The 115343-nt window shown below is 45.8% G+C and carries 94 protein-coding genes (1 of these 94 only partly in view); 61 read left to right on the forward strand and 33 right to left on the reverse strand.

What is annotated here, in order from left to right; all coding sequences use genetic code 11:
* The 3 genes from EKG38_RS09900 to EKG38_RS09910 form a co-directional block, all read left to right on the forward strand.
* Nucleotides 1–241: the 3' portion of an ABC transporter permease gene (locus tag EKG38_RS09900; RefSeq protein ID WP_126520087.1), read on the forward strand. Its footprint begins 992 nt before the window's first position; the window shows 241 of its 1233 coding nt (coding positions 993–1233); its start codon lies beyond the left edge, outside the window; its stop codon occupies nucleotides 239–241.
* Nucleotides 242–303: 62 nt separating this feature from the next.
* Nucleotides 304–987, forward strand: a complete 684-nt coding sequence (locus tag EKG38_RS09905) for an ABC transporter ATP-binding protein (RefSeq protein WP_126520088.1) — start codon at nucleotides 304–306, stop codon at nucleotides 985–987.
* Complete coding sequence (locus EKG38_RS09910) at nucleotides 984–2279, forward strand: hypothetical protein (RefSeq protein WP_126520089.1); 1296 nt, start codon at nucleotides 984–986, stop codon at nucleotides 2277–2279. Before EKG38_RS09905 ends, EKG38_RS09910 begins: the two co-directional genes overlap by 4 nt.
* Nucleotides 2280–2410: 131 nt before the next feature.
* On the opposite strand, the gene EKG38_RS09915 is transcribed toward EKG38_RS09910, so the two are convergent.
* The 7 genes from EKG38_RS09915 to EKG38_RS09945 all read right to left on the reverse strand — a co-directional run bounded on the left by EKG38_RS09915 (nucleotide 2411) and on the right by EKG38_RS09945 (nucleotide 9031).
* Nucleotides 2411–2635: a hypothetical protein gene (locus EKG38_RS09915; protein WP_126520090.1), complete on the reverse strand. Its 225-nt coding sequence runs from the start codon at nucleotides 2633–2635 to the stop codon at nucleotides 2411–2413.
* 207 nt (nucleotides 2636–2842) lie between these two features.
* Nucleotides 2843–3322, reverse strand: a complete 480-nt coding sequence (locus tag EKG38_RS09920; protein WP_126520091.1) for a cupin domain-containing protein — start codon at nucleotides 3320–3322, stop codon at nucleotides 2843–2845.
* 194 nt (nucleotides 3323–3516) lie between these two features.
* On the reverse strand, nucleotides 3517–3753 hold the full coding sequence (locus tag EKG38_RS09925) for a thioredoxin family protein (RefSeq protein ID WP_126520092.1): 237 nt from the start codon (nucleotides 3751–3753) through the stop codon (nucleotides 3517–3519).
* A gap of 4 nt (nucleotides 3754–3757) precedes the next feature.
* The gene (locus EKG38_RS09930; protein ID WP_126520093.1) at nucleotides 3758–4765 is read right to left on the reverse strand and encodes a permease; all 1008 of its coding nucleotides are present in this window, start codon (nucleotides 4763–4765) and stop codon (nucleotides 3758–3760) included.
* Between the two features lie 132 nt (nucleotides 4766–4897).
* Complete coding sequence (locus EKG38_RS09935; RefSeq protein ID WP_126520094.1) at nucleotides 4898–5473, reverse strand: sigma-70 family RNA polymerase sigma factor; 576 nt, start codon at nucleotides 5471–5473, stop codon at nucleotides 4898–4900.
* Between the two features lie 235 nt (nucleotides 5474–5708).
* Nucleotides 5709–6950 carry an HD-GYP domain-containing protein gene (locus EKG38_RS09940; protein ID WP_126520095.1) on the reverse strand — a complete coding sequence of 414 codons (1242 nt, stop codon included), beginning with the start codon at nucleotides 6948–6950 and terminating at the stop codon, nucleotides 5709–5711.
* 155 nt (nucleotides 6951–7105) lie between these two features.
* Nucleotides 7106–9031, reverse strand: coding sequence for a methyl-accepting chemotaxis protein (locus tag EKG38_RS09945; RefSeq protein ID WP_126520096.1), 1926 nt, complete (start codon nucleotides 9029–9031; stop codon nucleotides 7106–7108).
* A gap of 230 nt (nucleotides 9032–9261) precedes the next feature.
* Here EKG38_RS09945 and EKG38_RS09950 point away from each other — a divergent pair, with 230 nt between their 5' ends.
* Entirely contained in the window at nucleotides 9262–10200 is a 939-nt protein-coding gene (locus EKG38_RS09950; protein ID WP_126520097.1) for a 4'-phosphopantetheinyl transferase family protein, read from the forward strand.
* A 287-nt stretch (nucleotides 10201–10487) separates the two neighbouring features.
* Here the strand turns inward: EKG38_RS09950 and EKG38_RS09955 are convergent, their stop codons facing one another.
* Together EKG38_RS09955 and EKG38_RS09960 are read right to left on the reverse strand one after the other, a co-directional pair.
* The gene (locus EKG38_RS09955) at nucleotides 10488–11678 is read right to left on the reverse strand and encodes an alginate export family protein (RefSeq protein ID WP_126520098.1); all 1191 of its coding nucleotides are present in this window, start codon (nucleotides 11676–11678) and stop codon (nucleotides 10488–10490) included.
* Nucleotides 11679–12107: 429 nt separating this feature from the next.
* Entirely contained in the window at nucleotides 12108–14093 is a 1986-nt protein-coding gene (locus EKG38_RS09960) for an alkyl/aryl-sulfatase (protein ID WP_126520099.1), read from the reverse strand.
* A 189-nt stretch (nucleotides 14094–14282) separates the two neighbouring features.
* Between EKG38_RS09960 and EKG38_RS09965 the strand changes: the two genes are divergently transcribed.
* The 4 genes from EKG38_RS09965 (at nucleotide 14283) to EKG38_RS09980 (ending at nucleotide 18022) form a co-directional block, all read left to right on the forward strand.
* On the forward strand, nucleotides 14283–15206 hold the full coding sequence (locus EKG38_RS09965; protein WP_126520244.1) for a LysR family transcriptional regulator: 924 nt from the start codon (nucleotides 14283–14285) through the stop codon (nucleotides 15204–15206).
* An 81-nt stretch (nucleotides 15207–15287) separates the two neighbouring features.
* The gene (locus tag EKG38_RS09970; protein ID WP_126520100.1) at nucleotides 15288–16211 is read left to right on the forward strand and encodes a LysR family transcriptional regulator; all 924 of its coding nucleotides are present in this window, start codon (nucleotides 15288–15290) and stop codon (nucleotides 16209–16211) included.
* 252 nt (nucleotides 16212–16463) lie between these two features.
* The gene (locus EKG38_RS09975) at nucleotides 16464–17132 is read left to right on the forward strand and encodes a hypothetical protein (RefSeq protein ID WP_126520101.1); all 669 of its coding nucleotides are present in this window, start codon (nucleotides 16464–16466) and stop codon (nucleotides 17130–17132) included.
* Between the two features lie 107 nt (nucleotides 17133–17239).
* Entirely contained in the window at nucleotides 17240–18022 is a 783-nt protein-coding gene (locus tag EKG38_RS09980; protein WP_126520102.1) for a hypothetical protein, read from the forward strand.
* Nucleotides 18023–18215: 193 nt separating this feature from the next.
* On the opposite strand, the gene queF is transcribed toward EKG38_RS09980, so the two are convergent.
* Nucleotides 18216–19073 carry an NADPH-dependent 7-cyano-7-deazaguanine reductase QueF gene (queF, locus tag EKG38_RS09985; protein ID WP_185826825.1) on the reverse strand — a complete coding sequence of 286 codons (858 nt, stop codon included), beginning with the start codon at nucleotides 19071–19073 and terminating at the stop codon, nucleotides 18216–18218.
* Nucleotides 19074–19133: 60 nt separating this feature from the next.
* On the opposite strand from queF, the gene syd reads away from it, so the two are divergent.
* Nucleotides 19134–19787 (forward strand): SecY-interacting protein, encoded by a 654-nt coding sequence (syd, locus tag EKG38_RS09990; RefSeq protein ID WP_126520104.1) that lies wholly within the window; start codon nucleotides 19134–19136, stop codon nucleotides 19785–19787.
* A 37-nt stretch (nucleotides 19788–19824) separates the two neighbouring features.
* Here syd and EKG38_RS09995 read toward each other — a convergent pair whose 3' ends face one another.
* Both EKG38_RS09995 and EKG38_RS10000 read right to left on the reverse strand, forming a co-directional pair.
* The gene (locus EKG38_RS09995; RefSeq protein WP_126520105.1) at nucleotides 19825–20598 is read right to left on the reverse strand and encodes a Zn-ribbon-containing protein; all 774 of its coding nucleotides are present in this window, start codon (nucleotides 20596–20598) and stop codon (nucleotides 19825–19827) included.
* Complete coding sequence (locus EKG38_RS10000; RefSeq protein ID WP_126520106.1) at nucleotides 20598–20924, reverse strand: hypothetical protein; 327 nt, start codon at nucleotides 20922–20924, stop codon at nucleotides 20598–20600. The genes EKG38_RS09995 and EKG38_RS10000 overlap by 1 nt, the downstream gene beginning before the upstream one ends.
* 128 nt (nucleotides 20925–21052) lie before the next feature.
* On the opposite strand from EKG38_RS10000, the gene EKG38_RS10005 reads away from it, so the two are divergent.
* On the forward strand, nucleotides 21053–21442 hold the full coding sequence (locus tag EKG38_RS10005) for a DUF3192 domain-containing protein (protein ID WP_126520107.1): 390 nt from the start codon (nucleotides 21053–21055) through the stop codon (nucleotides 21440–21442).
* Between the two features lie 387 nt (nucleotides 21443–21829).
* On the opposite strand, the gene EKG38_RS10010 is transcribed toward EKG38_RS10005, so the two are convergent.
* Nucleotides 21830–22060 (reverse strand): DUF2789 domain-containing protein, encoded by a 231-nt coding sequence (locus EKG38_RS10010; protein ID WP_126520108.1) that lies wholly within the window; start codon nucleotides 22058–22060, stop codon nucleotides 21830–21832.
* Nucleotides 22061–22229: 169 nt separating this feature from the next.
* On the opposite strand from EKG38_RS10010, the gene EKG38_RS10015 reads away from it, so the two are divergent.
* Nucleotides 22230–22877 (forward strand): GNAT family N-acetyltransferase, encoded by a 648-nt coding sequence (locus EKG38_RS10015; protein WP_126520109.1) that lies wholly within the window; start codon nucleotides 22230–22232, stop codon nucleotides 22875–22877.
* 1605 nt (nucleotides 22878–24482) lie between these two features.
* Here the strand turns inward: EKG38_RS10015 and EKG38_RS10020 are convergent.
* Both EKG38_RS10020 and EKG38_RS10025 read right to left on the reverse strand, forming a co-directional pair.
* On the reverse strand, nucleotides 24483–24872 hold the full coding sequence (locus EKG38_RS10020) for a DUF3301 domain-containing protein (protein ID WP_126520110.1): 390 nt from the start codon (nucleotides 24870–24872) through the stop codon (nucleotides 24483–24485).
* A complete protein-coding gene (locus EKG38_RS10025) occupies nucleotides 24869–25882 on the reverse strand; it encodes a DUF3549 family protein (RefSeq protein ID WP_126520111.1) in 1014 nt (337 codons plus the stop codon). The genes EKG38_RS10020 and EKG38_RS10025 overlap by 4 nt, the downstream gene beginning before the upstream one ends.
* 252 nt (nucleotides 25883–26134) lie before the next feature.
* On the opposite strand from EKG38_RS10025, the gene EKG38_RS10030 reads away from it, so the two are divergent.
* The 5 genes from EKG38_RS10030 (at nucleotide 26135) to purU (ending at nucleotide 30507) form a co-directional block, all read left to right on the forward strand.
* On the forward strand, nucleotides 26135–26455 hold the full coding sequence (locus EKG38_RS10030) for a YqcC family protein (RefSeq protein WP_126520112.1): 321 nt from the start codon (nucleotides 26135–26137) through the stop codon (nucleotides 26453–26455).
* The gene (gene truC / locus EKG38_RS10035; RefSeq protein ID WP_126520113.1) at nucleotides 26442–27293 is read left to right on the forward strand and encodes a tRNA pseudouridine(65) synthase TruC; all 852 of its coding nucleotides are present in this window, start codon (nucleotides 26442–26444) and stop codon (nucleotides 27291–27293) included. The genes EKG38_RS10030 and truC overlap by 14 nt, the downstream gene beginning before the upstream one ends.
* A gap of 448 nt (nucleotides 27294–27741) precedes the next feature.
* Entirely contained in the window at nucleotides 27742–28206 is a 465-nt protein-coding gene (locus EKG38_RS10040; RefSeq protein ID WP_126520114.1) for a flavodoxin, read from the forward strand.
* The gene (locus tag EKG38_RS10045; RefSeq protein WP_126520115.1) at nucleotides 28158–29627 is read left to right on the forward strand and encodes a PTS transporter subunit EIIC; all 1470 of its coding nucleotides are present in this window, start codon (nucleotides 28158–28160) and stop codon (nucleotides 29625–29627) included. Before EKG38_RS10040 ends, EKG38_RS10045 begins: the two co-directional genes overlap by 49 nt.
* Nucleotides 29628–29673: 46 nt before the next feature.
* Nucleotides 29674–30507 (forward strand): formyltetrahydrofolate deformylase, encoded by an 834-nt coding sequence (gene purU / locus EKG38_RS10050; RefSeq protein ID WP_126520116.1) that lies wholly within the window; start codon nucleotides 29674–29676, stop codon nucleotides 30505–30507.
* Between the two features lie 193 nt (nucleotides 30508–30700).
* Here the strand turns inward: purU and EKG38_RS10055 are convergent, their stop codons facing one another.
* The 4 genes from EKG38_RS10055 to map all read right to left on the reverse strand — a co-directional run bounded on the left by EKG38_RS10055 (nucleotide 30701) and on the right by map (nucleotide 35768).
* Nucleotides 30701–31045: a DUF3718 domain-containing protein gene (locus tag EKG38_RS10055; RefSeq protein ID WP_126520117.1), complete on the reverse strand. Its 345-nt coding sequence runs from the start codon at nucleotides 31043–31045 to the stop codon at nucleotides 30701–30703.
* Between the two features lie 252 nt (nucleotides 31046–31297).
* Nucleotides 31298–32122, reverse strand: a complete 825-nt coding sequence (dapD, locus tag EKG38_RS10060; protein ID WP_126520118.1) for a 2,3,4,5-tetrahydropyridine-2,6-dicarboxylate N-succinyltransferase — start codon at nucleotides 32120–32122, stop codon at nucleotides 31298–31300.
* A gap of 192 nt (nucleotides 32123–32314) precedes the next feature.
* Nucleotides 32315–34894 carry a bifunctional uridylyltransferase/uridylyl-removing protein GlnD gene (glnD, locus tag EKG38_RS10065; RefSeq protein ID WP_126520119.1) on the reverse strand — a complete coding sequence of 860 codons (2580 nt, stop codon included), beginning with the start codon at nucleotides 34892–34894 and terminating at the stop codon, nucleotides 32315–32317.
* 76 nt (nucleotides 34895–34970) lie between these two features.
* On the reverse strand, nucleotides 34971–35768 hold the full coding sequence (map, locus tag EKG38_RS10070) for a type I methionyl aminopeptidase (protein WP_126520120.1): 798 nt from the start codon (nucleotides 35766–35768) through the stop codon (nucleotides 34971–34973).
* Between the two features lie 352 nt (nucleotides 35769–36120).
* Between map and rpsB the strand changes: the two genes are divergently transcribed.
* The 17 genes from rpsB to tilS all read left to right on the forward strand — a co-directional run bounded on the left by rpsB (nucleotide 36121) and on the right by tilS (nucleotide 56044).
* Nucleotides 36121–36849 (forward strand): 30S ribosomal protein S2, encoded by a 729-nt coding sequence (gene rpsB / locus EKG38_RS10075; protein ID WP_126520121.1) that lies wholly within the window; start codon nucleotides 36121–36123, stop codon nucleotides 36847–36849.
* A gap of 134 nt (nucleotides 36850–36983) precedes the next feature.
* Entirely contained in the window at nucleotides 36984–37832 is an 849-nt protein-coding gene (tsf, locus tag EKG38_RS10080; RefSeq protein ID WP_126520122.1) for a translation elongation factor Ts, read from the forward strand.
* An 89-nt stretch (nucleotides 37833–37921) separates the two neighbouring features.
* The gene (gene pyrH, locus EKG38_RS10085) at nucleotides 37922–38659 is read left to right on the forward strand and encodes a UMP kinase (protein WP_126520123.1); all 738 of its coding nucleotides are present in this window, start codon (nucleotides 37922–37924) and stop codon (nucleotides 38657–38659) included.
* A gap of 74 nt (nucleotides 38660–38733) precedes the next feature.
* On the forward strand, nucleotides 38734–39291 hold the full coding sequence (gene frr, locus EKG38_RS10090) for a ribosome recycling factor (RefSeq protein WP_126520124.1): 558 nt from the start codon (nucleotides 38734–38736) through the stop codon (nucleotides 39289–39291).
* An 80-nt stretch (nucleotides 39292–39371) separates the two neighbouring features.
* A complete protein-coding gene (uppS, locus tag EKG38_RS10095) occupies nucleotides 39372–40166 on the forward strand; it encodes a polyprenyl diphosphate synthase (protein ID WP_126520125.1) in 795 nt (264 codons plus the stop codon).
* Nucleotides 40167–40184: 18 nt separating this feature from the next.
* Nucleotides 40185–41042, forward strand: coding sequence for a phosphatidate cytidylyltransferase (locus EKG38_RS10100; protein WP_126520126.1), 858 nt, complete (start codon nucleotides 40185–40187; stop codon nucleotides 41040–41042).
* 3 nt (nucleotides 41043–41045) lie between these two features.
* Nucleotides 41046–42233, forward strand: coding sequence for a 1-deoxy-D-xylulose-5-phosphate reductoisomerase (gene ispC, locus EKG38_RS10105; protein WP_126520127.1), 1188 nt, complete (start codon nucleotides 41046–41048; stop codon nucleotides 42231–42233).
* A gap of 19 nt (nucleotides 42234–42252) precedes the next feature.
* Complete coding sequence (rseP, locus tag EKG38_RS10110; RefSeq protein ID WP_126520128.1) at nucleotides 42253–43638, forward strand: sigma E protease regulator RseP; 1386 nt, start codon at nucleotides 42253–42255, stop codon at nucleotides 43636–43638.
* A 29-nt stretch (nucleotides 43639–43667) separates the two neighbouring features.
* On the forward strand, nucleotides 43668–46151 hold the full coding sequence (gene bamA, locus EKG38_RS10115) for an outer membrane protein assembly factor BamA (protein ID WP_126520129.1): 2484 nt from the start codon (nucleotides 43668–43670) through the stop codon (nucleotides 46149–46151).
* 69 nt (nucleotides 46152–46220) lie between these two features.
* Nucleotides 46221–46715, forward strand: a complete 495-nt coding sequence (locus EKG38_RS10120; protein ID WP_126520245.1) for an OmpH/Skp family outer membrane protein — start codon at nucleotides 46221–46223, stop codon at nucleotides 46713–46715.
* 19 nt (nucleotides 46716–46734) lie between these two features.
* Complete coding sequence (gene lpxD, locus EKG38_RS10125) at nucleotides 46735–47760, forward strand: UDP-3-O-(3-hydroxymyristoyl)glucosamine N-acyltransferase (protein WP_126520130.1); 1026 nt, start codon at nucleotides 46735–46737, stop codon at nucleotides 47758–47760.
* Nucleotides 47761–47789: 29 nt separating this feature from the next.
* Nucleotides 47790–48248: a 3-hydroxyacyl-ACP dehydratase FabZ gene (gene fabZ / locus EKG38_RS10130; RefSeq protein ID WP_126520131.1), complete on the forward strand. Its 459-nt coding sequence runs from the start codon at nucleotides 47790–47792 to the stop codon at nucleotides 48246–48248.
* The gene (gene lpxA, locus EKG38_RS10135) at nucleotides 48245–49012 is read left to right on the forward strand and encodes an acyl-ACP--UDP-N-acetylglucosamine O-acyltransferase (protein ID WP_126520132.1); all 768 of its coding nucleotides are present in this window, start codon (nucleotides 48245–48247) and stop codon (nucleotides 49010–49012) included. Before fabZ ends, lpxA begins: the two co-directional genes overlap by 4 nt.
* A 159-nt stretch (nucleotides 49013–49171) precedes the next feature.
* Nucleotides 49172–50317 (forward strand): lipid-A-disaccharide synthase, encoded by a 1146-nt coding sequence (gene lpxB / locus EKG38_RS10140; protein WP_126520133.1) that lies wholly within the window; start codon nucleotides 49172–49174, stop codon nucleotides 50315–50317.
* A gap of 28 nt (nucleotides 50318–50345) precedes the next feature.
* A complete protein-coding gene (gene rnhB, locus EKG38_RS10145; RefSeq protein ID WP_126520134.1) occupies nucleotides 50346–50987 on the forward strand; it encodes a ribonuclease HII in 642 nt (213 codons plus the stop codon).
* 127 nt (nucleotides 50988–51114) lie between these two features.
* Entirely contained in the window at nucleotides 51115–54588 is a 3474-nt protein-coding gene (gene dnaE / locus EKG38_RS10150) for a DNA polymerase III subunit alpha (protein WP_126520135.1), read from the forward strand.
* Between the two features lies 1 nt (nucleotide 54589).
* Entirely contained in the window at nucleotides 54590–56044 is a 1455-nt protein-coding gene (gene tilS, locus EKG38_RS10155) for a tRNA lysidine(34) synthetase TilS (RefSeq protein WP_126520136.1), read from the forward strand.
* A 17-nt stretch (nucleotides 56045–56061) separates the two neighbouring features.
* Here tilS and dgcS read toward each other — a convergent pair whose 3' ends face one another.
* Nucleotides 56062–56943, reverse strand: a complete 882-nt coding sequence (dgcS, locus tag EKG38_RS10160; RefSeq protein ID WP_126520137.1) for a diguanylate cyclase DgcS — start codon at nucleotides 56941–56943, stop codon at nucleotides 56062–56064.
* A gap of 184 nt (nucleotides 56944–57127) precedes the next feature.
* On the opposite strand from dgcS, the gene EKG38_RS10165 reads away from it, so the two are divergent.
* Together EKG38_RS10165 and EKG38_RS10175 are read left to right on the forward strand one after the other, a co-directional pair.
* Entirely contained in the window at nucleotides 57128–59077 is a 1950-nt protein-coding gene (locus tag EKG38_RS10165) for a monovalent cation:proton antiporter family protein (RefSeq protein ID WP_126520138.1), read from the forward strand.
* A gap of 229 nt (nucleotides 59078–59306) precedes the next feature.
* Complete coding sequence (locus tag EKG38_RS10175) at nucleotides 59307–60014, forward strand: SGNH/GDSL hydrolase family protein (RefSeq protein WP_126520139.1); 708 nt, start codon at nucleotides 59307–59309, stop codon at nucleotides 60012–60014.
* A 100-nt stretch (nucleotides 60015–60114) separates the two neighbouring features.
* Here EKG38_RS10175 and EKG38_RS10180 read toward each other — a convergent pair whose 3' ends face one another.
* The gene (locus EKG38_RS10180; RefSeq protein WP_126520140.1) at nucleotides 60115–61242 is read right to left on the reverse strand and encodes a patatin-like phospholipase family protein; all 1128 of its coding nucleotides are present in this window, start codon (nucleotides 61240–61242) and stop codon (nucleotides 60115–60117) included.
* A gap of 394 nt (nucleotides 61243–61636) precedes the next feature.
* On the opposite strand from EKG38_RS10180, the gene EKG38_RS10185 reads away from it, so the two are divergent.
* Nucleotides 61637–62299: a response regulator gene (locus EKG38_RS10185; RefSeq protein ID WP_126520141.1), complete on the forward strand. Its 663-nt coding sequence runs from the start codon at nucleotides 61637–61639 to the stop codon at nucleotides 62297–62299.
* On the opposite strand, the gene EKG38_RS10190 is transcribed toward EKG38_RS10185, so the two are convergent.
* Entirely contained in the window at nucleotides 62260–65745 is a 3486-nt protein-coding gene (locus EKG38_RS10190; protein ID WP_126520142.1) for a hybrid sensor histidine kinase/response regulator, read from the reverse strand. The genes EKG38_RS10185 and EKG38_RS10190 overlap by 40 nt on opposite strands.
* Nucleotides 65746–65985: 240 nt before the next feature.
* Between EKG38_RS10190 and EKG38_RS10195 the strand changes: the two genes are divergently transcribed.
* The 8 genes from EKG38_RS10195 (at nucleotide 65986) to EKG38_RS10230 (ending at nucleotide 75598) form a co-directional block, all read left to right on the forward strand.
* Nucleotides 65986–67026: a DcaP family trimeric outer membrane transporter gene (locus EKG38_RS10195; protein ID WP_126520143.1), complete on the forward strand. Its 1041-nt coding sequence runs from the start codon at nucleotides 65986–65988 to the stop codon at nucleotides 67024–67026.
* A 194-nt stretch (nucleotides 67027–67220) separates the two neighbouring features.
* Nucleotides 67221–68018, forward strand: coding sequence for an ABC transporter ATP-binding protein (locus EKG38_RS10200; RefSeq protein WP_126520144.1), 798 nt, complete (start codon nucleotides 67221–67223; stop codon nucleotides 68016–68018).
* Complete coding sequence (locus EKG38_RS10205; protein ID WP_126520145.1) at nucleotides 68018–69982, forward strand: long-chain fatty acid--CoA ligase; 1965 nt, start codon at nucleotides 68018–68020, stop codon at nucleotides 69980–69982. The genes EKG38_RS10200 and EKG38_RS10205 overlap by 1 nt, the downstream gene beginning before the upstream one ends.
* The gene (locus EKG38_RS10210) at nucleotides 69979–70872 is read left to right on the forward strand and encodes a branched-chain amino acid ABC transporter permease (protein ID WP_126520146.1); all 894 of its coding nucleotides are present in this window, start codon (nucleotides 69979–69981) and stop codon (nucleotides 70870–70872) included. The genes EKG38_RS10205 and EKG38_RS10210 overlap by 4 nt, the downstream gene beginning before the upstream one ends.
* Before the next feature lie 87 nt (nucleotides 70873–70959).
* A complete protein-coding gene (locus EKG38_RS10215; protein ID WP_126520147.1) occupies nucleotides 70960–72033 on the forward strand; it encodes a branched-chain amino acid ABC transporter permease in 1074 nt (357 codons plus the stop codon).
* Between the two features lie 162 nt (nucleotides 72034–72195).
* Nucleotides 72196–73443, forward strand: a complete 1248-nt coding sequence (locus EKG38_RS10220) for an ABC transporter substrate-binding protein (RefSeq protein WP_126520148.1) — start codon at nucleotides 72196–72198, stop codon at nucleotides 73441–73443.
* Between the two features lie 50 nt (nucleotides 73444–73493).
* Nucleotides 73494–74312 (forward strand): ABC transporter ATP-binding protein, encoded by an 819-nt coding sequence (locus EKG38_RS10225; protein WP_126520149.1) that lies wholly within the window; start codon nucleotides 73494–73496, stop codon nucleotides 74310–74312.
* A 41-nt stretch (nucleotides 74313–74353) separates the two neighbouring features.
* Nucleotides 74354–75598 (forward strand): phenylacetate--CoA ligase family protein, encoded by a 1245-nt coding sequence (locus EKG38_RS10230; RefSeq protein ID WP_126520150.1) that lies wholly within the window; start codon nucleotides 74354–74356, stop codon nucleotides 75596–75598.
* Between the two features lie 157 nt (nucleotides 75599–75755).
* Here the strand turns inward: EKG38_RS10230 and EKG38_RS10235 are convergent, their stop codons facing one another.
* On the reverse strand, nucleotides 75756–77465 hold the full coding sequence (locus EKG38_RS10235) for a proline--tRNA ligase (RefSeq protein WP_126520151.1): 1710 nt from the start codon (nucleotides 77463–77465) through the stop codon (nucleotides 75756–75758).
* Nucleotides 77466–78106: 641 nt separating this feature from the next.
* On the opposite strand from EKG38_RS10235, the gene EKG38_RS10240 reads away from it, so the two are divergent.
* Nucleotides 78107–78478: a hypothetical protein gene (locus EKG38_RS10240; protein WP_126520152.1), complete on the forward strand. Its 372-nt coding sequence runs from the start codon at nucleotides 78107–78109 to the stop codon at nucleotides 78476–78478.
* 496 nt (nucleotides 78479–78974) lie between these two features.
* Here EKG38_RS10240 and EKG38_RS10245 read toward each other — a convergent pair whose 3' ends face one another.
* The gene (locus tag EKG38_RS10245; RefSeq protein WP_246033128.1) at nucleotides 78975–79628 is read right to left on the reverse strand and encodes an ArsR/SmtB family transcription factor; all 654 of its coding nucleotides are present in this window, start codon (nucleotides 79626–79628) and stop codon (nucleotides 78975–78977) included.
* Between the two features lie 106 nt (nucleotides 79629–79734).
* Between EKG38_RS10245 and EKG38_RS10250 the strand changes: the two genes are divergently transcribed.
* The 3 genes from EKG38_RS10250 (at nucleotide 79735) to EKG38_RS10260 (ending at nucleotide 81772) form a co-directional block, all read left to right on the forward strand.
* On the forward strand, nucleotides 79735–80310 hold the full coding sequence (locus EKG38_RS10250) for a class I SAM-dependent methyltransferase (RefSeq protein WP_126520154.1): 576 nt from the start codon (nucleotides 79735–79737) through the stop codon (nucleotides 80308–80310).
* 19 nt (nucleotides 80311–80329) lie between these two features.
* The gene (locus EKG38_RS10255; RefSeq protein ID WP_126520155.1) at nucleotides 80330–80686 is read left to right on the forward strand and encodes a DsrE/DsrF/TusD sulfur relay family protein; all 357 of its coding nucleotides are present in this window, start codon (nucleotides 80330–80332) and stop codon (nucleotides 80684–80686) included.
* Between the two features lie 312 nt (nucleotides 80687–80998).
* On the forward strand, nucleotides 80999–81772 hold the full coding sequence (locus EKG38_RS10260) for a class I SAM-dependent methyltransferase (protein ID WP_126520156.1): 774 nt from the start codon (nucleotides 80999–81001) through the stop codon (nucleotides 81770–81772).
* Between the two features lie 186 nt (nucleotides 81773–81958).
* Here the strand turns inward: EKG38_RS10260 and xseA are convergent, their stop codons facing one another.
* Nucleotides 81959–83287 carry an exodeoxyribonuclease VII large subunit gene (xseA, locus tag EKG38_RS10265; RefSeq protein WP_126520157.1) on the reverse strand — a complete coding sequence of 443 codons (1329 nt, stop codon included), beginning with the start codon at nucleotides 83285–83287 and terminating at the stop codon, nucleotides 81959–81961.
* Nucleotides 83288–83408: 121 nt separating this feature from the next.
* Between xseA and guaB the strand changes: the two genes are divergently transcribed.
* Both guaB and guaA read left to right on the forward strand, forming a co-directional pair.
* Nucleotides 83409–84881: an IMP dehydrogenase gene (gene guaB, locus EKG38_RS10270; protein ID WP_126520158.1), complete on the forward strand. Its 1473-nt coding sequence runs from the start codon at nucleotides 83409–83411 to the stop codon at nucleotides 84879–84881.
* Between the two features lie 126 nt (nucleotides 84882–85007).
* Complete coding sequence (gene guaA, locus EKG38_RS10275; protein ID WP_126520159.1) at nucleotides 85008–86585, forward strand: glutamine-hydrolyzing GMP synthase; 1578 nt, start codon at nucleotides 85008–85010, stop codon at nucleotides 86583–86585.
* Nucleotides 86586–86642: 57 nt separating this feature from the next.
* On the opposite strand, the gene EKG38_RS10280 is transcribed toward guaA, so the two are convergent.
* Nucleotides 86643–87572 (reverse strand): GGDEF domain-containing protein, encoded by a 930-nt coding sequence (locus tag EKG38_RS10280; RefSeq protein ID WP_126520160.1) that lies wholly within the window; start codon nucleotides 87570–87572, stop codon nucleotides 86643–86645.
* Between the two features lie 282 nt (nucleotides 87573–87854).
* On the opposite strand from EKG38_RS10280, the gene tadA reads away from it, so the two are divergent.
* Complete coding sequence (gene tadA / locus EKG38_RS10285; protein WP_126520161.1) at nucleotides 87855–88388, forward strand: tRNA adenosine(34) deaminase TadA; 534 nt, start codon at nucleotides 87855–87857, stop codon at nucleotides 88386–88388.
* A 296-nt stretch (nucleotides 88389–88684) separates the two neighbouring features.
* On the opposite strand, the gene mltF is transcribed toward tadA, so the two are convergent.
* Nucleotides 88685–90127, reverse strand: coding sequence for a membrane-bound lytic murein transglycosylase MltF (gene mltF / locus EKG38_RS10290; RefSeq protein WP_126520162.1), 1443 nt, complete (start codon nucleotides 90125–90127; stop codon nucleotides 88685–88687).
* A gap of 333 nt (nucleotides 90128–90460) precedes the next feature.
* Between mltF and purL the strand changes: the two genes are divergently transcribed.
* The 4 genes from purL (at nucleotide 90461) to cydX (ending at nucleotide 98536) form a co-directional block, all read left to right on the forward strand.
* The gene (purL, locus tag EKG38_RS10295) at nucleotides 90461–94342 is read left to right on the forward strand and encodes a phosphoribosylformylglycinamidine synthase (RefSeq protein ID WP_126520246.1); all 3882 of its coding nucleotides are present in this window, start codon (nucleotides 90461–90463) and stop codon (nucleotides 94340–94342) included.
* Between the two features lie 1350 nt (nucleotides 94343–95692).
* A complete protein-coding gene (locus EKG38_RS10300) occupies nucleotides 95693–97249 on the forward strand; it encodes a cytochrome ubiquinol oxidase subunit I (RefSeq protein ID WP_126520163.1) in 1557 nt (518 codons plus the stop codon).
* Nucleotides 97250–97264: 15 nt separating this feature from the next.
* Nucleotides 97265–98404 (forward strand): cytochrome d ubiquinol oxidase subunit II, encoded by a 1140-nt coding sequence (cydB, locus tag EKG38_RS10305; RefSeq protein WP_126520164.1) that lies wholly within the window; start codon nucleotides 97265–97267, stop codon nucleotides 98402–98404.
* A 15-nt stretch (nucleotides 98405–98419) separates the two neighbouring features.
* Nucleotides 98420–98536, forward strand: a complete 117-nt coding sequence (gene cydX, locus EKG38_RS10310) for a cytochrome bd-I oxidase subunit CydX (protein ID WP_126520165.1) — start codon at nucleotides 98420–98422, stop codon at nucleotides 98534–98536.
* 549 nt (nucleotides 98537–99085) lie between these two features.
* Here the strand turns inward: cydX and EKG38_RS10315 are convergent.
* The 3 genes from EKG38_RS10315 to EKG38_RS10325 form a co-directional block, all read right to left on the reverse strand.
* Nucleotides 99086–101089, reverse strand: coding sequence for a methyl-accepting chemotaxis protein (locus EKG38_RS10315; RefSeq protein ID WP_126520166.1), 2004 nt, complete (start codon nucleotides 101087–101089; stop codon nucleotides 99086–99088).
* 224 nt (nucleotides 101090–101313) lie between these two features.
* Nucleotides 101314–104406, reverse strand: coding sequence for an efflux RND transporter permease subunit (locus EKG38_RS10320; protein ID WP_126520247.1), 3093 nt, complete (start codon nucleotides 104404–104406; stop codon nucleotides 101314–101316).
* Between the two features lie 321 nt (nucleotides 104407–104727).
* Nucleotides 104728–105852 carry an efflux RND transporter periplasmic adaptor subunit gene (locus tag EKG38_RS10325; RefSeq protein WP_126520167.1) on the reverse strand — a complete coding sequence of 375 codons (1125 nt, stop codon included), beginning with the start codon at nucleotides 105850–105852 and terminating at the stop codon, nucleotides 104728–104730.
* A gap of 145 nt (nucleotides 105853–105997) precedes the next feature.
* On the opposite strand from EKG38_RS10325, the gene EKG38_RS10330 reads away from it, so the two are divergent.
* Nucleotides 105998–106621: a TetR/AcrR family transcriptional regulator gene (locus tag EKG38_RS10330; protein WP_126520168.1), complete on the forward strand. Its 624-nt coding sequence runs from the start codon at nucleotides 105998–106000 to the stop codon at nucleotides 106619–106621.
* A gap of 67 nt (nucleotides 106622–106688) precedes the next feature.
* Here EKG38_RS10330 and EKG38_RS10335 read toward each other — a convergent pair whose 3' ends face one another.
* The 3 genes from EKG38_RS10335 to EKG38_RS10345 all read right to left on the reverse strand — a co-directional run bounded on the left by EKG38_RS10335 (nucleotide 106689) and on the right by EKG38_RS10345 (nucleotide 110543).
* On the reverse strand, nucleotides 106689–107294 hold the full coding sequence (locus EKG38_RS10335; RefSeq protein ID WP_246033129.1) for a chalcone isomerase family protein: 606 nt from the start codon (nucleotides 107292–107294) through the stop codon (nucleotides 106689–106691).
* 154 nt (nucleotides 107295–107448) lie between these two features.
* Nucleotides 107449–107928 carry a DUF2947 domain-containing protein gene (locus EKG38_RS10340; protein WP_126520169.1) on the reverse strand — a complete coding sequence of 160 codons (480 nt, stop codon included), beginning with the start codon at nucleotides 107926–107928 and terminating at the stop codon, nucleotides 107449–107451.
* Between the two features lie 107 nt (nucleotides 107929–108035).
* Nucleotides 108036–110543: a 6-hydroxymethylpterin diphosphokinase MptE-like protein gene (locus EKG38_RS10345; RefSeq protein ID WP_126520170.1), complete on the reverse strand. Its 2508-nt coding sequence runs from the start codon at nucleotides 110541–110543 to the stop codon at nucleotides 108036–108038.
* 432 nt (nucleotides 110544–110975) lie between these two features.
* On the opposite strand from EKG38_RS10345, the gene pseB reads away from it, so the two are divergent.
* The 5 genes from pseB to EKG38_RS10370 are packed head-to-tail and all read left to right on the forward strand — an operon-like array spanning nucleotide 110976 to nucleotide 115310.
* Nucleotides 110976–111977 carry a UDP-N-acetylglucosamine 4,6-dehydratase (inverting) gene (gene pseB / locus EKG38_RS10350; RefSeq protein WP_126520171.1) on the forward strand — a complete coding sequence of 334 codons (1002 nt, stop codon included), beginning with the start codon at nucleotides 110976–110978 and terminating at the stop codon, nucleotides 111975–111977.
* A 39-nt stretch (nucleotides 111978–112016) separates the two neighbouring features.
* On the forward strand, nucleotides 112017–112703 hold the full coding sequence (gene pseF / locus EKG38_RS10355; RefSeq protein WP_126520172.1) for a pseudaminic acid cytidylyltransferase: 687 nt from the start codon (nucleotides 112017–112019) through the stop codon (nucleotides 112701–112703).
* Entirely contained in the window at nucleotides 112704–113579 is an 876-nt protein-coding gene (locus EKG38_RS10360) for a sugar nucleotide-binding protein (RefSeq protein ID WP_126520173.1), read from the forward strand.
* Nucleotides 113566–114654, forward strand: coding sequence for an N-acetylneuraminate synthase family protein (locus EKG38_RS10365; RefSeq protein ID WP_221767753.1), 1089 nt, complete (start codon nucleotides 113566–113568; stop codon nucleotides 114652–114654). The genes EKG38_RS10360 and EKG38_RS10365 overlap by 14 nt, the downstream gene beginning before the upstream one ends.
* Nucleotides 114636–115310 carry a glycosyltransferase family 2 protein gene (locus tag EKG38_RS10370; protein WP_126520174.1) on the forward strand — a complete coding sequence of 225 codons (675 nt, stop codon included), beginning with the start codon at nucleotides 114636–114638 and terminating at the stop codon, nucleotides 115308–115310. Before EKG38_RS10365 ends, EKG38_RS10370 begins: the two co-directional genes overlap by 19 nt.
* Nucleotides 115311–115343: the final 33 nt, after the last annotated feature.

The raw sequence follows: 115343 nt of genomic DNA on the forward strand, positions 1-115343 counted from the left end.
GGGATTGGTGTCGAGTTTAGCTTTAGTCGAATTGCTGCAAATTACCGGTATTCCTCTGGGTAATATGGCGGAAGGGTTGGGCGCGTTTGGTGTCGATACGACACTGTATCCGCAGGTCGCCGCTAGCGAGTATCGTTACATCTTTATCACTGTAGTGCTGGTCTGTGTGTTGGCGGCCCTGTATCCGGCGAGACAGATTTTGAAACAACGCCCGGTCGATGCCATGGCAGAGAAGCATTGATAACACAGACAGAAATTAATTGATCATTGCGGTAGCGGTTTAGAAGAAGGGAGAGAACGGGTATGAGTATTCAAACGACTCAGCTTCGTAAAACTTATAATCAGGATACGGATTTTCCTGTTCATGCGGTTAAGCAGCTCGACTTGAATATTGAACAGGGAGAGTTTGTGGCTGTGATGGGGCCGTCAGGCTCAGGTAAAACCACGCTGCTTAATATGATTGGTGGCATAGATATCCCCAGTGCCGGGACTGTGGTCATTGACGGTATCGATATTTGCTCACTTAAAGATCAAGCGCTTATTGCCTTTCGGCGTGACAATATCGGCTTTATCTTTCAGGACTACAGCCTGTTGCCGGTATTAACAGCCCTTGAAAATGTCGAGTTTGTGATGCAACTGCAGGGACATAGTGAGAAGGAGTGCAGAGAGCGGGCTATCGCCTTGTTGAATCAGGTCGGTCTTGGCGATCAATTACATAAAATACCATCTAAACTGTCAGGCGGGCAACAACAGAGAGTGGCCGTCGCCCGAGCGTTGGCGCCTAGCCCGAGATTTGTGATGGCCGATGAGCCAACGGCTAATCTGGATGCTAAAAGCACGGCGGAACTGCTCGATATAATGCAGCAACTCAACGAGAAGGAGGGGACAACCTTTATCTTCTCTACTCATGATCCCAGGGTGATAAAGCGCGCCAGAAGGGTGATCGTATTTGAAGATGGTCAGTTAACCGAGGATAGAGTGCAATGAAGCCTGGTTGGGTTTGTTGTTTATCTCTCATAGTGGCATTCGCCGCTACACAGAGCCGAGCCGCTCCCATTCCCGGCCTCGAGCCCGCCTCGAACTGGGATCTCGATGGTTATGTGAAATATATGGGCACTGGTACCTTTCCTGATACCGGCTCGGATCTCAGCGATCACCTGTTACATCAAAGATTCAACTTTGAATATCGATTCGACAGTTCGTTAAGAATCAATATCGGCATGAGAAATAGAGTCTTCTACGGGGATACTTCGAAAACACCGGGTTATGGAGATTTAATCGAGTTTGACCCGGGGTATTGGGAGATGTCATCGACTTGGATGGATAAAGATGGCTGGGTCGGCAATAGCCAGTTTGATCGTGCATCTGTTAATTGGGCACCAGGGGATGACTGGCAGGTGAGAGTGGGTCGGTTTCGTATCAATTGGGCCATGGCAAGCTTGTGGAACCCCAATGATATTTTTAATGCCTACTCGATATACGATTTCGATTATGAGGAACGAGCCGGCGCAGATGCGGTGCTGATTAGCCGAAAACTGGGTTTTGCCAGTTCTCTGAATCTTGTGTATAACCCCAATCAGGATAGCGACCTCAATAGCTATGCGGCGCGATACCTGTTTAATTCTGATGGTTGGGATATGCAGGTCTTACTGGGTAAATCAGGCTTCGATCGCATCTTAGGCGCGGGCTTTGCGGGTGATATATCCGGTGCGGGCTTTCGCGGGGAGTTTACCTATTTCGATCCTATCTATGATTATTGGCCAAGATTGGCTGAAGTTGAAAGCGGCATAAATAGGGAAGTATATAATGTCTCCGACAGGGGGGCGCTTTACACGCCTATGTCAATACCCCCTTCTCTGTCAGCTCCTTTGCCTGATGAGTTGGAAGCGACCAGTGTTTCGACACTCGAGGCCGATTACAGTTTTACTGGCAGGCGTAATTGGTTGATCAGAGGCTCTGTTCTGCATATATCAAATCCGACAGAGTCAGATAGCGCCTTGCTTTACCTTAATCTGCCGCTGACGGCCAGAACCTTGAGCTTTACCGATTGGACCTATTATTTCGATCTTGGTTTCGATATCTCTTCCCTTAGCCGCGTAACCTTGACGACCAGCTATTATCAAGATGGCTCCTATTTTGTCGGAGCAAATGGCAGTTATTCCCTGGCCGATGACTGGCAGCTATTGATGGTACTGCAACGCTTCGATGGCAGTAGCGATAGCTTGTTTGGGAAAACGGCGGCAACACTTGGCTTTATACAGCTTAAATGGAGTTTTTAGCGGCAAGTTTTCTTCGGAAGGGGAACTGGCTTGGTGAGAGGAGAGAATATAAACGTCTTTGATTGAGCCGACCCCCGACTCATTTCAAAGACGCTAAACTATCTGCTAAAAAGGTGTGAATTTAGCTGGGATCACTCTTTGTCGTTCAAGTGTTTGACGATGGTTTCAGCCGCATCACTTTCGCTGGCTTTCTCTTGAGTGCACTCGATATTGGCGGTTGGAGTAATGCCGGTAGCTTCTTCTGCGATATGTAACCAGTCCGGGTGCCAATAGAAGCTGGCTCCGCCAATAGTGCTCCAGTTACGTACTCCGCCTTTTTCACCTTGATAAATCAAATCTTGTATTTTATATGACATTGTTTAACCCCGATAAATATTTGTTATTAGAGTGTGTCACTCTGCTCTTAATGGGAACGATTGTTTGGGAACTGGGTCACAAATAGGGCTTTTAACTGGATTAATTTGAATTTATGGAGGAAAGTACCAACTTAATCTGCTACCGATGCTTTGTAGTCGGGAGCGTGGCCAGGAGACTGGCCATTTCCCAGAGAATTAGTCTGGATATTAGTCGTGTGGGCGGCTTAAGCGACGAATAATCTCTTCATGCTGTGGATATTCGGCCAATAAACTTTCCTGACTAAAGAGCTCGAAGTCATCGAAGGTAAATCCGGGAGAGACCATGCAGCCTACCAGTGAGAAGCCGGGTCGATTCATTGCTGAGCCGAAGATACAGCCCTTAGGCACCAGAAACTGTGGTCGTTCTCCTGCAGCAAGATCCAGCCCCAGCTGCGCCGTCGTTAATTCTCCATCCTCGGAGATCATATAGATGGTTAATGATTCCCCCGCATGGAAGTACCACATTTCGTCGGCAGTTAAGCGATGAAAGTGCGAAACTTCTCCGGTTCGAAGCAGGAAATAGATACTGCTCCATAACGACCTGGTTTCGTCGAAACGGCTCTGAGAAGTAAAAGAGGAGTGATAGTAGCCCCCTTCGACATGTTGTTCCAATGCTAATGTCTGGATGAACTCATCTGCTGTTTGCATACTTGCGGCTCTCGATATAAATGGTTTTAATGAGTGTATGTCAGAGCTCTATCAAACTCAGCATCGACAGCAGAAAAGTTAGAGCTGTCATCAAGTTTCATTTGAGGACGGGGATGTCCAGTTCTAAATATGCGGTAAGTTAGCTGGCTAGCGTCAACTAACCAACTAACCAACTAACCAACTAACGCTTGATGTTAACCGACGAACCATGACTCGACGAGTTCACGGGTAGGGACACTGCCTTTGTGTATCAACTGCTCATCTATGATCACCGCGGGTGTCGACATCACCCCGTACGCCATGATTTGTGATAGATCCTCAACCTTCTCAAGATTGATTTCTACACCGTTTGCCTCGGCTATCTCTTTAATAATCTGAGCAGTTGTTTTGCAGTTGGTACAACCTGAACCTAAAACTTTGATATTTTTCAAAATACTATCCTAATAAGTGTGGAGAGAAAGCATTGAACACCCAACCAACGAGAGTAAAGGCAGTCAATAAAACAACAAATAGAGTGGCTAACAGACGCCATTGCATGACCTGTTTTAGCAAGATGAATTCGGGCAAGCTAGCAGCGACTGTACTCATACAAAATGCCAGCGTGGTACCTATGGGCAAACCATTGATGATAAGGCTTTCCATTACCGGTATAACCCCTGTGGCGTTAGAGTATAACGGGATCCCGAGTAGTACGGCAGCAGGTACTGACCACCACTGTCCCTGACCTAAATGAGTCTCTATCCAGCCTGCGGGAACAAAGCCATGAAGCGCCGCGCCAAGTCCCACGCCGATAAAGACCCACTTCCATACCCGTCTGAAAATTTGAATCGTCTCCTGTTTCGCAAACTCATGTCGCTCTTTCAGCGTCAGTTTTTGAGTTTGGACCTGATGAGCTTCGGTATTTTGAGTTTGTTGGCTTTGACCACGTTTTAAGGCGTCGGCGGCAAAAGATTGTAACCAACGCTCAGCCTTGATCGTATCGAGAAACAGCCCACCTAACATGCCCACAGACATGCCTACAACAATGTAAAGCAGGGTGAATTTCCACCCCAGCAGGCTCATTAAGAGTAATACCGCGACTTCATTGATTAAGGGGGATGTGATTAGAAATGCCATCGTGATCCCAAGTGGGATCCCCGCAGAGGTGAAGCCTAAAAAAACAGGAATACTCGAGCAGGAGCAGAAAGGCGTTACCACACCGAACATTGAGCCAAGCATATAGCCGACAAAGCGATTTTTACCTGCCAGGTAATCGCGAACCCGCTCGACATCTAACGAAGCCCGAATGACCCCGATGACATAGATCATCACTATCAATAGCACAAATATCTTGCTGGTATCTTCTACAAAGAAATGTGCCGCATCGCCTATCTTAGTCTCGGGTTGCAACCCGAGCAGATCGAATACCAGCCAGTTGGCAAATTCGGTAAAAGTTTGGAACATCGATGACCCCATTACATCTGTTAGTTACATTTAACTCAGACTAATGATTAGATTGAAATTCATTAAGCCAGAATTTGATTTACCTATAAGACGAAACTAAGTCGCAAAGGATGCATAAAAAATAAAATAATTTTATTTTCTTGGTGTGTAGCAGCAAACGTTTTGATTTTCATCCAGTTTGACTTGGCAGGAGTGGCTAAGTTGTTGCTTAAGTTTTAAACGAGCCCTAAGCAGACGTGACTTTGTTGCCGAAAGGGTGAGTCCGTGGCGGGTGGCGAATTCCCGTTGGCTCATACCATTAATGTCACACTCTTTGAGTAATTTACTGTCTTGGGGGGCGAGTTCATTTAATACCCTAGGTAAACAGTGAGCTAATTTGTCGATGACATCTTTATCGGTAACAGGAGACTGAGGCTCCTCGAACTCCACACCTTCAACCACAGGTAACACTTGCTGTTTCCTGGCATGGTCAATCACCAGATTCCCAGCGACTCTAAATAACCATGCCTTGGTATTTCGAATATCGCAGAATGCCTGTTCTTGGTCCATGGCGCGAATAAAGACATCATGTAATATGTCTTGAGCCAATGAGTCGTCACGGGTTTGGCTTTTTAACCAGAGTGACAACGGGCTCTGGTGTTCAAGCCAAGCTTCCATCAAGCAGGGCATGGTGTTGTTTTCATTAGGGGGCAAACTCGGTTCACTCATTAGGCTTACAATCGCGCCAACTTTAATCTGATCATAGGTAAAAAAGTAACATACAAGCCAGATGATGCATAACCCTGTCTTTGAAAAGTGAGAAGAGAGTGCAACCGAGGGAAATATGGAAGGCCCAGCAGCTCTCCTCTCCTTTCCCCCCTAACCCTTATTTCAGAGCCCGAGGCTATTTGTTTAGTGGGCACTGCCGTTACGGGCCATGCATACAGGGAAGTGACTAGTTGGCTTAGCTAATGCTATCGCCAATGGCTATGCTGAAACACCTCTCTTCGTGGCCGACTGCCAGATTGACGACATCGGCGTCCAACTTACCGTTATTGGTAAAGGTTTCTAAAATTTTACGTACCTCATCTAATTTCATCCCTTCTCTGTATGGCCTGTCTTGAACCAGGGCCTGAAAAATATCGGCCACGGCAATGATCCTGGCCTCAATGCTCAATTCTTTCTTGTTGGGATGGAAGGGATAGCCGGCACCGTTGAGTCCCTCATGGTGGAAGGCTGCCCAGTGAGCTATTTCATCGAGTCCATCTATATGACGAAGAATTTCAAAGGTTTCGTAACTGTGCTGCTTCATGATTGAGCGTTCAATCTCATTGAGTGGCCCGGGTTTTTCTAAAATGCTATCCGGTGTGTGCAGCTTGCCGAGATCATGGAGTAAGCCTGCAACTTCAACTTTTTCGCACTGTTCAGCGGATAAACCATAGATTGACGCAAGGTAACGGGCAAGCTGAGCAACCCTTATCGAGTGCTGTGCGGTGAAAGAGCTCTTCTGATCGACGATATAAGCCAAGATTAATGATAGTTGTTTGAGCTGAGCGATGCTTAATGACTGGCTGGTTTTCAACTGTCCCATGCTCCATGTATAACGGGTGATGTGACGGTTTTCTAATGCGATCCAAAAGGCTTCAGATGCTTCTAGCTGTGTGAAAGCATCGATCAGGTTAGGAGCAAAATAGGTACCGGAATAATTAACGATGGCTTTTACTATCTCTTTTCTGGCAAGCAATATATCGGATTCATAATGTTTGGCTGCCATGATATCGATGCGATCGGAAAGAAAGATGAGGTTGGCCATGCGTGTCTCTTGTTGAGTAAGATCTATTTGTCTTAGCTGCTCCCAAGGTGTGTGATGATACAGAATCGGCGTGGCAAATTTTGACAGCGGCTCAAAATCTTTTAATAAACGATACCCAATTTTGCAGTGGATATCGGCGTCACTCCAGTCAAAATAGTTGACCAAATTTGTATGCATCTGCTCGGTGGAAACGCCGCAATCGTGGAGTAACCCCAGTTCAAACGCATACTGGATCTCACCGTCACTGAAACCGACTTGATGCCCGATTTGGCTGGCGATATAGCCCACACGTTTTCCATGATTTGTATCGTTCATTCCGACTTGAGAAACGGCGGTCTCAATCGCAATAATCATCTGACGAAGATCTATCTGTAACTGTGAAAGTGAACTCATTACATCACCTTGATTTTATAGCACTTATACCAACGTGTATTACTACAAAATTCCATGTGAATTGTTTTCTTATTGAAACGAAAACTACTCCAAAATGTATATTATTGAGTTTAGTTCAATTTTCTATTCTTGTGGCTTTCTTTACTCCGGTTAGATTAAGCACTCAGCTTGAAGTGAGAGCAGGCTTTTTGCAGTGACGAACTCGACTCCATCAATTGATGACATTGATTTACCGTCTCTATCGCCGTTTGAGAGGTCGAGTGAATAACATTGTCAATATCATGTAATCCTTGATTGAGCTCGATTGCCGCAGCAGTATGCTCTTCGGTGCCTTGGGCGACGAGCGACATCTGTTCAGCGGTCTCATTCATCTGATTGACGATCCTATTGAATGTCGCTGCACTCTTGAGTGAGTCGTGCTCGCCTGTGCTAATTTTACTTATGATCTCCTTGATTAATATTGAACTACGCTCCGCCGCCTCACTCGAACGTAGCGCCAGATTACGTACCTCCTCGGCGACCACCGAAAATCCACGCCCGTGCTCGCCGGCTCTCGCGGCTTCTATCGCGGCATTTAGAGAGATAAGGTTGGTCTGTGACGCTATCTGAGTAATGTCAGCCATGATCTGCTCAATTCTGGATCCGGAGTGAGCGATCTCTTGCATGGATTGAGTTAATTTTTCCATGGACTCCAACCCAAGCTTTGCTTCGCCTAAGGCCTGTTGAGAATGTGAATGCAGACTCGAGACTGAATCAGAGTTTAAGGTGATCTGACTTTCGATCTGATTCATTGCCGCACTTGTTGATTCGATTGATTTTGCTTGAATGCTGGTTCCGTCGGCGACCAGATTCCCGTGCTGAGCCAACTGCACCGAACTGTTATCTATTACACCGGCTTTAGTAATCACGTTAGCAATAATTTGGTTAAGGTCACTTTGCATTTTTTTCAATGAATGACCTAGTTTATCGACACTACTGCAGGGCACTATGTTTCCGGTTAGATTGCCGTTAGCGATATCACCTGCATGAGAGATATGATTTTTTTGCACCTTGATCAGCCGTTGCAGAGCATTGGCGATTTGACCTAACTCATCCTCTCTATTGAGTAGCTTTACCCAAGGTGTCTTAGAAATTGATTGGAGTTCAATATCTCCCTTTGCAAGATCATCGATAGCCGATACTAAAAGGTGGATCATTGTGGAAATATGATTGATTAATACTATTAACACGCTTAAAACGACGATTGCAGTCAATATGGTTATGGCTAAGCTTGAGTATACCATTCGATTTTCGGCTATGAGGATTGGTGACTGCTTACTACCCGATATGACAATCCAGCCTGTATTTTCTTCTCTCTGTATCCAACCCGTGTAGGGCTCACCACCCTCCTGCCAGTCGATGAGTCCGGTCTGTTTACATAGGGAGGAGTATTGTTGGCTTCTATCACGCACTAGTTCTGAATTCGGGTGGGCCAGAGGGGTGCAGTCACTGTTTAAAATAAAGCTTAAGTTATCCTTATCTTGCGCCGTGATATTGATGTAGCGATTGTAAAATTCGCCCAGAGGTAAGCTGATAAATAGCACGTCCTCAAACCTGGTCCTTGCCGATATAGTCAGTAAGGGCTTACCGTCAATACGGCTCAGTCTGGGCGGGGCAACATAGAGGTCGGCACCCTGTTTAATTTCATTGAAGTAATTCATTTTATGATAGTCAGAGCCGATACGCTCAGGATTACTGGCCGATATCGCAACTCCGTTGGTGTCGAGCAGTGCGGCGTTTCTAAGGTGGAAGTTCGTTGCAAATTGGGTTAAATTTTCCGAGAGCTCTATTGCATCATTGGGGCTTTTTTTTAGTCTACTTACTTCGGGAGCATTTTGAGCCAGGGAGGTCGCGAGTTGAGTGTTTAGAAAATACCAATTACTCAGGTTTTTAACGAGCAATGCATGGGACGATTTCACTTTTACTTCGTTGAGTTGGTGGATCTGTTGACTCGACTCCTGAGTCGAGAAGAGTGTCACGCCCAGTAAACCGACTAAGATCACCGGGAGAACACAACGAATAAATTGCCCTTTTATCTGCATCACACACCTCAAGTTGATTTTTATGTAATGGCTTTTATTTTTACATGTTACAAGTGTTGATTGTATGATCTAGTCGAGATTAGTTGTTTTTTCTTGCTGTGAATTCGGTTTGAGTTCACAGTTTTATACTTGTCTGAAAGATTATAAGGCGACTTAACGAAAGCAAGATGAACTGTTAATATCGACTCACTTTTAGCAAGCCACTTTTAGCCACCCACTTTGGAGTTCGTTTGGCACCTAAATTATTACAACCTTGTTCATTGCCGACAGTTAAGCTCTACTTTTGTCCTCTGGATCTCTCCTCGATGAACTTTGCGCAAGCTCAAATGATTAAATCTTGGCTGAGTGAAGATGAGTCGGTAAAGGTATCGCGTTATATTCAGCTCACTGCACGGGATAAAGGGTTAATGGTGCGCGGATATCTGCGTGGTATCTTGTCTATCTGCTCAGGGTATAAACATGATGAGCCCAAAGCTGACAAGGGCATAGCCCCCGGCGATTGGCGCTTTCAATATGGAGAGAAGGGCAAACCAAGCCTAGTTCCTGAGCAGAGGGAGATGACGGGGCTGGAATTTAATATCAGCCACAGCGGTGATTGGTTAGTCATCGCCGTGATCAAACAGTCATGGTATGAGTCAGGCTCTTTAGGGGCTAGGTCGATGGCGGAGAATGTCGAGCTTGGTGTCGATATCGAGCGTTATCGGACAAGCACCAATATCTATCCGATATTGAATCATTACTTTACTCAAGATGAGTCTGAGTCGTTATTGGCGTTGGATGAACATGAACAACGTGAGCGATTCTTCGATCTCTGGGCGCTGAAAGAGTCTTATATTAAGGCTAAAGGCTTAGGTTTAGCCCTGTCGCTTAAATCATTTAGTTTTGGGTTTAGCCAAGTAACAGACCATGAGTTAGCCCTATATGAAGATAACACGCTTATCGAAACATTAAGTTTGATGAGTAATCTAAATCTCAACTTCCATAAAGAGGTGTCTCTTACAGAGTCCAGGCAAGATACTGTCAGCAAGTCAGCGAGTGATGAGTGGTCACTGTTTTTAGGACGGTTAAACTCAGAGTATCGTTTCGCCGTCAGTATCGGCTCTGCGGGGGATTTTGGTTTAGAGGCGAATAAAATGGATCTGAGTCGTTTGCTGACTCGATATCAATAAACCATTACTTCGAATAAATTAAGAATAAAAAAGAGCAGGGAGTTTAGCTATTACCAAAGGGTAATCGCTATCAGTCCTGCTCAAAAGGGAGCGAGAAGAGCGTCTTTTGTTTAATGTATGTCCTAATTAAACAGTATCTCTGCTTTTATATTCAAAAACAGAGCCGACCCTCTAATGCACTTTTTGCCTGGTACTGTGAACTACTTACAACTACCTAGCTGTAAGTAGTTTTACCTAGTGCTTTTGCTTAGTACTACCTATTTAGTACTTTCTATTAGTACTTTCTATTAGTACTTAGCTTGAAGCGTTAGCCATAGCTTATCTGTATCGTTTGAGAAGCCATAACCGGCATCGGCGCCGCTAAAGCTGGCATACTTAACACCAACACTGTAGTGCTTAGCGAATGGGTATGTTGCGGCAACGCCCCACTCTTTACCCATGTCGATGTCGCCGTAGTCAGATTCGAACTTGTGGTATTTGGCCAGTAACTTAAGACCTGCAAGTTTTGCAGTTAAGATAACATGCGTATCTACAATACCATTTTCCCAGTTACCCTTGCCGCCGAATAGGAACTTATCGGTCCAACCGTTGAAGGCATGTAGGGTTGCCAGCGGAGTGATAAAGCCGGCTGCGCCGTCATCAGATCCCAGTACTTCGTAGCCAACTTTAGCGCCGAATGCATCGAAACCAATTCCTGCGCCTAACTTGTAGTAGTTTGCAGTATATTTAGTTGGGTTATCCCCGCCTTCAGACTGCTGGGCATATTCAGCTTCATAGCTAAGCTTAATCGCGTCCAGCTTCAGCTTTCCTGTTGCACGAACACCATAGGTATCGGTAGAGAAAGCAGCAACGTTGCTGTTATCAATCAGGTATGCGTAACCTGTGATATTGGCAATATCACCCGCTTTATAGTTCAGGTTGAGTAGGCTAGTTTCGTTTGTGTGCGACTCTTTACCTGAACCTTCAGGGAAGATGCGGTTTACATTATTCACATATGAGTAGTAAGCCGTTAAATTTTCAATCGCAGTATTTTTTACCGAGAATGCATCGTAAGTTTGTTCATTCTGACGGAAGCCTACACCACCAACGAAACGTTGGTTGTCCAGCAGGATACGCTGACGACCATATTTCAATAGTGTTTCTGCAGGCGCCTTATAACCAATGAAGGCTTGGTTAATTTGTGTGTACTCATAATCGGCAATGAGTGGCTCATTGTCGGTTGAGCGAACATCGTCAACTTCTGCTAGCGCGAAGAAATTGTAGATATCGCCCGTCTTGTAATTTAAACGAGTACGGATTGTTGTTTGGTCTTGTTTATCAACAGTATCGACATCGGCTTGTTCGAAACGTAAACGGAATTGAACTTTAACAGCAGAGTCATCAATAAATGCTTTCTTTAGTGGGTCAACAGTGTCAGCTGCGACAGCGGAAGAAGCTAAACCAGCTATGATTGCTAGGGTAAGTGCACGAACTTTCATTTTACAGTCCTTTTGTTTCATTATTGTTTCGTCATCATCTCATGAGTGTTATACGCCTTGTTGCACCATGGTTTTCTTGATCTGAAACAAGTCTGGAGATTTTTTCAGAACTATAGTGGTTAATTGTGATTAAGATCAATAGCTTGTACTTACAAAGTGGTACTACTAAAGGGGTATTTTATTAGCTTGTGCTAAAGTAGTTTCCGGTTAGTTGTTTGGTTTTTGTTGATGCCACTGCCGGCAGCGTAACAAATATCTCTTTTTGCTGACAGGGATCTTTTTTAGAGGTTTTATGAATTGGTTACGCGAATAGAGCATCTGCTTTGAATGGTTCAATATGTATAGAAAGATATAATAAAGCCCCTGAACATCCTTGTTATCTGTCAGGGGCTTTTGGGGATAGGTGACACTTAATTAAAGAGGCTTCAGTTAGTGAGCTTTCAGAGGCACAATTTCGAATTCGCTGTCAAATTCGACTAAGGTTGACGCAATTTTGTTAAAGGCTTCTTTGTCACCTGCCATCTTCGCCTTACCTTGGTCTAACAGCGCTTTTATCTTCTCTTTTCCCAATAAGATGCGAGTGATATCGGCTTGGTTGACGGTTAGTGTAGCATCCGCTTTCTTAGCCTGACTCACCTCGATGTTGCTCAGATTGCCGTTACTCATCTCGATATAGAGTATTTTATTATTGTCCGGAGTGACTATGTTCATGGTTATTAGTCCAAGTTCGGCAGCTTTCAGGCTATCGACTTTTACGGCTAAGAAGTCAAACAGGGTTGGCAGATCCATTTCGCTGATGACATCGGCTGAAGCCGTTTTTGGAGTGCCTGGTTGAATACCGACTCTTAGCTCTTGAGCGCCAGTCAGATAGATATTTCTCCAACCCGCTCCCTCGGCTTGATACCCTAACTGCTCATAGGTATCGGCAAGGAGTTGACGCGCACTTTGGTTACCGGGATCGGCCATCACAACCTTGTTGAGTGCAGTGGCGACGAAACGGTACTCCCCTTGAGCAAAATCGGCCTGGGCTTTAGTCATAACGGTCTCTGCACCACCCATATATTCGACAAATTTCACCGCTTCCGGATGAGTCGGGAGGGGATTTAGGTTAGCCGGGTTCATATCAAAGTATCCCAGGTACATGTTGTACACCGCTTTCGCGTTGTGGCTGTATGTGCCGTGGTAGCCATTGGTATGCCATGCCTTGAAGATTGACTCAGGGATAACCTCTTGGATCGCATCACCTATGTCTTGAATCGTTACCCCCTGATTGGCCAGACGAAGCGTTTGATTATGAACGAAACCATAGTTATCACGTTGTAGCCTGAGGAAATCATTGATCTCTTTATTTCCCCATATCGGAGCCGAGTGAGAGGCAAACAGGGTCTGAACTTCACCGCCGAAGGCATTGATCATCTCATTGATATCTTTCGACCATTTCTGGGAGTCACGGACTTTAGCACCGCGTAGGGTATAGACGTTGTGCATGCCCTGATAAGTGAGCTCTGCTGTCCATAGCGCCTTCATCGAAGGGATATAGGTGATCATCTCTGATGCCCCTTCGGTGCCAGAGGCATCCATAAAGATCATCTCCAGGCCATCTATGGTCAATGTTTCCCATTTTCCGTCGCCATTGAGGGTGTAATCGGGTTTAACATAAGTGATCTCACCTTTTGATATGCCCTTCCCGAGCGCCGCATCGACGATGCCGTGGTTATGCTTACCCAGTGTAGCACCATATTGATAGGCGGCTCGACGGCTCATGGCGTTGCCGGCTAGCACGTTTTCATCGACGATCTCTTTAGTGATGTTGTCTGATCCATACACTTTGACATCGGGATAGAGCTCCTGCACGCCACGAGCGCCGCCGAAGTGATCGGCATGGCTGTGAGAATAGATCATCGCCACAACGGGGAGTTCGCCGTCTTTGGGAAGATTTTTCATGGCAAACTCAAGAGATAGCTTTGCCGCTTCCTTTGTTAGCAATACATCGTAGGCTATCCAGCCGTTCTCACTGCGGATCAAGGTCAAATTCGAGAGATCGGTACCACGCACCTGATAGATGCCGTCACGGACCTTATATAGGCCATTTGCCACCATGTTGAGTTGTGCCTGACGATGTAAAGATGGGTTGATCGAATCCGGAGCTTTATCGGTGAGATATTCGAACTCAGATCGCATGATGGCTGCTGTTTTCTCGTCAAGCTCGGCTATCAGGTTTTTGGAAGATTGATCAAACGCTGCTTTATCGGCGAAGTTCAGCGTCTTAGCCATCGCCTTATTGGCACTGGCTGTGTGCTGGGTTGCATCTTTACCTTCATAGCTTACGCTGATGTGATCATGTTCATGTTGAGCTGCGATAGTGTTGAAAGAAAAGCAGGTCATGATCGATATGGCAATAAGTGATTTTTTCATAATATGTATCCTTATCAAGGTAAGTTGATGTCAGCGGCCTATCAAGGCTACTGCAATATTTCTAACTGATGGAGCAAGTTTAACCAGCTTGAATTGATAAATAATTAGGGCTAACTTGAAAGGTAGTATTTATAATATAAATATTACAGGGGGGCGTCATACTTAATGACCAAGAATGTGGAGTTTGCATTGTCACAACAAAAACAGTTTGATCTCAACCTTTTACGTGTGTTTGCTACGGTATGTAGAACCGCATCTTTCAGCCGTGCAGCCGAAGAACTCGATCTCACTCAATCTTCGGTGAGTAATGCGATTGCTCGTCTAAAGCGTACCGTTGGTGAGGAGTTGTTTATTCGTGTTGGCAGAGGGATAAAGCCTACTGCTGCGGCAGTAAGCCTTTATCAGCAGTTTGAAAATCCACTCTCGAGTATCGAGCAGACGCTTTTAGGGCTAGATAAGTTTGACCCCCTGTCTAGTCAACGAACCTTTCATGTCTATGCCAATGAAACCATGATTGGTTTATTGCATCGAACGGTAGAACAGCGGCTGAATTCAACGGGTATTAAACTTATATTTCGAGAGACGCCGGTTCAGGAGCAACAGTTACAGTTAGATCTGCAACTTGAGAGGGTAGATTTAGCGATAGATATGATTAAACCCGATTTGGCCTCTTTTACTAGCCAAGAGGTTATGACTGATAAGCTTGTTTGTGTTGTCAGAAAAGATCATCCGAGGATCTCGGGCTCGATTAGCCGTGAGCAATACTTTGCAGAGAAACATATCATTCTCAATATGAAGCGGGGGAATTTGAGTGTAGTGGATTTTCTTACCGATGAGGTGTTGCCTGCAAGGGCGGTGTATTCAGAGCAAGCTTCGATACTTGCCATGCTGGCGACAGCGTCAAAGAGTGATGCAATCACTCTAGCTTCTTACTCTTATGCTAAGGAGTATGCTGAGCTATTTGGCTTACAAGTGCTGTCATTACCAATGAATGTAAACCCTATTAAATATCATATGGTGTGGAGCAGTAAGCTAAGCCGAAGCCCTGCCAATATTTGGTTAAGAAGTACACTGTTGAGCTTGATAGAGTCGAGGGAAACAATATCTCATTGAAAAGTGGAGCTATGTTAGGGTAAATCTAGTCATCCTGGCTATAAAGATATACTTAAACCAAGTACTCGGAGGGGGATGTAAATGGCGCAACACAAGCAATTCGATGTGAATCTTTTAAGAGTCTTCTTAGCGGTATGCCGTACAGGCTCGTATACCTTAGCCGCGGATGAGTTAGATTTGACCCAACCCTCTGTGAGTAATGCCATCACGCGCTTTAACGCCGTTATTGGAGAGGATCTATTTGTTCGTTCAGGTCGTAATATTAAGCCCACGGCTATGGCTAATTATCTCTATGAGCAACTTAATGACTCATTTACTAATATTGAGCAAACTATTTCAGGTTTAGAGGAGTTTGATCCTAAAACTTCAGAGCGCCAGTTTGTTATTTTTGCAGGGGATGTGGTTACGCATTTTTTACAGCCAGCGCTAGATAAAATGATCAAAGAGCTTCCTATAGAGATCGTTTTTCGAGAACCACCAGATCATGATGCAGACATCATGGATAAACTCTATATGGAGCAAGCAGATCTAGCCCTTGATATGCAACTTCCCATAGATTTCAGATTCGAAAAAAAACTGATCATGAGCGAAAAACCTATGTGTGTTTTGAGAAAAAATCATCCTCGTATTGGAGATGAAATCTCTTGGGATGAGTATTTTAATGAAAGACATGTTGTGATAAAAATGAGGCGCTTCAATCTAGCTGCTGTTGATCTATTGACCGATGAAGTGTTGCCCCAACGAAAGGTGCATAGCACTAAGTCTTCTTTATTAACCGCTTTTGATTCGCTCTCATCAAGTGACAGTATTTGCATCAGTCCCAAGCGATATGCAGAGGAGTATCTTGAGATGTTTAACTTAAGATTAATTAAACCACCCTTTAAAATACGCAATATAGATATCGAAATGGTTTGGAAATCAAAACACAACAAAAATCCAGCCCATATTTGGCTTAGAGGACAGATTGGCAAACTTGTCGAGCTCAAGTTTAATGAGCATGGCTAATGACCTTAGTTTAGCTTTAACTAGGCTTATCCCCTAAATGGTTTTGTTCGAGATCTGTGCGGGGCTTTTGAACAAGCCGCTAATTCATAGGCCATGTGAATGTGTTAACACTATCTGGCGATAATTATCTTATGTGAACTCATCGTTAATATGAACATATTGAATATCACTTTGAATTGTTCGGAGTGAGAGTATTCATTTTTGGTTTGAGCATATTGCTTGCCATTTTTTATATTTTTGAGAGAACACATTATGAACCCTACAAAGACCACACTTGCTAGCGCGATACTTTCTGTTTTTTTTCTGTCGGCTTGTAGCTCTACATCTACGGTAAAAGACAACACAGATCCAGATTTTTCAAATCCAGGTCTAGAGCTACCCATTGAGATCCCTGCAACGCCACATAATCCTATCGAAACCAGCCCTGATAATGACTTACCTGAAACAGATCCAGGCTTTAATCTACCTGATTTTGGTGATACTCCAGATTGGGGGGCGGATAAAGAGCGTCCCGATGTGGGTGATAAGCCTGCCGATAACTCTCCAGAGTTTGATGACGATGGTGGCTGGACAAATGACAGTAAGCCGAAACCTGATGTAAACCCTTATGAGCTCGTTATTAACGAAGAGGATGGTCAGGCTTATATCTATCGTAAAGAAGACGGTATGACCATGGCTATCATTGAGCCCAATGGTGACGGCACTTACACGGTACGAGATGGTGCGATGTCAGGGGATAATACCTATGTTATCTTCCAACAAGATGGTCAGCTCCGCATTGATTGGGACAAGTCAGTGATTGATGCTGGCTGGGGCATTGAAAAACCGGCTAAAAGTGAGCGTCTAACTCAAGACCAGCGAGAGAATATTAAATCGACAATGCACAACTTCAAATTAAAGAGTCAGCTTAAAAAGCGTTAGTCATTATATTTATAAGTAGGGGTAATGAGTCATTACTTCCTCTTATTCGAGACATATCCGACTTCTTTCTGGAGTCGGTATATTCATATTTATGTATCGAGAGCCAGATGAATAAGCTGTTAACTTATGCTACTTTCACTTATGCGACACTCATTTCTACTACTGTTTCTGCCACTTCCATTGCCAATGATATCGAACTCATTTTCCCTCCTAAAGGTATTAGCATAGAGCAAGGATCTGAAAGTGAGCCTTTATATAAATCTGTCGGCTTAGATGTGAAAATTCATGATGGTGCAGCCGTTTACACACTAAATGGAAGTTTCGATATTGGTGATACTTGGCGTGTATTTGGTGAGTATGACAGTAATGAATTTTGGGAAGCGGGTGTGGGGAAAAGCTTCTATAACACATTTATGTTTACTGAATTGACTGCCAAAGTTAATCGCACCGGCTACAGTGCAGGTATTTTTGCTGGTATTCCTGTGAGCGAAACGGTCACCTTGATGGCTGATGCTAATTACAACTGGTATACCGATGAGTTCAGATTTGGATTTAATCTCGGTGATGATCACCAAGGCGAGCTAGGTATTATGCCATCAGATACTGTCGATATAATGCTTGGAGCGTCTTGGAGTGCCAATGAACGATTGAATATTAGCTATAGCTACAACCATGTTTATGATACTCGTGGGGGGACTAGCTGGGTAACGGTTTCTGGGCTTGATGTCGATAGGCAGTGTTTCTTAGATATCAATTGCAATAAGGGCAATTTTAACTATCACGATATTACTCTGACAACTCAGGTGTGGAGATTCTCTCCTTATTTTACCTATACGTATTTTGCTGATAGAGAAAACGTCTATGAGTTTGGTCTTTCATTTAAGTGGTAGTTGAACATTTTCGAGATCTAGCGTTTTAAGTCCAAAGAGCAGGGCGGTATAAAATTATAGAGCAGACAAAGAGCTGCAAAGCTCTCATATTATCTCTAGTGGTTTTTTGTTGATTACTAGGGATTTTTTTATAAAAAAAGATGAGGCATCGCTCATCTTTTTAGTCGTTAACCAGATGTTTGCTTAACGTAAACTACTGTCTAGCTAGACGGTGGTTCTCTGGTGGATTCTCAAAGTCACTGCGATAGGGGTTGATGTCCAATCCGCCGCGGCGGGTATAACGTGCGTATACCGTTAATTTTGCACAGTTACAGAAGCGTTTCAGATCCACAAAAATTCGTTCTATACACTGTTCGTGGAACTCATTATGTTGGCGGAATGAGATAAGATAACGCAGTAGTTTCTCACGATCTATCTTAGGTCCCTGATACCGGATCATCACACTTCCCCAGTCAGGCTGAGAGGTGATGAGACAGTTAGATTTGAGCAGGTTCGAGTTGAGCGTCTCCGCAACTACAGCCTTGTCATCCGTGCTGTCATGCAAATACTCGGGGTTAAAACTGTAATCGTTGACTTCAATGTCGAGATCATCAATACAGGTTCCGGGTAGCTCAACGACACGCTGAGTGGAAAACTGTTTTGGCTCGAGTACTCTGACTAAAACCTCACCTTCAGCACATCGGCTCAAGTCATCAGCCAGCGTGGTTTGAAGCTGGTCTATGCTGTCAAATTTAGTTTGGTTAAAGGTGTTAAGGTAAAGCTTGAATGATTTAGATTCGATCAAGTTCTGACTGTCATAACTTAGATGAAACTCCGCTATCGCAACCATAGGTTTGCCTTTGGCATTGAGCCATGACAATTCGTAACCCGTCCAGATATCGGTTCCATGAAAAGGGAGCGTTTCATTTAGACCAATAGCATCACGGTTAAGTTTACGGGGGACCCCTTGTAGCAGAGATGCATCGTACTCAGCCTGATAGCCTGTCGCTTTACCAAGCGTTAGTTCAGAGAGAGCTTCTGCACCAGTATAAGGATCATGAACTTGTGTCATCAATAGGTTTTCCATGTCAAAATAGCCCTACATTATACTTAAATTTTGGGCATCTGCTAAGTGTCTTCTTTACCTGCATTAGATAATTTTTTTAAAATATATCACCAAGCTTACTTAGAACAGCTAGGTGAATCTCCTCGGTATTATCCCCAAGGTGAAGATTCTGTCTGTATCGAGGGGGAGTTTGATGCCAGCTCGAGTCTCGATGATACGGTAATGTGGCGGCCGGTAAAAAGGCAAGAAAGCGGCTCTTTTCACAATGTCGACAGGGCTCTGGAGATCACTTTACGAACAGAAATCAATGCTTTTTTTGGTGAATATTTTTCGGCACCTCTGATATTTAACTCCAAGTGGGGAGAGGGCGAGTTATTACAAGTCTGGAACGAAACTGATTTTGAGTATTTGCAGCAGAATATGATTGGTCATCTGATGATGAAGCGTAAGCTGAAACAAGCGCCAACCTGGTTTATTGGAGTGTTGGGTGATGGCGATAGGATGCTAACCGTCGATAATAGTGATGGCAGTGTATGGGTTGAGATACCGGGTGATGAGCCCTGTGAAAAACTAAGTGACAGTTTGGATGAGTTTATTGCCTCTTTAACACCGAGAGTGGCTCCGCCTGAGCTTCATATAGAGGAGTCTATGCCTGAGCTTGATCATCCGGGGATCTGGCAGCGTATCAAGTTGATGTGGCGTAATTTAAGAGGTCATTAGATCCTAGGAGCTAGGTCCTAGAATCTAGCACCTTCTTTTAAAGATGATCCCAAGAGATATTTGAGACAATCCTGCAATCGTCACAACGGAAATGAAACATATCCAGAAGTGGTTCGTCGAGTAACCAGTCTTTATTTCCGCAACGTGGACAAGGGCGCGCTTTTTCTGAAGCCAGGTTATCTCCGCCAACGCGATAGAGGTAGTAGTAGGTCGGAATTTTTGTCAGATATTCAATTCGACCTCTTAAATCCCAACCGCGACGAAATAGATCGCTTTTCGGTGATGTTAGCTCCTCCAACGCCGCAAATTCGGCTTTTGTGGCTGCAGCCATCTGCAATTCATCGCAGGCTTGCCATTCAGTTTGCCAACGAATAATGCGCTTGTGATCACCGTTAAATGTCGCCGGAAGTTGATACAGGGGGATCGGTTGCAGCGTGTCACCATTACGAACCGGAGAGCACATATGCACATAACTCGTGTACAGCAGCTGCCAACTGGGTGTTTCGGTACTACTTACCTCTGAATTAATATCTTGCCCGATATACTTTTCTCTTGGAGCCAGAAGTTTAGCTTCCGTTAACTCGCTCAGAGCACGCTCGACCCAAGGGCTATTGAATCGTTTGGCCAAACTGCTCTTCTCAGGCATAAGGAGCCTGGCTTTAAACTCACCATCATTGAAGGCAACGGCGAACTCCCGCCCTAATACTTGACCATTAGCTCGATATGCTTCAAGTAATCCATTGATCGCTTTCTCGGCGGCGGTAATGGTGGTGTTGTCAAAACATTCAAATCTTAGCTCAACAACATGCATTACTTTTCTACCTTATGGTTTTCTTCCAAAAACGTTAATCTCTCATTCATCTCTTTATAAGCAGCCTTTAATTGCATGAGTTCTTTTTTTAGTTCAGCAATTTCAGAATATTCACCTTTTGGCTTAGCTTTTTCCTGCGTCACATGTATCTCAGGAAGTTGATCGATTAAATCCTGTGACATAGATTTATACTGCTGTAACCCTTGTATGAGGATCGGCATCGGGACACTGTTACCAAGCTTGGTTTTGATCAGTGCAAGGCTGGGGGTTTTGCCTGAAGTCGCAATAGATTTTGCTGCGGCTAATACCTGTTCTAATGGGCTCATAGTTAGTTAATTTTCTCATTGGTTAGTCGATATTACTAACATAAAAATTGTTGAATAAATAAAAGCAAATTAAAACAGTATGATACAGATTTGGCCTGCGATTTGCTTTGTCTCTGTTCATCATAATAATGAAACAGGATGACATAGTGAAAACAAATTTAATTGGTTTAGTATTTATTGGGGTAGCAAGCTTAGGCCTAACAGGTTGTGTGCTCAATGTTGGTGACGGTGAATCCGGCTGGGATAACCAAGCGAGCTGGGAGAAATCGCAAACGAATAATAGAGCTAATTTGGCCAGGTTGAATATGGGTATGAGCCGAGATCAAGTGCAGGTATTGATGGGGCAAGCGGATTTCAATGAAGCTTATATTGAGGAAGATAAAGAGGTCCATGTACTCTTTTATCGTACACAACATATGAATGGCGATGGAAAAACCACAAAAGACGAATGTACTCCTGTGGTTATAAGCAATGGTGCGCTAGTAGGTTGGGGTGAAAAGGCGTACGGTAATATCTAGGGCCTGTTGACCTTTCATGGTTGTTTTTGCAGCGAGTTGTTGACCTTTACTCTTTATCTATGAGAGTTAAGCGGAGTGTGGTGTAGAGCAGCTTGGTAGCTGCTCCTGCGTTACTCTACCTTCTGCCTCTGACCTCCATGGATGGAGGAAATGTCTTATTTTGTATGGAACAAAATAGACCATGCAGTCGTACATAAATAAGCGATAACGCAGTAACTCTTGTTGAAATTGGCGGCCAACAAACGCTGCCCTACGGGCTCATCTCAATGGGCTTATTGCTGTGTTACGAGCTTTTCGCTTAACCCATTAGGCGTCATCGCTCAATGCCTTGCACTAAACCCATTGAGATTGAGCAAAATTCAAGTTCGAAAGATAAACAGGTCCTAATCACTTTCTTAACTGGGTGTCTAAATGGTCGATAAGTTCTGACCATTGGGCGTCTTCTTCTATAGACTCCTTCAAGAAACTTTTTTGTGACTCATTCCAAATATCAGACTGAAAAATAAGTACTTTATCAGGAACGGTGTGACTGCTAATAAATTTCTCGATACTCTCCTCACTATTTTCCAAACCGAGTTGTTCGAATAGGTGGCTAAGGTCTTGCGGCGTTGTATCCATCTATGGCTCCAGACTATGAATTAAGGTCGTAATAACAAAAAGACTTATATTAGTATGGAACAAACGCCATAAAGTGACTATTTTTAAAGCGATACGTGATTAATATTTACACTATTCAGCTTGCTTGCTACATTGTTAGATAATTGATCTGGATCAAAGGTTAACATTGATGACAAATGAAGATAACCAACAATTAGAACAGTATCGAGCCGTTTATCTCACTGCTGAAGATCTGCGAGTTGCCGCTTCTATACTCTATAACGCCTACCATGATGATCCGTTTTTTATCGATGCCCTGTATGGGGGCGATCTTGCGATGTACGAACAGAAGTTAAGAGGGGCGATTCGTGAAGAGTTGAACGAATTATGGCAACAGGAGCAGGCCTTAATCGGACTGTTTGATGACGATCGCATGATAGGTGTTGCTTGTATTGTTACACAGCAAGTGCCTTTAGGGGAGGCGAGATACTGGCATTGGCGCTTAAAGATGTTGATCAGTACGGGTTGGCAATCGACTCAAGCCTTAATGAATAAAGAGACCTGCTTATTAGAGCATCTGCCCAGTCCCTGTTGTGGAATTTTACAATTTATCGCCATATCACCGACCGAGCAGAATAAGGGCTTGGGAAGCCAACTTGTTGAAGCCGTCTTGAGTTGGTGTGAAGAGCAACCTGAACTCGATGGGATAGGGGTGTTTGTAAGTGAGCCCAGTCATGCACAGCTATTTAGTAAGCATAGTTTTGCCCTTTTAGAAGCCATATCGATAGGAAACGTAGAAGGGGAGTTACTCTTTTATCGGGGACACGAAAATGAGTAATTTCATCTGTTTATTCAATTAGTTTGCTTTGGCTTCACAAAGTTATCAAATCGGTGATCTCTGTATGTTCAGATGCGTGTGTAAGAGATCTCTCACAAAACCGCAGGTTAAGTTACTCCATATTTGAGCTGTATCGATGTCGCTTTAAAATATTCATTATAATTCAAAGGCTTACAGTGTGCTTCTGAATGTGATAACAATTAACACTTGTAACGCTTATCTTTGTTTTTAAGTTATGCCAGCTTATTTTGTTAAAGTCATTTGAATGCCGTGATACTTGTTTGATAGCTGAGGTGTCTCTATCGGCTAGAGTTATATTCATCAGTGGGATCCTTGAAGCAGAATTGAGGTATTGGACCCTGAGAACCTGATCTATATCCAAAATACAGAGGTATAATCAAAAAGAACAGCTAGATAGATGAGGAGAATACGCTAACGGATGGCGAATATCATTGCGGAGATTGCAGAGTTGATAACCGATAGTAATACAGGGCTATTACTCGTATAGAAGTTGGTTTTTCTTCTTTTATCGAATTTACCAAAGGAGTATTTATTTTACCTATATCCAATCTGCCAGTCTTCTTGTGAGAGATCTCTTACATGAGTGTGAGATATTAGAATTGTTTACGTGTAGTAAAGCCTTACCTTCTTCATTTTATCTAAGTAAGACAGTTGTTTACGATAAACTTCTAAGTAAACATTAGTTTTCACGAATGTTAAAGTTTAGTATTTAACCCGTTTTTATCTCAATTTCCTCTAAAATTTAACTCGTACAAGGAAATATGTAAACGAATGGAAGCGATGGTCAGGATGATCAAAAGTGACTGATGGAACAGCACTGAAAGGAACCTATCAAGGATGAGGCACTCTAGGATGGCGTGCCAGACCTCAACTAGGGAAGGCTAAACAATCCAGGATGGAAGGTTTACTGTCTGGAAGACAGATATTACAGGGAGTGTATTGAAAGGATGCAACAGGGATGTGATTGGATAGGCTTACGGAGTGAGCCAGCTCAGTAAATGGATAACTGAGAACAAGGATGAGTAACTACTTTTATAGTAGATACAGGGAAAAAATGGAGTTTGTAGGGAAATACACGGAAGACGTTGGACACGCTTACGGATGAGCTAGCTCAGTAAATGGATGACTGAGAACAAGGATGAGTAACTACTTTTATAGTAGATACAGGGAAAAAATGGAATTTGTAGGGAAATACACGGAAGACGTTGGACACGCTTACGGATGAGCTAGCTCAGTAAATGGATGACTGAGAACAAGGATGAGTAACTATTCGATTGAGTAGCTACAAGGAATAAAAGGATTTATAGGGAAATACATGGATGAAATTGGACACGCTTATGGAATGAGCTAGCTCAGTAAATGGATAACTGAGATCAAGGAAGAGTAACTACTTTATATAGGTAGATACAGGGAAACAGGATGTTACATGGATGATGCAGGGAGCACATTGAACGCATGGAAGGTGCAGGGAGCACAATAAATAGCGGGATAGCTTAGCAAAAAGATAAAGGGCGCGACTCCATACGGGGCCGCGCTTTTTCTTTTATCCGTAAGATTTAATTTTTAGCTTACAGGCTATAGAATTTATTTACACTTCCCTGAATTACAACTACCGCGAGAGCCACAACTGCCTCCCACTGAGCCGCGAGCTTCTGGTGCCTCTAGCCATTCGGGCTCAGGGAATATTGGCCATTGTACTTTCTGAATCTTTTTTCCGTGCATCCAAATATGAGCCCGATATTGGTTAATGCCGTCAGTACTAAACTCGAGAATATATTTAGCTTTCCAGGTAAGGCCACTGCTGCCACCTATGCTAGGTCTTGCCGACTCCATTGCAATAGCAAGTAGTTGTACCTTCTGTTTCTGGCATTCACGTTCAGCAAATACCCGGCTAAGTTCGGCCATCTGTCGAAGTTGCCAGAAAAATGCTGCAATAACAACGAGTGCAACAATAAGTAAAAAGTCTGTCATCATGCTTTTGTAACCTTAAATAATCCACCAATGGCAGCAGATAGCTGCGGACTTCTATTCGGGTTACGAAGCTCGGCAAGCATTTGAGTTCGTAACACTGGGATCACCACAATATCAGCAAAGATTTGATTAAAGAAGTGCTGTTCCTGCGACGCGAGTGCTTCTAAGTAAATTGTGCGGGTTGCATCGTGTTTAAGTACTGTCCAGTTTCTGGCGGCTATGGTGATCAACGCATCGGCATTGAGTAACTGAGCTTCGGCCAGATGTAAGACGGCCTCTTGAGTCAGTGATGAATGTGATGCCAGCGCTCTTAGGTAATAGAGTTTAATTGTCTTATCAGCAGCGATTAACTTAGCTAATATGATTTCAGCCAGTTTTTTATCTATTGTTAAATGCTCCAGACACTGACAGATTGCGATCTGTACTTCTGTCGAGGCATATTCAAAACAAGCTTGAAGGTGTTTAAGGTGATCTAATTCATTGGAACGAACACAGATGTCCGCAATGCCCTGAAGCCCAATTTCTTGCCAATTTTCCGCCTTCACCTGCCCTGAAATATATTGGTAGGCAAACTCATATTGAGGTGAGGCTTTATCACCTAGCTGCTTACGTACCAAGGCGTTAAATATGGCGAGTTTTTCTGCCGAAGGTTTAAATGCAAATGGGTGGTTTGCCAATTTCTGCTGCTGTTCTTCTGACAGTGTCTGAGCCGGGTCTCGTCCAAGAGCCTCCACAATCATCTTTATAAATTGGGTTCTTGGTGCTGGTGATAGCAAGCCTCGTTCATCTAATGGTAATTTTAAAAACCAGATATAGTGTTGTTGGCTGGCATCCCAAAATACGATTGCAAATTGAGCATGTCCTTGTAGCGGGGATGGATAAGGCGAGTTCAGGTTCTCTATTTCGTTAAACGCCATCATATCGATGTGCTGGACTCTTCTTCCCATATCATAGACTTGGAATTGTGTATTAGCTGTTGTCAGGAACTGGCTGAGGGTCGTTATCTGTGTCATATGGCTGCCGTAACATCGATGTTCTACTATTTAATGGGGCTATTATACCCAAGCTACTTCAAGATGCGAGTTTACGAACAGCCATGGGATAGCCGAGCCTGCTTGTGATTTTTGCAGCGCTTCTTCCCTTATCGATAGATAGTGAGAATATAAGTGAGATGGTATAATGGTTTGCTGAATAGAGTGGCCAGAGGCTAAAAATGTGTTCTATATGTCTCCCCCCTCATTTGTGTTGATTAGAAGGTGTGTTAAGTGCTCTATTTAAAGACGATTGAATTACTTGATAAATTAGAGGGTGAGCTTAAGCTGCAATTACTATGGTCCTCAGAGAAACCCTCACAGGAAGCCATGAATGATAACTCGCCTTTTAGTTGTGAGGCGATGTCATTTGAGAATTGGGTTCAGTTTATTTTTATACCTAAGATGAAAGATTTGATAGACAGAAGTCAGTCTTTACCCACCAATATTGCAATAGCACCTATGGCCCATCACGTATGGAGTAGCAAGCAAAACTTACATACTTTGATTTTTATTTTTGACAATTTGGATACATTGCTCAGTGAACAAAGATAACATGTTAGAAGAGACAGTTGAGAAAGATCTATATTGTGCAGAGTCTCCGGAAACTGTAGAAGATGCTGACGAAGAGTCTGCGCCTGAAATTGAGATTTTGTTTGAAGATGATGATGTGGTGGCTATTCATAAACCGGCTGGTCTGTTAGTGCATCGCTCTTATCTTGCACGTCGCGAGCGTTTTTTTGCAATGCAATTAACTCGCGATAAAGTGGGTTGTCATGTATTTCCTGTACACCGACTCGACAGACCGACCTCGGGGGTGTTGCTGTTTGCCAAAAGCAGCGAGATGGCCAACAAATTGTGTGAGCAGTTTGAAGCTAAAACCGTAGATAAGCATTACTTAGCCATTGTCAGAGGGAATATGCATGAAGCCGACACCTTAGATTATGCGCTTAAAGTGGAGCTTGATGATCACGGTGATAAAGATGTTGATCCTAATAAAGCGGCGCAAGAGGCGGTAACCAGCTATCAGCCCCTCCTTAATACTGAAATTCCCTATCCGTCGGGACGATATGCATCGAGTCGATATGCGCTGGTAAAGTTAACGCCGCATACCGGGCGTAAGCATCAATTACGTCGTCATATGGCGCATTTAAGACACCCCATTGTCGGCGATACTACCCATGGTGATGGTAAACAGAATAAATTTTTCAGGGAACACTTCTCGATGAACCGGTTATGGTTGATTGCTAAGCATCTCTCTTTCGACCACCCAAGAAGTGGCGAGCGTATAACGATTGAAACAGAGCTTGAGGAGCAGTGGTTCACCTTGTTTGACGCGTTTGGCTGGGATGAAGATAAGTTAGCGACGGATAGATCTTATTTAATTGCGTAAGAAATAAAACGGCAGCATATATTGTCTGTTTAGCGGTGACAGTTACGAGGTTGGGCTTGCAAGGCTTCTTAATGTGTTCAGAGCACCCATAAGAACATGAGTAGCCTACAATCAATAGGTTACTCTTTTTTTAATGACTTTTATCTCTTGTGCCTTTACTTCTTATGGCTTTTATTTCTTGTGACAGGTTTCATGGTGTTGTGTGGTTTTATCATCTGAATGCACGGATTGTGAGGGAGCATTCAAGGTATTGCCGGATTGAACCGTTCGAAAAAAACACATGCGTCTGATGTGAGCTGAGCGATGAAGATGTTTCAGGTGCTTTTGGCGATTAGAATGGCGCATCTTATTGAGTCCTTGAAACTTCAATTGAATCAGTTGGCATGATGCTGTCAATAAAGTATTGTTTGGATTATAAGTCTAAATTGAACACAGAGCGATCTGAAATATGAGAAAAGTGAATCTGATTTTTGGAACTGTCTATGGCAATGCTCAATTCGTAGCTGAAACCTTATGTAATGAGCTTCAATGCGAAGGTCGAGAGGTGGCATTGTTTCAGCATGATGAATTAGGTGGTTTCATTCCTCCGCAAGATGAAGTTTTATTGATTGTTTGTTCAACGACGGGGCAGGGAGATGTTCCGGAAGACATACTTCCTTGGTTTGAAAATATTAAAACTACGGCACCTTACCTTCCAGAACTTAGGTATGGTGTGATCGCCCTTGGCGACTCTAGTTACGAAACTTTTTGTCGGGCAGGCATACAGTTTGATGAACTGTTCACTGAATTAGGTTCGCAGCGAATTGGTGATATTTTAAAAATAGACGCCTGTGAAACAATGGAACCAGAGGTAGAAGCAAAGGCATGGCTGCAAAGCTGGAAAGATCTAATCGACATGGAAACCGTTGCTTAAGTTATATTAATCAGCATTGGTTTAAATTTGCGCAAAGACTCAGTCAGGCGTTGTTGATCCCTATTGCCATTTTACCCGCAGCAGGGGTCATGATTGGTTTGGCCAGTAACCCCATCCCATTTATTCCTGAGCCGTTGTCGGTACTCATGTTAACTGTGGGTAATCTCATTTTCACCATGATGCCTATGTTATTTGCCGTCGCGGTATCGATAGGTTTTTGTAAAGATCAGGGCATCGCTGCATTCAGTGCTGTATTTGGCTTTGGTGTATACCTCTCAAGCATGGCCGCCTTGGCTGAAGTGTATCAAGTGCCAACTCGTACCCTGTTGGGGGTTGAGACCATAGATACCGGGATTGCCGGAGGAATGCTTGTTGGGGCCGTAACATGTTTCGCGGTAAATCAAAGTCAAAAGTTACGTCTTCCGGCGGTTTTTTCTTTCTTTGAAGGAAGGAGAAGTGCCCCTCTGTTAATGATCCCTTTCAGCATCATTCTTGCCTATCTGCTTATTCATATCTGGCCGTCGATGTCCTTATGGATTGAGCGGTTTTCCAATTGGGTCGTATATCAAAAGCCTGCTGAAGCCTTTGCGCTGTATGGTGCAGTAGAAAGACTACTTATCCCATTGGGATTACATCATATCTGGAACGCGCCGTTTTATTTAGAGATGGGACAATACGTCAAAGATGGGGAAGTGATAAGAGGTGAAGTGGCTCGGTACCTTGCCGGAGATCCGCTTGCCGGAAATTTGGCTGGTGGTTACTTGATAAAAATGTGGGGGTTACCTGCAGCTGCTCTGGCTATCTGGCGTTGTGCCGATAGAGGTCAGAGAAATAGAGTCGCTGGCATTATGATATCTGCAGCCTCTGCTAGCTGGCTTACCGGTGTTACTGAGCCTATCGAATTTGCGTTTATGTTTATTGCACCTCTGTTATTTTTACTGCATGCCTTGATGACGGGGCTCGCTTATGCGGTATGTATTACGCTTGAAATTCATCACAGTATTGTATTTTCCCATGGGCTGGTTGATTTTTCTCTGTTGTTTGGTAATGCTAAAAATAGCGAGTGGTTTTTGATTTTAGGACCATTGACGGCAGTGATTTACTACCTGATTTTTAGAGGGGCTATTTTACTCTTTAACCTCAAAACACCCGGACGAATGGAGCAAGAAAACAAACCTCAAGCCGGCTTACTGACGATTGTCAGGGCGCTTGGAGGGGCCGATAATATCCTCGATTTAAGTGCTTGTTTGACTCGATTAAGAATAAGTGTAAAGCAACCTTTATTGGTCGATAAATTAAGGTTGAAACAGTTGGGTGCCAAAGGGGTTGTCGTTGTCGGCAATGGTGTGCAGGTTGTTTATGGTACTAAGGCCGAAAGTATACGCCGACTATTACAAAGATATATCGATACACGTTCATAATTATATTTGTAAACATTTATTTTAACTTTAGTTTGGGGAAATGGAGATGGAACGTAAAGTATTGATCACCGACTGTGCTGATGCACAGGGGTTAATAACGAAAATCACTGGAGTATGTTTTAAGCATCATTTAAATATCATAAAAAATAGTGAGTTCGTTGATAATGCTCAAGGACGATTTTTTATGCGAACTGAGCTTGAAGGAGACTTCAATGATGCACTCATTTTATCCGATATCGATGAAGTGTTACCTGAGTCAAGTCACGTCAAATTAGTCAACATGGCTAAGAAACGAGTGGTTATTTTAGTGACTAAAGAGGCGCACTGTCTCGGCGATATTTTGATGAAAGCCTATTACGGTGGTTTGGATATTGAAATTGCCGCGATTGTCAGTAATTACGATAGTCTGAAACCGTTAACGGATAAGTTTGATATTCCTTTTCACTATATTTCTCATGAAGGTGTGTCTCGCCTCGAACATGAGGAAATGATGAGTAAAGTGATAGACAAGTATCAACCAGATTACCTTGTTTTGGCAAAGTTTATGCGTATTTTAACGCCTGAATTTGTAGAGCAATTCCCCAATCGAATTATCAATATTCATCACTCATTTTTACCAGCATTTATCGGTGCGGCTCCTTACCGACAGGCTTGGGAGCGTGGGGTGAAAATTATTGGTGCAACGGCCCATTTCGTTAACAATTGCTTAGATGAAGGGCCAATAATTAAACAAGATGTCATTCCTGTCGACCACAGTTATAGCGCTGAAGATTTGGCCCGGTGTGGGCGAGATGTTGAAAAAAGTGTACTAAGTAAGGCGTTACAATTGGTATTGCATGAAGAAGTGATCGTGTATGGGAATAAAACTGTCGTTTTTTAAATCAGAGATTGGTATCTAATTATGGCTAAGTGTTGATATGAATTCTGGACGTATCTCAAAGTAACAAATTATGTGTCTATCGTTATTATCTTTTACACTTTAACTCTGAATCTGTAATGGGTTTCTTGATAGTTTAAAATAAAAAAACAGCCTCATTTGAGGCTGTCTTCATTTTTCTGACCAATAATAAGGCTTAATAGTTTACTGCCAATAACTCGTCTGAACTATAAGTCATAGCCAAATCTTTAATCGTTACTTGACCTTTCATATATGGCGCAATCTTACTGGCTGTTCTATCTGCACCATGACTCAATGCAAATTGATGATAACTCTGTCCATTACAGACTAAGCGAGGGAAGACTCTCTGCTTGTTAATACGATAGCCTTTCATCGTATCGTTGAATTTAAACAGACTGTTACTGGCTCCTGCTTTACAAACTTGTATCAATGTTTTTTCAATCTGAGGAGACATGGCTGCTGAAGCATTAAAAGCAAGTGGGGTCAGGATTATAGCTGCGATAGCAATGAACTTTTTCATGGTCGCTCCTAGCGTCTTTTATTCAGGGTGTGTTATTGAGTAAAGACCCTTTTCGGCTGAAATGCTGTAAGCGATTTGTAGCTAAGTGTATCGAAATGTGCAGTTGGGATCAGACTGTTTCCCTGAGTAACAATTTGTGTATTTCGACAAATTGGCATAAAAAATACTACCTGAATGGGCATAAAAAATCCCACCTGAAGTGGGATTTTGTTTGTCTTGCATTAACCCTTGAAGTTCAGGGGAAGGGTGGGGTTAGTCAACGATTCTTAACAGTTCGTTGATACCCACTTTACCGCGAGTCTTAGCGTCAACTTTCTTGACAATAATAGCGGCGTAAAGATTATAGGTTCCGCATTTTGAAGGTAAGGTCCCTGAAACGACGACCGAGCCAGCCGGCACTCTTCCGTAATGGACCTCACCTGTTTCACGGTCATAGATACGTGTACTCTGTCCAAGATAAACGCCCATGGAAATAACGCTACCCTCTTCAACGATTACGCCCTCAACGACTTCAGAACGTGCACCGATGAAACAGTTATCTTCGATGATAGTTGGCCCTGCTTGTAATGGCTCCAACACGCCACCAATGCCAACACCGCCAGATAGATGAACATTCTTACCTATCTGAGCACAAGAGCCCACAGTGGCCCAGGTATCGACCATTGTACCCTCGTCAACATAGGCACCAAGGTTCACATATGAAGGCATTAGAACCGTGTTCTTGCCGATGAAAGAGCCTTTACGTACCGTGGCTGGCGGAACGACGCGGATAGCTTCCTCTTTGAAGCGAGCTTCATCGTAATCGGCAAATTTCATGGGAACTTTATCGAAGTATTTCGTTTCGCCACCATCGATAACACCGTTATCGAAGATACGGAAAGAGAGCAGAACGGCTTTCTTTAGCCACTGATGTACGTGCCATTGACCATCAATTTTCTCAGCAACTCTAGCTTCACCTTTATCAAGCATGCTAATTACTTTTTCTACATCAGCACGAACGCTCGGATCTACTGAGTTAGGGCTTATTTCTGCGCGAGCTTCAAAAGCTGCCTCTATGCGTTGGCGTAAAGCCTCCATTAACGTCTCCCAATTGTGTTATTGACTGAATCTGGTTTAAAAAAGTTATATCGATCGGTATTATATACACAAGCCACTAAAAAGTGCTGCCGAGATATGAATATGAAAGAGTGAATTAGAATAACTCACTCAGAATTCATATATTGGATGCACTGTTTGTTTGAGTCCTGCTTATAGATTGTACTGCAAGTGTTAATATTGAGCTGGCTTTGTGAGTGCAGTGATTAAGTTCTGTCTCAACATCTCTTGTTGAACTTCATTAAGCTGCTCACCCTCGGTATTTTGCAGTATAAAAAAATCTTCTGCTCGCTCACCAATGGTAGTTATTTTTGCTGCTGATAATGTGACTTGGCATCGATAAAAAATATCTCCCACTTTTGCTAAAAGCCCCGGGCTATCGAGTGCTATAAGCTCCATCATGCTGGTGCCATGGCGCCGAGAGGGCAAAAAATTGACCTGAGTTCGCACGCTGAAAGGTTTCATTTTCCGTGAAAGCTTCTTAAATTTTGGCAGCTTAGATGTGTCACTGTTTAGCGCTTTAATGAGTGTCTTTCTAAGCCCTTGAATTCGGGATATCCGCGATACCGGGCTACCATCCTGCTCTAAAATGACAAAAGAATCTAGCACATATTGATCTTTAGAGGCCATGATTCCGGCGTCGTGAACATTGATGTTTTTGTTGTCTAGCACGGCCATCACGGTCGCGAATAGCTTGGGCTTATCTTTTCCATAGATGAACAACTCAGTGCCACCTCTCGTCGTGTGCTTAGATATTATGACCAGAGGTTCATCTTGCTTATGTTTAAGAATGGCTTCTGCGTGCCAGGCTATCTGATTAGGCTGATGGCGTAAAAAATAATCGGCCTTAAATCGCTGCCATAATCCATCCAGGCTTTTCTCTTTCACACCACGCCTGAGCAACTCTTTTTTCGCCTTTGCCTGATGCTCCCTGACTCGAGCACGAATATCGACGGGCTTCTCTTTGCCTCGGGCTAACACGCGTTGTGTGGAGAAATAAAGATCCCGCAGTAAAGAGCCTTTCCAATTGTTCCAGGTCTTTTCATTGGTGGCACAGATATCGGCAACGGTTAAGCAGTAAAGGTAGCTCAGGTGTACCGCATCTCTGACTTTATCAGCAAAGTCGGCGACCACATCGGGATCGGAGATATCGCGTCTTTGCGCGGTGACAGACATCACCAAGTGATTTTCAACTAACCATGCAACCATTCGGCCATCGTGATCGTTGAGCCCATGGAGTTTACAGAAATCGAGTGCATCAACAGCTCCGAGTTTACTGTGATCGCCGCCACGTCCTTTCCCTATGTCGTGAAACAGCGCCGCCAGCACGAGCAAGCCTTTTTTCGGCAGTTGGTTGATGAGCACGGAGCCTAATGGAAATTCATCTTTCTGTTCAGTTTGAGCGAAGCTCTCAATATTCTGCAGGAGTCTATGGGTATGCTCATCGACCGTATAAGCGTGAAAAAGATCGAATTGCATCTGCCCCTCAATATCTCGCCAGGCGGGTAGATATGAAGATAAAACACCATGTCGGTGCATCAAGGACAAGGCGGCGATGCCTCTGGGATGACGCAATATCTCAGAGAAGACCGCTCTGCATGCTGGGAGGTTCAACAGTGGTTGCGTCTGGGCGCGTCGGGCCTTCCTTAAGCTTCTCAAGGTCGGGGCATAAATACCCTGAATATTGGAGTTTTTTGCCGCATGGAGAAACAGCGTCATTAACTGGACCGGGTCATCAAAAAGGTTTTCTGTGATACTTTCTATAAACTTACCACGCAGTTGAAAGTCGTCGTCGATCTTTTTAATTTCAAGGGCTTTAGTATGACCCAGAGTGGCACGTTTAAAAAGCTGAAGTAGCATCTGGTTCAGCTCCATCACACGCCTTACGGTGCGATAGTAGCGTTTCATCATCTGCTCCACACCAAGTTGTGTCGCATCTTCGTAGCCCAGAAGGTCTGCCACTTGGCGTTGAAGATCAAACAATAAACGGTTTTCATCCCGTCCGGAGATCAAATGCAGCGCAAACCTTAATTCCCATAAGAAGGACTGACACTCGAGCAGTTCATCGAGCTCATCGGACTCGAGAAACCCATGGCCGACGAGCGCTTCAATGTTGGCAGCATCAAAGTAGCGCATAGCAACCCAGGAGATGGTATGGATATCTCTTAAACCGCCAGGACAGGTCTTGATATTAGGTTCAAGATCGAATGCGCTTGCCTTAGCGTGGCGTGCGATCTGCTCGTCACGTTTGGCGATGTAAAAATCACTTGCGGGCCAAAAGTCATCGGCTCTGATACTCAGGTGTAAAGATTGATACAGTGCCTGAGGGCCGCAAAGTAATCTTGCTTCGAGAAGATTAGTGGCTATGGTGATGTCGTGTCGCCCTTGCTCAAGGGTTTGAGCCAGGCTGCGAACACTGTGACCGACCTCCAGGCCTGCATCCCATAAAAAAGCGATATATCGGCTTAATGCCTGCTCGGCTTTGGGGGATAGTTCTGTCTCAATCAAGAAAAGAAGGTCGACATCGGATTGGGGGTGTAGCTCGGCGCGGCCATAACCTCCAACGGCAATGAGCGCGATGGGAAATTGATCTAACTGATGCTCTTGCCACTGTTGCTGTAACAATTCATCGACGAATTGGCATCGTTGTGCGACTAAGTTTTTGATCGACTCCTCATGACGAAAGTGGGTGAGGAGGTCATGGTTTTGTGAGAGTAGCTGAGCTTTGGCGAGTTGAGCTGATTCCGTGGTCATCGATGCCCTTGAGCTGGTTAGTTCACTGGCTTAACGTACAAATAGATAAGCCAGTGCGGATTATAGTTCTAATAAACTAGTGATTAATCACTCTTGGAAAGTCCTCTTCTTCACGAAGAGTAAGTACTTCGACTCCGGTTTTAGTGATCAGCAGTGTGTGTTCCCATTGAGCTGATTTTTTACCATCTGAGGTCGTTACTGTCCAGTTATCATCTTTATCGAGAATACAAGTATGGCGACCGGCATTGATCATAGGCTCGATAGTGAAGCACATGCCCGGGCGTAGGACGGTTTTGTCGCTGTTTTTATAATGCATGACTTGAGGCTCTTCGTGGAAACCGGCGCCAATGCCATGACCACAATAATCTTTTACAATGCTGTATTTTTCAAGACCTGTTTTCTTCGTCTTAATAAATTTCTCAACTATGGTACCGATTTCGCCTAGTTTCATACCTGGACGAACCTTACGGATGCTGGCATAGAGGCTCTCTTGAGCGATGCGGCAAAGACGCGTATCTTTAGCGCTGACATCACCAATCAAAAACATCTTCGAAGTGTCACCGTGGTAACCATCTTTGATGACCGTGATATCGATATTAAGAATATCGCCATCTTTTAACGCGCGTGAACTTGGGATCCCATGGCAGATCACTTCATTGATTGAAGTACAGATAGACTTTGGAAAACCGTGATAGTCGAGAGGGGCTGAGGTTGCGCCATGTTCTTCTGTAAATTTAGCGCAGATGTCGTTCAGTTCATCTGTTGTAACACCCACTTTAACAAAAGGTGCCACCATCTCTAAAACGTCAGCCGCTAATTTGCCAGCTGCACGCATTTTCTCGATCTCTTCTGCACTCTTTATTACTATACTCATTTAACTGTCTCTCGTGTGTCTTTTCATGGCGATTTCGGCGAGCATATTTTACATCAAAAGAGAGCGAAAATTTGTGTTTGCTCTCTTAATATGGTATAAAGCGCGCCGTTATGTTTGACTCTAACCCGTTTTTGGCTGATGCAAGATACTCTCTATTCAATAGGATTCTATTCAATAGGATGGAGATTCAAGCAAAATGCTTAAGCGGTTAAAGTTAAGATGGCGGCCATTATACATGGCTATTTATTAAATACTAAATCACACACGTTTCGACACATTCTTCGGGGTGCCTACATAGGTCGAAGATATGGGAAGCGTGGAGGTCTAACCCCCAACAATTTAAGGTAATAAAATGACTACAGTTTCAATGCGCGACATGCTACAAGCCGGTGTTCACTTCGGTCACCAGACTCGTTACTGGAACCCAAAGATGAAGCCTTTCATCTTCGGTGCTCGTAATGGTGTTCACATCATCAACCTAGAGCACACTGTGCCTATGTTCAATGAAGCACTTGCTTTCATCAGCAATGTTGCATCAAAGAAAGGTAAAGTTCTTTTCGTTGGTACTAAGCGTGCAGCAAGCGAAGCTATCAAAGAATCTGCTATCTCTTGTGAGCAGTTCTATGTCGATCACCGCTGGTTAGGCGGCATGTTGACTAACTGGAAAACAGTTCGTCAATCAATCAAGCGTCTTAAAGACCTTGAGAGCCAGTCTGTAGACGGTACTTTCGACAAGCTTACTAAGAAAGAGGCGCTAATGCGTACTCGCGAGCTTGAGAAATTAGACAAGTCTCTTGGTGGTATCAAGAACATGGGCGGCCTACCTGACGTTATCTTCGTTATCGGTGCTGACCATGAGCATATCGCTATTAAAGAAGCTAACAACTTAGGTATTCCAGTTGTAGCTATTGTTGATACTAACTCTTCACCAGATGGTATCAACTACATCGTTCCTGGTAACGATGACGCAATGCGTTCTATCCGTTTGTACACTCAATCTGTTGCTGCCGCTGCTAAAGCTGGCCGTGGTCAAGATCTAGCTGTACAGGCTGAGCAAGACGGTTTCGTCGAAGCTGAATAATTTGGTTTGATGCTAAGCATCTCCAAAATTAACTAAGCGACATGATAGGAAAACAGGGGCGCTTTTCACCTTAGGTGGTAACTGCCCCTGTTTTATATCAATTGAATTTTGAATTATCTGTAGAGGATTTAACAATGGCAATTACTGCTGCCCAAGTTAAAGAACTTCGTGACCGCACTGGCGCTGGCATGATGGATTGTAAGAAAGCATTGACTGAAACTGATGGTGACATCGAACTAGCAATTGATAGCATGCGTAAGAGCGGTGCTGCAAAGGCTGCCAAAAAAGCAGGTAACATCGCTGCTGAAGGTACAATCCTGATTAAGAATGGCGAAGGTTACGCTGCACTTTTAGAAGTTAACTGTCAAACTGACTTCGTTGCAAAAGACGCAAACTTCCTGGCATTTGCAAACGCTGTTCTAGAGGTTGCTGCTGCATCTAAAGTCACTATCGAAGATTTGAAAGCACAGTTTGAAGAGACGCGTGTTGCACTCGTTACTAAAATCGGTGAAAACATCAACGTTCGTCGCGTTGAGTACATCGATGGTGCAAACCTTGCTTCTTACCGTCACGGTGAGCGCATCGGTGTAGTTGTTGCTGGTGAAGCTGAAGAAGAGACACTAAAGCACATTGCAATGCACGTTGCTGCTTCTAAGCCTGAGTTCGTTAACCCTGAAGATGTTCCAGCTGATCTTGTTGAAAAAGAGAAAGCACTTCAGATCGAAATCGCTATGAACGAAGGCAAGCCTGTAGAGATTGCTGAGAAAATGGTTTTCGGTCGCATGAAGAAGTTCACTGGTGAGATCTCTCTTACTGGTCAAGCTTACATCATGGAACCTAAGAAAACTGTTGGCGCAATTCTTAAAGAGAAAAAAGCTACGGTATCTAACTTCGTTCGTTTAGAAGTTGGCGAAGGTATCGCGAAGAAAGAAGAAGATTTTGCTGCTGAAGTAGCTGCACAAATCGCTTCTACTAAGGCTTAATCTCCTTATGTAGCACCCCTAAGGCCGTAGCATTTGCTGCGGTCTTATCGTATCTATTTCCCTATCGGCATCAATTCAGGACAATAAAAATGAGCACGAATCCTAAACCTGCATTTCGACGTATTCTTCTAAAGCTTAGTGGTGAAGCCTTAATGGGCCAAGAAGGCTTTGGTATCGATCCTAAAGTATTAGATCGTATGGCTCAGGAGATTAAAGAACTGGTTGAGCTCGGCATTCAGGTAGGTGTTGTTATTGGTGGTGGGAACCTATTTCGTGGCGAAGGACTGGCACAAGCTGGCATGAACCGTGTTGTTGGTGACCATATGGGTATGCTTGCAACTGTGATGAATGGCCTGGCTATGCGTGATGCTCTGCACCGTGCTTATGTCAATGCTAGACTGATGTCTGCAATTCCTTTGAAGGGCGTGTGTGACGATTATAACTGGGCTGAAGCGATTAGCTTATTAAAGTCTGGTCGTGTAGTTATTTTTGCTGCGGGAACGGGTAATCCTTTCTGCACCACAGATTCTGCTGCGTGTCTGCGTGGTATCGAAATTGAGGCCGAAGTCGTCATTAAAGGAACCAAAGTAGACGGTGTCTATTCAGATGATCCGGTTAAGAACCCAGATGCAGTAAAATACGATGAAATGGGTTACGATGAAATTCTCGACAAAGAATTAAAAGTGATGGATCTGGCAGCATTTACTATGGCTAGAGATCACAATATGCCATTATTGGTATTTAATATGAATAAACCTGGTGCCCTTCGTCGTGTAATAATGGGTGAGCAGGAAGGTACAATGATCAAGGCTCAACCAGCCGAGTGATAAAGACTCCGGTAGCTGAAGCTGAGTGTTCAATAAAAGAATAAGCAATTAGTGAATTAGAAAGGATATTTATCGTGATAAACGAAATTAAAAATGATGCAAAATCACGCATGGAAAAGTGCGTTGAATCCACTAAGACCCAAATGGCTAAAGTTCGTACTGGCCGTGCACACCCAAGCCTATTAGATACAATTAAAGTCTCTTATTACGGTTCAATGACACCGCTTAAGCAAGTCGGTAATGTATCGATTGAAGATGCACGAACTCTTTCTGTCAATGTTTTCGATAGTACGATGATCAAAGCCGTTGAAAAGGCAATTATGAGTTCTGACCTTGGACTTAATCCTATGTCTGCTGGTGCAACTATCCGTATTCCACTTCCGGCATTAACGGAAGAGCGCCGTAAAGATCTGATTAAAGTCGTACGTGCCGAAGCTGAAAATGGCCGTATCTCTGTGCGTAACGTTCGTCGTGATGCTAACTCAGACGTTAAAGCTCTTGAAAAAGAGAAAGAGTGTACAGAAGATGATGTTCGTCGTACTGAAGATGACGTTCAGAAATTCACCGATGCTCACATCAAGCAGATCGATGACATATTGACTGCAAAAGAAGCAGAGTTGATGGAAGTCTAATCTAGGACTAAGAAACTAGAGTTCAGACGCCGTGTAGCGGTATACTACACGGCGTTTGTCTATTTTAAGGGTTGTAATAGATGTCAATCGACTCCCAATCTAGTTCAGTATTCACTCCTGAGGAGGTCGCTGAACTTGTGAAACTGTCAACTCCCAAGCACGTAGCCATCATTATGGATGGAAACGGACGTTGGGCACAGGCACAAGGGAAACCCAGAGTGATGGGGCACCGAGCCGGTGTAAAGGCTGTACGTCGTGTAGTGAGCACTGCCAGAGAGATGGGAATCGACTCGCTGACACTGTTTGCCTTCTCGAGCGAAAACTGGCGTAGACCCGATAAAGAGGTCACGCTGTTGATGGAACTGTTTTTTACTGTTCTACAACGTGAAATTAAGTTACTGCATAAAAATGGTGTAAGGCTAAATATCATCGGGGATATTAGTCGTTTCCCGGAGCGTTTACAGAAACAGATCGCATCGGCTGAGGCGAAAACTGCCGACAACTCTGAGTTGATTCTTAACGTTGCGGCGAACTATGGAGGCCGTTGGGATATCATGCAGGCGGCTCAAACTTTAGCTAAAAAGGTCGAGTCTGGTGAAATGAACAGCAGTCAGTTCACCGAAGAGGCGCTAAATGAACATTTATGCATGCAAAATCAGCCTGAAGTTGATTTAATGATCCGCACTGGCGGTGATTTCCGTATCAGTAATTTTATCTTATGGCAGGCTGCCTATGCCGAGTTGGTATTTACCGATACTTTATGGCCGGACTTTGATGAAAATGCGTTCAGGCAGACGGTAGCCACTTTTGCATCTCGTCAGCGTCGTTTTGGCTTAACGGGATGCCAGATCGAATCTATGCAGGCTCAGAAATAATTTTTAGAGGGATATTTTTTGCTAAAACAACGAATAATAACAGCAATCTGGTTAATTCCCTTGGTTTTGGGGGCTATTTTTTGGCTTCCTACGGAATACTTTTCATGGGCTTTGATCCCTGTATTCCTGATTGCGGCCAAGGAGTGGGGACAGATAATTGATAAACGCTGTCAAATAACACAATGGAGCTTTACCGTCACCATAGGTGTATTACTGGTCGGGTTAAATATTTTTGTGCCTACGGATGAGCTTTGGTTTAAAGGGCATCTTCATCCAGTCTACCTTTCGGTTATCTTAATCGGTGCAATGTGGTGGGCAATCTCTTTTCTTTTAGTCCTCTCATTTCCGAAGAGTTCGGCGATGTGGCAAAAAAGCCACATGTTCAAGTCGATGTTTGGACAGTTGACGCTAATCCCATGCTTTGCCGCATTAATCGCCTTGAAAGGCTTAAGTTCAGAGGCGGCTCCCTATTACGGTGGAACACTCGTCTTTTTGGTTATGCTCGTCGTTTGGGCGACTGATTCCGGGGCGTATTTTGCGGGGAAAGCATTAGGTAAACACAAGTTGATGCCCAATGTGAGTCCGGCTAAAACCATTGAAGGCTTACTGGGTGGTTTGGCAACCAGCATGATTGTTGTTTTCGGTATCATGACAGTTTCTCCCGAACAAGAGCTTGGGCTGGTGGTCGTTGTCACTCTATTCGTCGCGCTTGTTTCCGCTGTCGGTGACCTTTCCGAGAGTATGTTCAAACGAGTAGCCGGTATTAAAGATTCAGGTACAATTTTACCCGGGCATGGGGGGATACTCGATCGCATCGATAGTTTAACTGCCGCGCTGCCTGTGTTTACTCTTATCTATATTGCATTTTGGATGTAACCCATGCAGAGAATGGTAATTTTAGGTGCGACAGGTTCTATTGGCTCTAGTACGTTAAGTGTCATAGAAAGCAATCCAGATGCCTACAGTGTGTATGCTTTGGTCGCTAATACCAGTGTCGACAAAATGCTCGAACTGTGTGAGACACATCGCCCTCAAATTGCTCATATGGTCGATGGACAAGCGGCCAAGTCACTCAAGCAAAGATTACCTACAAGTCTGAATGTTGAAATCACAACTGGCGAAGATCAACTGGTTGATATCGTCAGTGCAAGTGGTGTAGACAGTGTGATGGCTGCGATTGTGGGCGCAGCGGGTCTAGTGCCTACATTAGCGGCGGTTAAAGCCGGCAAACGTGTATTGCTTGCCAATAAAGAATCATTAGTCATGTCTGGTCGACTCTTTATAGATGAGATTAGGCGATCGGGTGCTCGGGTTCTTCCCGTCGATAGTGAGCACAATGCGATTTATCAGGCTCTTCCAGAGTCTCTGCAGAACAACATAGGTTACTGTGAGCTTGAGAAAGCAGGTGTTTCTCATATTCTCCTCACTGGATCCGGTGGTCCGTTTTTAACCTCTGAGCTTGCTTCTCTGGCCTCTATGACTCCTGCACAGGCTTGTAAACATCCTAATTGGTCGATGGGGCGTAAGATCTCTGTCGATTCAGCGACCATGATGAACAAGGGATTAGAGTATATAGAGGCGCGTTGGTTGTTTAATGCAGCCGATGAGCAGCTTAAAGTCGTTATTCACCCACAGAGTGTTATTCACTCTATGGTGCAGTATTTAGATGGCTCTGTTATAGCTCAGCTTGGTAATCCCGACATGCGTACGCCTATCGCTCACTGCATGGCGTACCCGCAAAGAATTCAATCCGGAGTTGAACCTTTAGACTTTTTCAAAGTCGGACAGTTAAGCTTCTTAGAACCCGATTTCAATCGTTTCCCCTGTTTAGCATTGGCTATGGAAGCTTGCAAGCAGGGGCAAGAAGCGACTACGGTTGTCAATGCCGCCAACGAAATATCTGTACAGGCATTTTTAGAAAATAAGATTAAGTTTACCGATATTGCTAAAGTGAACGAAGCCTGCTTAAGTCAGGTTGCACCGCAGTCGTTGAACAGTATTGAAGATATTATTAGGTTAGATCTTCAATCGCGCACCTATGCTGCAGAATGGGTTAATAAAATTTAAGTAATCTCTGAGGAAGGGAATGATAGATTTTTTATGGAACTTGGGTTCCTTTGTCATCGCTTTAGGCATGCTGATCACGGCACACGAATATGGTCACTTTTGGGTCGCCAGGCGTTGTGGCGTTAAAGTCGAACGTTTCTCTATCGGCTTCGGTAGAGCAATTTGGCGTAAAGTCGGGCAAGATGGCACGGAATATGTGCTTGCCATGATTCCACTCGGTGGTTATGTCAAAATGCTCGACGAACGCGTCGAGGAAGTACCTGATGAATTAAAAGACCAAGCGTTTAATCGCAAAAGTGTTTGGAAACGAATCGCAATTGTGGCAGCGGGTCCCTTAGCCAACTTTATTTTTGCTATCTTTGCCCTCTATTTCATGTATTTAATTGGCGTCCCGTCATTAAAACCAGTTATCGAATCTACTCAGCTTAATACTCCGGCTGCTCAAATTCAGGTTGATGAGCCTATGCTTATTACCTCTGTTGGCGGTAACACGGTTAGAAACTGGGAAGAGGTGACGTATGCCCTAGTGGGACATATTGGTGATCCTGAGATTGATATCTCAGTGTCTCCTATGAGTCGTAGCAATGATTATTCTGACACTGAAACCGTATCCAGAGGGACTCACTACACCTTAGATACTAAAGCTTGGCAGTTTGACCCTGAAAAGGAATCACCGATAACGTCTCTGGGATTAGGTATATTCAGACCTGAAATCACCCCTACTTTAGGTTTAGTCTCCCCTGATGGTGCAGCAGCTGCGGCTGGCATTGAGGTTGGAGATACCTTAGTTGCGCTCAACGGCGAACCTTATGGCGAGTGGGATGATTTTGTCTATACGATTAAGTCTTCACCTAACCAAGCCGTACAGGTCACAGTAAGACGAGATGGTGAGCAATTACAGTATAAAGTGATACCTCAGGCGCGTGAAAACGCTCTAGGGGAAATGGAGGGGGTGATTGGTGTTGCTCCTACTCAGGCCGAATGGCCGGAGAATATGCAACTACAGCTAGAGTATGGTTTCATTGAGTCATTCGGCGTTGCAGCAGATAAAACATGGCAACTTGTCGTCGTCAGCATTAAGATGATTGGCAAGTTGGTTACCGGCGATGTGTCGGTGAAGAATTTAAGTGGACCAATATCGATTGCACAAGGTGCAGGAAGTAGTGCTAACTATGGTTTGGTTTACTTTTTAGGTTTCCTCGCATTGATCAGCGTAAACTTAGGCATTATTAATTTACTGCCTTTGCCGGTGCTCGATGGAGGACACTTGTTATATTACTTCGTTGAAGTGATCACAGGCAGGCCTGTACCCGAGAAGATACAGGAAATTGGATTCAGATTTGGGGCAGCTATGCTGCTAATGTTGATGAGCATAGCGCTTTTCAACGATTTCTCCCGACTCTGAGCAAGACACACACATAACTAGAAGCGTCTATGAGATTTAATAAACTTTTTGCCTCGATGGTATTAGTCGGTGCGTCTTTATCAGGGAACGGTTGGGCAGAAACATTCCAACCTTTTGAAGTAACCGATATACAAGTGCAAGGGTTACAGCGTGTAGCTCTTGGTGCCGCGCTACTGACCATTCCAGTTAAGGTCGGTGATACGGTTGATCAAGTTAAACTCCAACAAGCAATTAAGAGCTTGTATGCCTCGACTAACTTCGAACATATCGAAGTGAGTCGTGATGGCGGTGTATTGGTGGTCATGGTCAAAGAGAGACCGACAATCAGTACAGTGACATTTGAAGGCAATAAAGATATTAAAGATGAACAGCTTCAGGAGAGTTTAGATGGCTCCGGGGTGAAGGTCGGTGAGTCATTAGACCGTACCATGTTATCGGGTATCGAGAAGAGTCTTCAGGATTTCTACTATGGTGTGGGTAAATACGGAGCTAAAGTTGAAGCTCAAGTTATTAACTTGCCTCGTAATCGTGTAGAGCTAAAGTTCAACTTTACTGAAGGGTTAGCCGCAGAGATTAAACAGATCAACGTAGTTGGCAATGAAGTCTTCTCCGATGCTGAACTTATCGGCATGCTGGAGCTTAAAGATTATGTCGCCTGGTGGGATCTGTTTGGTGAGCGTCGCTATCAGAAACAGAAACTTCAAGCCGATCTCGAGACGGTAAAATCTTTCTACCATAACCGTGGTTATATTCGCTTCGATGTCACCTCTACACAAGTTGCGATGACGCCTGACCGTAAGGGCCTCTACATCACAATCAATGTCGATGAGGGTGAGCAGTATAAGGTTACAGAAGTTAACCTGACTGGCGACCTGATGGGACGTGAGAAGGTGATGAAGGGTATTCTTCCTATTAAAGAGGGAGATATGTATAACGGTGCCGATGTGACATTTGCCGAAGAGATGTATGGCAAGTATCTGGGCCGTTTCGGTTATGCCTATCCGGAAGTTAAGACCTATCCGGAAATTAATGATGAGACGAAAGAAGTTACTCTTAACGTTAATATTCAACCGGGTAAACGCGTCTATGTACGTAATATCAACTTTACCGGTAACCAGGTCACCAAAGACGAAGTATTGCGTCGTGAGCTTCGTCAGATGGAAGGTGCGTGGTTAAACTCGGCGCAGGTTGAGCAATCTAAAGCCCGCCTGAACCGTCTTGGTTATTTTGAAACCGTTGATACTGAAACGGTTCAAGTACCAGGCACCGATGATCTGGTCGATGTAGCCTTCAATGTAAAAGAGCAACCATCGGGTTCATTTAATGCCGGTGTCGGTTATGGTACTGAATCAGGGTTGAGTCTGCAGTTTGGTGTTCAGCAGAGTAACTTCTTAGGCACGGGTAATCAGGCCGGGATTAACTTAAATACTAACAAGTATTCTAAGAACGTGAATGTCTCTTATACCGACCCATACTTTACCAAAGATGGTGTTAGTTTAGGTGGTAACATCTACTGGAACGAGTTTGACGCACATGAGGCCAACCTCGAGCGTTATAAGAACAGCTCATACGGTATTGCGCTTAACTCAGGTTTCCCGATCAACGAAACCAATCGAATTAACGGTGGTATCGGTTACCGTCATAACTCGATCTCTGAGATCTCGGCTTATGAGCAGGCGCTGCGTTTCTATAATATCTACCGTGACTCAGACGACCCTAATGCCGATCTGGCTTTCGATAACTTCGAGGCTAACTTAGGTTGGTACCGTAGTACGCTTAACCGGGGCACCTTCCCATCGGATGGTTCATCTCAGCGCTTGAGCACTAAGGCGACGATACCGGGTTCAGATCTGCAATACTTTAAGGCAGATTTTGATACCAGCTTCTACTTTCCAATTAATCGAAGTCACAGCTTTGTTATGTTAACTAAGGCTCGTTTCGGTTACGGTAATGGTTACGGACAGTTTAACGATAACGACCAGATATTACCTTTCTGGGAAAACTATTACTCAGGTGGTAGTACCTCGCTGCGTGGTTTTAAGTCTAACTCAGTGGGTCCACGCTCATTCTACCTGTATCGAGGTAGTGAGCCATGTTCTCCGGATCCTTCGGGAGATGGCTGCTCCCTGCCGGGCGATCCTAACTCTATTCAGGTCAGTGATGGTCGCTCAATCGGTGGTAATGCAATTGCAACAGCCAGCATTGAGATGATTGTGCCAACCCCATTCTTGGATGAGGCTTACACCAATTCAGTACGTACCAGCTTCTTCGTCGATGCCGGTAACGTATGGGATACCGAGTTTGATTATGACTCATACCGTTATCTTCCTGCACACGAGTTTGATAAGCTTGAAGATTACGCCGATCCGAGCCGGATCCGCGCATCTGCGGGTATGAGCGTACAGTGGCTGTCGCCGATGGGACCTATGGTGTTTAGTCTTGCTTGGCCAATTAAGGAATACGAGGATGATGAAACTGAGATATTCTCATTCAATATTGGTAAAACTTTCTAAATTAAAACTAAGTTAAATTAAGAGTAATCAGCAAGTTTTGCTGAATTCAAGGAGTCTATTTTGAAAAAGATGTTTAATCGCGCGATGATGGTTTTGGTTCTTCTTGCTGCACCTATTGCGGCACAAGCCGAGAAAATTGCAGTTGTTGATATGCAAGCCGTTTTCGAGCAGTTACCACAGCGTGAAACGGTAAGCAAAACGCTTAAAACTGAGTTTGGTGACCGTGTTGCCAGCGTTCAAAAGATGCAGGAAGAGTTACGTGGCATGCTAGAGAAGCAGCAACGAGATGGTGCGCTTATGAGCGAGTCTCAGAAGACTGAGATGGTTCGCAAGATGGAGTCTATGAAGTCAGAGTTACAACTTAAAGGTAAGGCGCTTGATGAAGATATGCGTCGTCGTCAAGGCGAAGAGCAGAACAAGCTTTTAGTTAAAGTTCAGCAAGCAATCAACAAGATTGCAGAAGCTGAAAGCTATGACATGGTGCTTCAACGCGGCGCGGTTATCTATGTTAAGCCAACTGCCGATATCAGCAGCAAAGTCGTTGACGCACTCAGTAAAGGTTAATGGCAAAGGCTAATTATTGATGAAAAGCTACACCATAAAAGAGTTGGCTCAGAAGCTTGGCGGTGATATTCAAGGTGATGAGAATCTGGTTATTTCCAGTGTCGCTACCTTGGAGAGTGCCGGAGCAGGCCAACTCTCTTTTCTGGCAAATTCAAAGTACCGTACTCAATTGGAATCAACCCAAGCGAGTGCGGTATTGATCTCTGCTAGAGAGGTCGAAGGTTATACCGGTAATGCGATTGTTTTAAATGATCCATATGTTGGTTTTGCCCGTGTATCACAGTTATTGGATACCACACCCAAGGCTGCGGTAGGCATTCATCCATCTGCAATTATTCATCCAACGGCTAAGCTGGGCGAAGGGGTTGCAGTAGGTGCTAATGTTGTTATCGGTGAAAACGTCATCCTTGGTGAGCTGGTACAAATTGGTGCCGGCTCAGTTGTTGGCCAAGACAGTATCTTAGGCTCGGGTACGCGTCTGTGGGCGAATGTCACCATCTATCATGATGTTCACCTTGGTCAGGACTGCATTATCCATTCAGGTGCTGTGATTGGTTCCGATGGCTTTGGTTATGCCAATGAACGTGGTCAATGGGTTAAAATTCCACAGACCGGTGGCGTTAGGGTGGGTGATCGAGTCGAAATCGGTGCCAGCACTACGGTCGACCGTGGTGCGATTGAGCACACAGAGATCCATGATGGTGTGATACTCGATAATCAGGTTCAGATTGCTCATAACGACATTATTGGTGAAAATACCGCCATTGCCGGCAACTCTACCATTGCGGGAAGTACCCGGATTGGTAAGTACTGTATCATTGGTGGTAACAGTGCTGTAGCGGGCCATCTGAGTGTAGCCGATGGCACCCACATCTCCGGTGCGACCAATGTCACCAGTATTATTCGTGAACCTGGCGTGTACACTTCGGCGACCGTGGCTATGGATAATAAGTTATGGCGTAGAAATACAGTAAGATTTAGACAGTTAGATGAGCTTTTTCAACGAGTCAAAAAGCTTGAAAAATCGAATCAAACAGAAAAATAACTGCCACGCGGCAGCCTAAGGAAAAATTAGTGTCAGAACAATTAAATACCATGGACATCAAAGAAATTATGAACTCTTTGCCCCATAGGTACCCATTTTTATTGATCGATCGTGTATTGGACTATACTCCGGGTGAGACGCTTCATGCGATCAAGAACGTCACTATCAATGAACCTTTCTTTCAGGGGCATTTCCCGGTTCAGCCTGTGATGCCTGGTGTTTTGATATTAGAAGCCATGGCCCAAGCCACGGGCCTTTTGGCTTATAAATCGATGGAAGCTGCGTCAGAGGATTCTCTCTATTACTTCGCAGGTATAGATAAAGCAAGGTTTAAGCGTGTGGTCGAGCCTGGTGATCAACTACACTTTGAAGTCAAGTTGATTAAAGAGCGCCGCGGGATTGGGGTGTTCACTGGTGTTGTTAAGGTTGATGGTGAGTTAGTTTGCTCGGCTGAGATCATGTGTGCTCGTAGAGAGATCAAAAAGTGATAGATAAATTAGCGTATATTCATCCTGATGCAAAAATTGGTAATAATGTCACTATCGGACCTTGGACCTATATTGGTGCAGATGTCGAGATTGGTGATGATTGTTGGTTAAGCTCCCATGTGGTAGTCAAAGGGCCAACGGTTATCGGCAAAGGCAATAAAATTTTTCAGTTCGCCTCGGTAGGTGAAGATTGCCAAGATAAAAAGTATGCAGGCGAAGCTACGCGACTCATCATGGGTGATAATAATATCATCCGTGAATCGGTGACGATTCATCGTGGAACGACTCAAGACAAGGGTGAGACTCGTATAGGCTCTAACAATCTGTTTATGGCTTATGTGCATATCGCTCATGACTGTGTCGTTGGTAACAACGTCATCATGTCAAATAGCGCATCAATTGCCGGACATGTACATGTGGGAGATTGGGCCATTCTTGGCGGCTTAACGGGTGTGCATCAGTTTGTTCATATCGGTGCCCATGCGTTTACTGCGGGTTACTCTCTTATCCTTCAAGACGTACCACCTTTTGTGATGGCATCGGGTCAACCTGCTATTCCTCGTGGGCTGAACAGCGAAGGTATGAAGCGCCGCGGATTCTCGAAAGACAGCCAGATGGCAATTCGCCGTGCCTATAAGACGCTATACCGTAAAGGGCACACAGTCGATGAGGCCATAGCTGCTTTGGCTGAAGAGTCTGATGATGAGCAAGTTAAGCTGTTAATCGACTTTGTTACCAGCTCCAGTCGTGGCATTATCCGCTAGTTACAAATATAAAAAGTATATCGAAGAGCCCGTAAATTTACGGGCTTTCTATTTTATATTCATCTGCAATTCAGTGGTGAATACACGCACTGAATTGACCTATGCTGATGCAGATTGGTATTAGCCGATTTTTAAACATTTAACCTAAGATCTGATCCTATGAGTGAAACAACACACCCCACTTTTGCCATGGTTGCCGGAGAACTTTCCGGAGATATCTTAGGCGCAGGCTTAATTAAAGCATTGCAACACCAATATCCTGATGCGCGTTTTGTCGGTATTGGCGGGCCGCGTATGGAAGCGCTGGGTTTTGAGTCTATCTTCTCATTCGAAGAGCTTGCGGTAATGGGAATTGTTGAAGTACTTTCTCGCTTACCGCGTCTATTGAAAGTCCGTAAAACCTTGATCGATGAGATCTGCTCCATCGAACCTGAGTGTTTTATCGGTATCGATGCCCCGGATTTCAATATCGGCTTAGAGTTAAAGTTAAAAAATCGTGGCATTAAAACGGTTCACTACGTTAGCCCCTCAGTCTGGGCCTGGCGTCCTAAACGCATCTTCAAGATAGCTAAAGCCACCAACATGGTGCTATCTCTGCTGCCATTCGAAAAGGCCTTCTACGATAAACACAATGTCCCTTGTACTTTCGTTGGACATACATTGGCCGACGACATTCCTTTGATTAGCGACAAGGCCGCAGCCAGAAAATTGTTGGGGCTGGATCCCGATGCTGAGTACTTAGCCGTGCTCCCCGGTTCCCGAGGCGGCGAACTGAAGCAACTGGCTGAGCCTTTCGTTAAGGCGGCCAGTCTTATCAAGGATAAGTACCCGGATATACGCTTCGTTACGCCACTGGTTAATGCTAAGAGACAGGCACAATTTGAAGAGGCTCTGAAACTCCATGCACCCAATCTTGAGATAACCTTAGTCGAAGGACAATCTCGGGAGGTGATGGCGGCCGCTGACTGTATCTTATTAGCATCGGGTACAGCGACCTTAGAAGCCATGTTGGTTAAGCGTCCTATGGTGGTGGCATATCGTGTTAACGCCATGACATATAGCATTGCTATACGTATGATGCAGATAGATAAGTTCTCTTTGCCTAATCTGCTGGCGGGGGAAGATCTGGTCACTGAGCTTATTCAGGAAAACTGTACCCCAGAGTTAATTGCTGATTCAGTTTGCGAGCAGTTAGATAAAGATTTCGCTCCGCTCCATGACAAGTTTATGGCGTTACATAAAAAGTTAAGGTGTAACGCCAGCGAACGAGCAGCCGATGCTGTGGTTGCGTTGATTAATTCGTAATATTAATATTTAAGGTACTTGGTATTATATGGCAGTTTTTAAAGGTATTACGCCTGAGCAGATAGAGAGTCTGTGTTGTGAAATACACGCCGGAGTAGACGAAGTTGGCCGTGGTCCACTCGTGGGGAATGTGGTTACCGCTGCTGTTATCTTAGATCCTAATAATCCTATTAATGGACTGAATGATTCTAAGAAATTATCCGAAAAGAAGCGTGAACTCCTCTTTGCCGAGATACATGAAAAGGCACTGAGCATAAGCGTGGGTCACGCTACGCCTGAAGAGATAGATGAGCTTAATATTTTACATGCGACCATGTTGGCAATGCAGCGTGCTGTGGCAGGGTTAGAGATCAAACCGTTATCAGTATTAGTCGATGGTAATCGCACTCCTACTTTTTATCATGGTGAGCAAACAGATAAAGCCATTGAAGCCCATGCTGTGATAAAAGGTGATGGGCTTATTGCTGCAATCAGTGCCGCGTCGATTATTGCCAAGGTCATTCGCGATAGGGAGATGGATCTGCTCGATATGGAGTATCCGCAATACGGTTTTGCTAAGCACAAAGGCTACCCAACTAAAGCACATTTCGAAGCCCTTGCATTGCATGGGGTACTTCCTGAGCACCGTAAGAGTTTTAGGCCAGTTAAAGAACGCATTGACCAGAGCTAGTCCCCGAACTTTAACGGCTTTCATCTAATGTTGTTCCATTCATTTGCAAGCTAGCTAGGTGAGATTGACTCTGTTAATCTCTATTTACTGTCCTAAGCTATCCCCAATTTATAAGTATATAGGTACTATGTCTGATCCCCGTTTCGTGCATCTGCGTGTTCACAGTGACTTTTCTATGTCAGATGGTTTGGCAAAGGTAAAACCAATTATTGGGAAAGTTACCGAATTAGGTATGCCAGCAGTGGCATTGACAGATCAGACTAACCTATGTGGCTTAGTTAAGTTCTATGGCGCCTGTCACGGAGCCGGGATCAAGCCGCTAATCGGTGCCGATTTTTGGGTTCAGGTACCCGGGATCGAGAAAGAGTTCTGTGCCATTACCGTTCTGGCAATGAATAATGACGGATATAAGAACTTAACCTTGTTGATCAGCGACGCCTATCTCAGAGGGCATATCAACGACAAGGCGGTCATCGACCAGGAGTGGTTGGCTAAATACAGTGAGGGTCTTATCTTGCTCTCCGGAGGAAGGCAGGGCGATATCGGTAAGGCGCTATTAAAAGGCAACCAGCCTCAAGTCGAATCCTTAATCGAGTTTTACCAGACACACTTTGCCGAGAGATATTATCTGGAGCTATTGCGTACCGGTCGTCCCGATGAAGAGCGCTACCTGCATATGGCAGTTGAGTTGGCTGAAGAGAAAGGGCTGCCTGTGGTGGCTACCAATCAGGTGGTCTTTAATTCTCCTGAGCTATTTGAAGCCCATGAGATCCGTGTGGCTATCTCTGATGGTTTTACTCTGGCCGATCCTCGCCGTCCGAAGAAATACAGTGCCGAGCAGTATTTCAAGAGTAGCGAACAGATGTGTGAATTATTTGAAGACATTCCGGAAGCGATTGAAAATACGGTTGAGATAGCTAAGCGCTGCAATGTCACCGTGCGCCTCGGCGAGTATTTCTTGCCTAACTTCCCTACAGGAGAGCTGAGCATTGAAGACTTTCTGGTCGAAGTGTCTGAGAAGGGGCTCGAAGAGCGATTAGAGTTTCTCTTTCCCGACCCAGAGGTGAGGGCGGAGAAGCGTCCGGAATACGATAAGCGTCTCGATATAGAGCTTAAGGTGATTAACCAGATGGGGTTCCCCGGCTACTTCCTCATCGTGATGGAGTTTATTCAGTGGGGGAAAGATCAGGATATTCCCATCGGTCCGGGTCGTGGTTCTGGTGCCGGGTCTCTGGTTGCATACGCTCTCAAGATCACCGATCTCGACCCCTTGGAATATGAGCTGTTATTCGAACGATTCCTTAACCCTGAACGTGTTTCCATGCCGGATTTCGATATCGATTTCTGTATGGATAGGCGAGATGAGGTGATCGACCATGTGGCCGAGCTCTATGGCCGAGATGCGGTATCTCAAATTATTACCTTCGGTACTATGGCCGCAAAAGCGGTTATTCGCGATGTAGGACGTGTCTTAGGCCACCCCTATGGCTTTGTCGACCGGATCTCCAAAATGGTACCCGCCGAACCCGGTATGACTCTGGCGAAGGCGTTCGAGGTGGAACCTGCGCTGCAGGAGTCATACGACGCCGATGAGGAGGTGAAAGACCTTATCGACATGTGCCGCACCTTAGAAGGGGTAACCCGTAACGCGGGCAAGCACGCCGGTGGTGTGGTTATCTCACCCACCACCATTACCGATTTTGCGCCAATTTATTGTGACTCTGAGGGGCATAACCCGGTTACTCAATTCGATAAGAACGATGTCGAGACCGCGGGTCTGGTCAAGTTCGACTTCTTGGGGTTGAGAACCCTGACGATTATCGATTGGGCGTTGCAGATGATCAACCCCAAACTGAAGAGGCTGGGTAAAGATCCTGTGCGTATCGAGTCGATTCCACTGGACGATCCTGCCAGTTTCAGATTGTTGCAGCGTTATGAGACGACGGCGGTATTCCAGCTGGAATCCCGGGGAATGAAAGATCTGATCAAACGCCTACAGCCGGATAGTTTCGAAGATATGATCGCTCTGGTGGCTCTATTCAGACCCGGCCCGTTGCAATCGGGCATGGTAGATAACTTTATCGAGCGTAAGCACGGTCGAGAGGAAGTATCTTTCCCGGATGCCGAGTATCAACATGAGTCTCTCAAGTGGGTACTCGAGCCCACCTACGGTATTATCCTCTATCAAGAGCAGGTGATGCAGATCGCTCAGGTCCTCGCGGGATACTCGCTGGGTGGGGCGGATATGCTCCGTCGTGCTATGGGTAAGAAAAAGCCCGAAGAGATGGCCAAGCAGCGTGGTACCTTCGAAGAGGGCGCGATTAATAACGGTGTCGACGGTGAACTGTCGATGAAGATCTTCGACCTGGTGGAGAAATTCGCGGGTTACGGGTTTAACAAGTCTCACTCGGCGGCTTATGCACTGGTCTCTTACCAAACTCTCTGGTTGAAGACCCATTATCCGGCTGAGTTTATGGCGGCGGTAATGTCTGCCGATATGGATAACACAGATAAGATTGTTATTTTAGTCGATGAGTGTGAGCGCATGGGTATGCCTCTGCTACCGCCTGATGTTAACAAGGGGCTGCTAAAATTCAACGTCGATGATGAAGGGAAAATTGTCTACGGCATCGGCGCGATTAAAGGGGTGGGTGATGGGCCGGTAGAGTCAATTTTGTCGGCTCGAAAAGAGGGTCCATTTAAAGACCTATTCGATTTTTGTGCTCGTGTGGATCTGAAAAAACTCAATAAACGCATCATGGAAAAGCTGATCTGTGCCGGAGCCCTGGATAATCTGGGTCCTCATCGCGCAGCGATGCTAGCAACTTTGCCCGAGGCGATTCGGGCGGCGGATCAAAATGCCAAAGCCGAAGCTATCGGCCAACATGATATGTTTGGTCTGCTCAATAGCGATCCTGAAGATGTGAAACAGCAATTTGTCGAATGTGCACCTTGGCCCGATAAGGTGTGGTTGGAAGGCGAGCGGGAGACATTAGGCCTGTATCTGACTGGCCACCCGATAAATCAGTACCTGAAAGAGTTAAAGCATTACACATCGGGACGCCTCAAGGATGTGCACCCTACCGAGCGGGGCAAGACCATGAAGGCGGCGGGATTAGTGGTCGCGACCCGTGTGATGATGACTAAACGTGGCTCGAAGATGGGGCTTGTGACGCTTGACGATAAGAGTGCTCGTTTAGAGGTGATGTTATTTACCGAGGCGTTCGAGAAGTTTAATCATCTGCTGGAGACAGACCGCATCTTGATCATCGAAGGTGAGGTGAGCTTCGACGATTTTTCCGGTGGAAACCGTATGACGGCCAGAAATATCATCGATATGGGTGAGGCCAGAAGCCATTTTGCCAAGGGTGTCGAGGTCGATATTGATGCAGAAGTTATCGATCTGCCCTGGTTGGAGACATTTAAAGAAGCCGTTGAACCATGGAAAAATGGTGCCGTGCCCGTGGTCGTTAATTACGCGCAATCTCAAGCCAAGGCTCAGTTCAGGCTTGGTGAGAGTTGGCGTGTAAACCCGACCGATGAGTTGATGCTGGCGTTGGAGACCTTAACGGGGGCCGGCAAGGTGAGGATCCTTTTTTAAGATGAGTAATCGCGCTCCAGCCCCGGAATTTGATGCCAGCAGTTTAATCGCCGACTGTGTCGCTAAGGCGTCTGTCGACTCCGGCTCTCAGTTAGTACTCGCTTACAGTGGCGGGGTCGATTCAGAGGTGTTGGCGCAAGGCCTAGCCAGGTTTGCCAGGCACAATCCTCAATATCGTTATCTGTTGGTGCATGTCCATCATGGGTTGAGCTTAAATGCCGATGCTTGGGTTAGTCATTGTCAGTCACAGGCTGTTAAATATCACCTGCCTATCGAAATCAAACAGGTAAAGGTAAAGATGGGTCCCAGGCTCAGTATTGAAGCTCAGGCCCGCAGTGCCCGCTACGAAGCGATAACTTCCTTGATGGCACCGGGTGATGCCCTGTTAACCGCCCATCACTTAGATGATCAATTAGAGACCGTTTTGCTTGCACTCAAGCGAGGGCTGGGGCCTAAGGGCTTGTCGGCCATGGGTGAGGTGCAGGCATTCGATAAAAACAAACAACTGCTCAGGCCACTACTGTCGATTAGTCGCGAACAGATTGAGGCGCTGGCAGCCAGTCAGGCGATATCTCATATTGAAGATGAGAGTAATCAAGACAGTAAGTTCGATCGTAACTTCTTACGTCTGGAGATCATCCCCAAGCTTAAGGCCCGCTGGAGTTCCATTGCCGTGACGGCAAGTCGAAGTGCCGCCTTATGTGCCCAGCAGCAGGCAGTTATCGACGAGGAGGTGAGTAAACGCTTACCTTCATATATTGTGCCAGTCAGCCAGGGCCGCGGCACCGCTCTGGAACTATCAGGCTTAAGTGAACAAGGTGCCAATTGGCAGCTCTTGCTGCTCAGGGGCTATATCGAATACCTTGGCTTTGCGCCATTATCGCAAGTTCAACTGGAGCAGGTGTTATATCAGTTACTCGATGCCAGAGTCGATGCTAAGGTCGAGCTCAGATTAGGTGATACCCTTGTCAGGCGCTTCAGGGGGCGGGCTTACCTCTCCTCTGTTGAAGCTGAGCATGCTGAGCGAATAAAGGCATCGGTATTCGAGTGGGATTTAACCTCCTTGCTATCACCCGATTGCGCAGAGATAGGAGATGGCGTTAAAACACGTAATCGTGAAGCTGAGCTGTACTTATCAGTCTCAGAAATCAAATCGTTACAGGCTCGCAAGTTAACTCAATTCGAAAGGGTTCGTTTGCCGCAGATTGATGAGCTTGTCTCTGTTCGTTTCGCCATTGCGGGTAGCACGCGGTGCTCTCCCCATAACAGGCAGAAGGGACGGGAGCTTAAGAAGTTATGGCAGGAGTCTGGCATTCCTCCTTGGGAACGAGAGAAGGTGCCGTTTATCTTTTACAATAATGTGTTGGTCTGCGCCGTCGGTTATTGGATTGAGAAGGCGTTTTTGTGTCGGGATGCGAGTGCTGGTTTGAGCTTTAAAATCGTAACCAGGAACTAGTAACTTAATGTTCCCTTTTACTCACCGTCAATCCTGAAACATCGTCGTCCGGCCGCCTTGGCTCGATACAGCGCCCTGTCGGCGCGTTCATACAGTGCCGATGGCACCTCACCGTTTATCCATTGAGAGACACCTAAACTGGTTTGGATCTCATATTTCTCAAACAAAGGTAGCGATGACATGGAGGATAATATCCGTTCACATAAGATGCTGGCGGCCTGTTTGTCCCCGCGCACGACGACGACAAATTCATCCCCACCGATACGAAATGCCTGATCGGTATTGCGAATCGCACTGGTTAATAGTTGGCCAAATTCAGACAGCACGTTATCGCCAAATTGGTGGCCATAACGGTCGTTAAGCTTCTTGAAGTTATCTAAATCAAGTACAACTAATGAGAGATCGTTACTATAGCGCTCGGCTGTAGCAATCGCTTTCTTCAGGCTCTCCATATAATAGTGACGATTACCTAGCTTGGTGAGAGAGTCGTACATGGCCTGCTGAGACATCTCATGGAACTGGGTTGCATTGACCAGTGGCAAAAGCACAAGAGTCTGCAGTAACTGTAATCGCTGTGCTTGTGACGGCGTTAACGGAGACTTCAAGCTGTATTGAAGGGTTGCCGTCTCACCAGAGCATTCCTGTTGTTGCTTAATAACTAGCCCCTGAGGTCTTCCCCAACTAAACTGATAATGTTTGTAGTTGAGCTTTACACCATGTATAGGCAAATGTTGTCCCATGACTTTGCCGAAACAGGCAAAAACTGTCCTGGGATCTAAACTTTCGTGTAGTTGCTGAATAATTTCCACTAAATCGAGTTCAGTATTATCAACGCCGTATAATTCAGGTTGATACTGATACTCTTCGGGATAAAACTCAGTCGCTAGGCCAAAGTCCATAATTAGTACTCCATCAATGCCAGTCTTGTTGAGGTTAAGAAACCTCTCAATTGAATGTTTACTAGCAATTAGTATGCCTAATATTTTGTTAATTAAATTTGTCTTTATTTGTCATTGAGTTAATCTTTCTGTAGTCAGTGCTAAAAATGATGTGTCAGTTATTTGACTTGGAGCCAAAATTTAAATGGAACACAGTTTTCTTATTCAAATTCTTTTGATGCTTGTGGTGGCAATTATCTCAATTGCGCTGCTGAGACGGGCAGGATTGCCTGCTATCTTGGCCTACCTCCTCACGGGTGTGATCAGTGGTCCCTCTGGTTTCAACTGGTTTAGTCAACATCAGATGCAATCTGTTGCCGAGCTCGGCGTCGTGTTACTCATGTTCAGTTTAGGTCTGGAGTTTTCTCTACCCAGGTTATGGGCGATGAGACGCACCGTATTTGGCTTGGGTAGCGCCCAAGTTGTCGTGACTACGGTACTGGCCACCGGTATCTCATTTTTGGGATCACTGACCTTAGTTGAATCTGTCGTGGTCGGCTCGGCCATCGCACTCTCTTCCACGGCAATCGTGCTTAAGTTACTCAATGAGCAAGGCTGGTTAAGGCGGCGTCACGGTGAGCTTTCTGTCAGTGTCCTGTTATTTCAAGATCTTGCCGTTGTTCCTCTATTAATTCTATTGCCACTTCTGGCCTCTGGGGGAGAGGTGTTGTCGGCGAAGACCATAGCTTATGCCATGGTTGAAGGTGTCTTGGCCTTCGTTGCTTTGATGGCTTTCGGTAAGTGGGGCCTGCCGCGTCTATTCGATGAAGTTGCCCGCTCACGCTCCAATGAGCTATTTATGCTCTCGACCCTGGTGGTTGCGCTGTTAACCGGCGCCTTGACTCAATGGCTGGGTTTGTCCATGGCGCTCGGTGCCTTTATGGCAGGTATGTTGCTGGGAGAAAGCCAATATAAGCGGCAGCTTGAGGCGGATATCAGACCATTTCGTGATCTACTGATGGGGTTGTTTTTTATCTCTATTGGTATGTTGCTCGACTTCACGCTCGTTTTTCAGTTCTGGTGGCAGATCTTAATCTTGCTGGTGGCCGTGATTTTCGGCAAAGCCTTAGTGATTTTCGCTTTGTTAAGAGCCGCCCGTGAATCATTTCGAACCTCAATGTCGACGGCCTTGAGTCTGGCTCAGGTGGGGGAATTTAGTTTCGTGGTGTTGGCGTTGGCGGTTAATTACCGACTTCTCGATATCGCCCTAAGCACTAAGCTGGTTATGGTGGCCGTGCTGTCAATGGCGGTCGCTCCCTGGTTGGTGAGGCACAGCGTCGATGTCGCTCGTTACCTGCAGGGTGTTAGACCTAAAGCCGAGAAGCCGCCAGCCATTGAGCCGAATATAGAGCATGAAAACGATCTGGTATTAATCCTGGGCTATGGCCGCGTCGGGCAAACTATCGCCCGATTCATGAAAACGGAAGCGGTACCATTTTTGGTACTTGATCTGGATCCCACCCGAGTATCGGAGGCGAGAAAAGCGGGGGAACCGGTTTATTTTGGCGATGTCTGTAATCGCAGCATTCTTAAACAGGCCAAAATCCGGGAGGCAAAGCTGATTGTATTGACCTTTAGTAATGGCCGGATCCTCGAGGAGGTGTTACCCCTGTGTCGTCAACTGGCCCCGGATTCAAAAATATTGGTCAGAACCCGTGACGATACCGGGATGGAAGAGCTGGAGGCTGCGGGAGCCAGCCAGGTTATCCCCGAGACGCTTGAGGGCAGTTTGATGCTCGTTTCTCAGGTGCTGTATCAGTGCGGCGTTCCGCTGACGAGAATTTTAAAACGACTGGAATATGAGAGACGAAACCATTATCAGTATCTTCATGGTTTCTTTTCCGGATCCGAGACCGACTTCACTCTTGAGCACCTGCACGCCGTCGCGCTGCCGAAGGGAGCGAACGCCGTAGGATTGACCTTGGCCGACATTCCCTGGGAGAAACTTAGGGTCGAGCTCCGGGCCGTGAGGCGTTCAGGCTCAGAGGTTGAAAGCCCGGAGTTAGATTGGAAAATTCGCCCGGGTGATACCTTGATCATTCTCGGTAAACCGCGCCGAATAGAGAAGGCTGAGCATTTCTTGCTGCAAGGCTAGGGGCTAGGGGCTAGGAGCTCGGGGCTACGGAATGAGTATGTTTCACTATTTTTATTGATAATACTAGCGCCCTTGTTGGTATTACAGGGGCGATATGTGCGTAGAGTCACCTTAATATTAGCGGAAGCCGCCGGTGGCCGCGGTGGTTGTCTCGGAGATAATGGAGAAGGCTGAACACTTTTTGTTGCACATCTGCACTGTTGCAGAGATAGGTATAGGAATAAGGGGTATGTTGCACAATTTTATATTAATCTTGCTGGCGCCCTTGTTGGTATTACAGGGGCGATATGTGCGTAGAGTCACGCCCAAGCTACCGGAAGCCGCTGGTGGCCGCGGCGGTACTCTTGGTGAGGGGAGGCGACTTAGGGTGCTCGTGGTGGGCGATTCGGCTGCAGCCGGCGTCGGTGTCGATACTCAATCCCAGGCCTTGTCCGGTTGTCTGACGCGTGAGCTTGCCAGACAGTATCGGGTTGACTGGCTGCTTGTCGCTCAGTCCGGTAATAGAACGGAGGATCTTATCCACACGCTGAAGCAGTTAGACCCCTGCGAGTTTGATGTGGTGTTAATCTCTTTAGGGGTCAACGATGTGCTCAGTCCGTTATCGGTGAGCCGCTGGATAGCGCAACAAGAGAGTTTGATTGAGCTGCTAAAGACGCAATTTGCCGTGAAGCACATTTTACTTACCCGCGTTCCTCCGATGAATCAATTTCCGGCCCTGCCGCAGCCATTGAGATGGTGTTTGGGACAAAGGGCTAAGGCATTCAATATCCGTCTCACTGAGCTAAGCCTGGGTGATGATGACTGCGAGCTGGTTAATATTGAACAGGCCTTAGAACGTCAGGATATGGCGGTGGATGGTTTTCATCCCGGTGGCAGGATATATCGGGTGTGGGGTAAGAGCGCCGCTGGTTTGATCGCCCGGCGCGCCGATCTATAGCGCTGAACAGTTTCTGAGATCAGTTGCTGCTATCGGTTTACAACAAGAATCGACCGGGCTAACTATTCCAAACAATCTATTCCAGAATATTTATTCTGAGCTATTTATCTATCTCAAAAAAGTCCCGGATCTCATCGATCTGACACATGGCATCCTGATAACCTAAATCGATAAGTGCACTGCAGTAAGCCTTTTCGAATAGCAGGTAGGAGACGATACTCGAATCTGTCTGTTGCTTAATCCCTAAGGGTCTCAGCATAGACTTAACCGCAAAGGGCATCTCATGATAATACTGGGAAGCCAATTGACTGAGATCCTCACTGGGTTTGATGACTAAGGTTTCAATATTAGTCAGCGGGAGCTTTTCGCAATCCTCTTTGGGGATGAGGGAGAGGGTGTTGTTGACCCGCTCGAGCCGTTCGAGATCGCTGTTAAGCGTGTCTGAAAAGATGGTATCGAGCAGGTGACCTGTAATCGTCGCGGTTTTGGGGTGATGCTCTAACTCTTGGGGCATCTGTTTATGCGGACTCTCGAGGTTGATCACCATGATTTTTTTTGCCCCTAAGTGAATAGGGCTGCTCAATGGCGCGAGTTGGTGCACCGATCCGTCTCCGTAATAACCCTGATTGAGCTTAATCGAAGGAAATATGAGTGGGATGGCACTGCTTGCCAGCAGGTGCTCTGTATTGAGCTGGGTTCTTTGTCCTCTTCGTCTATCCCTGTGCCACTCCTTGATATCTCGACTGGCTTGAAAAAAGGTGATCGATCGTGACGTGTTATAGCACGAAGCATCTATGCTGAGGGCGTTAAGTGCACCGCTGGCAATATTTCTGTCTATTCGAGCAAAATTGATCAGCTGATTGAGTTGCACTCGCAAGGGGTCGCTATTAAACAGGCTGCCCGCATTGGTGTTTACCCTATCCTCCTGAATACTCATCAGTAACATCCTGCTTAAATGGGCCAAGATACCGACCGCCGATGAGCTGTAAATTTTACCGGTATGAAAATTACGCCATACCCATTCCAGTTTTCGAACGCCGAGGTGGAAGCAGGAGGCATGGGTCGCAATCGAGGTGCCATTGATGGCCCCGGCCGACGTTCCACAGATGATTTTAAATGGGATCCCATGATTTCTGGGGTAGAACTGCACTATCGCTTTAAGCACACCGACCTGATATGCCGCACGCGCACCACCACCGCCAAGAACTAATGCTGTTTTATCAGGCAAAGTAATCTCCTAATAGTCAATGCGTTGTGTTGAAAAACCGTTGTGTTGAAATCATGGTAACCTCAATCCAGAATATGTGAGACTTTGTTAATGTACAAGTGGCTGTGGGAAATTTAATCACTTTTCAGGTTGTTGGACCCTTTTCTAAGCCACCATCAATGCTGAAAAAGCTAGCCAGGCCGATAAAACAGGCCTGATTCGATACTCAGGATCTAGTTAATAAGTCTATAGCCGATGTCGCTAAGTGTGCAGTTTTTGTCTTTTATATTGAGCTATCTTATTGTAATTAGATGGGGTTGTTCTATTTTGATATCAATATCATCCCCGTTACGCCCGGTTGTTATTCTCAGGGTTTGCGTTAGACTGAATTTCGCTCATTAACGAGGAGTTAACAATTTTGCAGCCACTTAAAATAATAATAGCTGATGACCATCCACTGTTTCGCCAAGCCTTAATCAATATATTAGCGCCTAATTTCGACGATGTGATCCTCTATGAAGCAGAAACCATTGTGGAGTTAGACCAGCTATTATCCGAGCATGATGATGCGGATCTATTGCTGCTCGATTTGAATATCCCTAAAGCTCATGGTTTCAATACCTTAATCAGTATCCGAAACTGTTTTCCTCAGATGGGGGTGATCGTGATCTCGGGTCAGGAAGATAAAGTTACCGTGTCCAAGAGCATGTCTTTTGGGGCCGCAGGATTTATTCCCAAGTCGACTACGGCAGCTATGATGTTAGCGGCGATACAGAGCGTACTAGCCGGTAAGCAGTGGCTACCCGAAGGTTGCAGCGACTTTGATGCGGTAGAAGCCGATAGTATGAGCAGTAAGATCATGAGCCTTTCACCGCGTCAACATCGAATTTTAATGATGTTTGCCGATGGAATGTTAAATAAACAGATCGCTTACGATCTCGGGCTATCGGAAGCCACTATCAAGGCTCACGCCAGCGCGATATTTTTAAAGTTGGGAGTTCATACCCGTACTCAGGCGGTGATAGCCATGAGTCAACTTCAGCTGGATAAAGCCACTTTCTCGCTCGAAGCGCAGTAGTTTTTGCGTAAGCTTTGCGCCAGTGTCGCACTCATTAATGCCCTCAATGCTATAGGCTTAATGATTTTACGCAGGTAGCCATAACCCATCGCCTTCGCCTGCTGAACCACGGCCTCATCTATGGTCGCGGTGATTAATATACCGGGCAGGGGCAGATCTGATAGCCCTTGTAGCTCTTCCATCAGGGTGAGTCCATCCAGGCTGTCATCGAGTTGATAGTCCACTAGCATGATATCTATCTCACTGGCGTGTTTCTCAAGTTGTCGCTTGGCCTGCTGCACTGAGTTTGCGCCGTAGACCTTACATCTCCAGCCACTGAGCAGCTCCGTCATGCCGGCGAGCACATTGGGGTCATTGTCGATACACAGCACATTGACGCCATGCAGAGTTAAGATGTCGGCTTCACTCTTCTCTATCTGGGCGGCCATCGGCGCCGCGATATCTAAGGTGAGACTAAAGATACTGCCTTGACCGACACGAGAAGAGAGGGTCAGCTGCTGCTTTAATAGTGAGGTCAGTCCCTGAGCGATATTGAGTCCCAGACCTAGCCCGTTGACCCCCAGATGACCGGAGGGCTGTAGGCGGGTAAATTGTTCAAATATCACCGCTTGTTTATCCAGGGGGATCCCGGGTCCATTATCTACGACTTGAATCTTGAGTTTGCTGCCATGTCGGCGACAGCCCAGAAGAATTTTCCCCTCTCCGGCATACCTGAAGGCATTACTTATCAGATTTTGCAAAATTCGCCTTAGCATCACCTTATCGCTTGAGACCCAGATCCCGGTATTGATATGACGGAACTCCACATTAGCGCTTGCGGATATTGCGCCGTACTCATCGACGATGGAGTCTAAAACCTCCTGAAGTGGAAAACGCTCAATTTCGGGAACCAGGGTGCCACTCTCGATGCGAGAAATTTCATTGAGATCCAGCAGCAACTCATTGGCCACTTTAAGGGAGTTATCGATGTAACCTATCTGCTGCTTCTGTTTTTCAGATAGCTGACTGCTCTGTACAAAAGCGGAGGAGAACAGGCGCGCCGCAGACAGAGGCTGCAGCAGATCGTGGCTGCAGGCCTTCAGATACTGACTCTTCTTCTGGTGGGCTTGCTCCACTTTTTGAATCGCATCGGCAAGCTCTGCATTGGTTTGCTCCAGACTCAGGTTCGCCTGTTCCAGTTTCCTGGTGCGTTCATAGACCCGGGCTTCGAGATCAAGATTTTTCTCTTTCAGTAACTTTTCGGCTTCCCGGTACATGGTAATGTCCGAGAAGATCATCACAAATCCGCCATCTGGAATGGGATTTCCTTCAATACGAATGGTCTTGCCATCGCCCTGGACCCGCTCGGTACTATGGCGGCTACCCTGACGTAAAAACGTCAGTCGTCGTTCGACTTTCTGTCCGATATTCTTATTGAACTTGCCCCCATGACTCAGGTTGTACTGGATGAGCTGCTTTACCGGACAGCCGATATAGATGAGGTCATCCGGGTAGTCGAACAGCTCCAGATAATGCTTATTCCAGGCAACCAATTTAAGATCGCTATCTATTACCGATATTCCTTCACTGGCGTTTTCGATGGCGCTGTGAAGTACCGAACGGCTGAACTCCATTCTGTGGCTGGAGGCATCTTCGACAAGCTGCGCGACCTCGTTGATGGCTATGTCCCGGCCATTAAGGGCGCAGGAGATCACCAGACGGGCAGAAGCCGAGCCCATCACACTCGCCAGCATGTTTTCGGTATAAAAAATAAGTGCCTGATTATGGCTGTTCTTGTTTGAGGGGAGCGATTCTTGCTGGCTGAAAAAATCCCTGAACCCTTGCTCGGCTCGCTCTTCACCCACGAAACGAGCAACCAGCAATTCGAGATCTTTAGGTTTGATATTTTTTTGGATCCCGGAGGGCAAATTATCGATATCCGGTCTCTGAATAAAGTGCTCGTTCTGCATCTGCTCATGTACGCTCTGCCTGGTGAGCAGTGAAACCAACCACAGCATAAGGATGTTGACGAGCAGGCCTATCAGGGTTGCCATGGTCGTCATCGAATATTCGCTGCCGGCCAGTGGATGAGGGTAAAAGCCCAGTTGAGGGAGCATATTGAGTACAAGCCAGAGGCTGAAGCCACTGGAGATCCCTAAGATAGCGCCGACCAGCGTCACCCTTCGCCACAAGAAGGCGGCAAACAGGGTCGGACCTATCTGGGCTATGGCACCGAATGCGACTTCACCTAAGGAGGCAAGCGTGTCAGGCGGTGCCAGTAAAAACATACCGTAACTTAAGAAGATGACAAGCAACACCAGGGCCTTACGTATACTCAACAGGTGTGAGCGAAAGCGGTGAAAGTTGGTACTTTGAATATTGCTGAATTTAAACAGGGTCGGGAATACCACTTCATTACTCAGCATGGTGCTCAAGGCTATCGTGGAGATGATGACCATGGAGCTTGCCGCAGAAATAGCGCCCAGAAAACTGAATAACCCCAGCCAGGCCTGACCATTGAAGGCTGGCAGAAACAGCACATAGGCATCACTCTTGAGTGAATCACCATAGAGCAGGTTACCGGCCTGTCCCAGCGGGGTGGCGAAAAATGCGAACACTAAAATGTAAATCGGGAAGGTCCAGCGACTCCATATGGCATGTTTCTGCTCTTTTAATTCGACGATGAGTACCTGAAATTGTCGGGGCAGACAGAGAAATGCGGAGAGGACGATAAAGAGCAATCCAAACATTGAGACCAGATTCGGGTAATTAAACTCGGTTGATGCCGGTAAGCTCTCATTCGCTAAGTTCCATATTTGCAGTGGAGAGTCGAACAGAAAAAATGAGACAAATATACCGACAGTCAGGTAGGCGATGAGCTTGACGAAGGACTCGAAGGCGATCGCTAACATCATTCCCGGGTGGCGTTCGGTGACGTCGATGGCCCTGACCCCGAAGATGATGGTAAAACCTGCCAAAATAACACTCACCACGCCGCCTATCTGCCACGAAGACATGAGATGATCTTGGCGCAAGATCTCGTAGGAGTTCACGATGGCTTTCAGTTGCAGGGCGATATAGGGCAAGGTGCCAAACAGGGCGACTAAGGTCACGATGAAGGCCAGCAGTTGTGATTTTCCAAATCGGGCCGCGAGCAGATCGGCGATAGAGGTGATGTTAAGCTTGAGGCTGACGCGTATCAGCCGTTGAATAAATGGCCAGGCAAAAATAAACAGCAGTATGGGAGCAATATACACCGGCAGGTATGAAAATGAGTTACTCGCCGCCTGCCCGGCGGTCCCTAAAAAACCCCACGAGGTGCAATAGACTCCCAGAGAAAGCGCATAGATAACCGTGTGTTGTCGATTAACTAGCCTGTCCCGGTACCTGTCACCCAGAAAAGCCATCAGGAAGAGTAAGCCAATATAGCTGATACTTATGGTGACTAACAGCCAGTTGGGAAACATACGCTTTAATGAACCTTATTATGAGTTTCTGTCCATCGATACGAAGTCAAAAAACCTGTTTGTTATAAAATTTAACATATCATATTTCCACGGTTATTTATCTCTAATTACTATCGACTTAAGTCTTAGTCCCTTCGTCTTGCGACTTATGGATTAAGACTGCTGCACTAATACCTATTCCCAATTGAGTCAATGTCGAGAATTCTCCATCTTGGCTGCAGACATTAAAGGGGATAGAAGATGCTAATTTCTAAAATTAAAAAAATCGCGATAGCGGGTTCCATGTGTGTTTGCGCCAGTTCAGCCATGGCGGGATACGACTTCGAAGTGGGTGAAGATGGCAAGATTAGCTTTGGTGGTTACATCAAGGTCGATGCACGTTATGTCAGCGGTGATGTCGCCTATCGGGATTTTTGGATAGGTACGGGTACACCGCTTTCTGAGGACGCATCGCAGTTCAGAATTTTTGCCAATGAGTCGCGATTCAATACCAAATATGTTCATGGGGATGTGACCGGCTTTATCGAGATGGATTTTCTCGGAGGCGGCGGTAACCAGGTGGTCTCGAACTCGGCCAACCCCCGTATTCGTCACGCTTTCATCAAATACAAAGGGATCACCGCAGGCCAGACATGGACCACGTTCATGAATACCAGTGCGATTCCTGAGACCGCAGATTTTGCAGGGGCAACCGTAGGATTGGCCTTCATTCGTCAAGGGCAGGTGCGTTTCGATGCCGGTAATTTCCAGATCTCTATCGAAAACCCTGAGAGTGTCGGTGGCGATACCGCCAACGATGATCTCCCGGATGTCATTGCTCGCTACAACATTAAGGGCGACTGGGGCAACGTGTCTGTATCGGCATTGGGCCGCAGTCTCAATACGACTATGGGCAATAGTGAAACGGCGTTAGGTGGTTCGATAGCCGGCCGTATCAAGACCTTTGGTAAAGACGATTTCAGGTTTCAATTCCATGAGGGTGAAGTGGGCCGTTATGTCGGCGTAGGTACCGCCTCAGATCTTATCGGAGAGGAGGTTGAAAGTACCACCTCCTATCTTGCTGCATACCGCCATTACTGGACCGACACCCTAAGAAGCACCGTCCTGTACGGCCGTGTAGAAACCGATATTGCGGATGCAGAGCGCACTCAATGGAGTGTCAACCTGTTCCAAAATTTGACTCCCCAACTTGCCGTCGGATTTGAAGTCGGCAACTTTGAAATGGGCGATAAGAATGTTGACTCTGATTATGCACAGCTATCGATGAGATACGCACTCTAAACGCTCCATTTTGGGGTGGGGCAACCCACCTCTCTTTTTAGATACATCGCTTTAAGAACGACTAGCGCTATTGCGAGTGGCCAGGCAAAAGTTAACCCTGCTTCTCTCAAGCGATACAGGGCTAGTGTCAATCAGCACTGTGACATCACTATTGTGTCGTTAATGAATGGAACTTAAGTTCAAGGAGTACGGGTGTGACAGAAACTATCCTGAAAATAGACCAGATATCCCTCGCATTTGGTGGTGTTAAGGCACTGACGGATGTGAGCTTTGATGTAAACAAAGGCGAAGTCTTTTCCATCATTGGCCCTAACGGGGCGGGAAAAACATCGATGTTGAACTGCATCTCCGGCCGTTATCGCCCTAATAAAGGGGCCATTCATTTTGATAACACCGATGTGACCAACTTAAGGCCCAATGACAGGGCCGATCTGGGCATTGGCCGCACCTTCCAGAATCTCGCCCTCTTTGGTCACATGTCGGTGTTGGACAACATCATGGTTGGCCGCCATCACCTGATGAAGAATAACTGGTTAACCGGCCCCCTCTACTGGGCATCTCCGGCGCAAAAAGAGGAGCTGACTCATCGCCGACAAGTTGAAGAGATCATCGACTTTCTGGATATCTCCCATGTGCGTAAATCGATGGCAGGTACACTTTCATATGGCCTGCGTAAACGCGTCGAGCTGGCCCGCGCTATCGCCCTGAAGCCCAAACTTATTTTGCTCGATGAACCTATGGCCGGAATGAACCTGGAAGAGAAGGAGGACATGGCGCGCTACATACTCGATCTCAATGAAGAGTTCGGTATCACAGTGGTCATGATTGAACATGATATGGGCGTGGTGATGGATATCTCTCATCAGGTCATGGTGTTGGATTTTGGTAAGAAACTCATCTGTGGTCTTCCCGATGAGGTGATGGCAGATGAACATGTGAGACAGGCTTACCTTGGATTAGAAGAAAACGAGCAGTTACAGGAGGTGGGCTAATGAATATGCCAAGCCAAGCGTCATCCAATCGATTCGATATGGGCGACATGGATACTTTTCCAAAAATCCTCAGGCATAACGCCACACTCTGGCCCGATGATATTGCCATGCGGGAGAAAGAGTTCGGGATCTGGAGTGAATTTAGCTGGTTAGATTATCACAACCGGGTGAAATGGATGACCCTGGCCCTGTCATCTATGGGTATCGAAGCAAACAGCACCATAGCCCTGCTGGGAGACAACAGACCCGAGTGGGTATGGGGTGAAGTTGCGGCTCATGCCATGAGTTGCTTCTCTCTGGGGGTCTATCAGGACTCATTGCACGAAGAGGTGGCCTATCTTCTCAACCGAAGCAATGCCAGTGTGGTCATTGCCGAAGATGAGGAGCAGTGTGACAAGCTACTTGAGCTCGAAGATAGTATCCCCAGTGTCAGATATATCGTCTATTGCGACCCACGAGGCATGCGCAAATATGATGACCCACGGCTTATCAACGTCGAAGATATTTATGCGTTGGGCCAGCGAATCGATAAAAAGACGCCCAGGCTCTACGATGCATTCGTAGATGCGGGCAAGGCCGAGAATATCGCCATCTACTGCACCACTTCCGGCACCACCTCGAAACCAAAGATTGTGCTGCTTCAAGGCAGTAAGTTTATCGACCACTGCTGCTCATACTTGCGCGCCGATCCGCGTGCGCCGGGTGACAACTATGTCTCCGTATTGCCTCTTCCCTGGATCATGGAGCAGGTGTATACGGTGGGCCAGGCGCTGATCGCCAGGCAGATAGTCAACTTTGTCGAAGAGCAGGAGACCATGATGGCCGATCTGCGTGAAATAGGCCCCAGCTTTGTCCTGCTGGCCCCCAGAGTATGGGAAGGCATATTGGCCGACGTGCAGGCGAGAATGATGGACTCCTCCCGTCTGAAGCAGGCGCTGTTTAATTTCGCCATGAACAGGGCGCAGAAAAGTTTACAGCAAGGGAGAAAGTCCCGTTTGGCCGATCTTATATTGATGAGGGCGCTGCGAGACAGACTCGGTTTCTCATTCCTGAAATCCGCTGCGACAGGTGGCGCCGCCATGGGCCCGGATACCTTCAGGTTCTTCCAGAGTATCGGTGTACCACTGCGTCAACTCTATGGTCAGACCGAGATGTGTGGGGCATACACGATTCATCAGGAAGACGATGTGGATTATGACAGCGTCGGTGTCGCTTTCGATAGCGCCGAGGTCAAGGTTATCAATTGTGACCGTGAAGGGGTGGGCGAGGTGATCGCCAAAACCTTAGGCATGTTCAATGGCTACCTGGGTGATCAGGAGGCGTTTGACGAAGACGTGAAACAGGGATGGATGCATACGGGAGATGCGGGCTATTTTAAGCCGTCGGGGCACCTTGTGGTTATCGACAGAATTAAAGATCTGGCCAAAACGAGCCAAGGTATTCAGTACTCACCTCAATATATAGAGAACAAGCTTAAGTTCTCCTCCTTTATCGGAGAGGCGGTGATCCTTGGCAAAGAGAAACCCTATCTGTCGGCCATCTTATGCATACGTTTCAGTATCGTATCTAAGTGGGCCGAGCAACGCGGCCTCGCCTTTACCAACTACACCAACCTGTCATCGCTGCCCGAAGTCTATGAAAAGTTGTCTGAGGAGATTGAGATAGTGAATCAGTCACTACCGGATGCCCAGAAGATCAGTAAATTTATCCTGCTCTATAAGGAGCTCGATGCCGATGATGGCGAGTTAACCCGTACCCGCAAGGTCAGGCGTGGTGTGATAGCCGATAAGTATGGCGACATCATCTCATCTATTTATAACGATGCACCTCATGTGGATATCGATACTGTGATCACCTTCCAGGATGGCAGTAAGTCCCGAATTCAGACCCAGCTTAAGGTGGCATCGGTTATCGAGACGACAAGCGTATCCGAGACAGAAATAGAGCAAAGGAGAGCGTCATGAATTTTGAATTACTACTGCAACTCATCATCAACGGCCTGATTGTCGGCCTCTTGTATGGCGTTGTGGGCATGTGTTTTGTCTTGGTCTATAAATCGACTCAGATTGTTAACTTCGCCCAGGGAGAGTTCCTGCTGGTGGGGGCTTGGGTGTGTTGGGCGTTCCTAGTCTATATGGAGCTGCCATTCGTAGTTGGTTTTGTGCTAACTCTCTGTTTTATGGCCCTGTTTGGTGTGTTGCTACAGATGATAGTCCTGCGCCCCATGATAGGTGAGCCCATTATCTCGGTCATCATGGTGACGATCGGCCTGTCGATATTTTTTCAGTCATTAACGAAATGGATATTTGGCGTTTCACCGCAGAGCTATCCCAAGGTCTTCGATACTCACTCAATCTCGATCTTTGGCCTCAACGTTGAACTGGCTTATCTGATGAGCACCATCATAGCCCTGTGCATCATGGTGGGTTTCTTCTTCTTCTTTAAATACTCAAAGCATGGTCTGGCGATGCGGGCGACGGCGTTCGATCAGCAGGTGGCTCAGAGCCTGGGGATCTCGGTTAAGCAGGTCTTCGCCATGAGTTGGGGCATTGCGGCCACGGTTTCGGCAACGGCGGGCGTGGTGATAGGCATGGTTAACGGGGTATCAGACTCATTGTCTGCCATCGGTATCAAGGTGTTCCCGGCGGTGATATTGGGTGGATTAGACTCCATCGTGGGTGCCATCGTGGGCGGTGTGATCATCGGCGTTCTAGAGAACGTTGCCGAGTTCTTCGACAGTCAGTACTTACACATAGGCAACATGTATGACATAGCGCCGTTTTACGTGCTGTTAGTGATCCTCTGGTTTAAACCCTATGGCCTGTTTGGTACACGGGATATCGAGCGTATCTAGGCTCGTGTGAAGACATTCTCAGGTAAATTCAAGCTCGAAATATAAACAGGCCCTAGCAGGCTGTAAATACAGTTCAAGGAGTTTTTTATGTCTAGTTTGGCAATGCGTCCATGCGGGGATTTCAGGACCAGTTACAAGAAAGACAACACGATATTTGAGACCAAGACAATACGATTGATGGCCATACTAGCCATCGCAGCCGCTTGTCTGGCACCTCTGGTTTTGGATGGCTACTTTTTAACCCTGTTTATCCAGATCTCTTATCTGGGAATAGCGGCGCTGGGACTCAACATCTTAGTGGGTTTCACCGGACAGATATCTTTGGGTCATGGTGCCTTCTTTGGTTTCGGTGCATTTGCATCAGCTTGGCTCAATACCAGCTTCAATATCCCGGTAGCCCTGTGCATCCCCTTGGCAGGCTTCTTAACTATGGCAGTAGGCATGTTATTTGGTATGCCCGCCGCACGTATTAAGGGACTTTACCTGGCGATTGCGACTTTGGCGGCCCAGTTTATTATCGAAGACTTTTTTGCCCGGGCTGATTGGTTCTCCGGTGGTTCATCGGGCTCTATGGCGGCGCCGGTGAACCTGTTCGGTTTCGAGTTCGATACAGACCAAAGCTTCTACTATATCGCCCTGTTCGCCCTGATCTTTATGTATATCTGGGGCTGTAACCTGATGCGCAGCCGGGATGGTCGTGCGTTTGTGGCGGTACGTGACCACTATCTTTCGGCCGAGATCATGGGGGTGAAGTTAAACAAGTATCGCCTACTGTCATTTGGCATCTCCTCTTTCTATGCGGGGATCGGCGGGGCGCTATACGCGCACTACCTTGGTTATGTGTCGGCAGAAGGTTTCACCATTTTTATGTCGATACAGTTTCTGGCCATGATCATCATCGGCGGTCTGGGCTCGATTAAGGGAACCTTGATGGGGGTCATCTTCATGGTGCTTCTGCCTGAGATGTTGGAGACGGGCGTCGGCCTGATGAAATACACCGACTGGGGCAATATCCCTATGGTGACCGACGGTCTGGCCTACATCAAAGAGATGGCAATCGGTCTGGTGATCATCCTGTTCCTTATTTTTGAGCCAGAGGGACTCGCCCATCGATGGGCGCAAATAAAGAACTATTGGAAATTTTATCCATTCGCTTACTAAGAGGTCCGTTCGTTTCAAGCAGTGTAAAAGCAAGCCGCAGAAGGACTTTGTTAAGTAGCCGAAGCCATTTGCTAACGATTAACTCGTAACTATAAGTTTCAACTACAAACTTCTAACTATAACAAGTACCGGCTATCAGCCACTATTTTGAAGGAATATGACATGTATAAAAAATTGATACTCGCCTCATCCATCACAACTGCCATTTGTGGTGTTAGTAGCCAGGTCAGCGCCGAGGAGTCTATTTTCGTCGGCCATCTTGCCGATATGTCCGGCCCGACAGCATTTGTGGGGAAACCCTACGCCGATGGGGTGAGAGATTCACTCGCCTACATCAACTCCCATGGTGGCATAAGTGGGACTAAGCTCGAATATGAGACCATAGATTATGGCTACAAGGTGCCTCAGGCTATCGCCTCATACAAAAAGTGGCAGTCACGTAAGAATATGGTGGCGATGCAGGGCTGGGGAACCGCCGATACCGAGGCACTTATCTCTTTTGCCGCTAAAGATCATACGCCTATCTTCTCCGCTTCCTACTCGGGACATCTGACCGATCCTAAGGGACTTAACCCCAACACCAAAAAGCCTGCGCCTTACAACTTTTTCTATGGGGCGTCCTATTCCGACTCTTGCCGTGGTCTGGTTCAGTGGGCCGCCAAAGATTGGCAAGCCAAAGGGGTCAAGGGTAAGCCTAAATTTACCCATATCGGTGCTAATCACCCGTTCCCGAACGCGCCTAAGGCCGCTTGCGCCGAATATGCCACTGAGCTTGGATTTGAGGTACAGCCTGCTGTCGTTATTTCGATGAAGCCCGGAGATTTTAAGGCGCAGTGCCTGAGCCTGAAGAGCTCGGGAACTAACTATGGCTATATCGGTAACTTAGGTGGCTCGGTGCAGTCACTGGTTAAATCCTGTAATACGGTTGGTACCGAGATCCAGTTTATGTCCAATATCTGGGGCGGTGACAAGCTGGTATTTAAAGCGGCAGGCGAGGGGATTAAAGATTATATCTTTCCGACCATGACGCCATTTTGGACCGATGAAGTACCGGGCATGAAGTTGGTGCGTGAGATCTCAAAAATGTCTGACAGCTCAGGCAGTAAAGAGCGTCTGCACCATTACATTCGCGGGATCTGCTCAACCTTCTTTATGAAAGAATCGATGGAGTGGGCCAAGGCAAACGGCGGTGTAACCGGAGAGAACGTCAAAAAAGGCATGTATGCCCAGAAAAACTGGGTGCCTAAGGGGCTAGAAGGGGTGTGTCTGGCAGCGACCTGGACGCCTGAAGATCACCGTGGCATCAACCAGGTGAATATCTATAAGGGTAACTTCAATGGCGGCGATATTCGCGTCGAGAAGGCCGACCAGGTGACCCTTGAACGTCGTGTTGACTGGTTAGGTTATTAATCTTATTGGGGCGTAATTTAATTGCGCCCCCCATTTTTTAGGGGGTATGTATGGCACAAGCAGCACAGATCCAAAAGACGCCACCCGTGTTATCCATCAATAATATCGAAGTTGTCTACGATGATGTTATCCAGGTACTCAGAGGCGTGAGCATTGAGGTTCCGCAAGGCAAGATAGTCACTCTTTTAGGGCCAAATGGCGCCGGTAAGTCCACCACGCTTAAGGCCATTTCCGGATTACTGAGAACAGAAAATGGCGATGTCACCCGGGGCGATATTCGTTTCATGGGTCAGCAGATAGATAAAAAAAATGCCGATGAAATTGTTCGCTCCGGTGTATTCCAGGTGATGGAGGGACGCCGTATCGTTGAAGATATGACGGTGATTGAAAATCTTAAGCTAGGTGCTTATACCCGAAGTGATAATATGATTAATCAGGATATCGAGATGGTATTCAGTTATTTTCCTCGCCTCAAGGAACGTACGGGGCTGGCCGGATACCTCTCCGGCGGAGAGCAACAGATGCTCGCCATTGGCCGCGCCCTGATGGCGCGCCCTAAGATGATCTGCCTCGATGAACCCTCGATGGGGTTATCACCCCTGTTGGTGAAAGAGGTGTTCGGGATCATAGATAAGATCAACAAGGATCAGGGGATCACTATGCTGCTGGTGGAGCAAAATGCCAATTATGCCCTGAAGGCCGCCGATTACGGCTATATCATGGAGTCCGGAAAAATCGTATTGGACGGGACCAGCGAGCAACTGTTGAGCAACGAAGATGTGAAAGAGTTCTACTTAGGTGGCGGTAACGAGAAGAGAAAAAGTTTCAAGAATTTAAAGTCTTATAAGCGTCGTAAGCGTTGGCTGTAACCTTGGCTGTATACAAAGAAGGATGATAAGAGGATGGTGTTATGAATAGCGTATATGATCCTAAAGAGCTGCAGAGTCAGACCAGACGAGAGGGTGACCTGCTCGCGCGTTTACCGATTCTTCTGGCTTATGCCAAACAAACGTGTGACCACTATCGGCGTACACTCAGTGATATCGATGTGACCGCTATTTCGAGTCGGCAGTCATTAACCTCTCTGCCTGTCACAAGAAAATCGGACCTGATTGGCCTGCAGGCCAAGAACATGCCGTTTGCCGGGCTTAATGCGTCAAGCTCGACGCCGAGCCGAATTTTTCAATCTCCCGGCCCTATCTTTGAGCCCGAGCATGATAGCAAAGACTGGTGGCGAATGGGCGCCGCCTTCTACGCAGCAGGTTTTCGCGCGGGAGATCGGGTGCAAAATTGTCTCTCTTATCATCTCAGTCCCGGCGGTTTTATCATGGACTCGGGGGCTAAGGCTTGTGGCTGTACGGTGATCCCCGCCGGCCCGGGGCAAACGGAGCAGCAGCTGGATATTATCGAGCTGCTCAGACCCGAGGGGTACAGTGGCACACCATCATTTCTGAATATTTTACTGCAGAAGGCGAAAGAGCAGGGACGGGATATCTCCCCGATTAACAAGGCGCTGGTATCGGGTGAAGCATTGACACCGTCACTGCAAGCCACATTTACCGCAGCGGGAATATCGGTAAGTCAGGCCTACGCGACCGCCGATATAGGTTTAATCGCTTATGAGACTTGCCCGGACAGTGGTTTGGTGATCGCCGAAGATATTCTGGTTGAAATTGTCAGGCCTGGTAGCCAGGAGGTCGTCGCCGATGGTGAGGTTGGTGAAGTGGTGGTGACCAGCTTTAATCCTGATTACCCCCTGATCCGCTTCGCCACCGGCGATCTGTCTTCAATCATGCCGGGAGCCAGCCCGTGCGGCAGAACTAATACACGCATCAGAGGCTGGCAGGGACGCGCTGACCAGACTACTAAGGTCAAAGGGATGTTTGTCCATCCCGAGCAAATCGAACGTGTCAGGCTATCTCATTGCGAGCTAACTAAGGTGAGGTTAGTGGTGACCAATATCGATGAAAACGATCAGATGACCCTATATTGCGAGGTGAGTGATGCCGAGCGCACTGATTTCGAGTGTAGTGATATCGATATGGCTCGAGTTGCACAGACGATGAAGGCCATCACTAAGCTCACGGGTTATGTTGAGTTTGTCGGCTCGGGCAGTCTGAGCGATGACGGTATCGTGATTGAAGATCAGCGATAACCTGGCTGCTTAGCGAACGTTTAGAGCTCGCTTGAAGCATAAAAAAACGCCCTCAGGTTCAGACCTGAGGGCGTTTTTACTGACTCTTGTTTTAAGTCGTTTTAAGCCACTAAGCTTAAGTCGTTTGACTTTGAGCAAGTGGCTTAGACTAAGTTTATTACTTAGCAGACTTAAGGAAGTCGATAATTTGATCGAATGGGATCTCTTGCTTCTCACCCGTGCGGCGGTTCTTATATTCGAACACACCGTTATCGATATTACGATCGCCAATCACGACAACGTGTGGCAGACCGACAAGTTCCATATCGGCAAACATCACACCGGCGCGCTCTTTACGGTCGTCGAATAACACTTCGAAGCCTGCGTCTTGCATGTCTTGATAGAGCTTCTCAGCCATATCTTTAACACGATGAGACTTATGCATGTTCATCGGTAAGATACCGACTTTGAACGGAGCAATCGCATCGGGCCAGGTGATACCACGGTCATCGTGGTTTTGCTCAATCGCAGCGGCAACTATACGGCTAACGCCAACACCATAACAACCCATCAATAAGGTTTTCGCCTTACCATTTTGGTCGAGTACATTGGCGTTCATCGCTTTAGAGTAGTTATCACCCAGCTGGAAGATATGACCCACTTCGATACCGCGAAGCAGTGCAATAGTACCTTGACCACAAGGGCTGGCTTCGCCTTCGATGATGTTACGTAGATCGAATGCTTCAGTCTCAGGAAGATCGCGTTCCCAGTTGATGCCAAAGTAGTGCTTATCATCTTGGTTTGCACCGGCGCCGAAATCGCTCATCACTTTAACGCCATGGTCGATATAGACAGGGATCTCGAGGCCGACAGGACCGATAGAACCAGGGCCTGCACCAATAGCCTTACGGATATCGGCTTCGTCTGCAAACTCAAACGGAGCCAGTACCGCAGGGATCTTCTCGGCCTTGACTTCGTTAAGGTCATGATCGCCACGAACCACAAGGGCGACCAGAGGTGCCTCTTCGGTCGCGCCTTTTACGATAAGGGTCTTAATGGTCTTTTCGATGGCGATGCCGTGATGCTCAACCAACTCGGCGATGGTCTTAGCATTGGGAGTGTTAACCAGGCTCATCTCAAGCGTAGGTGCTTGACGAGTCTCAGTAGGCATCGGCGCTTCGGCTTTTTCGATATTGGCCGCGTAATCGCTCATCGTCGAGTAGGCGATCAGGTCTTCGCCACTGTTCGCCAGTACGTGGAACTCGTGTGACATGCTGCCACCGATAGAACCGGTATCGGCAATTACAGGACGGAACGAGAGTCCCATGCGAGATAGAATATTGTTGTAAGCCTGGAACATAGACTCGTAAGTCTCGTCCATGGTCTCTTGATCTAAGTGGAAAGAGTAAGCGTCTTTCATCAGGAATTCACGTGAACGCATCACACCGAAGCGAGGACGTACTTCATCGCGGAACTTAGTCTGGATCTGGAACAGATTCAGTGGCAACTGCTTATAAGAGTTAACCTCTTTGCGCACGATATCCGTGATCACTTCTTCGTGAGTCGGGCCAAGAACGAAGTCACGGTTATGGCGATCCTGGAAACGAAGTAGCTCGGGACCAAATTTTTCGAAGCGACCCGTTTCAACCCAAAGGTCAGCAGGCTGAACCATCGGCATCAGGATTTCAACAGAACCGGCTTTATTCATCTCTTCACGGACGATAGCTTCTACCTTGCGCAGTACACGAAGTCCCGTCGGCAACCAGCTGTAAAGGCCTGAAGCGTTACGACGGATCATGCCGGCACGTAACATTAATTGATGACTGATCACCTCTGCATCTGCAGGGGTCTCTTTTTGTGTTGAAAGCAGGTACTTGCTAACGCGCATTACCGATATCCAGTTGTTGAAATAAATAGGGCGACATTTTAGCATCTGTGGGGTTTCTGTCTACCAAGTTTATTGCCCCTTGGGATGAAGGGGCGTTTCATTTTTTATTGGTTACTCTTGGTGTGATGGGTATTGGAAAGTTTTTTGAAGGTCGTACCTTCATTGGGGGTTATAGCTTGCAGCTGGCTTATGTGCAGTTACGCCTTGGGACGGTGAATAGAAACCTGAGGTTTCTGAGCTCATGAACGAGAGGCATGGATGCCGAACTGGCTCTTAGATATGGATATCGTTGTGAACCCATCCTTGGGCGCTCTGCGATTTCATCCCTGAAATCGAAGCCCTCAAGCTCACTTATCACCGATTATCTATGTTTCTTCGATTCCAGCTTTAAGGTGAGAAGTTGTGATTCTTGCCAAATAAGACGCGATAAAAAGATGCTTAAATAAGTTACACAGGTCACATAAAGAAGGAGGTATTTTCTTATCTGGTAACTCTTGTTGGGGGTTCTGAATTTCGTAAACTGATAATCCATTTACAACAAGCGCTTAGTGGTGTTGGTTAAGCCGTAATAACCAAGCAGACGGGAACGTTATCCTGCTGCTATTATTGAATAAGTTGTTAGTTGCAAAAGGAGTCTGCGCATGAGTCTACTTATCATTGTATTTGGATTTTTGATTGTAATAGCTGGAACAATACTAACTGTTAATCCAAAGGTGATTATTGATTTTCTGGAGTCCAATAAAGAAAAAGTATGGATTCATATATTAGCTGTTGTCGTAAGAGTGATTCTTGGTATCTGTTTAATATTGCAGTCAAATATATCCAAGTTTCCAATCATAGTTGAGATATTTGGTTGGCTTTCATTAACCGCAGCGATACTTATAACAGTAATTGGCCGTAGCAGCTTTCAACAGTTAATGAATTGGGTTATTACTAAGGTTAAACCATATGCTCGTTTGGGCGGATTAGTCTCCACGGGATTTGGTGTTTTTCTTATTTATGCTTTTATCTAAAGTAAGAGTTTGTCAACGTAACAAGGTAATAAATAAGGATAAAAACAGTTCTATGTTTTCGTTCATTAACATTTTAGCAAACAATTTTTCTCCCATTATTAGGGCGTTGGTATGTTTAGACAGAATATGAGCGAAATCCCAGGTACAAAAGGTTACGGTAGATTTGTTAGTTGTTTTATCGAAAGTAGCCAGTCATTAAGCTTCAATGAAGCCTGCAAAGACTTCATTGACTTTTTGCCTCCTCTCTCAGGGCGAGTTCGGGATGGAGGCGCGTATTAAATATTCAGTTCTCCCAATAACATGGCTAAATGGTAGTTTGCCAATGATAGAGTGCCTGAGATCTTATCAAAGTAAATTCGATTTAATTCTCGTCATTGGAGTTTGGTATCATCTTAATGAAGCTGAGCGAGCACTGGCAATGGAACTTCCTGTATTTCACTGAGGCGATGCCGTGCCGTGCATCAACTGCTGGCAGCACGGGTTAAGGTATGAGCTGCTATAAATTAATGGGGAAGCCGGCACTTTTCCATTCGGGGAAGCCATCCTCGAGTCGTCGTGTTTGAAATCCCTTAGAACGCAAAAATTCTACTGCTTCAAAAGCCAGAATACAGTGTGCGCCGCGGCAGTATGCGATAACCTCTTGGTTAGGTTCTATTGCAGAAAACTGCTTCTTAAGCTCTTCGACCGTAAGGTTAATAGCTCCGGGCAGGTGCCCCGATGCGTACTCTGCCGAAGGACGAACATCAATCACAGTGACGGAGCCTTCTGATGCCCTTTTTAATAATTCTTCACGGGGAATAGGCTCCATCTCATCTTTAGAGTATAAATAAGCATTAACTAATTCTTTTACCTCAGTAATATGGCTTTCCGCAACACGCTTCATGCTCGCCATCAGCTCTACAACACCATCTCCCTTCAAACGATAGAAGACGCGTTGGGCTTCTTTTCGAGAGGCAACTAACCCTGCGAGCCGTAGTTGCTGAAGGTGATGTGAAGTGTTGGCTACGCTCAACCCCATGACATTTGCAAGATCATCGACGGAGTATTCACACTGGGCTAAAAACTCAAGCATTTCCAGGCGGTTTGGGTTACTCATAGCCTTGGCAATGACAGAAAACTGTACATTGAGGGACTTCTTAAACTGGCTCATTTTATTTATCTCTTTAGTCATTGGCTTATTGTATTCAAAAGAGTACTTGAATACAAAATTATTGACGTGATAACCTTATTCAAAAGATTGTTTGAATAAGGTTGATATGAAAGCGCGTGAAAGTGGAATGCCAGAAGAAGATAGCTGGGCTAGCTTTTTTGAGGTGGACAAGGCTATAGCAAGGTTACTTCCCAAAGATACTCTTAACGGTGATTGGGTTGAATTTGGTTGTGGATACGGCACCTTTACATTGCCTGCAAGTCAACGCATTGCCGGCACATTAAAGGCGCTGGATATCGAACCGGAGATGATCCACGCAATAGAGCAATTAAGTGCGAAGCATTGTCTTAACAACATTGAGGTCGAACAACGCGATTTTGTGCAGTTTGGCACTGGCTTAGGCGATCAAACTCAATCAGGAGCCATGATCTATAACTTATTGCATCTCGACGGTCCGGTCGATTTACTCAAGGAAGCTTATAGAACGTTAAAGGTTGGAGGTTGTCTCTCAGTGATCCATTGGAGAGGTGATATACCGACACCTCGAGGTCCGGCCTTGGAGATCCGCCCAAGCCCGGAGCAGTGCTGCGAATGGATAGAGGCGGCTGGCTTTAAACATATTCAAGCGATTGATTTAGCTGATTGTTGCCCCTATCACTTCGGCTTGCTTGCATGGCGCTAAAATAATACCGGGAAACTATATGAAAAATCTTATAATTTTTAATCGTGAACCCTATGATACTACCGATGTAACCTGGAATGGACTTCGGTTAGCCAACAAGTTAATTGAAGGGGGGGAGGAGTTGAGAATTTTTCTGATGAACGATGCCGTTGATATGGCTCGGGATGTCTGTAAGCCACCAGAAAATTATGATCAAGATCTTGGACAAATGCTTAGGGAGTTAATTGTCAGTGGAGCGAGTGTAAAGGTTTGTGGCACCTGTATGGCGCGCTGTGGCATCTTTAAGAATCAACCTTATTTTGAGGGTGCAGAGCAATCAACAATGCAAGAGCTGTCTGATTGGGTTATAGATAGCGACAAGGTCATTAGCTTCTAAGCAACACCTGCTCATTAGTATGCGATGAGCTGGCGCTATACTGAGCGAGGGAATTTATCCTTCGGGTGTTGCGAAGAACTGTGAACGGACAAGGCTGTTTTATTAGTTGAGATATCAAATATGAACACTTCGATTGTATGCAAGGATATACAGAGTATATCCTCTATTTAAAGCGAGTAAATGGGTGACTAATCGTGCTTTACTTGGTAGATAATCCCAGCAATAGTATTCAATGGAGTTTTAGCCGCTTGCTTTGCAGCTCAAATCTATTGCGACTAAGGTTAGCTATTCTAAATCAGCAAAGGAAAACCCATGAGTATCATAAAGGTCAAGACGAAGCTTGATGAGTATAGATATAGAGCTAAGTCTGCTGATATCAATGAATTATCAGGCCGTACTAACAGAAGCGATATAACTCATTTTGTTAATGGTGAAATTGCCAAACGCATGGAATTTAAACAGGGTGATATTGTAGTCGACATTGGGTGTGGCGATGGTACATTGCTAGAAATTGCTGAAAGCGAAGGCAGTTTTGGTATCGGGATATTACCAAGTGAAGAAGAGGTTACTCGAGTTCGAGATAGATTTTTAACAAATTCTGATCGAATTAAAATTGAGCAAGGGCTAGCGTCAAAAACTGAATTGCCTGACGAAGTGGCTAATAAAGTCGTGTGTAATGGCGTGTTTCTTCTTGATGAGGAAGATGTCAATCTTGCGTTAAAAGAGATAAGTAGAATTACAAAGCCAAACTCATTTGTATACATTGGAGAGTTATGCTTTCGGGATGAAACTGAAGGTAAGAATTATGGTGATTCAATATTAAAGTGGTTATTGTGGGTTCTATGGAATCAAGGGGGAGGCGAATTCCTGTCGCGATTAAAACAGACTCTACGAGCTATTTTTACGACAGAACAAATGCTTATTCTTCCGAAAAGTCATTATTATTGTACTCCTGAGGAGTTTATATCCAGAGCTAAGTCATTTGGTCTTAATATTAATGAACATTTTCCACACAAATCTATATCTTTAAATAATGAAGTTATAAAAAGTTCCAGCAGACAAGATTATATTTTCATTAAGGTCTAGCAAGCTCTTATCCCAAACCAATTTTACATGCAGATATGACACCCTATCGAAGAGAAAAACATCTAGGTGTAAACGCGGCTATTGCCGTCCGTGGCATAGATGTTACAGACGACAATAGAGACTCTTTCTGTATTGGAGATAATGAGTACACACAGATTTGAAAACCTGTTACCCGATAAGGCGGCCTCAGAGCACTTTAGATTTCAGCTCACCATCGAGAAGTCGTGTAGTGATCGTATCGCCGGCCTGAGTGTCTTTGGAGCTCAGTAGTACCTTTCCGCTTTCATCTTGGGTGATACTGTAACCGCGACTAAGAGTGGCCAGTGGGCTAACCGTTTCCAGCTGATGTGCGCTGTTTTTAAGGCTCATCTCGACCTCGTTGAGTTTTCCCTTTATGCCTTCATTTAAGCGTGCGGTCAGATAATCGAGGCGCGTCGACTCTAACGTTAATCGGTGCTGCGGGGATTGCTGATTAAGCCTGTGGCTTAAATTCTGCTGCTTAAGCGTTGAGTTATGCAATTTGTCATTGAGTGCGGCGTTGAGGCGTATCTGCATCTCATCGAAGCTCTGCTGAAACTGCTCCAGTTTCCGCTTAGGATCTTGTCTGTGGAGACGATTTTCCAGCGAGCGGGTGCGCTGCTCGGTCTTTAACTGGTAATGTTGCCAGCTCTGTTTAAGGCGCGCGACGAAGATGGCGAGCTTTTCAGATTTATTCCCGGCATCTCCAGAGAGGAGCTCTGCGCCAGCTGATGGCGTAGGGGCTCTGACATCGGCCACATAGTCACAGATAGTCGTATCGACTTCGTGACCAACGGCAGAAACGACGGGAAGGGCACTGTTATATATCTCATGGGCGAGGTCTTCACTATTGAAGCACCAAAGGTCTTCCAATGAGCCGCCACCTCGGGTCAGTAGCAGTACATCGACCTCCTGCCTTGCGTTGGCGATTTGGATAGCCTTGCAGATGCTTTTTGACGCCGACTCGCCTTGGACCTGAGTCGGGTAGATGATGACTTCGATGCTGGAGTCACGCCTTGCCAGTACATGAAGTACATCTTTTATCGCCGCCCCCGTTGCCGAGGTGATCACGCCAATTTTTTGAATGTTCGTCGGCAGTGAGCGCTTAGTGTCGGCCGCGAAGAGCCCTTCTGCGGCCAGCTTCATCTTGAGCGCTTCATATTGCTGCGCGAGCAGACCGTCTCCGGCGGGGAGCATGGATTCGATAATGAGCTGGTAGTCGCCCCTGGGTTCGTAGACGCTAATAGAGCCTTTCACCAGAACCTGTTGGCCATTGACTGGCTTAAAGGTGACGGAACGATTTCTGCCCTTAAACATGGCCGAGCGGATCTGAGCGAAGTTATCCTTGAGAGTCAGATACCAATGCCCCGAACCGGGGGCGGAAAAGTTTGAGATTTCGGCATTTAGCCAAATTTTACCCAGTTCACTTTCGAGTAATTGACGCACTTCGCCATTGAGGCGGGAAACGGTGTAAACATTATTTTTTGGCATTTTCATACTAATTTAGCGGCTAATAGCACTTTTTTACCATTTTCCATTTACCAAGGCGAATATGCAAGGTATAATCCCTCCGCAATATTTCACCTCCAATCCTACCTCTATTGGGAGATGTTGCAACATGTTACGTTTAAAAAAAGATGCCCTTACCTTTGATGATGTGTTACTCGTTCCTGCACATTCGACTGTACTCCCTAATACTGCCATTCTCAAAACTCGTCTGACTAATAAAATAGAACTCAATACCCCTATAGTCTCTGCGGCTATGGATACCGTGACCGAAGGGCGCCTGGCGATTGCTATCGCACAGGAAGGTGGTTTAGGTTTTATTCACAAAAATATGACGATTGAGCAGCAGTGTGAAGAAGTTCGTAAAGTGAAAAGCTATGAAGCCGGTATTGTTCAAAAGCCTGTTACTGTTACGCCTACAACGACACTTGCCGACCTTAAAGTGTTAACTATAAAGAATGGTTTCGCCGGTTACCCTGTTGTTAACGAAGCGCATGAACTTGTCGGTATCATTACCGGTCGTGACGTTCGCTTCGTGACTGACTGGAGCCGTAAAGTCGATGAGGTGATGACACCGAAAGACCGTCTGGTCACAGTGCCGGAAGGGACTAAGCTAGATGAAGTTCAGAAACTTATGCATTCTCATCGTGTTGAGAAAGTACTGGTTGTCGATGGTGATTTTAAGCTTAAGGGCTTGATTACGGTCAAGGATTTCCAAAAAGCCGAGCGTAAACCTAATGCATGTAAAGATGAATTAGGTCGTCTGCGTGTCGGTGCCGCCGTTGGCGCCGGTGCCGGAAACGAAGAGCGTGTCGACGCCTTAGTTCTAGCTGGTGTAGACGTTCTGCTTATCGATTCCTCTCATGGTCATTCTGAAGGGGTTTTACAGCGTATCCGCGATACTCGTGCTAAACATCCTGAATTACAGATTGTTGGCGGAAACGTTGCAACTGCTGAAGGTGCTCTTGCCTTAGTCGAAGCTGGTGTTAACGCTGTCAAGGTGGGTATTGGCCCTGGCTCTATCTGTACTACCCGTATCGTTACCGGTGTTGGTGTACCACAAATTACCGCCGTTTCTGACGCCGCCGCCGCCGTTAAGCACTTAGATATCCCTGTTATTGCCGATGGCGGAATTCGATTCTCAGGTGACTTGGCCAAAGCATTAGCCGCAGGTGCATCTTGCATCATGGCTGGCTCCATGTTCGCCGGTACCGATGAGGCGCCGGGTGAAACTGAACTTCATAATGGTCGTGCCTATAAGTCATACCGCGGTATGGGGTCGTTAGGCGCCATGAATCAGACTCAAGGTTCATCAGACCGTTACTTCCAGAGTGATAATGCCGCCGACAAGCTGGTACCCGAAGGTATCGAAGGTCGTGTTGCTTATAAAGGTAAGCTTAAAGAGATCATTCACCAGCATATGGGCGGTCTGCGTTCTTGTATGGGCCTCACTGGCTGCGCAACAATTAAAGAGCTGAATGAAAAAGCTGAATTTGTAAAAATTACCTCTGCAGGCATGGGTGAGTCACACGTTCATGATGTGACCATCAGTAAAGAAGCCCCGAACTACAGTCCTGGTTCATAGGAACTGGTGATAATGGGCGACGGTGTGTCGCCCATTCTTTATCCCCCTTTTATGCCAATCTTAGTGTTATTCATATAACCCTAAGCTTGATACCGACAAATTAGATAGATGAAATAAAGGTTCCCCATGAGCAATATTCATGAGCATAAGATACTGATCCTAGACTTTGGATCTCAGTACACTCAGTTAATCGCCCGTCGTATCCGTGAAATCGGTGTTTATTGTGAGCTGTGGGCTTGGGATGTTTCCGAAGCACAGATTAAAGAGTTTGCGCCTAACGGTATTATCTTAGCCGGCGGCCCTGAAAGCGTGACCGCCGATGAGTCACCACGCGCCCCAGAGTATGTTTTCAATGCAGGCGTTCCTGTGTTGGGGATCTGTTACGGCATGCAGACCATGTCAGAGCAGCTGGGTGGTAAGGTCATCCAGGGGATAGGTGAAGGCGAGTTCGGTTATGCCCAAATTGAAATTCAGGAACAAAGTGAGTTATTCAAGAGTATCGAAGATGCGATCAGTGAGTCTGGTAAGCCGCTACTCGATGTTTGGATGAGCCATGGCGATAAGGTTTTAGATATTCCAGAGGGGTTCGTTACCGTCGCAATCACCGAGACTTGCCCTCATGCCGCAATGGCCAATGAAGAGAAGAAGTTCTACGGCGTACAGTTTCACCCAGAGGTGACACATACCCGTCAGGGTAAACGTATGCTCGAGCACTTCGCATTGGACATCTGTGAGTGTGAAGCTAACTGGAAACCGACATCGATTATCGAAGATGCCGTCGAGCGTTTGAAGAAGCAGATCGGCGATGATGAAGTGATCCTCGGTCTGTCTGGTGGCGTCGATTCATCGGTTGTGGCTATGTTGTTACACCGCGCTATCGGTGACAAGCTGACTTGCGTATTCGTCGATAATGGTTTGCTTCGTCTTAACGAAGCTGAGCAGGTGATGGATATGTTTGGCGATCACTTCGGGCTCAATATTGTTCATGTGAACGCTGAAAATCGTTTCCTTGATGCGATGAAGGGCGAAGCCGATCCTGAAGCTAAGCGCAAGATTATCGGTCATGTCTTCGTTGAGATCTTCGATGAAGAGTCTAAGAAGTGCAAAAACGCTAAGTGGTTGGCGCAAGGTACCATCTACCCTGATGTGATTGAATCAGCCGGTAGTGCGACAGGCAAGGCACATGTCATTAAGTCACATCATAATGTGGGTGGCTTACCCGATGATATGGAGCTGGGTCTTGTGGAGCCGCTTCGTGAGCTCTTTAAAGATGAGGTGCGTAAGATAGGTCTTGAGTTAGGTCTGCCTTATGACATGCTTTACCGTCATCCGTTCCCTGGGCCGGGTCTTGGTGTCCGTGTTCTTGGTGAAGTGAAGAAAGAGTACTGCGATCTGCTTCGTTTAGCCGATGCAATCTTTATCGAAGAGCTACACAAAGCCGATCTTTACAATAAGGTCAGTCAGGCATTTACGGTATTCCTGCCCGTTCGCTCTGTTGGCGTCATGGGTGATGGTCGTAAATATGATTGGGTGGTTTCACTGCGCGCGGTTGAAACTATCGACTTTATGACGGCTCATTGGGCGCATTTGCCTTACGACTTCCTGGGCCGTGTATCGAACCGGATCATTAATGAAATTGATGGCATCTCCCGTGTTGTTTACGATATCTCAGGTAAGCCGCCTGCGACTATCGAATGGGAATAATCAGTTAATTGTTAACTGAGAAAAACCAAGATCAAAGGGCACATAATGTGCCCTTTTTTATTGAGCTATCTGTACATAATCTCTGCCCGCAGCCTTTGCCTGATACAGGGCTGTATCGGCATGTTTGATCGCTTCGAACAGGGAGAACTCCTCTGCTGAGTAGGTGCTGACGCCGATACTGACGGTGATCTTGATAGGTGTGGCCTCATAACTAAACGGGTGATGACCGATTTGGTATTTGAGAGATAGCGCGAGATCTAAACACGCCTCCTCCGAGTGAGCCCTGTGATAGAGCAGAAATTCCTCTCCTCCCCAACGTGCAATGATGCAATCATTTTGACTCTGTTGCTGCAAAATACTCGAGATATCACAGAGTAACTTATCCCCTGCATCATGACCTAAGGTATCATTGACCTCCTTAAAGTGGTCTAAGTCCAGTATCATGACACAGTGTATCGGTTTGTCAGCTTCATGTTCGAAACTCCACTCCTTTGGGGAAGTATTGTCCGGCTCCTGAACGTCCTCTTTCCCATAAGCTTTAATTGCAGCTACGGCTGCGCGTCGATTGAGTAGGCCGGTTAGAGGGTCGACTCTCGATAGTTTCAATAAATATTTGATCTGGTTTTGATGATGCTGTGCCCATAAAGTGACTCCGACCAGTACGCTGATTAACCCGGCAGTTTCAAACAGGTCTTCGATAAGGGCGATTTGCGGCCGACCTAAATCATAAATGTCATCCAAAAAATTAAGCAGATTACCCAGGTAAAGCGCGCTTATGCCAAATAACAGAGGTGTGTAAATTTGTCGTTGGTCATTAGTGGATTCGATTAAAAACAGCAAGACTAAGCAGATAATGACTCTGACAGCTTCCATGCCGGACTCGATAGTCATCACGTTATCAACTTGAGTCGTACCTTGGATAATAACCAGAGTCAGTATCGCTGAGAATACAAGTACAAACAATTGTCTACTATAGCGTGTAGGCATCAGGCAGCCGTATGAGCGAATTTCTCTTATCAGTATAGTTAGGATTTATTCGTTCGATTGAACGGGTATAATATCAATCGGCATAAAGATGTGATCGCTCAGCGAGAATTTAGCGCTTCTGAGGCAAGGTCATTAATTGCTCCTCGGTAACTGCTCCATGCGTTACTCTACCTCCTATATCCATATAGTCGTGCATAAATGACATTTGCAACATCCCTTTTGCTCGCAACGAGTGAGGAACATAGTTATTCTACGTTTATATGGTTTTTTGGAGAGTAAAGCTTGACTCAACTAGATAGAGATATCCATTTTATGACACTCGCGATGCAGCAGGCTGCCGAGGCCGAGGCGAGAGGGGAAGTGCCTGTGGGCGCCGTTCTGGTAAAGGACGATAAGGTGGTTGCGGTAGGCTCTAATGATTGCATTGGGCAGCACGATCCCAGTGCACACGCCGAGATGCAGTGTTTGCGTGAGGCTGGCAAGCTGGTTGAGAATTATCGCTTACTCGATACGACCCTCTATGTGACGCTAGAGCCTTGTGCCATGTGCGCTGGTGCCATGGTGCATTCACGGGTCTCACGGTTGGTTTTTGGTGCTAAAGATGAAAAGACCGGGGCCGCCGGTTCTGTTGTCGATCTGGTCAGGCACCCGAGGTTTAACCATCAGCTGGAAGTGAACAGTGGTGTACTCGAGCAGGAATGTAGCGAGCAGCTGAGTCGGTTTTTCCGTCGGCGCCGCAAGGAGAAGAAAGAGCAAAAGAGAGAGCTTAAGCGGTTAGAAGTATTGAAAAACGAGTGCAATGACCCGGCTAGCTAGCCCTGGTTCCAGCCTGCTTGGCTTGAATGCCTTACCTTTTAGCCGTCATTCTGAACTTGTTTCAGAATCCATGGCTTTTATGCTTGAGGACTTATCGCCCTCCAGCATGCTTTGTTTTTTACGTTTAAGCGTATACCGATTGGTATTAGTTAGATGGCTGGATAAAGACGAAGAACTGCTTCTGTCTGTTCATCGTGCGAAGGTGTCTCGATTTGAGTTGTGTTCTGCGTCTCGATGACACCTTATGTATCAGTTTTCTTTTCATGACAATCATCCTTGTTATTTATTGTTATTAATTATTGGGGCTGGGCACCCGATAGGTTCTCTTGTTTGCCTCCGATTTTCTCAGCGAGCTGAGACTCTTCGGCCGATGCTTTTTCATCTATCAAGAGTTGGTTCTGGTTGTCTACCCAGACTAACGTATCATAATAGCGCCTGATACTGTCGACATAGTGAACGGCCTCATTACCACGGGCATAGCCGTATCGGGTACGTTGATAGTATTTACGCTTGTGAAGCAGGGGGAGGACCTCTTTCAGATCTCGCCAGGCGCTGGGATTCAGTCCCATCGATTGTGCCAGTTTACGTGCGTCTTCCACGTGTCCATAGCCGATATTGTAGGAGGCTAAAGCAAACCACATTCGCTGATTTTCAGGGATAGAGTCGGGTAACCTGTTAAGAATATCATTGAGGTACTTTGCGCCTCCCTTGATACTCTGTATCGGGTCGAGTCGATTTTTTATGCCAACCTGTTTTGCCGTCGGAAGCGTCAGCATCATTAACCCTCTGACTCCGGTTGGAGAGCGGGCATTGGGATTCCAGTGAGATTCCTGATAAGCGGTGGCGGCAAGCTTTCGCCAGTCGATACCATTGGCATACTGTTGAAACGTTTCTTTATATTTCGGTAGCTTGTTATCGATAGCGCGGAGAAATGCACGGGTATCGACATAATCGAAGCGTTTGACATGGGCGAAATACTTTTCATTGAGGTGTGCCAGGGTTCCCGAGCGTTTCTCATAGTGCCAGAATGTGAGCAGATCACTCATGAGTTGATCGCTGTTTTTCGGTGGCAATAGCCAGACTATCGCCTGTTTCTCTTTAAGAATGGGACCGGCCCTTAACTCTGGCAGGTAGCGCCTGTTGATCTCAAAGGTGCTCGAGTCGGCGATGGTATAGGTGATTTCGCCTCTGGCAATCATGGCCATTAGCTCTTCGCTGTCTTTCTCTTTCTCCTGCTCCCACACCAGTTCAGGATAGAGTTTTTGCAGTTGAGATAGGGTTTCAACAAAAGAGGAGTCGGTGATAACGGTAATGTTATCTTCCAGCGTCGAGACATCTTTAGGTATCGGGGTTCCTTGCTTATAGACCAAGACTTGATTAACCCGATACAGAGGTGGGCCTAAGCGGAACTTCTCCCGGCGTGACGGGGTATCGGCAAGCCCTGCTGCAAGCAGATCGACTTCACCACTCTCGAGTGCTTTATAAAGCTCGCTGATATTGGAGTAAGGTTTCATCTTAAGTTCTAATTTAAGATATTCTGCAAATCGACTCGCCATCTCAAAGTCGAATCCGGCCTCACCTTGCCCTGTGGTCACAAATATTTGTGCACCATAGAGGGTTCCAACATTAAGCGTGGTTTTCTTTATTGGTTTGGGTATCACCTTTGTTTGCTCCACACCCACCTTCTGGCAAGACGCCAGCAAGGTTATAGTGAGCAAGACAAACAAAAGTTTTTTCATAGCGAACTCTACGGACCTGTTTATTTATTCAGTGATTTTTTATCGAGCAAGCCAGCGATTATATCATAATCAGTGCCAAGTGAATAAACACTCTATTTTTTGCGGTGTTTGAGTGATTTAGGGCGATACCTTGTGAAACGTTCTTTACTAATTATGGTCGATTTTATTGGATTGTAGGTATTAAGCTCAAAATTTATAGCGAGACCTTTTTTGATTAACAGGAAACACTGTTTTCGATAGCGACTACGGATGCTTTGTCATTCACATTTCCCTATAATAGCGCCAGATCTGACCCTGCAATTATAATATAAATCTATAAGGTGAAATGACGTGATGGAGATCATCCGCGGAGCCCCTGCTTTATCAGCGTTTAGAGTTCAAAAATTGATGGAAGCTTGCGACCTTGCATCGCTTCCAATCAGTGGAATTTATGCTGAGTATATTCATTTAGTCGATTTGTCTGAGTCATTAGATGAAAGTGAGACCCAGCAACTCGAGAAACTCCTAACTTATGGTCCTGCTATCGAAGCGCACGCACCACAAGGTTCACTTCATTTTGTTACCCCACGCCCGGGCACTATCTCACCTTGGTCATCCAAGGCTACCGATATTGCACACAACTGTGGCCTGAACAAGGTAAAGCGTTTAGAGCGTGGTGTTGCTTATTATGTCGAATCTGCAGCGCTTAACTGTGAGCAACAAAAGACGTTAAATTCACTCGTGCATGATCGTATGGTCGAAGTGATTTTGAGCAGTTTCGATAAGGCTGAGGTGCTGTTTGCCCGCACCGAGCCCGGTGAAGTAAAAAGCGTTAATATCTTAGGCGAAGGTCGCCGTGCACTGGAGTTGGCAAATACTGAACTCGGTCTTGCACTGGCGACCGATGAGATTGATTATCTAATCGAAAACTTTAATCGTTTAGGCCGTAACCCCAACGATGTCGAGTTGATGATGTTTGCTCAGGCGAACTCAGAGCATTGTCGTCATAAAATTTTCAACGCCGATTGGACAATCGATGGTGAGGTGCAGCCAAAATCATTGTTCAAGATGATTAAGAACACCTTCGAAACTACACCTGAAAACGTATTGTCGGCTTATAAAGATAACGCCGCGGTAATGACTGGCTCAACTGCAGGTCGATTTTTCCCGAAACAAGATGGTGTGTACGATTACCACAGCGAACCCATGCATATCTTGATGAAGGTTGAGACTCACAACCATCCAACCGCGATCAGCCCATATCCAGGTGCGGCAACAGGTTCGGGTGGCGAAATTCGAGATGAGGGCGCAACCGGTCGTGGCTCTAAGCCAAAAGCTGGCTTGACCGGCTTTAGCGTTTCAAACCTTAAGATCCCGGGATTTGTACAGCCTTGGGAAGCCGATTACGGTAAGCCTGACCGCATCGTTACGGCATTAGACATCATGACTGAAGGCCCACTCGGCGGTGCGGCGTTTAACAACGAATTTGGCCGTCCTGCGCTGGTCGGGTATTTCCGTACCTACGAGCAGGAAGTCAGCAGCCACAACGGTGTCGAAGTCCGCGGTTATCACAAGCCAATTATGCTTGCCGGTGGTTTAGGTAATATTCGCGAAGAGCATGTGCAAAAAGGCGAGATCACTGTTGGCGCTAAGCTAATCGTACTGGGTGGTCCTGCGATGAACATCGGTCTGGGCGGCGGTGCTGCTTCTTCGATGACATCGGGTGAGTCCAGTGAAGACTTAGATTTTGCTTCCGTTCAGCGTGAGAACCCCGAGATGGAGCGTCGCTGCCAGGAAGTGATCGATCGTTGTTGGCAGATGGGTGATGAAAACCCAATCCAGTTTATTCATGATGTCGGTGCGGGCGGGCTATCTAATGCTTTTCCTGAACTCGTTAATGATGGTGAGCGTGGCGGCAAGTTTGAATTAAGAAATGTGCCGTCCGATGAACCCGGTATGAGCCCACTCGAGATCTGGTGTAACGAATCACAAGAACGTTATGTGATGTCAGTAGCGCCTGAAAACTTAGCTACATTTACCGCAATCTGTGAACGTGAACGCGCCCCGTTTGCGGTTGTCGGTGTAGCAACTGAAGAGAAAGAGCTGCTTCTTAGTGATGAGCACTTCGAAAATCATCCTATTGATCTGCCTCTAGAGGTCTTATTAGGTAAAGCGCCTAAGATGAGCCGCGATGTTGTCAGTGCTAAGGCCACTTCGGCGGCATTGGATCAAAGTGTGATCGAAGTGCAAGAAGCGGCGCATCGTATCTTGCGTCTACCGACGGTTGCCGAGAAAACATTCCTTATCACTATCGGTGACAGAACGGTAACGGGTCTGGTTAATCGCGATCAGATGGTCGGCCCTTGGCAGGTGCCAGTTGCCGATTGTGCGGTTACTGCGTCAAGTTATGATTCGTACGTAGGTGAAGCTATGTCCATAGGTGAGCGTACACCGCTTGCGCTACTGGACTTCGGTGCCTCTGCGCGTATGGCGGTAGCCGAGTCAATTATGAACATCGCCGGTACCGACATCGGTTCGTTCAAGCGTATCAAGTTGTCAGCTAACTGGATGTCACCTGCGGGTCACCCTGGTGAAGATGCCGGTCTTTATGAAGCAGTAAAAGCCATCGGTGAAGAGCTATGCCCTGAGTTGTCATTGACGATTCCAGTGGGTAAAGACTCGATGTCGATGAAGACGGCATGGGAAGATAACGGTGAGCAAAAGACCGTAACTTCTCCTATGTCGCTGGTTATCACCGCATTTGGTGTGGTCCAGGATATTCGTAACACTGTGACTCCAGAGCTTCGTAGCGATAAAGGTGAGACAGATCTGCTACTCCTTGATTTAGGCCTTGGGCAAAACCGTCTTGGGGGCTCTTGCTTAGCGCAGGTTTACAGTGAGCTGGGTGATATTGCGCCAGATCTTGATAATGCTTCTACGCTGAAAGGTTTCTTCGAAGTCATCCAGCCACTGGTTGCTGACCAGTCAATTATTGCCTATCACGATAGAAGTGACGGCGGCCTTTATACCACATTGGTAGAGATGGCATTTGCGGGTCATACAGGACTTAATGTCGATATCAGCGCACTGGCCGGTAACGATGTCGAGCGTCTGTTTAATGAAGAGCTTGGCGGTGTTATCCAAGTTAGCCGTGAAAACGTTGATGCAATCATTGCTAAATTTGCCGCAGTGGGAGTGCCGTGCCATAAGGTCGCAGAGCTTACATCCACGGATATGATTACTATTCGTGACGGTGAGCGTGACGTATTAAGCGAGTCCCGCACTTCGCTACGTACTATTTGGGCTGAAACCACCCATCGCATGCAGTCGTTGAGGGATAACCCTGAATGCGCCGATGAAGAATTTTCGCTCAAGCAAGACGCAAACGAGCCAGGTTTAACCGTCGATCTTAAATTCAACCCGAGTGATGATGTTGCAGCACCATTTATCTTAAAAGGTGCTGCACCTAAGATGGCTGTCTTGCGTGAGCAAGGCGTAAACTCACATATTGAGATGGCAGCGGCATTTGATCGCGCTGGTTTTGAATCTCGTGACGTTCACATGAGTGATATCTTAAGCGGTCGTATTAGCCTGAAAGAGTTTCAGGGGCTAGTGGCTTGTGGCGGTTTCTCTTACGGTGACGTATTGGGAGCGGGTGAAGGTTGGGCTAAGTCTATTCTGTTCAACGAGCGTGCTCGTGAGCAGTTCAGTGGTTTCTTCGAGCGCAGTGATAGCTTCTCTCTTGGTGTGTGTAATGGCTGCCAGATGTTGTCTAATCTAAAAGAGATCATCCCGGGCACAGAGCTTTGGCCACATTTCGTGCGTAACCGTTCGGAGCGCTTCGAAGCCCGCTTTAGTCTGGTTGAAGTGCAGAAGAGTCCATCTTTGTTCTTTGAAGGTATGGAGGGTTCGCGTATGCCTATCGCTGTTTCACATGGCGAAGGGCGTGCCGAATTTGCATCACCTGAGGCGTTAGCCGCTGCTGAAGCGTCAGGCACCATTGCACTGCGTTATGTTGATGGTAACGGCCAGATTGCGACTCAGTACCCACAAAATCCAAACGGTTCGCCTAATGCTATCACCGCATTAAGTTCAACCGATGGACGAGTGACGATTATGATGCCGCATCCTGAACGTGTGTTCAGAACCGTGGCTAATTCATGGCACCCTGATGAGTGGGGCGAAGATAGCCCTTGGATGAGAATGTTCAGAAACGTTCGTGTTAACGTAGGCTAATACGTTAACCGGTTAAGCGCTATCTGCCAATGGCACCTTTATTTAGGCTTTCTGAGGGAATATTGACCATGGGTCGTAATGTTACAGAAAGTAAGAGTTAAGTTAGACTAATTTAACGTTTACTTATGCCTAAATCATTAAAAAGAGCTTCGAAAATTTCGAAGCTCTTTTTTTTTGAAATTTTCCAGATGAAAAAAGGACTAATAAATAAGTGGTTACATTAACATTAGAAAACAAGGGTGTTCTAAAGTGAGGTAAATAAGTCATTCGGTACGCTATGGGGCTCAATAAGAACAAACTGGGCATTCGAAGAAGTTTTAAAGAGAGAGATGTGTTCTTCATCAGTGGTTGATTTGCTGGTAGGGAAGAGTGCGAGGGGCCTGAAATGAAAAAGCCACCTGGCTTTAGGAGCCAGGTGGCTGTTTTGCGCTAACAAAACTTCAAGAACAGTTGGGTAGCAATAAAGCCGGTTTACAGCTCTCTTGCAGTATAAAGTTCAACAAAAACACGCTGGTAGTTGCAAACTAGACGATCAAATAAGTTTTTCATATCGGTATCTCCACACAGTAATTAGATTGATGTGAGCGGAGTTAGGCCTTGCCGGGCTACTTCACCGGGTTAACAAGCTGCCTCCTCAACACAGGACGTATAATAAGCGGTAATGATTATCTGAACAAACGAGAAAAATTTGATTTACGGATTACTAAAACTAATCTGTAATCATCTGTATCTGTCTTTATATGTCCGCCTTGTGGTTTTATATTGTTTATTTACAGAGGCTTGCTTTATTTTGCTAATTGATCTCAACTTGTTAAGGGTTAATATAACTCATCTTTTGTTTTGTGTTTTCTTTTGTTTTTTTGCTTTTTTTACGAATAATGGTTGAGTTGGTCTAAATGGGTAATAAACTCGATGCAACACGGGCTCCTAGCATGTATGTTGTTGGTGGTCAACGTCGCGATGGGTGGAACTGTGTCCTTACCCACAAAACGCGCTTTGGCCGGAGTGTTTGATTGATTTGAATCAATTTTGAATGGTATAAAATAGGGGCTGGAAAGGGCATGTGTTTGAGTTAAGTTTTTGATAAATAATATTTAGCTCACTTTTTAGATGTTTTATTTGTATTTTTATCACAAATAAAATAAATAGTGTGAGGCTTGTCGCAAAAACGTGCTGAGTTTTGAGTGTTTGTCTAATAACTCGGCGAATTAATAAAAAAATGATGTTTAGCCATTTATGTTGCTTGATTGCGTATAAATGTGATTAAAACAAAATATCCTAAATAGGCATTTATCATGATCGATGGGGATCTCATTATGATAGATGGATGCACCACCTAAGGAGTCACTAATGATTTTAGAAGAGGTTGTTGAGCTGTCGCGCTTTCAGTTTGCGATGACTGCTATGTATCACTTCTTGTTTGTTCCCTTAACTTTGGGCTTAGCTTTCTTGCTGGCTATCATGGAATCACTTTATGTGATGACGGATAAGCAGATCTATAAAGATATGACTAAGTTTTGGGGTAAGTTGTTCGGTATTAACTTTGCTCTCGGTGTGGCCACAGGCCTTGCCATGGAGTTCCAGTTTGGTACTAACTGGTCATATTATTCGCATTATGTTGGGGATATTTTTGGCGCACCGCTAGCCATTGAAGGCTTAATGGCCTTTTTCCTCGAGTCGACCTTAGTGGGCATGTTCTTCTTCGGTTGGGACAGGTTCAGTAAGCGTCAGCATCTGGCGGTTACCTGGTTAGTCGCGTTAGGCTCTAATATGTCTGCGCTGTGGATCTTGGTTGCTAACGGTTGGATGCAAAACCCGGTCGGCAGCGTATTCAACTACGAAACCATGCGCATGGAGATGACCAGTTGGGGAGAGGTGTTATTTAACCCAGTTGCTCAGGTGAAATTCGTTCATACCGTGGCGTCGGGTTATGTTGCCGGTGCAATGTTCGTGCTTGCGATTAGCTCATATTATATCATTAAGAAACGTGATCTACCGTTTGCACGTCGCTCGTTCGCGATTGCAGCAAGCTTTGGTATGGCATCGATTCTCTCTGTTATCGTCCTTGGGGATGAGTCAGGCTATAAGGTGGGTGAGGCTCAGCGTGTTAAATTAGCTGCAATTGAAGCTGAATGGCACACGGAACCCGCTCCTGCAGCCTTCACTGCGGTAGGTTTCCCAAATCAAGAGACGATGGAAACAGATTTCGCGATTAAGATCCCATACGCTATGGGTATTATTGCGACTCGCTCTCTCGATGAGGAGGTTACGGGGATTCACGACCTTATCGAAGAGCACGAAGTGCGTATTCGTAATGGCATGAAGGCTTATGCCATGTTGACAGAGTTGCGTACGGGTAATGAAACGCCTGAGCTACGTGCTGCTTTCGATGAAGCAAAAGTAGATTTGGGTTACGGTCTGTTGTTGAAGCGTTACACCGATAAGGTTGTCGATGCGACTGAAGAGCAGATTGTTGCAGCAGCAAAAGATTCGATACCTAGCGTTGCCCCTATGTTCTGGACATTCAGAGTCATGGTAGGTGCAGGTATGGTGATGCTATTAGTATTCGCAGCCGCATTTTGGCAGAGTACGCGTCACCAAATCGATGAGAAACCTTGGGTATTGAAAGCGGCGTTATTTAGCTTACCTCTTCCTTGGATTGCCATCGAGTGTGGTTGGTTTGTCGCCGAATACGGTCGTCAGCCATGGACTATTTCAGAAGTCCTGCCGACCTTTATGTCTGCATCTAGTTTATCTGTGGGTGATCTTTGGTTCAGTATTATCTCTATCACCTTGTTCTACACAGTTTTACTTGTGATTGAAGCTTACTTGATGATTAAGTTTGCTCGCCAAGGTCCAAGTTGTCTTAAGACTGGTAGATATCACTTTGAAAAGCTTGATGCCTAAGCAGGAGATCTGATTATGTTTGATTATGAAATGTTAAGATTGATCTGGTGGGCACTGATTGGTGTGCTATTCATTGGATTTGCTGTAACTGATGGTTTCGATATGGGAGTTGGAGCACTTTTGCCTATCATAGGTAAAGATGACACCGAACGCCGTATCATGATCAACTCGATAGCTCCCCATTGGGATGGTAACCAGGTTTGGTTAATTACCGCTGGTGGCGCATTGTTTGCTGCCTGGCCTATGGTTTACGGTGTATCGTTTTCAGGATTCTATGTCGCTATGATGTTGGTCTTGTTTGCATTATTCCTTCGTCCTGTAGGCTTCGATTACCGTTCGAAAATTGAAGATCCAAGATGGCGTAAGTCTTGGGATTGGGCGCTGTTTATCGGTGGCTTCGTTCCTCCGCTGATCATTGGTGTTGCTTTTGGTAACTTATTGCAAGGTGTGCCGTTTAATTTCGACGAATACCTGCGTGCAACCTACCACGGTGGCTTCTTCGGTCTACTGAACCCGTTTGGACTACTGGCAGGCCTGGTGTGCGTCAGCATGTTTATGATGCAAGGTGCGACCTGGTTACAGATGAAGACAGAAGGTGAGTTGAGAGTTCGTGCCGCTAAGGCCGCTCAAGTCTTATCAGCCTTGTTATTTGTCTTCTTTGGAGTTGCAGGTGTTTGGCTGGTTAATGGTATCGATGGTTATGTGATCACATCAACGATAGATACTTATGGCATCTCAGATCCAACGCTTAAGACCGTTGCCGTCGAAGCGGGTGCATGGTTGGCTAACTACGATAAGTATCCTATTACTATGCTGTTCCCGGTACTTGGACTAGCTATGCCTATCTTAGTGCTGCTGTCGAGTCGTCTAAACCGTAGTGGTTTTGCCTTCTTTTTCAGTTCACTGGCGATTGCCGCCGTGATCTTAACTTGTGGCGCGGCTATGTTCCCATTTGTTATGCCATCTTCACTCGAGCCAAACGTAAGTTTGACTATGTGGGATGCGACTGCAAGTGAAGTTTCGTTAACTGTTATGACCTGGGCCGCAATCATCTTCGTACCCATTGTACTTAGCTACACTGTGTACACTTATTTGAAGATGTTTGGTCGCCTGTCTCGTAGCTTTATCGAGAATAACAAGACATCACTTTACTGATTAGGAGCCAACATCATGTGGTACTTTGCTTGGATTTTAGGTATTTTGCTGGCTTGTTCTTTCGGTATTATCAATGCGTTATGGCTTGAGAATACTGAAAATATGGACAGAGAAGCAGATAAGCAAGACTAATGATAGTGTGATTTAGTTTTAGCTGAATAGCCCCGCAATGGTATTAACCTTGCGGGGCTTTTTTGTGCCTCTTTTGTGTAGGAGCGGCTTTAGCCGCGAAGCTTGTTGCCAGCTTCATCTATAAGCTCGTAGCCTTATGGATTATTTCAGAGATCATTCTTCATTATTCCCGGCTAAAGCCGGTCCTACATGGTTGCGCATTAATTGTAGGAGCGGCTTGAGCCGCGAAGCTCGTTGCCGGCTCCATCTATAAGCCCGTAGCTTTGTTGATTATTTCAGAGACCATTCTTCATTATTCCCGGCTAAAGCCAGTCCTACATGGCTGCGCATTAATTGTAGGAGCGGCTTTAGCCGCGAAGCTCGTTGCTTGTTTCAGGAGCCAGCTTGAATGTTCGAGGTTCGGGGTTCTAGGTTTGAGCCGTCATTCTGAACTAGTTTCAGAATCCACGTTCTTTCATGCTTTATGGGAAGGGGATGAGAATTTGTATGTTTGAGGGCCTGAATGTTTAACGCATTCAGGCCTTCTTAATATTATTTAGATATCGATTTTTAAGCTTTAAATACGCTAATTTTCTCTTTTATCTCTACGGCCAGATCCGATAACCCCTGCGCGGCATCGACGTTTTCACCGGCTCTCTGCTCACCTTCACGTGCCAGCTCTGTTATCAGGTGCAGGTTGCGGGTTATCTCATCGGCTACGGCGCTTTGCTGCTCCGTTGCACTGGCGATACTGCTCGATGAGATGGCCAGTTCACCGATACTCTCGGTGATTTGGTTTAGTTGAATACCAGCTTCTTCCCCTTGAGTGGCGGATGCGATACCCAATTGATGGCTCTGTCCCATCTGCTCCGCAGTGGTCTTGACCTGGGATTGAAGTTGAGTGATGGTCAGGCCAATCTCATGAATCGATGTTTGGGTTCGCTGTGCCAGTGTTCTGACCTCATCGGCGACGACGGCAAATCCACGCCCCTGTTCACCCGCTCGCGCCGCTTCGATTGCCGCGTTCAGGGCAAGCAGGTTTGTCTGCTCGGCTATCCCATTGATCACTTCCGTGACCTGACTGATCGCTTCACTCTCTTTCGTCACATTCTCGACGCTGATATGACTGTTGTTGAGTTGATGACTGAGCTCTGCTAAGCCATTAACAACTTGAGTCAATTGGTCATGGCCTTGACGTGAGGCGGTATCAACCTGCTGGCTCTTGTTTGCTCCTTCACTGGCATGGCTGGCAACATCACGAATGGAGGTCGACATCTCTTCGATTGCCGTGGCGATCTGGTCCGTCTGCGCCATTAATGACTGCGCTTCCTCGCCATTAAGTCTTGCCGTTTGCTGGGCTTCAGCGGCTTGGGTCTCTAGGGTTCCCACCGACTGCTGCAGGGCCATAATCAATTGCCTTAAACTATCGGCCATCTGAGAGGTACTGATAGTGATCATATCGACTTCATTCTTGCTGTCGGTATTGGGTCTGTTGAAGCTTTGTGAAAGATTTCCTCTTCCAAGCTGGTCCAGCTGCTGTTGAAGCACTTTCAATGGATGAAGTGTTTTCATTAGTACAATGAATAGCATTAAGGTGATTAAGATAATCCCTACTGCGGCCACAGAGACATTGATACTGAGTAATTTCAGGCTCTCCTCATTAAGCTCGCTAACCTTAGCGAAGCCAACCAGTGCCCAATCCCAGCCGGGAATGTTCACACTATAGGCGTACATAGGTTCGTTATTATTGTTGATGTACTCCCAAGAGCCATTATCGGTCAATGCTTGCTCAATCGTCAGACCACCGAGCATCTGCTGAGTCATTTTCTCTCCCGAATTAACACTGGGATGGGCAACGACAGATTGGTTGCTCCTGCGCATGATCATGAAATAACCCGACTCTTCAATCTTGAGTTTATTCATCGCCTGCTGGAGCTGGGTTAACGACTCTGTAATATCGAATCCGATATAGAGGATACCGATAACTTCACCCTGAACATTGGTTATGGGTCGATATACCGTCATGTAATCTTTGCCAAACAATTTGGCATAACCTTCGTAAGCTTGGCCACTGATTAATGCGGCATAACCCGGGTGATTCTTGCCCAGATAAGTGCCCAGTGCTCGTTTACCATCGGCTTTCTTCAACGATGTTGAGATACGCAGGAAGTCGTCGCCATCGCGCACAAACACGGTTGCCGTACCACCGGTAAGATTTGAGAAGCGATCGACCTTACTCTTCGAGGCATTGATCTGCTCTTTTTCATGGGCGAGAGCGGGGGTTATCTTGCTTAATACTTTGACTGTTTTGTTGGGTTTTCTGAACTGGCCGGGATACATGGCGCGCAAGACATCGGCGCTGCGACGGGCAAGTGTCAATAAGCTACTGTATTGAACCTCAATCAGATCTGAGGTTCCATGCATCTGAGCCTGCATGGCGGTAACGGCTTTATCTTCGAGTACATCGGCCGCGGTAAAGTAAGAGATACTCCCCGTTATCCCGAACACGAGAACGGTTAATATTAGGGCTAATATGCCTATCTGTTGTGAAATTGGCCAGTTTTTATAATTCATTTTTTGGTCCGCTTTTATTATGTAAGGCGATAATGTAAATCACATTAACTATCAATGATTTGATATAGGTCTAAAAGCGGCAAAAATTAAGACAAAATTCACTTTTTTCTAAGGTTCTTTTGGAGGGGCAGGGGAGCCGTCTAAAGAAAATGGAGCAACTGGAACGTATGTACAGCATTATTCGGGATGAAGCACCTGAATATGCTTCATCCCGCAGGGGGAAATTAAGCCTCTACTTCGGTTTCTGTTGCCATTGGGCGCGACGTTAACCGCAGTTTCTTTGCCGGTTTCATAATGAGTTGATACATAGTCGGCACCCAAACAAGCGAGAGCAATGTCGTCAGTAGTGTCCCGCCCGCAATCGCGATGGCAAAGGGTGGCCAGAAGCCACCGCCGGCAATGATAAGGGGCAAGAAGCCCCCAATCGTCGTGATAGTCGTGGAACCAATATGTCTTCCACAGCCGGAGACGACGCTGACAATTGATTCTATCTTGCCTGATCTCGCATCGGGTAGCTCTTCGAGTTCTGCCAGGATAACAATCGCCGCATTGATGGCCAGACCCATAAGCCCGAGCAGACCGATGATCACGGTGAAACCAAACGGATAGCCAAAGGTATATACCGCCAGCAGACCAAGCCCCGCTGATTGCAGTGCACTGAAGAGAATAATGGCCGTTAATCTAAAGGAGTTAAAGGAGAGCACCACGGTAGCCAGCAGTAAGGTCACGACTAATACTACATTTGAAAGCAGGTTGCCCACGGCTTCGTTTCGCTTCGCGCTTTCGCCCCCCACCTCAATATGATAACCGGCAGGAAGTACCAGTTTATCTATGTTAACTTTAGCATCGTCGAGCACCTGTTGAGGCAGGACTCCGCTGACTAAGTAAGCTTCGATGGTATTGACTCTGTGACCATCTCTGCGGGGGATCGCGCCGCGGCTGACTTCGATTCGGTTAGTGGATAGGGCCGAAAGGGGGATCTCAGAGCCCGAAGCCGAGACTAAATTAATTTCCGACAGTTTTGTCTGCTGTTCTCGTGTGCTGTCTTGCAATCTGACCCTGACTGGCAGAGATTCAGTCTGCTCCAGAATACTCCCCCCTTTAATTCCTGTGGTGGCCATCTGGATCTGATTGGCTATCTCAGTCAAATTGAGCCCACTCATTAAGCTGGCATCTTCATTGATTTGGAACCACACCTTAGGCGCACCGGCACTTAAGGTCGCTCGGGTATGAATAACATCGGCGGTATTGGATAAAATTCGTCTGACTTCATCTCCGATGAGCCTGAGCTGGTCTAAATTCGGGCCAAATACTCTCAACTCAACAGGCGCATTGAAAGGGGGACCCTGTTCTAATTTTCTCACCAATATCTGTGCATCGGGAAAAGCGAGGTCCAGGCTCCGTTGAAGCCGTGGAATTAAACGGTTTGCGGTATCAAAGTCGGTAACCTTAACCATGGCCTGGGCATAGTTACTGGCGCCTTGCTGTCGCTGTAACAGGTTGTAATAAAAAGAGGGGGTATTACCACCTACGATCCAATCGATACGGTCGACACCCTCTGTTTTTCGTAGCTGTTTATCAATCTCTTCAACGCGGCTTCGTGTGCTTTCTATACTTGCATGGGGGGAGAGGTACACCTCTATCTGGAACATGTCGCGATCCGATGGCGGAAAGAACTGCTCTGTCATCTGACCCGCAGCGATAAAACCTAAGATGGGGAAGATACCGATGATGAGACCGGATAACAGCGGACGTTTCAGTGCGGTTCTTAAGCTTAATTTAAACAGTTTGCTTACTAAGGGGAGGCGAATACCCGCCTGATACCATTTTTGCTGTTCACCTTCTACACCAAAGCGCCCGGCAAGACCGGCAATCAAGGTGTGTGAAATAAGGTATGACCCCACCAATGCGAACATCACAGAGATAGCTATTCCCCCGACAAACTCACCGGCCGCCCCCGGCATCAATACGATAGGCGCGAAGGCGAGCATGGTGGTGATGGTGGATCCCGCTAACGGTAACCAGAGGTGATGCAGCGTCTTACTCACCGCATCGAGTCTCGTCATCCCCTGTTGTCTGCGCTGTGAAATGGCATCGACGATAACAATCGCATTATCGACCATGATACCGAGCGCCACCACTAACCCTGTGACTGACATTTGATGAATTGGCAGACCGATATATTTCATGCAGGCGAGGGTAAAGAGGGCCGTGAGAGGCAGAGAAAGGGAGACGATTACCGCATTACGTAACCCCAGAGTCAGCATCAAGACAACTAATATGATGATGAAACCTAAGAGTAAGCTACCCACAAGATCGCCCAGACGCTCGCTGGTATAACTTTCCTGGTCGAACAGCCATTGAATTTCGATGTTGGCCGGGATACTTGTTTGCAGTGCCTCAACCTCATCTCTGACCTTAGCTAACCAGAGATCGACGCGCGTGTTATTGAGCATGCGGGCCGCAACCATCACGCCTTGATCTTGCTCGATTAGGGCAATGGTACTTGCCGGGGTTTTGGCTTGCCGTGAGATGGTGGCGATATCCCCTAAGCGGATGATCTGTCCCTGTTCATCAATTTTAAGCGGGACTTGACGAATTCTGGATACCGAGTCTAACTCGCCGGAGACTTCGATTAAGGCTCTGAAACTATTGTTATTGATTTCGCCGGCAGAGACTTTAGTGTCGGCATTGCCAAGAATTTGTGCCACTGCGGCCGGAGATAGCTTCAGGCGGTTAACTTTGTCTCCATCTAACTGGACTAAAATTTCTTCGGTAGGGGCACCATAGAGTTTCACGAAATTGGTGCCGCTAAGCAGCCTTAATCTGCTCTGCAGCTCCTTTGCGTAGCGGTTAAGCATATCGGTGCGAGCTTCACCGCCCCCTTTCCACACCAATCCTAGAATGGCGGTATTAGCATAACCGACCTGATCGTCCAATATGGCATTTTGAGCCGGTAGTGGTAACAAAGGTTTTGAGTCGGCAACGAGATCCCTCGCTCTCGACCAAACGGGGGCGGTATCGATGACACTGTCTTTTAACTCGAGTTGTATCACCGATATTCCGGGGCGAGAGGTCGATTGCACTAGTTTTAGCTCTTCGAGCCGCCTCAGTTGGTTTTCCAATACCTCGGTCACTAAGGCTTCGACACGTTCGGCGGATGCGCCCGGATAATGAGTGATCACCGATGAGAATCGGTTGGTGATATCCGGGTCTTCCATTCTCGGCAGGCTGGATATTGCGCCAAAACCGGCGACAATGAGTAGCGCAATCACTAAGCTTGCAAGACGTCCATTTTCTACAAAGGCTTTAATCATCATTTGATCCACCGGGGCAAGCTTGCACGTGTCTATCTTCTACAAAGGCTTTAATCATCATTTGATCCACCGGGGCAAGCTTGCAAGTATCTATCTTCTACTAAGGCTTTAATCATCATTTGATCCACCGGGGCAAGCTTGCAAGTATCTATCTTCTACAAAGGCTTTAATCATCATTTGATCCACCGGGGCAAGCTTGCACGTGTCTATCTTCTACAAAGGCTTTAATCATCATTTGATCCACTGAGGCAAGGTCGTCAACGTCGGATTTGGCAGTAACTTCTGCACGTATCTACTTTCAATCAATGTATTATCCATGACTTACCTCGACGCCACAGTCGTGTTGCGTTTAACCTCTTGTCCCACGACAAGTTTATGCAGTCCCTGGCTAATAAATTCTTCACCACTTTTTACCGCACCTCGAATGTAAGCCTGATCATTTTTGGTATAGATAATTTCAACATCTCTGCGTTCTATACTAAAACTCTCCGGCTTTTCTATCGCTTCACCGGCCGTGATGACATACAGGTTCCACAGTCCCCTGATACCATCGGTCAGCGATGAGATAGGCACCCAATATCCCTCTTGTTCAATCTCATTCTCATAGGCAAGATAGGTCAGTTCGCCATTAATGACCTTAGCGTCTTGAGGTAATATAAGCCTTAATGGCACTGTGCGTGTGATAGGGTTTACTTCGGCGCCTATCCCCGCAATTTGAGCCGTGTAATGGTTATCAGCAACCCTAAGGGAGATATCTTGTGCCGCCTTCAGACTTTGAGCGACCTTAATGGGGACACCGACAAATGCTTGCGGATTGTTATTTTGGATGAGGGTGAATACCGGGGTTCCCAGTGCAATGACTTCACCTAAATTATTGTTCCTTTTGCTTATCACGCCGCTAAATGGTGCAAGCAGTGAAGACTTCTCGATTCTCAGTGTATTGGCATAAATGGATGCTTTGAGTCTTTTTTGAGCTGCAAGTAAACTGGCCAGCTGGCCTTTGAGTTCATCGAGTTGCTGTTCAGATGTGTAACCTTGCTGCTTTAATTTGAGGCTTCGGTTCAGTGTGTTGCTGGCCAGATCCAGATCGGCTCTATTTTGCGATAAGCTGGCCACTAACTCCTGCTTCTCGGCTTCTAATAAGCGAGTATCCAGTTGGGCTAACAACTGCCCCTCTTTGACCTGATCGCCACTATCGACGGCAAGTTGCCTGATTTTTCCCGAAAGCTCGAATCCAATCCCCGTGGTGTTACCCGCTCGAATTGTTCCCGTGAACTCTTGGGTATGCAGATATGAGGTTGAAGGGGTTAACGTCTTGCTTGTTACTGATTGCAATTCTGGCTGTGTTGCATGAACAGTAACCTCTGCTTCGCATGCGCTGAGAAAGGTAACAAGCAAGAGACCTGTTAAACCATTTTTCCTGGAGTTGGCTCTGAAAATACTCATCCTGATACGCATTCCCTGGTTAATCATAAGTGACGAAATCGTTAAACTAGACTGCCTAGTCTATTTTGGAAAAACTAGACTGTCCAGTCTAGTTTGTGTTTAAATGTGTCTAAGTTATAAGTGTTATGTTACCAAGGGGTGAATAATGACCACCAAACTCTCCTGTTTAAACTTGAGTCGTAGTGAACAAAAAAGGGCGCAGATCCTCGAGGCTGCGATAGAGCTATTTTGCGGCCATGGTTTTCCCAACACCAGTATGGATGAGGTTGCCCGGAAAGCCGGGGTTTCGAAGCAAACGGTGTACTCACACTTTGGTTGTAAAGATGATCTTTTCATTTCTTCTATTAAGTCTAAATGTGTTGTCAGCCAAATAACTGATGAGCTGTTTGGTGATGCCAGTGAACCGGAAAGGACGCTGACTAATTTTGGTGAGTACTTCGGCGCTATGATTGTGAGCCCTGAGGCGATAACCGTTTTTACAGCTTGTGTAGCGCAGGCCGAAACTCATCCTGAAATTTCTGCGTTGTTCTTCGATGCCGGACCGCAGCATCTACTCGATATGTTGTCTGGTTATCTGAAAGAGGTTGATAAAAAAGGGAAGTATCGTTTCGATGAGCCTCGTGATTGCGCGGTTCGGCTCTGTTTGATGATGTTTGGTGAGATGAGAATGAAGCTGGAGCTTGGACTGGATGTCGAGGAATTAATTGAAGGTCGTACGGATTATATTAATGGCTGTGTAGAGATGTTCTTAAAGGCGTACAAGGTGTAGTTTATCGATGCAGTTAATTCCCAGAGCCTGGGCTCCAGGAATTAACTGTTAAGAGTTAAGCCAATTATTACTGCTTGCCCAACATAGCTTTTTTAAGACTGCCCTGAGCCGGACTATCTCCTAGCCAGATCTTTAACAGTGCCTGCCTGAATGCTTCACCTTCGATAGTCGCCTGTGCTTCTCCATTTTTATATGCCGTTACACCGAAGCTTTTATCGGTCGCGAGAGTAAATTGATCACCCTCTTTAATCTCATCGCTGAAAAGTGCCATAAAAGCATCAATTTCAGTCTGAATTTCGGCAATGTTGCCATCGGTCGCATCATCGAAACCATCATTGATTGCATCACGCATCTTATCGCTGGTGATCATACCAGAGGTGATGTTTAACCGAACGGCTGAAGTCGGAGCATCGAGAATTGCGGTGATATTATCGGTCCTTGATGGCAGATACAGGCTACCGACATAGAGGTCGATAAAGAATTTACTGCGCACACCCGCACCATTGAGTTGAAGCTGTGTCGACTCGACCGCAATATGTTCGGCAACGTCAACACCCGATATCTCTTTGGCACTGGCAGCACCGCTAAGTAGCGCACCGGTAAGTAGCAGGCTGGTGGGTACTAAGCATGTGGGTAATAAGTTTGTGGGCATTAGTCTAGTGAGGGACTTCATATAACCTCTTATATTTTTATTCTTGATAGCATTCTGACGAGCTAGGAGCTCTGTCATTCCGGCGATCTTGTTGGCCGGAATCCAGATTTCATGCTAGTGAGCTTGTGAACGCACTGGTAATTCTTAGATTAAGTCTTGCGTTGCTGGCGTCGAGCTAGCCTCGTTGGCCTAATTGATACTGGCCATCTTGATGAATGAAAGCGGCCTGCTTGTGCTTTGGTGAGATAAGCAATGGACCGTCATCGAAGAAGAGGAAACATTTCCAGTTTCGAACGAATACATCCCAACGTGTCTCGATCACCTGATATTTCTCGTAACAAAAATAGACGGTTGAATCGTCTTTCCAATCAAAGAACTCGGCAAACAACTCAGGAAGCGCCGGATCTTCGCTATCCCAGGCTGACTGCCAATCATCGGGCTCGCCCCACACATCACCTTTCGCGGGCCAGTCACCCTTAGAAAACTGCTCAGAGTGGTTGCTACGATTGCTTACCCACTTCTTCCATACTTCCATCGAACCCATCTGATCCAGTGGTTTTATCTGCGCCTTATCTTCGTCGGTCACAGGCAGATCTTTATGGTTAAAGATCCATTTACGTTTGTATTGCTCTAAAGGGATATAAGTATGTGACAAGCGGGGTCTCCGGGAATAACTTGGAAGCAGCGGTAGAAAATGCCGATTAATTATCAATGAATCGGCATTATACTGTTTAGCTGTGGCTTAGGGAAATAGATGTCAGTTTATGTGTTGTGACTCGCGTTAAGATCGGCCTCGATACGGGTTAAATAGCTCAGCGCAACCTGATTATCCGGATCGGATTGAATGACATGACTAAAGGCATCGATGGCAGCTTGTATCTGGTCAATATCGAACATAAAACTACCGAACTTTAACCATACCATAATATCTGATGGGTACTTCTCTAAGTAGTCAATATACGTATTTATCGCTTCTTGAGTCTGCCCTTGAGCTCTTAACACGTTGGCATAGCGAGGCAGATATTCATCACTATAGGTGATGGCCTTTTTCAGGGCCTTGCCGGCAAGTTCCAGTTTCATCAATTTGAGTGACAGCTGCAGAATCAGCCTGGTTTCTGGTTCCGTGACTAAGGTGTCAGGTAATTCGAGCATGCAAGACAGGGCCTCTTCATAGCGCTCTTCTAAATGTAGTTGATGACCATAGGCTAAATGATACAGACGATTAGCTTCGTCGTCTTTAGCTACAAAGGGAAGTAAGTATGTGGCCATCTGGTTGAGGCCTGTATGATGTTTTGTATTGACCAAGACCATGATTTTGGTAAAGGCACGCTCTAAGGTCGTTGTCTCCTTTACCGTATCTACATATACTTTTCGGTCATTGTTTAGTTGTTCGTGGTATTCAGCCTTAAGCTCTTCTATTAGCTTAAGCTGAGCAGGATCACACTGCTTAAGGTGATCCGGGTGCAGTTGTTGCCAGATTTTTATTCGACCTTGTTGATTGTCTGCGCGCCATTGTTTGGCAAGTTTAGCAACTTCTTTATCGCTGCTTATTTCTAAGAGACGGCTTTCGCTCCTTTCAAACGCTACAGAGAGTAATGTCAGTAGTTTTTTTGATATCTGCTCAAAGGCGTCATAATAGCTAAAGGTCATCTCATTTAACTGTTCCTGAGACCAAGTATCAGTATCTTTAGTTGTCAAGAATTTGGTGAATTCATAGTAACCGTAAAATTTAATTAGTTGACTTAATGAATGATATTTTCCATTCAACTTTTGTTCAATTGCCTCTATTTTTTGAGATAATCGTTTAATCTGCTCTGGATTATCTATTTGCTGCGTCATCTTTAAATTATGCTTGAGGGCGTCGGATGATAAATTAACAATAATTCTCATCGATTTTACGGTTTTACTTAGGTCGTTAACCCTGGATTGAATATCTTCAACTCTCTCCTTAGTTGACTCATTACTCGCGATATGTTGTAAAAGGTGGTACTTGTCTGCAGTGATAGCCTTCAGTTGGATATCTTGAGTTGCTTGGTAGCTAACACCTTTGACTACGGCTGCACTTTGGGAAAGATTGATAAATTTGCGGTCTGGAAACCTCTCGACCTCTGTCTGTAATGAATCGATTGCATATAGCAGCTGGATCAAGGTTTCTGCTTTATATCCAGCATAGGTGTCTACCCATTCACAAATTTGGCCCAAATTAGGGCCAAGGTTTGCTTCTAATGTGCCTTTTGCATGGGTGAAGCCATCTCTGGAGTGACAAAAATCTACGCCACAAAGTAGAACCTGTGAAAAGCCCATTCTAAGTGCCAAATGCACGGCACTATTTGTTACCGTCGGCCCTATAGATTCTATATTATTCATGTCTAAGCTGCTGTCCCAAGGCACCCTTCCACCCAAATAGAGGCTTCTCCCCTGCCATTGAGCACTTATTCGTGAGCAAACATGGAATGATTGAACAAAAAGAGATTCTCTATGGAGTGGCATCATCTCACGGTTGACTTCAAAACTATGATCTTGAGGATCGACTGACACAATGATGTGAGGGATGATCCCTTCATTATACAATTTTGATGCTATACGTGAGACTGCAATGATAATCAGATTTTTTGAGTGGGATTTGATCCAATTTATGTGTTGGTCCAGCGAGGGACCGCCGGCAATGATGATGCATGTCAGACCTGTAAATTGATCTTTTAAAACGGATGCCGGCAGACGGTTTTCAATGATATTTTCAAGTTGAGTCTTTACGAAAATTTTCTGGGTAAAAATGACCTCTGATTCGAAGAAGGTATGTTGGATTATTTTTTCAACTTCATTACTAAGAAGCGTGTATTCTTCTAAATGGTTAGAAGCTGCCCCCATTGAGCGATACAGGGCACAGCGGTCTTTAATGATAAATAGTTCGAGTGATTTATTATCTATTAATTGGCGGAATTCGAGTGGGGTGCATATCTTGAGTGAGTCTTTAAGGGATTCTGGAATTTCTACTTTCAACAAGGCTAGAGCAGCATCCAGTTCGATAAAAATGAATCGACTACCATCCGGGACACCCATTTCTAGGACATAGTTTGCGAGTAGTCCAGAGTCCATGCCAACAACAAGATGCAATGTATTTTCTTTACTAAAATCCTGTTTGAATTTTGCATCGTATTGAGTCGTCGAATCTAATTTCTCAAATTGAGTTCGATTGATACTCGGGAGGTAGTATTCTCCGAATTGGCTTACCGCAAAAGTATTGAGTATGCTTGTTTGTTGCTCTTGCATGCTGGCCTCTATCTTATAAGTAGTTGGATCGATTTTTCGTCAAAATTTTGTCATCTAACTGTGATTAGCTTATGTTTACTTGAAATTAATTATATTTCGTCAATATGGGTAGCAAGTTGTAAGCCAAATATTTATTTTACATCGAATAAAATTAAGTCGATTATGATGGCTAAAGCAAGTTTAATGCTTGATATTCGTCTGAAAATCGTAAAATAAACCATGAAATTTGGATAACTATGTACTTATTACTATGCTCTAGTTAAGCTAACTCGTCATGCTCTCTTTTTAACTTGTAAAAGAGCAGTATATAGAAATGCAGTAGCTTAAATTTACTTTGGCGTAATGATTGCATTTAACTCTGGTGTGCAAGGCTCTATCTGATTTATTTGGTGGATCGGGATGATTGCACTTCGATGAATAATTGGAGAAATCATGTTTGATAATAAAACAATCCTTATTACAGGTGGCACAGGCTCATTTGGGCATAAATACACAAAGACCATTTTAGAGCGCTATAAACCAAAGCGTTTGATCATTCTTTCCAGAGATGAGCTCAAGCAGTATGAGATGCAGCAGATATTTAACGCACCTTGTATGCGATATTTTCTAGGTGATGTGCGTGATGCCGATCGTTTGATGCAGGCATTCAATGGTGTCGACTATGTGATCCATGCCGCTGCAATTAAGCAAGTTCCTGCAGCCGAATATAACCCGATGGAATGTATCAAAACCAATATTTATGGTGCCGAGAATGTTATCAAGGCGGCCATCGCAAACAATGTTACTAAAGTTATTGCGCTTTCAACAGATAAGGCCGCAGCGCCTATTAATCTTTATGGCGCAACAAAACTCGCATCGGATAAATTATTTGTTGCTGCGAATAATATGGTGGGCAAGGGGAAAACCCGATTCTCGGTTGTTCGATATGGCAATGTCGTTGGCTCCAGAGGTTCTGTGGTTCCCTTCTTTAAGAAACTAATAGAAGAGGGGGCAGACCACCTTCCAATTACCCATGTAGAGATGACGCGTTTCTGGATCACGCTACAACAAGGTGTAGATTTCGTATTGAAAAATTTTGCCCGTATGTATGGCGGAGAGATCTTTGTTCCTAAAATTCCTTCAGTGCACATTAAGGATTTAGCCAACGCCTATGCGCCAGGTCTGGAAACTAAGATTATTGGTATTAGACCCGGTGAAAAATTGCATGAGATCATGTGTCCGGCCGATGATTCACATTTAACACTTGAGTTCGACGATCACTTTGTTATCTGTCCTAGCATTAAATTTTACAATGATGAACATTGTTATGAACGCAACCTTATCGATGAGCTGGGGCTACCTGTGCCACAGGGTGCCGAATACCATTCAGGTAGAAATCCCGATTTTTTAACTGTTGAACAGATTGTCGAGTTTGATAAATTAGCTGAGTTATAGCTTGGCTTTGTTTGATATTTAGAAAATTAAGGAATGAATATGAAGCCTAGAGTGCTTGCCATAATTCCGGCCAGAGGTGGCAGTAAACGTATAGAAAGAAAGAATATCAAGTTTTTTGCTGGTCAGGAAATTATCGGGTATCCGATTCAGGCACTGAAAAGCTCAGGTGTAATCGACGACATTATTGTTTCGACCGATGATATTGAGATTGCGGAGGTGGCCAAGAAATTTGGTGCGCAAGTTCCTTTCCTCAGAAGTGCAAAAAATGCAGATGATTTTGCTACTACTTTCGATGTCATTGCCGAAGTACTGAAACAGATAGAACAGAATTATGATTATGTCTGTTGTTTATATCCAACATCTGTGTTTGCCACCAGCGGCGTAATTAAACAAGCATTCCAATGTCTATCTGAGCAGGATGATGCTACTAGCATAGCCACGTGTATTGAATATTCGCACCCTATTCAACGCGCTTTGACATACGATGGGGGGTATCTGCAGCCAAAATACCCGGAGTATTATAATTCCAGAACCCAAGATCTAGCCAAAAATTATCATGATGCCGGGCAGCTGTATCTATTTACACCCTTGGCTGTATTAAAAAGCAAACGCCTTATCACTGAACGGTGTATTCCTTTGATACTTGAGTCGAACCTAACTCAGGATATCGATACTCTTACGGATTGGGAGCTAGCTGAACTGAAGTTTAGCTATGTGGCGACATAAGTGAAAAAAGTTTTAATTGTCGGGGCATCAGGTCTATTGGGTGGCTCATTAACTCAATACTTAAAAGAGAAGAGTGAATATCATATTTTCACTCTAAGTTGTCATTCAACTGGTACAGACTTTCAGTTGGATATGAGTGGTACTCAGTCTTCACTTGCACTGTTAAATCAAATCTCACCCGACTATATTATCAACTTAGCCGCGATAACCGACGTTGAGCTTTGCGAGCAAGACATTAACCTTGCCTATCGAGTTAATTGTAAGATTGCGGAAAATCTAGCCCTCTATAACAGTCAGCGTAAAGGGAGAGATAGAGCTTTTATCGTGCAAGTCTCAACTGATCATTTTTATGACACAGGGACCGAGTCGAAAGAAAAAGATGTCATCATTTCCAATAATTATGCGATGACTAAGTACTGTGCCGAAAAATCGCTTAACTGTAATGAATCAGTTATCCTGAGAACTAACTTTATAGGCCGTTCTTCATCGGCTTCATCCATGAGCCTAACCGATCATATGTTTGCTCGATACCATTCTGGTGATGAGATATGTCTGTTTAATGATGTGTTTATTTCGGCGCTATCTATAGAGACACTATGTGAAGTCATCGCCTTGTGCTTAGCGCGGAAAATCCCAGGTACCTTTAACGTAGGCTCTAAACATGGGTTAAGTAAAGAAGCTGTAATTGTTAGTTTTTTTGAGTATCTGGGATATAAAGATTTCAATTATAAGAGCATATCAATCGATAACTTACAACTGCTTACCCGCAGGCCTAAAGATATGAGAATGGACGTAACTGCCTTCGAAAAAGCTTATCAATACACACTACCCAGTTTTAAAAACGAAATACGGAAAATAGCAAATGAGTACAAATAGTCGTATATCAAATACCATGAATATTGGTAAACAGGTTATAACTCGAGAGACTCCCCCCTATTTTATTGCTGACATTGGTGCGAATCATAACGGCTCTCTTGCTAAGGCAAAAGAACTTATCTATCTTGCGGCAAAAGCCGGTGCTGATGCAGCTAAATTCCAACATTTTAAAGCTGAAACCATCGTCAGTAAAAGTGGTTTTCAATCCTTGAAAGGCCAGTCCTCTCATCAAGCAAAGTGGAAGAAGTCAGTATTTGATGTGTACAAGGATGCATCTATCTCAATGGATTGGACCCAGACACTGGTCGATACATGCAAAGATGCGGGAGTCGAGTTTTTAACTAGTCCCTACTCAATAGAGTTGGTCGATTATATTAATCCATATGTCTCCTGCTTTAAGGTGGGATCCGGTGATATAACTTGGTTAGAGATCATCGAGAAAATTGCTTCTAAAGATAAACCTATCTTTTTAGCCTGTGGTGCATCCACGATGGATGAGGTGTGTGCGGCTGTAGATTCCGTGCTGAAGTACTCCAATCAACTTGCCATCATGCAGTGCAATACCAACTACACAGCATCTCAAGAAAACTTTAAGTATATCAATCTCAATGTATTGAAGACCCTGCGTGCCATGTATCCGGAAGCGATACTCGGCTTGAGTGATCATACTCCCGGACACGCCACCGTTTTAGGGGCTATTGCGTTGGGAGCCAATGTCATTGAGAAGCACTTTACCGATAGTAATGAGCAGGAGGGGCCGGACCATAAGTTTGCTATGAATCCTGAGTCTTGGCGTGCCATGGTTGACGCATCTCAGGAGTTATATTTAGCTCTTGGGAGCGGCATAAAGAAAGTGGAAAATAATGAGCTTGAAACGGTTATTTTACAGAGAAGATCGATTCGGTTGAAGCGTACGCTTAACGCCGGTGAATTGTTGACCCGTGATGATATCGAATTTCTTCGCCCTTGCCCAAGCGAAGCATTGCCTCCTTCTCAAGTTGAGTCAATATTAGGTAAAGAGTTAGTCGTAGACCTACAGGCCGGAGAGCATGTTCAATGGACACATCTAAAGTAGCCATTGTTATTCCTGCATTCAATGAGGCGCAAACTATACAGTCTGTGATCTGTGAGCTTCAGGATACAGTTTCAGGTGTAGATATTATCGTGGTTGATGATGGTTCCAGTGACGACACGGCGGCTAAGGCAAGTGCTTTGGATATCACCCTAGTAAGCCAAGGTACCAATAGAGGGTACTCAGAGGCGATCAATCGTGGTTTTTCTTTTGCTGCTGCTTCTGGTAAGTATGAGTATGTAGTGACTGTCGATGCCGATGGTCAACACGATCCACAGTCAGTTTTACAAGTCATTCAAGCGGCTTCCGGTGGTGACATCGATATAGTGATCGGCCAAAGGAGTAAACATGCCAGAATATCTGAAATGGTGTTTGCGCTGTATTTCCGGTTAAAGTTTGGCATTAAAGATCCCTTATGCGGGCTACGTCTATATCGATTGTCCATGTTTACTCAATATGGCAAGTTTGAAACGTTCGACTCTATTGGCAGTGAATTGATGACATGGGCCTTAGTTAAAGGAAAACATTACTCTACGGTTGATGTGAATATTCGGGATAGGCTAGATAAGCCCAGATTTGGCTCAGGAATAAAAGTGAACCTTAGAATATTAAAAAGCCTATGGTCTACCATCTCATTTATTCGCGGATCTAAAATGTGATTTTATCAAAGTTAAGAGCGGTACCCCTACCGG

It is taken from the genome of Shewanella canadensis (assembly GCF_003966225.1).
Taxonomy (GTDB): Bacteria; Pseudomonadota; Gammaproteobacteria; order Enterobacterales; family Shewanellaceae; genus Shewanella; species Shewanella canadensis.

What these genes read in the sequence shown, in the direction of transcription:
- EKG38_RS09960 (WP_126520099.1), bottom strand. Translation starts at nt 14,093, where the DNA reads ATGAAAAAATCACTTATTGCCATATCGATCATGACCTGCTTTTCTTTC.
- EKG38_RS10315 (WP_126520166.1), bottom strand. Translation starts at nt 101,089, where the DNA reads ATGAATTATAAAAACTGGCCAATTTCACAACAGATAGGCATATTAGCC.
- EKG38_RS10020 (WP_126520110.1), bottom strand. Translation starts at nt 24,872, where the DNA reads ATGATGACAGACTTTTTACTTATTGTTGCACTCGTTGTTATTGCAGCA.
- EKG38_RS10210 (WP_126520146.1), top strand. Translation starts at nt 69,979, where the DNA reads ATGAATTTTGAATTACTACTGCAACTCATCATCAACGGCCTGATTGTC.
- EKG38_RS10335 (WP_246033129.1), bottom strand. Translation starts at nt 107,294, where the DNA reads ATGAAGTCCCTCACTAGACTAATGCCCACAAACTTATTACCCACATGC.
- xseA (WP_126520157.1), bottom strand. Translation starts at nt 83,287, where the DNA reads ATGAAAATGCCAAAAAATAATGTTTACACCGTTTCCCGCCTCAATGGC.
- EKG38_RS10175 (WP_126520139.1), top strand. Translation starts at nt 59,307, where the DNA reads ATGTTGCACAATTTTATATTAATCTTGCTGGCGCCCTTGTTGGTATTA.
- pseF (WP_126520172.1), top strand. Translation starts at nt 112,017, where the DNA reads ATGAAGCCTAGAGTGCTTGCCATAATTCCGGCCAGAGGTGGCAGTAAA.
- EKG38_RS10025 (WP_126520111.1), bottom strand. Translation starts at nt 25,882, where the DNA reads ATGACACAGATAACGACCCTCAGCCAGTTCCTGACAACAGCTAATACA.
- EKG38_RS10040 (WP_126520114.1), top strand. Translation starts at nt 27,742, where the DNA reads ATGAGAAAAGTGAATCTGATTTTTGGAACTGTCTATGGCAATGCTCAA.
- lpxB (WP_126520133.1), top strand. Translation starts at nt 49,172, where the DNA reads ATGAGTGAAACAACACACCCCACTTTTGCCATGGTTGCCGGAGAACTT.
- EKG38_RS10215 (WP_126520147.1), top strand. Translation starts at nt 70,960, where the DNA reads ATGTCTAGTTTGGCAATGCGTCCATGCGGGGATTTCAGGACCAGTTAC.
- EKG38_RS09970 (WP_126520100.1), top strand. Translation starts at nt 15,288, where the DNA reads ATGGCGCAACACAAGCAATTCGATGTGAATCTTTTAAGAGTCTTCTTA.
- queF (WP_185826825.1), bottom strand. Translation starts at nt 19,073, where the DNA reads ATGACACAAGTTCATGATCCTTATACTGGTGCAGAAGCTCTCTCTGAA.
- EKG38_RS10045 (WP_126520115.1), top strand. Translation starts at nt 28,158, where the DNA reads ATGGCTGCAAAGCTGGAAAGATCTAATCGACATGGAAACCGTTGCTTA.
- EKG38_RS10330 (WP_126520168.1), top strand. Translation starts at nt 105,998, where the DNA reads ATGACCACCAAACTCTCCTGTTTAAACTTGAGTCGTAGTGAACAAAAA.
- EKG38_RS09945 (WP_126520096.1), bottom strand. Translation starts at nt 9,031, where the DNA reads ATGCAGATAAAAGGGCAATTTATTCGTTGTGTTCTCCCGGTGATCTTA.
- EKG38_RS10240 (WP_126520152.1), top strand. Translation starts at nt 78,107, where the DNA reads ATGAGTCTACTTATCATTGTATTTGGATTTTTGATTGTAATAGCTGGA.
- ispC (WP_126520127.1), top strand. Translation starts at nt 41,046, where the DNA reads ATGCAGAGAATGGTAATTTTAGGTGCGACAGGTTCTATTGGCTCTAGT.
- EKG38_RS10365 (WP_221767753.1), top strand. Translation starts at nt 113,566, where the DNA reads ATGAGTACAAATAGTCGTATATCAAATACCATGAATATTGGTAAACAG.
- EKG38_RS10230 (WP_126520150.1), top strand. Translation starts at nt 74,354, where the DNA reads ATGAATAGCGTATATGATCCTAAAGAGCTGCAGAGTCAGACCAGACGA.
- EKG38_RS10320 (WP_126520247.1), bottom strand. Translation starts at nt 104,406, where the DNA reads ATGATTAAAGCCTTTGTAGAAAATGGACGTCTTGCAAGCTTAGTGATT.
- rseP (WP_126520128.1), top strand. Translation starts at nt 42,253, where the DNA reads ATGATAGATTTTTTATGGAACTTGGGTTCCTTTGTCATCGCTTTAGGC.
- EKG38_RS10325 (WP_126520167.1), bottom strand. Translation starts at nt 105,852, where the DNA reads ATGAGTATTTTCAGAGCCAACTCCAGGAAAAATGGTTTAACAGGTCTC.
- EKG38_RS10255 (WP_126520155.1), top strand. Translation starts at nt 80,330, where the DNA reads ATGAAAAATCTTATAATTTTTAATCGTGAACCCTATGATACTACCGAT.
- guaA (WP_126520159.1), top strand. Translation starts at nt 85,008, where the DNA reads ATGAGCAATATTCATGAGCATAAGATACTGATCCTAGACTTTGGATCT.
- EKG38_RS09915 (WP_126520090.1), bottom strand. Translation starts at nt 2,635, where the DNA reads ATGTCATATAAAATACAAGATTTGATTTATCAAGGTGAAAAAGGCGGA.
- EKG38_RS10000 (WP_126520106.1), bottom strand. Translation starts at nt 20,924, where the DNA reads ATGAGCCCATTAGAACAGGTATTAGCCGCAGCAAAATCTATTGCGACT.
- EKG38_RS10220 (WP_126520148.1), top strand. Translation starts at nt 72,196, where the DNA reads ATGTATAAAAAATTGATACTCGCCTCATCCATCACAACTGCCATTTGT.
- pyrH (WP_126520123.1), top strand. Translation starts at nt 37,922, where the DNA reads ATGAGCACGAATCCTAAACCTGCATTTCGACGTATTCTTCTAAAGCTT.
- EKG38_RS09930 (WP_126520093.1), bottom strand. Translation starts at nt 4,765, where the DNA reads ATGTTCCAAACTTTTACCGAATTTGCCAACTGGCTGGTATTCGATCTG.
- tilS (WP_126520136.1), top strand. Translation starts at nt 54,590, where the DNA reads ATGAGTAATCGCGCTCCAGCCCCGGAATTTGATGCCAGCAGTTTAATC.
- glnD (WP_126520119.1), bottom strand. Translation starts at nt 34,894, where the DNA reads ATGACCACGGAATCAGCTCAACTCGCCAAAGCTCAGCTACTCTCACAA.
- EKG38_RS10165 (WP_126520138.1), top strand. Translation starts at nt 57,128, where the DNA reads ATGGAACACAGTTTTCTTATTCAAATTCTTTTGATGCTTGTGGTGGCA.
- pseB (WP_126520171.1), top strand. Translation starts at nt 110,976, where the DNA reads ATGTTTGATAATAAAACAATCCTTATTACAGGTGGCACAGGCTCATTT.
- uppS (WP_126520125.1), top strand. Translation starts at nt 39,372, where the DNA reads ATGTCAATCGACTCCCAATCTAGTTCAGTATTCACTCCTGAGGAGGTC.
- EKG38_RS10120 (WP_126520245.1), top strand. Translation starts at nt 46,221, where the DNA reads ATGTTTAATCGCGCGATGATGGTTTTGGTTCTTCTTGCTGCACCTATT.
- dgcS (WP_126520137.1), bottom strand. Translation starts at nt 56,943, where the DNA reads ATGGACTTTGGCCTAGCGACTGAGTTTTATCCCGAAGAGTATCAGTAT.
- EKG38_RS10195 (WP_126520143.1), top strand. Translation starts at nt 65,986, where the DNA reads ATGCTAATTTCTAAAATTAAAAAAATCGCGATAGCGGGTTCCATGTGT.
- EKG38_RS10205 (WP_126520145.1), top strand. Translation starts at nt 68,018, where the DNA reads ATGAATATGCCAAGCCAAGCGTCATCCAATCGATTCGATATGGGCGAC.
- EKG38_RS09955 (WP_126520098.1), bottom strand. Translation starts at nt 11,678, where the DNA reads ATGAAAGTTCGTGCACTTACCCTAGCAATCATAGCTGGTTTAGCTTCT.
- EKG38_RS09980 (WP_126520102.1), top strand. Translation starts at nt 17,240, where the DNA reads ATGAATAAGCTGTTAACTTATGCTACTTTCACTTATGCGACACTCATT.
- bamA (WP_126520129.1), top strand. Translation starts at nt 43,668, where the DNA reads ATGAGATTTAATAAACTTTTTGCCTCGATGGTATTAGTCGGTGCGTCT.
- EKG38_RS10225 (WP_126520149.1), top strand. Translation starts at nt 73,494, where the DNA reads ATGGCACAAGCAGCACAGATCCAAAAGACGCCACCCGTGTTATCCATC.
- purU (WP_126520116.1), top strand. Translation starts at nt 29,674, where the DNA reads ATGGAACGTAAAGTATTGATCACCGACTGTGCTGATGCACAGGGGTTA.
- rpsB (WP_126520121.1), top strand. Translation starts at nt 36,121, where the DNA reads ATGACTACAGTTTCAATGCGCGACATGCTACAAGCCGGTGTTCACTTC.
- EKG38_RS10010 (WP_126520108.1), bottom strand. Translation starts at nt 22,060, where the DNA reads ATGGATACAACGCCGCAAGACCTTAGCCACCTATTCGAACAACTCGGT.
- EKG38_RS10235 (WP_126520151.1), bottom strand. Translation starts at nt 77,465, where the DNA reads ATGCGCGTTAGCAAGTACCTGCTTTCAACACAAAAAGAGACCCCTGCA.
- EKG38_RS10250 (WP_126520154.1), top strand. Translation starts at nt 79,735, where the DNA reads ATGAAAGCGCGTGAAAGTGGAATGCCAGAAGAAGATAGCTGGGCTAGC.
- mltF (WP_126520162.1), bottom strand. Translation starts at nt 90,127, where the DNA reads ATGAAAAAACTTTTGTTTGTCTTGCTCACTATAACCTTGCTGGCGTCT.
- EKG38_RS10345 (WP_126520170.1), bottom strand. Translation starts at nt 110,543, where the DNA reads ATGCAAGAGCAACAAACAAGCATACTCAATACTTTTGCGGTAAGCCAA.
- EKG38_RS10370 (WP_126520174.1), top strand. Translation starts at nt 114,636, where the DNA reads ATGGACACATCTAAAGTAGCCATTGTTATTCCTGCATTCAATGAGGCG.
- EKG38_RS09975 (WP_126520101.1), top strand. Translation starts at nt 16,464, where the DNA reads ATGAACCCTACAAAGACCACACTTGCTAGCGCGATACTTTCTGTTTTT.
- EKG38_RS09935 (WP_126520094.1), bottom strand. Translation starts at nt 5,473, where the DNA reads ATGAGTGAACCGAGTTTGCCCCCTAATGAAAACAACACCATGCCCTGC.
- EKG38_RS09995 (WP_126520105.1), bottom strand. Translation starts at nt 20,598, where the DNA reads ATGCATGTTGTTGAGCTAAGATTTGAATGTTTTGACAACACCACCATT.
- cydX (WP_126520165.1), top strand. Translation starts at nt 98,420, where the DNA reads ATGTGGTACTTTGCTTGGATTTTAGGTATTTTGCTGGCTTGTTCTTTC.
- dapD (WP_126520118.1), bottom strand. Translation starts at nt 32,122, where the DNA reads ATGGAGGCTTTACGCCAACGCATAGAGGCAGCTTTTGAAGCTCGCGCA.
- EKG38_RS09920 (WP_126520091.1), bottom strand. Translation starts at nt 3,322, where the DNA reads ATGCAAACAGCAGATGAGTTCATCCAGACATTAGCATTGGAACAACAT.
- rnhB (WP_126520134.1), top strand. Translation starts at nt 50,346, where the DNA reads ATGGCAGTTTTTAAAGGTATTACGCCTGAGCAGATAGAGAGTCTGTGT.
- EKG38_RS10190 (WP_126520142.1), bottom strand. Translation starts at nt 65,745, where the DNA reads ATGTTTCCCAACTGGCTGTTAGTCACCATAAGTATCAGCTATATTGGC.
- EKG38_RS10300 (WP_126520163.1), top strand. Translation starts at nt 95,693, where the DNA reads ATGATTTTAGAAGAGGTTGTTGAGCTGTCGCGCTTTCAGTTTGCGATG.
- EKG38_RS10260 (WP_126520156.1), top strand. Translation starts at nt 80,999, where the DNA reads ATGAGTATCATAAAGGTCAAGACGAAGCTTGATGAGTATAGATATAGA.
- cydB (WP_126520164.1), top strand. Translation starts at nt 97,265, where the DNA reads ATGTTTGATTATGAAATGTTAAGATTGATCTGGTGGGCACTGATTGGT.
- EKG38_RS10280 (WP_126520160.1), bottom strand. Translation starts at nt 87,572, where the DNA reads ATGCCTACACGCTATAGTAGACAATTGTTTGTACTTGTATTCTCAGCG.
- dnaE (WP_126520135.1), top strand. Translation starts at nt 51,115, where the DNA reads ATGTCTGATCCCCGTTTCGTGCATCTGCGTGTTCACAGTGACTTTTCT.
- EKG38_RS09905 (WP_126520088.1), top strand. Translation starts at nt 304, where the DNA reads ATGAGTATTCAAACGACTCAGCTTCGTAAAACTTATAATCAGGATACG.
- EKG38_RS09940 (WP_126520095.1), bottom strand. Translation starts at nt 6,950, where the DNA reads ATGAGTTCACTTTCACAGTTACAGATAGATCTTCGTCAGATGATTATT.
- tsf (WP_126520122.1), top strand. Translation starts at nt 36,984, where the DNA reads ATGGCAATTACTGCTGCCCAAGTTAAAGAACTTCGTGACCGCACTGGC.
- guaB (WP_126520158.1), top strand. Translation starts at nt 83,409, where the DNA reads ATGTTACGTTTAAAAAAAGATGCCCTTACCTTTGATGATGTGTTACTC.
- map (WP_126520120.1), bottom strand. Translation starts at nt 35,768, where the DNA reads ATGAGTATAGTAATAAAGAGTGCAGAAGAGATCGAGAAAATGCGTGCA.
- EKG38_RS09910 (WP_126520089.1), top strand. Translation starts at nt 984, where the DNA reads ATGAAGCCTGGTTGGGTTTGTTGTTTATCTCTCATAGTGGCATTCGCC.
- EKG38_RS10055 (WP_126520117.1), bottom strand. Translation starts at nt 31,045, where the DNA reads ATGAAAAAGTTCATTGCTATCGCAGCTATAATCCTGACCCCACTTGCT.
- EKG38_RS10015 (WP_126520109.1), top strand. Translation starts at nt 22,230, where the DNA reads ATGACAAATGAAGATAACCAACAATTAGAACAGTATCGAGCCGTTTAT.
- purL (WP_126520246.1), top strand. Translation starts at nt 90,461, where the DNA reads ATGGAGATCATCCGCGGAGCCCCTGCTTTATCAGCGTTTAGAGTTCAA.
- EKG38_RS10245 (WP_246033128.1), bottom strand. Translation starts at nt 79,628, where the DNA reads ATGAGCCAGTTTAAGAAGTCCCTCAATGTACAGTTTTCTGTCATTGCC.
- EKG38_RS10005 (WP_126520107.1), top strand. Translation starts at nt 21,053, where the DNA reads ATGAAACAGGATGACATAGTGAAAACAAATTTAATTGGTTTAGTATTT.
- lpxD (WP_126520130.1), top strand. Translation starts at nt 46,735, where the DNA reads ATGAAAAGCTACACCATAAAAGAGTTGGCTCAGAAGCTTGGCGGTGAT.